Here is a 109,407-nt window from a genome sequence, read left to right on the forward strand (position 1 = left end):
GCAGTGAAACGATGCATCGCCGATGGTAGTGTGGGGTTTCCCCATGTGAGAGTAGGTCATCGTCAAGATTAAATTCCGAAACCCCATTTGCGAAAGCAGATGGGGTTTTGTTTTGGGCGATCGAAAAACACAAAGGCGGCCATTTCGACGACCTTCAGTGCTAAGGTCCTGCGTTTCTATGCAATGACTCTGCGCATGGCTATTATGCGTGCCTCATTGTGAGGCGATATTTGCATGCTGACGCTGTTAAAACTTCTGAAAGATGGTCGATTCCACTCGGGTGAAGCGCTTGGTGCCGCCCTGGGAGTCAGCCGCAGCGCTGTCTGGAAGCAACTCCAGCATCTGGAAGCAGAGCTCAATCTGCCCCTCCATAAGGTGCGAGGTAAGGGGTATCAGTTGGCGTCACCGTTGGTGTTCTTGACTGCTGAAGATATTGCGTTGAATGCGCCCTCCCTGGCGTGGCCCATTCATATCTCTGACTCCGTTGACTCCACTAATGCCGAAGCCTTGCGCCTTGTTGATGCCGGTTGCGCGGCGCCGCTCCTGGTGCTTGCGGAGCAGCAAACGGCCGGCCGGGGTAGGAGAGGGCGGAAGTGGGTTAGTCCATTCGCACAAAATGTGTATTACAGCCTCGTATTGCGCATCGACTCGGGCCTTCGGCAGTTGGAGGGGCTGAGCTTGGTTGTGGGCTTGGCGGTCATGCAGACCTTGCGCGAGTCGGGTGTGCAGGACGTTAGTCTGAAGTGGCCAAACGACGTTCTGGTAGGGCAGAAGAAAATTGCCGGGATTTTGCTGGAGTTGGTAGGAGACCCTGCGGATATCTGTCACGTTGTCCTTGGAATAGGCATCAACGTGAATATGCAAAGGGCTGACGAGGTGGACCAGCAATGGACTTCGGTACAGCTGCAGACGGGTTCTCCGGTGGATCGTAATACGATGGTGGCGCAGTTGGGGTTCCAGCTGCAACGCTACCTTGAACGGCACCGGGAGGGTGGTTTTGTCGCACTCAAAGATGAGTGGGAGCAGAATCACGCCTGGCAAGGGCGGCCGGTGTCGCTTATCGCGGGTATCAGCCAAGTCGATGGCGTTGTACTGGGTGTAGACCACCAGGGGGCGCTGCGCTTGAGCGTCGATGGTGTTGAGAAAATATACAGTGGCGGTGAGTTAAGCCTGAGGTTGCGTGATGATTCTTGAGCTCGACTGTGGGAATAGCTTTATCAAATGGCGTGTACTGGATGCCGACAGTGCTCACGCCTCTTCGGAAGGGATTGTTGGTTCGGATCTGGCTTTGATTGAAAGCCTCATGGCGCTTCCCGGTTTGTTGCTGACGCGTTGCCGGCTGGTGAGCGTTCGTGCCCTGGAAGAAACAAGCAAGCTGGTTGCGGCCCTGCATGAGGCTTTCGGAGTTGCTGTCTCCTGTGCGGCTCCCGCGCGCGCGATGGCTGGAGTGCGTAACGGCTACGAAGATTTTGAGCGTTTGGGCCTTGATCGTTGGCTGGCAATGCTGGGTGGGTTCAAGTTGGCGCGCGGTGCTTGCCTGGTGCTCGATTTCGGCACGGCAGCCACGGCGGATTTCATCGCAGCGGATGGTGAACACATCGGTGGTTTCATCTGTCCAGGTATGCCACTCATGCGCAATCAGCTGCGAACTCATACACGTAAGATACGGTACGACGATGCCGCCGCTGAAAGGGCGCTGGAGCGTCTCTCTCCAGGTCGTACGACCGTAGAGGCGGTGGAACGAGGTTGTACGCTTATGCTCCGAGGGTTTGTACTCACTCAGTTAGAGCTGGCGCGAAGCTACTGGGGTGATGACTTCACTGTATTCCTTACGGGAGGGGACGCCGATTTGGTGGCAGATGCGGTGCCGCAGGCCCGACTCGTTCCAGATTTGGTTTTTGTCGGTTTGGCGATGGCTTGTCCTTTGTCCTGAGGTGATTATGCGTTGGTTGTTTTTGCTTTTACTTGTTCTCAACGCCTTCTACTACATCTGGCATCAGCAAGAAGCACCGTTGCGCGCCAAAGATGTCACGCCTCTGAGTCTTTACAAGGGGTCGCAACAGGACATTCGCTTGCTCAGTGAGTCGTCTGATGCGGTGACGCGCAGAGATCGTGCAAAAGCATCTGAGGCGCAGAATATGTGTTTGTACATCGGTGGTTTTGCGGACCAGCGGCAGGCGCAGTCAGTTGAGCAGCGCCTCACAAGCCTGGATATAAGGGTCAAGGTCCAATTGCTCAATAGTGCTGAAGCCTCTGGCTATTGGCTGCGCGTAGCCCCTGAAAGCCGACGCCTGGCTGAGGATCTGCCATTTGAAAACCTTGCTAAGGAATTCAATGAGTTAAAACATAAAATAATGTTGTGCGAAGGCGTTGCATCTCTCGAATAGTTTGCATAGAATGGCGCCCGCTTCGCAGTGAAGACCTTTAAGGCCTACAGTGTGAAGCGAAGGTCAACGCAGCTAACCTCATATTTTTAAATGAGAAAATGCTTGACAGAAGGTCGGCGTAATGTAAAATGCCGGCTCGCTTAGGAGGGGTTCCCGAGCGGCCAAAGGGATCAGACTGTAAATCTGACGTCTACGACTTCGAAGGTTCGAATCCTTCCCCCTCCACCATTTTTAGCGTGAGCTGCAAGCTCCGCGGGTATAGTTTAGTGGTAGAACCTCAGCCTTCCAAGCTGATGATGCGGGTTCGATTCCCGCTACCCGCTCCAAGTTTGCAGGTTGTGCAAGGTGTTTTGCTCTTGTAGCTCAGTTGGTAGAGCACACCCTTGGTAAGGGTGAGGTCAGCGGTTCAAATCCGCTCAAGAGCTCCATATAACAAGGCAGATATGAAAATATCTGCCTTTGTTTTAACAGCTGCCTCGGCTTGTTGGTGTTGCGTCTGGCTTTATCGTCGGGTGATTTCAAGTCTAGTGGGGTTGGTTGTTGTAAAGTCTTTTTCAGGCCTGCATAATGGTCGGCCTGATTTTGTTTTAGGTCAGTAGCTCAATTGGCAGAGCGACGGTCTCCAAAACCGTAGGTTGGGGGTTCGATTCCCTCCTGACCTGCCAGATTCACGTGGTGTATCTGGCTTTCTTTTCACAGGATCTTCATAGATGACTCCTAAGGCTGAAGCTCAAAGCTCTCGTTTCGATCTGGTCAAGTGGCTCGCTGTAGTTGCCTTGGTGGTCGTAGGCGTTGTTGGCAATCAGTACTATTCTGCTTCGCCGATCCTGTACCGCGTCCTCGCTTTGCTTGCCCTTGCTGCTGTAGCTGCCTTTGTAGGCCTGCAGACTGCTAAAGGCAAGTCTTTCGCGGTCCTGGTAAAGGAAGCTCGCACCGAAATCCGTAAAGTCGTTTGGCCGACTCGCCAAGAAACCACGCAGACCACGTTGATCGTTGTGGCTGTTGTTCTGGTTATGGCGTTGCTGTTGTGGGGGCTTGATTCCCTGCTCGGCTGGCTTGTTTCCTTGATTGTTGGCTAAGGGTGTCCCGTGGCTAAGCGTTGGTACGTTGTGCATGCTTACTCGGGTTACGAGAAGCATGTTATGCGCTCTTTGCTAGAGCGCGTAAAGCTGGCAGGCATGGAAGATGGCTTCGGCGAAATTCTGGTTCCCACTGAAGAAGTGGTTGAAATGCGGAATGGCCAGAAGCGCAAAAGCGAACGCAAGTTCTTCCCTGGTTATGTGCTGGTTCAGATGGACATGAATGAAGGTACTTGGCACTTGGTCAAGGATACCCCTCGTGTCATGGGTTTCATCGGCGGTACCGCTGATAAGCCTGCTCCTATCACTGACAAAGAAGCAGAAGCGATTCTGCGCCGCGTTGCTGATGGTAGCGACAAGCCTAAGCCGAAGACGTTGTTCGAGCCGGGTGAGGTTGTTCGTGTCACAGATGGTCCGTTTGCTGATTTCAACGGAACTGTCGAAGAAGTTAACTACGAAAAGAGCCGGATCCAAGTGGCAGTGCTCATTTTCGGTCGCTCTACTCCGGTAGAGTTGGAGTTCAGCCAGGTCGAGAAGGTCTAGCTGAGCAAGCATCCCAACCCCGCAGCCTTAGGCTGTGGGGTTTTGTCGTCACTGGGATAAACGCGCAAGTAACCGGGGAGCCTTTCGAGGCGTTTGAACCCGTAATTGGAGTGCCTCATGGCCAAGAAGATTACCGCTTACATCAAGCTGCAAGTGAAGGCCGCTCAGGCCAACCCTAGCCCACCCGTCGGTCCAGCTCTGGGTCAGCACGGCGTGAACATCATGGAATTCTGCAAGGCCTTCAACGCCCGTACTCAGGGTCTTGAGCCAGGTCTGCCGACTCCAGTGATCATCACTGTATACAGCGACCGTAGCTTCACCTTCGAAACCAAGTCGACCCCGGCTTCGGTTCTGTTGAAGAAAGCTGCTGGTCTGACTAGCGGTTCCGCTCGTCCGAACACCGTTAAGGTTGGCACCGTAACTCGTGCTCAGCTGGAAGAAATCGCGAAAACCAAAAACGCGGATCTGACTGCAGCTGATATGGATGCAGCCGTGCGTACCATCGCCGGTTCTGCTCGTAGCATGGGCCTTAACGTGGAGGGTGTGTAATGGCTAAGCTGACCAAGCGTCAAAAGGCTATCGCCGGCAAAATCGAAGCAGGCAAGGCCTACAACTTTGTAGACGCCGCTGCCCTGCTGGCTGAGCTGTCGACTGTCAAGTTCAGCGAGTCCGTAGACGTTGCTGTAAACCTGGGTGTTGACCCACGTAAATCCGACCAGGTCGTTCGTAGCGCAACTGTGCTGCCACACGGTACTGGCAAGACTGTACGTGTAGCTGTCTTCACCCAAGGCCCGGCAGCTGAAGCTGCTCTGGCCGCTGGCGCTGATCGCGTTGGCATGGACGACCTGGCTGCCGAAATGAAAGGCGGCGACCTGAACTATGACGTCGTTATTGCTTCTCCGGATGCAATGCGCGTTGTAGGTCAGTTGGGTCAGATCCTCGGTCCACGTGGTCTGATGCCTAACCCTAAAGTCGGCACCGTAACCCCAGACGTAGCCACCGCGGTTAAAAACGCCAAGGCGGGTCAGGTTCGTTATCGCACCGACAAAAACGGCATCATTCACACTTCCGTTGGCAAAGTCGGCTTCGATGCCGTCAAGCTGAAGGAAAACGTTGAAGCCCTGATCGCTGATCTAAAGCGTATCAAGCCAGCTTCCTCGAAAGGTATCTACGTCAAGCGCGTTACCCTGAGCACCACTATGGGCCCAGGTCTGGTCATCGACCAAGGCTCGCTGGACGTATAAGACACAAGTTGACGCGAGAGATCGCGTCAATTGAAAAAATTGGGGTCCCTGCCTGGCGGGGGCTATCCAAGACCGTAGGCGACGCAAGTCTTAAACCACAAGCCTACGCAGATGGTGCTCCCGGTTCCTTACCGAATCAGACACCAAAACGACATCCGGCTCCGGCCAGATGAAACGGTAACAAGCAGGAGTTAAACCCGTGGCAATTAATCTCGAAGACAAGAAGGCCATCGTCGCTGAAGTCAACGAGGCTGCCAAAGCTGCTCTGTCCGCTGTCGTGGCTGATGCCCGTGGTGTGACAGTAGGCGCTATGACCGGACTCCGTAAAGAGGCTCGTGAAGCTGGCGTGTACGTACGTGTTGTACGTAACACCCTGCTCAAGCGCGCTGTTGCTGACACTGAATACAGTGTCCTCAACGACGTGTTCACCGGCCCGACTCTGATCGCGTTCTCCAAAGAACATCCAGGCGCTGCTGCCCGTTTGTTCAAAGAATTCGCCAAGAGTCAGGATAAGTTCGAGATCAAGGCAGCTGCGTTCGAGGGCAAGTTCCTCGCAGCTAACCAAATCGACGTACTGGCAACACTGCCGACCCGCGACGAAGCCATTTCGCAGCTGATGAGCGTGATTCAAGGCGCTACCAGCAAGCTGGCTCGTACTCTGGCTGCAGTTCGCGAGCAAAAAGAAGCTGCCGCAGCCTAAGGCTGAGCAACTTCTCTCGCGTATTTTTGTTTATTTCGATGGCCGCGTAGGCCGTCCCCCAATTCAGGAAATACAGCAATGTCTATCTCCCAAGACGATATCCTCAACGCCGTAGCTGAAATGTCGGTTCTGCAGGTTGTTGAGCTGATCAAAGCTTTCGAAGAAAAATTCGGCGTTTCCGCTGCCGCTGCTTCCGCTGGCCCAGCTGTTGCTGCTGTTGCTGCTGAAGAGCAAACCGAATTCAACGTCATGCTGCTGGAAGCTGGCGAGAAGAAAGTAAACGTGATCAAGGCAGTACGTGAACTGACCGGTCTGGGCCTGAAAGAAGCCAAGGCTGTAGTTGACGGCGCTCCTGCCCAGGTTCTGGAAGCAGTGTCGAAAGACGCAGCTGACAAAGCCAAAGCAGTACTGGAAGAAGCAGGCGCTAAAGTCGAGCTGAAGTAAGCATCGACCTTGCGTCTCCAGCCCAAGCGTTAAGCTGAAGGCTGATGGCTGGTGGCTCTTGCCACCGGCCTTTTTCCGTTCTTGGCTGTCGACTCGGTCGCCGCCATTAACGCGCTGTAGCCACCCGATGCGGTGGTGCAAACCATGGGGTTTGCAAGATTTTCTGGCTGCTCCCGTCGGGAGGGCCAAACAAGCAGGTGACCAAGCTGGGGAACGCTGATGGCTTACTCATATACTGAGAAAAAACGTATCCGCAAGGACTTTAGCAAGTTGCCGGACGTCATGGATGTCCCGTACCTTCTGGCTATCCAGCTGGATTCGTATCGTGAATTCTTGCAGGCGGGAGCGACCAAAGATCAGTTCCGCGACGTGGGCCTGCATGCGGCCTTCAAATCCGTTTTCCCGATCATCAGCTACTCCGGCAATGCTGCGCTGGAGTACGTCGGTTATCGCCTGGGCGAACCGGCATTTGATGTCAAAGAATGCGTGTTGCGCGGTGTTACTTACGCCGTACCTTTGCGGGTAAAAGTGCGCCTGATCATTTTCGACAAAGAATCGTCGAACAAAGCGATCAAGGACATCAAAGAGCAAGAAGTCTACATGGGCGAAATCCCATTGATGACCGAGAACGGTACCTTCGTTATCAACGGTACCGAGCGTGTGATCGTTTCCCAGCTGCACCGTTCCCCGGGCGTGTTCTTCGACCACGACCGCGGCAAGACGCACAGCTCCGGCAAACTCCTGTACTCCGCGCGGATCATTCCGTACCGCGGTTCGTGGTTGGACTTCGAGTTCGATCCGAAAGACTGCGTGTTCGTGCGTATCGACCGTCGTCGTAAGCTGCCGGCCTCGGTACTGCTGCGCGCGCTCGGTTACACCACTGAGCAAGTGCTGGATGCCTTCTACACCACCAACGTATTCAGCCTGAAGGATGAAACCCTCAAGCTGGAGCTGATCGCTTCGCGTCTGCGTGGTGAAATTGCCGTCCTGGACATCCAGGATGAAAAAGGCAAGGTCATTGTTGAAGCTGGCCGTCGTATCACTGCGCGCCACATCAACCAGATCGAAAAAGCCGGTATCAAAGAGCTGGAAGTGCCTCTGGACTACGTCCTGGGCCGCACGACCGCCAAGGTCATCGTTCACCCGGCTACAGGCGAAATCCTGGCTGAGTGCAACACCGAGCTGAACACCGAGATCCTGGCCAAGATCGCCAAGGCTCAGGTCGTTCGCATCGAGACCCTGTACACCAACGACATCGACTGCGGTCCGTTCATCTCCGACACGCTGAAGATCGACTCCACCAGCAACCAATTGGAAGCGCTGGTCGAGATCTATCGCATGATGCGTCCTGGTGAGCCACCTACCAAAGACGCTGCCGAGACCCTGTTCAACAACCTGTTCTTCAGCCCTGAGCGCTATGACCTGTCTGCGGTCGGCCGGATGAAGTTCAACCGTCGTATCGGTCGTACCGAGATCGAAGGTTCGGGCGTGCTGTGCAAGGAAGACATCGTCGCGGTATTGAAGACCCTGGTCGACATCCGTAACGGCAAAGGCATCGTCGATGACATCGACCACCTGGGTAACCGTCGTGTTCGCTGCGTAGGCGAAATGGCCGAGAACCAGTTCCGCGTTGGCCTGGTACGTGTTGAGCGTGCGGTCAAAGAGCGTCTGTCGATGGCAGAAAGCGAAGGCCTGATGCCGCAAGACCTGATCAACGCCAAGCCAGTGGCTGCGGCGGTGAAAGAGTTCTTCGGTTCCAGCCAGCTTTCCCAGTTCATGGACCAGAACAACCCGCTCTCCGAGATCACCCACAAGCGCCGTGTTTCTGCACTGGGCCCGGGCGGTCTGACCCGTGAGCGTGCTGGCTTTGAGGTTCGTGACGTACACCCGACGCACTACGGTCGTGTTTGCCCGATCGAAACGCCGGAAGGTCCGAACATCGGTCTGATCAACTCCCTGGCCGCTTATGCGCGCACCAACCAGTACGGCTTCCTCGAGAGCCCGTACCGTGTGGTGAAAGACGCTCTGGTCACCGACGAGATCGTGTTCCTGTCCGCCATCGAAGAAGCTGATCACGTGATCGCTCAGGCTTCGGCCACGATGAACGACAAGAAAGTCCTGATCGACGAGCTGGTAGCTGTTCGTCACTTGAACGAGTTCACCGTCAAGGCGCCGGAAGACGTCACCTTGATGGACGTATCGCCGAAGCAGGTAGTTTCGGTTGCTGCGTCGCTGATCCCGTTCCTGGAGCACGATGACGCCAACCGTGCGTTGATGGGTTCCAACATGCAGCGTCAAGCTGTACCGACCCTGCGCGCTGACAAGCCGCTGGTAGGTACCGGCATGGAGCGTAACGTAGCCCGTGACTCCGGCGTTTGCGTCGTGGCTCGTCGTGGTGGCGTGATCGACTCTGTTGACGCCAGCCGTATCGTGGTTCGTGTTGCCGATGACGAAGTAGAAACTGGCGAAGCCGGTGTCGACATCTACAACCTGACCAAATACACCCGCTCGAACCAGAACACCTGCATCAACCAGCGTCCGCTGGTGAGCAAGGGTGATCGCGTTCAGCGCAGCGACATCATGGCCGACGGCCCGTCCACCGACATGGGTGAACTGGCACTGGGTCAGAACATGCGCATCGCGTTCATGGCATGGAACGGCTTCAACTTCGAAGACTCCATCTGCCTGTCCGAGCGTGTTGTTCAAGAAGACCGTTTCACCACGATCCACATTCAGGAACTGACCTGTGTGGCACGTGACACCAAGCTTGGGCCAGAGGAAATCACTGCAGACATCCCGAACGTGGGTGAAGCTGCACTGAACAAACTGGACGAAGCCGGTATCGTTTACGTAGGTGCTGAAGTCGGCGCAGGCGACATTCTGGTCGGTAAGGTCACTCCGAAAGGCGAGACCCAACTGACTCCGGAAGAAAAACTGCTGCGTGCCATCTTCGGCGAAAAAGCCAGCGACGTTAAAGACACTTCCCTGCGCGTGCCGACTGGCACCAAAGGTACTGTCATCGACGTACAGGTCTTCACCCGTGACGGCGTTGAGCGTGATGCTCGTGCACTGTCCATCGAGAAGACCCAGCTCGACGAGATCCGCAAGGACCTGAACGAAGAGTTCCGTATCGTTGAAGGCGCGACCTTCGAACGTCTGCGTTCCGCTCTGGTAGGCCACAAGGCTGAAGGCGGCGCAGGTCTGAAGAAAGGTCAGGACATCACCGACGAAATTCTCGACGGTCTTGAGCACGGTCAGTGGTTCAAACTGCGTATGGCTGAAGATGCTCTGAACGAGCAGCTCGAGAAGGCCCAGGCCTACATCGTTGATCGTCGCCGTCTGCTGGACGACAAGTTTGAAGACAAGAAGCGCAAACTGCAGCAGGGCGATGACCTGGCTCCAGGCGTGCTGAAAATCGTCAAGGTTTACCTGGCAATCCGTCGTCGCATCCAGCCGGGCGACAAGATGGCCGGTCGTCACGGTAACAAAGGTGTGGTCTCCGTGATCATGCCGGTTGAAGACATGCCGCACGATGCCAATGGCACCCCGGTCGACGTCGTCCTCAACCCGTTGGGCGTACCTTCGCGTATGAACGTTGGTCAGATCCTTGAAACCCACTTGGGCCTCGCGGCCAAAGGTCTGGGCGAGAAGATCAACCGTATGATCGAAGAGCAGCGCAAGGTCGCAGACCTGCGTAAGTTCCTGCACGAGATCTACAACGAGATCGGCGGTCGCAACGAAGAGCTGGACACCTTCTCCGACCAGGAAATCCTGGATCTGGCGAAGAACCTGCGCGGCGGCGTTCCAATGGCTACCCCGGTGTTCGACGGTGCCAAGGAAAGCGAAATCAAGGCCATGCTGAAACTGGCAGACCTGCCAGAAAGCGGCCAGATGCAGCTGTTCGACGGTCGTACCGGCAACAAGTTCGAGCGCCCGGTTACTGTTGGCTACATGTACATGCTGAAGCTGAACCACTTGGTAGACGACAAGATGCACGCTCGTTCTACCGGTTCGTACAGCCTCGTTACCCAGCAGCCGCTGGGTGGTAAGGCTCAGTTCGGTGGTCAGCGTTTCGGGGAGATGGAGGTCTGGGCACTGGAAGCATACGGTGCTGCTTACACTCTGCAAGAAATGCTCACAGTGAAGTCGGACGATGTGAACGGTCGGACCAAGATGTACAAAAACATCGTGGACGGCGATCACCGTATGGAGCCGGGCATGCCCGAGTCCTTCAACGTGTTGATCAAAGAAATTCGTTCCCTCGGCATCGATATCGATCTGGAAACCGAATAACACGTGACGCGAATCGAGAGCGGGGCTGTTTAGCCCGCTCTCTGCTCCGCCAGGAGGAAAGGCCTTGAAAGACCTACTGAATTTGCTGAAAAACCAGGGTCAAGTCGAAGAGTTCGACGCCATCCGTATTGGGTTGGCATCGCCTGAGATGATCCGTTCGTGGTCGTTCGGTGAAGTTAAAAAGCCGGAAACCATCAACTACCGTACGTTCAAACCTGAGCGCGACGGCCTGTTCTGCGCCAAGATCTTTGGCCCGGTAAAGGATTACGAGTGCCTGTGCGGTAAGTACAAGCGCTTGAAGCACCGTGGTGTGATCTGCGAGAAGTGCGGCGTTGAAGTTGCACTGGCCAAGGTTCGTCGTGAGCGCATGGCGCACATCGAACTGGCTTCGCCGGTTGCCCACATCTGGTTCCTGAAATCGCTGCCGTCCCGTATCGGCTTGCTGATGGACATGACCCTGCGTGATATCGAACGTGTTCTCTACTTCGAGAGCTATGTCGTTATCGATCCAGGCATGACTACCCTTGAAAAAGGTCAGCTGCTGAACGACGAGCAGTACTTCGAAGCGCTGGAAGAGTTCGGTGACGATTTCGATGCCCGCATGGGTGCCGAAGCTGTCCGCGAACTGCTGCACGCTATCGACCTGGAACACGAGATTGGCCGTCTGCGTGAAGAGATTCCGCAAACCAACTCCGAAACCAAGATCAAGAAGCTGTCCAAGCGTCTGAAGTTGATGGAAGCCTTCCAGGGTTCCGGCAACCTGCCAGAGTGGATGGTGCTGACCGTTCTGCCGGTTCTGCCGCCAGACCTGCGTCCGCTGGTACCGTTGGACGGTGGTCGCTTCGCGACGTCCGACCTCAACGACCTGTACCGTCGCGTGATCAACCGTAACAACCGCTTGAAGCGCCTGCTTGATCTGTCCGCTCCGGACATCATCGTGCGCAACGAAAAGCGTATGTTGCAAGAAGCTGTCGATGCCCTGCTCGACAACGGTCGTCGTGGCCGCGCTATCACCGGTTCGAACAAGCGCCCTCTGAAATCCCTGGCTGACATGATCAAGGGTAAGCAAGGTCGTTTCCGTCAGAACTTGCTCGGTAAGCGTGTTGACTACTCCGGTCGTTCGGTAATTACCGTAGGCCCGACCCTGCGGTTGCACCAGTGCGGTCTGCCTAAGAAGATGGCACTTGAGCTGTTCAAGCCATTCATCTTCGGCAAGCTGGAAATGCGCGGTCTCGCGACCACCATCAAAGCGGCCAAGAAAATGGTCGAGCGCGAACTGCCAGAGGTTTGGGACGTTCTCGCTGAAGTGATCCGCGAACACCCGGTTCTCCTCAACCGTGCACCGACCCTTCACCGTCTGGGTATCCAGGCGTTTGAACCGGTACTGATCGAAGGTAAGGCTATCCAGCTGCACCCTCTGGTCTGTGCTGCGTACAACGCCGACTTCGACGGCGACCAAATGGCCGTGCACGTACCGCTGACACTGGAAGCCCAGTTGGAAGCGCGCGCGTTGATGATGTCGACCAACAACATTCTGTCGCCAGCCAACGGTGAGCCAATCATCGTTCCGTCGCAGGACGTTGTATTGGGTCTGTACTACATGACCCGTGAAGCGATCAACGCCAAGGGCGAAGGTCGTGTGTTCGCTGACCTGCAAGAAGTTGACCGTGTGTTCCGTGCCGGCGAAGCCGCACTGCACGCCAAGGTCAAGGTGCGGATCAACGAAACCGTCAACGACCGTGATGGCGGCAGCGTGAGCGGCACCCGTATTGTCGACACTACTGTCGGCCGTGCGCTGCTGTATCAAGTTGTGCCAAAAGGTCTGTCGTACGACGTCGTCAACCTGCCGATGAAGAAAAAGGCGATCTCCAAGCTGATCAACCAGTGCTACCGCGTGGTTGGTTTGAAAGAGACCGTGATCTTCGCTGACCAGTTGATGTACACCGGCTTTGCTTATTCGACCATCTCCGGCGTTTCCATCGGTGTTAACGACTTCGTTATCCCTGATGAAAAAGCCCGCATCATCAATGCTGCTACTGATGAAGTGAAAGAGATCGAAAGCCAGTACGCCTCCGGCCTGGTAACCCAGGGCGAGAAGTACAACAAAGTGATCGACCTTTGGTCGAAGGCGAACGACGAAGTTTCCAAGGCGATGATGGCCAACCTCTCGAAAGAGAAGGTTATCGACCGTCACGGCGTGGAAGTCGATCAAGAGTCCTTCAACTCGATGTACATGATGGCCGACTCGGGCGCACGGGGTTCTGCTGCGCAGATCCGTCAGCTCGCCGGTATGCGTGGCCTGATGGCCAAGCCGGACGGCTCCATCATCGAAACGCCGATTACTGCGAACTTCCGTGAAGGTTTGAGCGTACTTCAGTACTTCATCTCGACTCACGGTGCTCGTAAAGGTCTTGCGGATACCGCGTTGAAAACCGCTAACTCCGGTTACCTGACGCGTCGTCTGGTAGACGTTGCACAAGATCTGGTTGTAACCGAGATCGATTGCGGTACCGAGCACGGCCTGCTGATGACGCCGCACATTGAAGGCGGTGACGTTGTAGAGCCACTGGGTGAGCGCGTATTGGGTCGTGTTATTGCCCGTGACGTATTCAAGCCAGGCACCGAGGAAGTTATTGTTCCTGCTGGTACGCTGGTAGATGAGAAGTGGGTCGAGTTCATCGAACTCAACAGCATCGACGAAGTGATCGTTCGCTCGCCGATCAGCTGCGAAACCCGCTACGGCATTTGCGCCAAGTGCTACGGCCGTGACTTGGCTCGTGGTCACCAGGTGAACATCGGTGAAGCGGTCGGCGTTATCGCTGCCCAGTCCATCGGTGAGCCGGGTACCCAGCTGACCATGCGTACGTTCCACATCGGTGGTGCGGCAAGCCGGACCTCCGCAGCTGACAGCGTTCAGGTGAAGAATGGCGGTACTGTCCGTCTGCACAACCTGAAACACGTTGAGCGAGTGGATGGCCACCTGGTTGCTGTGTCCCGTTCCGGTGAGCTGGCAATCGCTGATGACTACGGTCGTGAGCGCGAGCGTTACAAGCTGCCGTACGGTGCTGTGATTTCGGTTAAAGAAGGTGACAAGGTCGACGCTGGCGCAATCGTGGCCAAGTGGGATCCGCACACTCACCCAATCGTTACCGAAATGAAAGGTACCGTGACCTACGTGGGCATGGAAGAAGGCATCACGATCAAGCGTCAGACTGACGAATTGACCGGTATGACCAACATTGAAGTACTCGACGCGAAAGATCGTCCAGCTGCCGGTAAAGACATCCGTCCTGCCGTGAAGATGGTCGATGACAACGGCAAGGACTTGTTGCTGCCAGGCACTGACGTAATCGCTCAGTACTTCCTGCCAGCCAACGCCCTGGTCGGTGTAGCGGATGGTGCGAAGATCGCGATCGGTGATGTTATCGCGCGTATCCCGCAAGAAACTTCGAAGACCCGTGACATCACCGGTGGTCTGCCGCGTGTTGCCGACTTGTTCGAAGCTCGTCGTCCGAAAGAAGCGTCGATTCTGGCTGAAGTCAGCGGCACCATCGCGTTCGGTAAAGAGACCAAGGGCAAGCGCCGTCTGGTCATTACCCCGAACGACGGTACCGATCCGTACGAAGAGCTGATTCCGAAGTGGCGTCACCTGAACGTCTTCGAAGGCGAACAGGTAAACCGCGGCGAAGTTATCTCCGACGGCCCGAGCGATCCACACGACATCCTGCGTCTGCTGGGTGTGAGTGCGCTGGCCAAGTACATCGTTAACGAGATCCAGGACGTTTACCGCCTGCAAGGCGTGAAGATCAACGATAAGCACATCGAGACCATCCTGCGTCAGATGCTGCGTAAAGTTGAAATCGCTGAATCCGGCGATTCCAGTTTCATCAAGGGCGACCAGATGGAACTGACTCACGTACTGGTAGAGAACGAGCGTCTGGGCGCGGAAGACAAGTTTGTCTCCAAGTTCACCCGCGTGCTGCTGGGTATCACCAAGGCGTCGTTGTCCACTGAGTCGTTCATCTCGGCGGCCTCCTTCCAGGAGACCACTCGCGTACTGACCGAAGCAGCGGTAACCGGCAAGCGCGATTACCTGCGCGGCCTGAAAGAAAACGTGGTTGTGGGTCGTCTGATCCCAGCCGGTACCGGTTTGGCTTACCACAGCGAGCGTAAGCGTCGCCGTGATGCTGACAAGCCGCTGCGCGTAAGCGCCAGTGAAGTGGAAGCTGCACTGACCGAAGCGCTGAACTCTAGCGGTAACTGAGTTCTGCACTAGATAAGTCTGGGCCCCGGCAGCCCCATTCGTCGGATCGAGGCTTTTTTGCCCCGGTTCGGTGAGTGGGGATGTCGGGGCCTTGCCTTGACTGGGGGCAAGATCCTCTTTAGACTCTTGTACCCCTAAATTTGGCGGGAATTCGTTCCTGCCATTTTGCTTTTCTTGCAAGACAATAGCGTCGCAAGACAACAGTGGAGCTAGTAGATGGCAACTATCAACCAGCTGGTACGTCAGCCGCGTAAGCGTATCGTCGAGAAATCCGACGTACCTGCGCTGCAGAACTGCCCGCAACGTCGTGGCGTATGCACCCGTGTGTATACCACCACGCCGAAAAAACCTAACTCGGCACTGCGTAAAGTATGCCGTGTGCGCCTGACCAACGGTTTCGAGGTTTCCTCGTACATCGGTGGTGAAGGTCACAACCTGCAAGAGCACAGCGTGGTACTGATCCGCGGCGGTCGTGTAAAAGACTTGCCAGGTGTTCGTTACCACACCGTACGCGGCTCCTTGGATACTTCCGGCGTTAAAGGTCGTAACCAGGGTCGTTCGAAGTACGGTACCAAGAAGCCTAAGTAGTAGCGGCTTTTTGTAAAACTGAATCATCTTATTTTCTGAGTCGATAAGAGTAAGGTCGGAGGCGTCCCGTAAGGGCACCGATTCCGAACGAACCTGAAGACCGTTTGAGGGCTTATCCATGCCAAGAAGACGCGTAGCAGCCAAGCGCGAAGTGCTTGACGATCCAAAATACGGAAGCCAAATCCTGGCCAAGTTCATGAACCACGTGATGGAAAGCGGCAAGAAAGCCGTTGCCGAGCGTATCGTTTATGGCGCGCTGGAAAAGGTTAAAGAACGCAAGAACAGCGACCCCCTGGAAATCTTCGAGAAAGCTCTCGACGCCATCGCTCCGCTGGTCGAAGTGAAGTCGCGCCGTGTAGGCGGTGCTACTTACCAGGTTCCGGTCGAAGTTCGTCCGTCCCGTCGTAACGCTCTGGCAATGCGCTGGTTGGTAGACTTCGCCCGTAAGCGCGGCGAGAAGTCTATGGCTCTGCGTTTGGCCGGCGAGTTGTTGGACGCTGCTGAAGGTAAAGGTGCTGCTGTTAAGAAGCGTGAAGACGTGCACCGTATGGCTGAAGCTAACAAAGCTTTCTCGCACTACCGCTTCTAATCTTAGCTTCACTAATTTTGCGAGGGCTTTATGGCTCGTACTACTCCGATTAGCCGCTACCGTAACATCGGTATCGTTGCTCACGTGGATGCTGGTAAAACCACCACCACCGAGCGCGTGCTGTTTTACACCGGCAAAAGTCACAAAATGGGCGAGGTGCATGACGGCGCCGCGACCACAGACTGGATGGTTCAGGAGCAGGAGCGTGGTATTACCATTACTTCTGCTGCTATTACCGCCTTCTGGAAAGGTTCCGAGAAGCAGTACAAAGACGAGCATCGCTTCAACGTAATCGATACCCCGGGCCACGTAGACTTCACCATCGAAGTTGAACGTTCCCTGCGCGTACTCGACGGCGCCGTCGTTGTGTTCTGCGGTACCTCGGGTGTTGAGCCTCAGTCGGAAACCGTATGGCGTCAAGCCAACAAGTACGGCGTTCCACGTCTTGTTTACGTAAACAAGATGGACCGTGCTGGTGCCAACTTCCTGCGCGTGATCGGTCAGATCAAGCAGCGTCTGGGTCACACTCCGGTGCCAATCCAATTGGCTATCGGTTCCGAAGACAACTTCCAGGGTCAGATCGATCTGATCAACATGGAAGCTGTTTACTGGAATGATTCCGACAAAGGTATGGTTCCTGTTCGTAAGCCAATCCCTGCAGAACTGCAGGAGCTGGCTGACGAGTGGCGCAACAACATGGTTGAGGCTGCTGCCGAAGCCAACGAAGAGCTGATGAACAAGTACCTCGAAGGTGAAGAACTCACCAACGTGGAAATCAAGGCTGCTCTGCGTCAGCGTACTATCGCTGGCGAGATCGTCTTGGCTGTTTGCGGTTCGTCCTTCAAGAACAAGGGTGTTCCCCTGGTTCTCGACGCCGTTATCGACTACCTGCCGGCTCCAACCGACATTCCTGCTATCAAGGGTACCAACCCTGATAACGAGGAAGAAGAAATGGAGCGTCACGCCGATGACAGCGAGCCGTTCTCGGCTCTGGCGTTCAAGATCGCAACCGACCCATTCGTGGGTACTTTGACCTTCGTCCGCGTTTACTCGGGCGTGTTGGCCTCCGGCGACGGCGTGATCAACTCGGTTAAAGGCAAGAAAGAGCGCGTGGGTCGTATGGTGCAAATGCACGCAAACGCCCGTGAAGAGATCAAGGAAGTGCGCGCTGGTGACATCGCGGCCCTGATCGGCATGAAGGACGTCACCACGGGTGAGACTTTGTGCGACGCTGCCAAGCCAATCATCCTGGTTCGCATGGACTTCCCGGAGCCGGTTATTTCGGTTGCCGTAGAGCCTAAGACCAAGGATGACCAGGAAAAAATGGGTATCGCTCTGGGCAAGCTTGCTCAGGAAGATCCATCTTTCCGCGTCAAGACTGATGAAGAGACTGGTCAAACGATCATCTCCGGCATGGGCGAGCTGCACCTGGACATCCTGGTTGACCGGATGCGCCGTGAGTTCAACGTCGAAGCCAACATCGGTAAGCCTCAGGTTTCCTATCGTGAGCGCATCACGAAGAATTGCGAAATCGAAGGCAAGTTCGTTCGTCAGTCCGGCGGTCGTGGTCAGTTCGGTCACTGCTGGATCCGTTTTGCTCCTGCTGACGAAGGTCAGGAAGGTCTGCAATTCGTGAACGAAGTAGTTGGTGGTGTTGTTCCTAAGGAATACATCCCGGCTATCCAGAAGGGCATCGAAGAGCAGATGAAGAACGGTGTTGTTGCCGGCTATCCGCTGATCGGCCTGAAAGCAACCGTTTTTGACGGTTCTTACCACGACGTCGACTCCAACGAGATGGCGTTCAAGGTGGCTGCCTCCATGGCAACCAAGCAACTGGCCCAGAAGGGCGGTGGTGAGTTGCTTGAGCCGATCATGGCGGTAGAAGTTGTTACACCTGAAGACTATATGGGTGATGTCATGGGCGACCTTAACCGTCGTCGCGGCATGATCTTGGGTATGGAAGACACGGTTTCCGGCAAAGTGATTCGCGCCGAGGTTCCGTTGGGTGAGATGTTCGGTTATGCGACCGACGTTCGCTCCATGTCCCAGGGTCGCGCAAGCTACTCTATGGAATTCAAAAAATACAACACAGCTCCGGCGCACATCGCTGAAACTGTATCCAAAAAACAAGGCTGATTCAGTCCTTTAGGCAAGGAGTTAATTGTCGTGGCTAAAGAAAAATTTGATCGTTCCCTACCGCACGTCAACGTTGGCACCATCGGTCACGTTGACCACGGTAAAACCACTCTGACTGCTGCTCTGACTCGCGTTTGCTCCGAAGTTTTCGGTTCTGCAATCGTTGATTTCGATAAAATCGACAGCGCACCAGAAGAAAAAGCTCGTGGTATCACCATCAACACCGCGCACGTTGAATACAACTCGCTGATCCGTCACTACGCTCACGTTGACTGCCCAGGTCACGCTGACTATGTGAAGAACATGATCACCGGTGCTGCCCAGATGGACGGCGCAATCCTGGTTTGCTCGGCCGCTGATGGTCCGATGCCACAAACCCGTGAGCACATCCTGCTGTCCCGTCAGGTAGGCGTTCCGTACATCGTGGTTTACCTGAACAAGGCTGACCTGGTAGACGACGCTGAGCTGCTGGAACTGGTTGAGATGGAAGTGCGCGATCTGCTGAGCACTTACGACTTCCCAGGCGACGACACTCCGATCATCATCGGTTCTGCTCGTATGGCTCTGGAAGGCAAAGACGACAACGAAATGGGCACCACGTCCGTTCGTAAACTGGTTGAGACTCTGGACAGCTACATCCCAGATCCAGTCCGTGTTATCGACAAGCCGTTCCTGATGCCAATCGAAGACGTATTCTCGATCTCCGGTCGCGGTACTGTTGTAACCGGTCGTATCGAGCGCGGTATCGTTAAGGTTCAAGATCCACTGGAAATCGTTGGTCTGCGTGACACTACCGTCACCACCTGCACCGGTGTTGAAATGTTCCGTAAACTGCTCGACGAAGGTCGTGCTGGCGAGAACTGCGGCGTTCTGCTGCGTGGTACCAAGCGTGACGACGTTGAGCGTGGCCAGGTTCTGGTCAAGCCAGGTTCGGTTAAGCCGCACACCAAGTTCGAAGCTGAAGTGTACGTGCTGAGCAAAGAAGAAGGCGGTCGTCACACTCCGTTCTTCAAAGGCTACCGTCCACAGTTCTACTTCCGTACTACCGACGTAACTGGTAACTGCGAACTGCCGGAAGGCGTAGAAATGGTAATGCCAGGCGACAACATCAAAATGGTTGTCACCCTGATCAAAACCATCGCTATGGAAGACGGTCTGCGTTTCGCAATCCGTGAAGGCGGCCGTACCGTTGGTGCTGGCGTTGTAGCTAAAATCATCGAGTAATTATCTCTTCTGAGATAGCTCTGATGTTTTGAAAGGCCCCCGCTCAGCGGGGGCCTTTTTATTGGGTTGACACCTATCAGGGCCGTCTATAGAATTGCGCCTCCTTTTAACGGGCGTATTGCGCTCGCTGGGAATAGCAGCCGGAGTCTGAAATCCAATGCAAAATCAGCAAATCCGTATCAGGTTGAAGGCTTTTGACCATCGCCTGATCGACCAATCCACCCAGGAAATCGTGGAAACCGCGAAACGTACTGGTGCTCAAGTGCGTGGTCCAATTCCACTGCCTACCCGTAAAGAGCGGTTCACCGTTCTGGTCTCCCCGCACGTCAACAAAGACGCGCGTGACCAGTACGAGATCCGTACTCATAAGCGCGTACTGGACATCGTCCAGCCAACGGATAAAACCGTTGATGCACTTATGAAGCTTGATCTGGCGGCCGGTGTGGAAGTACAGATCAGCCTCGGCTAAGACTTGGGTCTTAGTCGTGTAACGCTCTGAAATGGGCGGCCATAGCGGGTGAAAGCCCCGTACACTCATGAGGTTTACAACATGACTATTGGTGTAGTCGGTCGTAAATGCGGTATGACCCGTATTTTCACCGAAGAAGGTGTCTCCATTCCGGTCACGGTCATTGAGATCGAACCGAATCGCGTCACCCAGTTCAAAACTGAAGAGACCGATGGCTATCGTGCAGTGCAAGTCACTGTCGGCGAGCGTCGTGCTTCGCGCGTGACTGCTGCTCAAGCAGGTCACTTCGCTAAAGCAAACGTTGCAGCTGGTCGCACTGTTATGGAGTTCCGTCTCGAAGACGGCGACTACCAGGCTGGCGATCTGATCAACGCTGAAATCTTCGCTGCTGGTCAACTGGTTGATGTAACCGGTCAGTCCAAAGGTAAAGGCTTCCAGGGTACGATCAAGCGTTGGAATTTCCGTGGCCAAGACAACACTCACGGTAACTCCGTTTCCCACCGCGTCCCGGGCTCTATTGGCCAGTGCCAGACTCCTGGTCGTGTATTCAAGGGCAAAAAAATGTCCGGTCATATGGGCGCTGAGCGCGTGACCGTGCAGTCCCTCGAAGTAGTGCGCGTCGACGCTGAACGCAATCTGTTGTTGGTCAAGGGTGCTGTTCCTGGCGCTACTGGCGGCAACCTGGTTGTACGTCCGGCGGCCAAGGCTCGCGGTTAAGGGGAAGCTGACATGCAATTAAATGTAAATGACGCTCAAGCGATCGAAGTTTCCGAACTGACGTTTGGCGGCGAGTTCAACGAGACGCTGGTTCACCAAGCAGTCGTGGCCTACATGGCTGGCGGCCGTCAAGGTAGCAAGCAGCAAAAGACCCGTTCCGACGTTCGTGGTGGCGGTAAGCGCCCTTGGCGTCAGAAAGGTACTGGCCGTGCTCGTGCCGGTACTATCCGTAGCCCAATCTGGCGTGGCGGTGGTACCACTTTCGCAGCTCGTCCACAGGATCACTCGCAGAAGCTCAACAAGAAGATGTACCGCGCAGCTCTGCGCTCCATCCTTGCTGAACTCGTGCGTACTGACCGTCTGGTCGTGGTTCAGGACTTCGCTGTTGAAAGCCCGAAAACCAAAGATCTGCTGGGCAAACTGAACAACATGAGCCTGACCGATGTTTTGATCGTGTCTGAAGCTGTTGATCAGAACCTGTACCTGGCTGCTCGCAACCTGCCACACGTTGATGTACGTGACGTGCAAGGTTCCGATCCAGTTAGTCTGATCGCATACGACAAGGTGTTGATCACCGTGTCGGCCGTGAAGAAATTCGAGGAGCTGCTGGGATGAACCAGGAACGCGTATTTAAAGTTCTGCTTGGCCCGCACGTTTCCGAAAAGGCTACGGTTCTGGCTGACAAGAAAGGCCAGTTCGTTTTCAAGGTTGCAACTGACGCAACCAAGCTGGAAATCAAGAAGGCCGTCGAAAGCCTGTTCAGCGTGAAAGTAGAGCGTGTTACTACCCTGAATGTTCTGGGTAAGAGCAAGCGCACTGCTCGCGGTCTGGGCAAGCGTAATGACTGGAAGAAGGCAGTTATCTCCCTTCAGCCAGGCCAAGATCTCGATTTCAGCAGCAGTGCTGAGTAAGGAAGGGGTGCATCATGGCAATCGTTAAATGCAAACCGACTTCCCCTGGCCGCCGTTTTGTGGTCAAGGTGGTCAACCAGGAGCTGCATAAAGGCGCTCCTCACGCACCGCTGCTCGAGAAAAAATCGAAGTCTGGTGGTCGTAACAACAATGGTCGTATTACCACTCGTCACATCGGTGGTGGCCATAAGCAGCATTATCGTCTGGTCGATTTCCGTCGCAACGACAAAGATGGCATCGCTGCCACTGTCGAGCGTATCGAATACGATCCAAACCGTACTGCTCACATCGCTCTGCTGCTGTACGCAGATGGCGAGCGTCGCTACATCATCGCCCCTAAAGGCGTGAGCGCTGGCGACCAGCTGATCGCAGGTGCTCTGGCACCGATCAAGCCGGGCAACGCTCTGCAACTGCGCAACATTCCAGTTGGTAGCACCGTACACGGCATCGAATTGAAGCCAGGTAAAGGCGCGCAAATCGCTCGTTCCGCTGGTGCTTCGGCTCAGCTGATCGCTCGTGAAGGTGTCTACGTGACTCTGCGTCTGCGTTCTGGTGAGATGCGTAAAGTGCTGGCTGAATGCCGCGCGACCCTGGGCGAAGTCTCGAACTCCGAGCACAGCCTGCGTTCGCTGGGTAAAGCTGGTGCCAAACGCTGGCGTGGCGTTCGCCCAACCGTTCGTGGTGTTGCCATGAACCCGGTTGACCACCCACACGGTGGTGGTGAAGGTCGTACCTCTGGTGGTCGTCATCCGGTATCGCCATGGGGCTTCCCGACTAAGGGCGCGAAGACTCGTGGTAATAAGCGTACCGACAAAATGATCGTCCGTCGTCGCAAGTAAATAGAGGGATACGACAGTGCCACGTTCTCTGAAAAAAGGTCCTTTTATTGATCTTCACCTACTGAAGAAGATCGAAGTGGCGGCGGAAAAGAACGATCGCAAACCAGTTAAGACCTGGTCGCGTCGTTCGATGATCCTGCCACAAATGGTCGGTCTGACCATCGCTGTACACAACGGTCGCTTGCACGTCCCAGTTCTCGTGAACGAAGACATGGTCGGCCACAAACTAGGCGAGTTTGCCGGTACCCGCACTTATCGTGGGCACGTGGCAGACAAGAAAGCCAAGCGTTAAGGGGTTAGGAAATGGAAGTAGCCGCTAAGTTGTCGGGCGCTCGAATCTCCGCCCAGAAAGCCCGCTTGGTCGCCGACCAGATCCGCGGGAAGAAGGTGGGCGAAGCGCTCAACCTGTTGGCTTTCAGCAGTAAGAAAGCCGCCGAGATCATGAAGAAAGTGCTGGAGTCGGCCGTAGCCAACGCCGAGCATAACGAAGGCGCAGACGTTGATGACCTGAAGGTCAGCACCGTTTTCGTCAACGAAGGGCGTTCGCTGAAGCGCATCATGCCACGTGCCAAAGGCCGTGCTGATCGCATCGTCAAGCGGTCTTGCCATATCACTGTCAAGGTTGCTGACAAGTAACGGAGTCGAAGAGATGGGTCAGAAAGTACATCCCATTGGCATTCGCCTGGGAATCGTCAAGGAGCACACCTCCGTCTGGTACGCAGACGGTCGGACTTATGCGGACTATTTGTTCGCTGATCTGAAGGTGCGTGAGTATCTCCAAGACAAACTAAAAAGCGCGTCCGTAAGCCGTATCGATATCCATCGTCCGGCCCAAACTGCACGTATCACCATCCACACCGCTCGTCCAGGTATCGTTATCGGGAAGAAAGGTGAAGATGTTGAGAAACTGCGTCAGGACCTGACCAAGCAAATGGGTGTGCCTGTGCACATCAATATCGAAGAGATCCGCAAGCCGGAGCTCGACGGTATGCTGGTTGCGCAGAGCGTAGCTCAGCAGCTGGAGCGTCGCGTAATGTTCCGTCGCGCTATGAAGCGCGCTGTACAGAACGCCATGCGCATTGGTGCCAAAGGCATCAAAATCCAAGTGAGCGGTCGTCTCGGCGGTGCTGAAATCGCACGTACTGAATGGTATCGCGAAGGTCGTGTGCCACTGCACACCCTGCGTGCCGACATCGACTATGCCAACTACGAAGCTCACACCACTTACGGTGTGATCGGTGTAAAGGTTTGGATCTTCAAAGGCGAAGTAATTGGTGGTCGCCAAGAAGAACTGAAACCACAAGCACCAGCGCCTCGTAAAAAAGCTGCTAAGTAAGGGGTACGCCAAATGTTGCAACCTAAGCGTACGAAGTTCCGCAAGCAGATGACAGGCCACAACCGTGGTCTGGCTCAGCGCGGTAGCAAAGTCAGCTTCGGCGAGTTCGCGCTGAAGTCTGTAGCTCGTGGTCGTCTCACCGCTCGTCAGATCGAGTCAGCGCGTCGTGCTCTGACCCGTCACGTTAAACGTGGCGGCAAGATCTGGATCCGTGTATTCCCGGACAAGCCGATCTCCAAAAAACCTCTCGAGGTTCGGATGGGTAAAGGTAAGGGTAACGTGGAATACTGGGTAGCCCAGATTCAGCCAGGCAAAGTCCTGTATGAAATCGAGGGTGTTTCTGAAGAGCTGGCGCGTGAGGCTTTCGCCCTGGCTGCTGCAAAGCTGCCGCTCGCCACCTCCTTTGTTAAACGGACGGTGATGTGATGAAAGCGAATGAACTTCGTGAAAAATCCGCACAGCAGCTGAACGAGCAACTGCTCGGCCTGCTGCGCGACCAGTTCAATCTGCGTATGCAGAAAGCAACTGGCCAGTTGGGGCAGTCTCATCTGCTCTCGCAAGTTAAGCGTGACATCGCTCGCGTGAAGACTGTGCTCAACCAGCAGGCAGGTAAGTGATCATGGCTGAAGCCGAAAAGACTGTCCGTACGCTGACTGGCCGTGTTGTCAGCGACAAGATGGACAAAACCATCACCGTTCTGATCGAGCGTCGCGTTAAGCACCCGATCTACGGTAAATATGTTAAGCGTTCGACTAAGCTGCACGCGCACGACGAAACCAATCAGTGCCACATCGGCGACAAAGTCACTATTCGTGAAACTCGTCCGCTGGCCAAGACCAAGTCTTGGGCACTGGTTGATGTTCTCGAACGCGCTGTGGAAGTCTAAGGACTAGGGGTCGGAGAAATTATATGATTCAGACTCAATCCATGCTCGATGTGGCCGATAACAGCGGCGCTCGCCGTGTTATGTGCATCAAGGTGCTGGGTGGCTCCCATCGTCGTTACGCTGGTATCGGTGACATCATCAAAGTTACCGTCAAGGAAGCAATTCCTCGCGGTAAAGTGAAAAAAGGCCAAGTGATGACTGCTGTTGTAGTCCGCACTCGTCACGGCGTACGCCGTGCTGATGGCTCCATTATCCGCTTTGATGGCAACGCTGCTGTTCTTCTGAACAACAAGCAAGAGCCGATCGGCACCCGTATCTTTGGGCCAGTGACCCGTGAACTTCGTACTGAGAAGTTCATGAAGATCGTCTCGCTCGCCCCAGAAGTGCTGTAAGGAGATCCGACATGCAAAAGATTCGTCGTGACGACGAGATCATCGTGATCGCCGGCAAAGACAAAGGTAAGCGCGGTAAGGTGCTTAAGGTTCTCGCTAATAACCGTCTGGTTATCGGTGGTCTGAACCTGGTCAAGCGTCATACCAAGCCTAACCCGATGTCGGGCGTGCAGGGCGGTATCGTCGAGAAAGAAGCTCCGCTGGACGCTTCTAACGTCGCCATCTTCAACGGCGAAACCAACAAGGCTGACCGCGTTGGTTTCAAAGTAGAAGACGGTAAGAAAATTCGTGTCTTCAAGTCGACCCAAAAAGCGGTTGATGCTTGAACACTGCTAGGTAGATTAGACCATGGCACGACTACAAGAGATTTACCGGAAGGAAATCGCCCCTAAGCTTAAGGAAGAACTTAAGCTTGGGAACGTGATGGAAGTTCCGCGCGTTACCAAAATCACCCTGAACATGGGTCTGGGCGAAGCGATCGGCGACAAAAAAGTCATCGAGCACGCTGTTGCTGACCTGGAAAAGATCACCGGCCAGAAAGTCGTTGTGACCTACGCTCGGAAATCCATCGCTGGCTTTAAAGTCCGTGAAGGTTGGCCGATCGGCGTCAAAGTGACCCTGCGCCGTGAGCGTATGTATGAATTCCTGGATCGTCTGCTGTCGATCTCCCTGCCTCGGGTTCGCGACTTCCGCGGCCTGAATGCCAAGTCCTTCGATGGTCGTGGTAACTACAGCATGGGCGTGAAAGAGCAGATCATCTTCCCGGAAATCGACTACGACAAGATCGATGCTCTCCGCGGTCTGGACATCACCCTGACCACCACTGCCAAGAACGATGATGAAGGTCGCGCCCTGTTGCGTGCTTTCAAATTCCCGTTCCGCAACTGATTGGAGTAGGACCATGGCCAAGATGAGCATGAAAAACCGCGAGCTGAAGCGTCAGCTCACGGTTGCCAAGTACGCCAAGAAGCGTGCAGCACTGAAAGCAATCATCGTTGATCTGAACGCAAGTCCAGAAGCACGTTGGGAAGCTACAGTAGCTCTGCAGAAGCAGCCACGTGATGCAAGCGCTTCGCGCATGCGTAACCGCTGCCGCCTGACCGGTCGTCCACACGGCGTTTACCGCAAGTTCGGCCTCGGCCGTAACAAACTGCGTGAAGCGGCAATGCGTGGTGACGTACCAGGTCTGGTTAAAGCCAGCTGGTAAGTACTTTCAACGTCCTGGCGGCCTGAATCGCAAGATACTGACCGCCGGTGACCTTGAATCTGGAACAAGCCCCTTTTGGGGCTTGTTTCATTTCCGGAGTGTGTCTAAAATACGCGGCTCGCCTGAGCCCGTGTTTTTACCCGGAGATTCTCGGCGACATATGTAGCCGCAAGGCTAATTTTTTTGTATTAGGAGCGTCTAGCCCATGAGTATGCAGGACCCGTTAGCGGACATGCTAACTCGTATCCGTAATGCCCAGATGGCTGAAAAGTCCGTCGTAAGCATGCCATCTTCCAAGTTGAAGGTAGCTGTTGCCAAAGTCCTGAAAGACGAAGGCTACATTGCGGGTTATCAGATCAGCAGCGATGTAAAAGCACTGCTGTCCATCGAGCTGAAGTACTTCGAAGGCCGTTCGGTCATCGAGGAAGTGAAGCGCGTTAGCCGTCCAGGCCTGCGTCAGTACAAGTCCGCTGAAGATCTGCCGAAAGTTCGTGGCGGTCTGGGCGTGTCTATCGTCTCCACCAACAAAGGTGTGATGACGGATCGTGCTGCGCGCGCTGCCGGTGTCGGCGGCGAAGTTCTTTGCACTGTGTTCTAAGGGGGGATAAGCATGTCTCGCGTCGCTAAGAACCCCGTTAAGCTGCCAGCCGGTGTCGAAGTCAAATTCGCAGGCCAACAGCTTTCGGTGAAGGGTGCCAAGGGCACTCTTGAACTGAACATCCATTCGTCCGTTGAGATCGTTGAAGAAGCTGGTGAGCTGCGTTTCGCTGCTCGCAATGGCGATCAACAAACTCGCGCAATGGCCGGTACCACGCGTGCGTTGGTAAACAACATGGTCCAAGGCGTAAGCCAAGGCTTCGAGCGTAAGCTCCAGCTGGTCGGTGTTGGTTACAAAGCGCAAGCAAAAGGCACGGTTTTGAACCTGGCCCTTGGCTTCTCGCACCCTGTGGATTACGAACTGCCAGCGGGCATCACTGCTGAGACCCCTAGCCAGACCGATATCCTGATCAAGGGCATCGATAAGCAGCTGGTAGGTCAAGTGGCCGCTGAGATCCGCGACTTCCGTCCACCAGAGCCGTACAAAGGCAAAGGTGTGCGCTACGCGGACGAAGTCGTCCGTCGTAAAGAAGCCAAGAAGAAGTAGGGCATAGCAAATGACCGACAAAAAAGTTACTCGACTGCGTCGCGCTCGCAAAGCACGCCTGAAAATGCACGAACTCGAAGTCGTGCGTCTCTGCGTGTTCCGCTCGTCGCAGCACATCTACGCCCAGGTCATCTCGGCCGACGGCAACAAAGTCCTGGCAAGCGCCTCGACTTTGGATAAAGAACTGCGTGATGGTGCCACTGGCAACATCGACGCGGCCACAAAGGTTGGCCAGCTGGTCGCTACGCGTGCTAAGGCCGCTGGCGTCTCGCAAGTGGCTTTCGACCGCTCTGGCTTCAAGTACCACGGTCGCGTGAAAGCGCTGGCTGATGCTGCTCGTGAAGCTGGGCTGGAGTTCTAAGTTATGTCAAATAACGACCAAAAGCGCGACGAAGGCTACATTGAGAAGCTGGTTCAAGTTAACCGCGTAGCCAAAACCGTTAAAGGCGGCCGTATCTTCACCTTCACCGCGTTGACCGTGGTAGGTGATGGTAAAGGCCGTGTTGGCTTCGGCCGTGGCAAGTCACGTGAAGTGCCTGCTGCGATCCAGAAGGCAATGGAAGCTGCTCGTCGCAACATGATCCAAGTTGATCTGAACGGCACCACCCTGCAGTACGCGATGAAGTCCGCCCATGGCGCTTCGAAGGTGTACATGCAGCCTGCTTCTGAAGGTACCGGTATCATCGCTGGCGGCGCTATGCGTGCTGTCCTCGAAGTTGCTGGCGTTCAGAACGTTCTGGCCAAGTGCTACGGCTCGACTAACCCGGTAAACGTGGTTCACGCCACTTTCAAAGGTTTGAAAGCTATGCAATCTCCTGAGTCCATCGCTGCCAAGCGTGGTCTGACTGTCAAGGAGATCTTCTGATCATGGCTACCGTTAAAGTAACGCTGATCAAAAGCATGACCGGCCGCATCCCTAACCACAAACTGTGTGTTAAAGGTCTGGGTCTGCGTCGCATCGGTCACACTGTAGAAGTCCTGGATACTCCCGAGAATCGCGGGATGATCAACAAGGCTTACTACATGCTGCGTGTAGAGGGTTAATCGATGAAACTCAATGATCTGAGTCCAGCGCCGGGTTCCCGTCGCGAAAAGCATCGTCCGGGCCGTGGTATAGGTAGCGGTTTGGGTAAGACTGGTGGCCGTGGCCACAAAGGTCAAACCTCCCGCTCCGGTGGCACCATTGCTCCAGGCTTTGAAGGCGGTCAACAGCCGCTGCATCGTCGCCTGCCTAAGTTCGGTTTCGTATCCCTGAAAGCCATGGACCGCGCAGAAGTGCGTCTGTCCGAGCTGGCTAAAGTGGAAGGCGACATCGTTACTGTGCAGACCCTGAAAGATGCCAACGTGATCAACGTCAACGTACAGCGTGTGAAAATCATGCTGTCCGGTGAAGTGACTCGCGCTGTCACTATCGGCAAGGGAATCGGCGCCACCAAAGGTGCGCGTTCGGCTATCGAAGCAGCTGGCGGCAAGTTCGAGGAATAAATGGCTAAGCAAGGTGCTCTCTCAGCGCTCGGCAAAGGCGGTATGTCTGAACTTTGGGCTCGTCTGCGTTTTCTGTTCCTGGCGATTATCGTCTACCGAATAGGCGCACACATCCCGGTTCCAGGTATCAACCCGGACCGACTCGCAGACCTGTTTCGACAGAATGAGGGGACCATTCTTAGCTTGTTCAACATGTTTTCCGGCGGCGCGCTGGAGCGGATGAGCATCTTTGCACTGGGGATCATGCCGTACATTTCGGCATCGATCATCATGCAACTGATGACCGCCGTCAGCCCGCAGCTGGAGCAGTTGAAGAAGGAAGGTGAAGCTGGCCGTCGCAAGATTAGCCAGTACACCCGCTACGGCACTGTCGTTCTCGCCCTCGTCCAAGCTATCGGCATGTCCGTTGGCCTGGCTGGGCAGGGCGTTGCGTTCACTGGTGACTTTGGCTTCCATTTCGTCGCGGTATCCACATTTGTGGCTGGTGCGATGTTCATGATGTGGCTGGGTGAGCAGATTACTGAACGTGGTGTTGGTAACGGTATCTCGATGTTGATTTTCGCAGGTATCGTCGCCGGTCTTCCGAGAGCGATTGGGCAGTCTTTCGAGTCTGCACGTCAGGGTGATATCAATATTTTCGCCCTGGTTGCCATCGGTTTGCTGGCAGTAGCGATTATCGGTTTTGTGGTGTTCATTGAGCGTGGTCAGCGTCGTATTGCTGTTCACTACGCCAAGCGTCAGCAGGGCCGTAAGGTCTTTGCTGCGCAGACCAGCCACTTGCCGCTGAAAGTGAATATGGCCGGTGTTATTCCGGCAATTTTCGCGAGCAGCATTTTGCTGTTTCCGGCTTCGTTGGGTACCTGGTTTGGTCAGTCCGAAAATATGGGCTGGCTGCAGGACCTCTCTCAGTCGATCGCTCCTGGTCAGCCGTTGAATATTCTGCTGTTTAGTGCAGGGATTATTTTCTTCTGCTTCTTCTATACGGCGTTGATGTTCAATCCGAAAGACGTAGCGGAAAACCTGAAGAAGTCCGGTGCCTTTATTCCGGGCATCCGTCCAGGTGAGCAGTCTGCACGCTACATTGATGGCGTTCTGACTCGTTTGACCCTGTTCGGTGCTCTATATATGACGGCCGTGTGCTTGTTGCCCCAGTTCCTGGTGGTTGCAGCAAACGTTCCGTTCTACCTTGGCGGGACCTCGTTGCTGATCGTGGTCGTGGTTGTGATGGACTTCATGTCCCAAGTACAATCGCACCTCGTTTCGCACCAGTACGAATCCCTGATGAAGAAAGCCAACCTGAAGGGCTACGGCAGCGGCATGTTGCGCTGAGTACCCCATAAGGTTCGAGGAGTTGGTGATGAAAGTTCGTGCATCGGTGAAAAAGCTGTGCCGTAACTGCAAGATTATTCGCCGCGAAGGTGTTGTTCGAGTAATTTGCAGCGCGGAACCGCGTCACAAACAGCGCCAAGGCTGAGTGTGATCCGCTTGAAGCCCGGCAGCTAGTGCGCTGCCGGGTTGATTATTTGTTATTACAGCGATATTATCTCGCGCCCTATTTCTTGGCTTCCGGGGCGTAGGTAGCTGTCAATTGGAGTCCCACTGAATGGCCCGTATTGCAGGCGTTAACATTCCAGATAACAAGCACACTGTTATCTCGCTGACCTACATCTATGGTGTTGGTCGCACTACTGCGCAGAAAATTTGCGCAGTTGCTGGGGTAAACCCAGCCGCAAAGATCAAGGATCTGAGCGACGAGCAGATTGAACAGCTGCGTGGCGAAGTGGCGAAGTTCACCACTGAAGGTGACCTGCGTCGCGAAATCAACATGAAAATCAAGCGTTTGATGGACCTCGGTTGCTATCGCGGTCTGCGTCATCGTCGTGGTCTTCCAGTACGCGGTCAGCGTACCAAGACTAACGCGCGTACCCGTAAAGGTCCGCGTAAGCCGATCCGCAAGTAATCGCCCCAGCGAATCGACAGGAAAATTATCATGGCAAAACCTGCTGCTCGTCCTCGTAAAAAAGTTAAAAAGACAGTGGTTGATGGCATCGCCCACATCCATGCTTCTTTTAACAACACAATCGTGACCATCACCGACCGTCAAGGTAACGCGCTTTCTTGGGCTACCTCCGGTGGTTCGGGTTTCCGCGGTTCCCGCAAGTCCACCCCGTTTGCTGCTCAAGTAGCTGCTGAACGTGCTGGTCAAGCTGCGCTGGAATACGGCCTGAAAAACCTCGACGTTAACGTCAAGGGTCCAGGTCCAGGTCGTGAGTCTGCTGTCCGTGCTTTGAACGGCTGTGGCTATAAGATCGCCAGCATCACCGACGTGACGCCAATCCCGCACAACGGGTGCCGTCCGCCGAAGAAGCGCCGCGTGTAATCCAGGAGATTGTAAAGAATGGCTCGTTACATTGGTCCAAAATGCAAACTCGCTCGTCGCGAAGGCACCGATCTCTTCCTGAAGAGCGGCGTGCGCGCGATCGAATCGAAGTGCAACATTGAAGCAGCACCTGGTATCCACGGCCAACGCCGCGGTCGCCAGTCCGATTACGGCACCCAACTGCGTGAAAAGCAGAAGGTCCGTCGTATCTACGGCGTTCTCGAGCGTCAGTTCAGCGGCTACTACAAAGAAGCTGCTGGCAAGAAAGGTGCAACCGGTGAAAACCTGCTGCAACTGCTCGAATGCCGTCTGGACAACGTTGTATACCGTATGGGCTTTGGTTCGACTCGCGCCGAATCCCGTCAGCTGGTATCGCACAAGTCGATCAGCGTTAACGGTCAGACCGTAAACGTTCCGTCCTACCAGGTTCGTGCTGGTGACGTGGTCGCAGTTCGCGAGAAAGCAAAAAACCAACTTCGCATTGTCCAAGCTCTCGATCTGTGTGCCCAACGTGGCCGCGTAGAATGGGTAGAAGTAGACACTGAGAAGAAGTCGGGCGTTTTCAAGAACGTTCCTGCTCGCAGTGATCTGTCCGCCGACATCAACGAAAGCCTGATTGTCGAGCTCTACTCCAAGTAAGGGCTAGAAAATAGGTGCATCCATGCAGATTTCGGTAAATGAGTTCCTGACACCCCGCCACATTGATGTGCAGGTTGTCAGTCCAACCCGCGCCAAAATTACTCTCGAGCCTCTCGAGCGTGGTTTTGGCCACACCCTGGGCAACGCGCTGCGCCGCATCCTGTTGTCCTCAATGCCCGGCTGTGCAGTAGTCGAGGCCGAGATTGACGGTGTGCTCCACGAGTACAGCGCCATCGAAGGTGTACAGGAAGACGTAATTGAAATCCTGTTGAACCTTAAAGGTCTGGCTATCAAGCTGCACGGCCGTGACGAAGTTACGCTGACCTTGTCGAAGAAGGGTTCGGGGGTGGTTACCGCTGCCGATATTCAGCTGGATCATGATGTCGAGATCGTTAACCCCGATCACGTAATCGCTAACCTGGCGTCTAACGGCGCCCTGAACATGAAGCTCACTGTAGCTCGTGGTCGTGGTTATGAACCGGCCGACTCGCGTCAGAGCGATGAAGACGAAAGCCGCAGCATTGGTCGCTTGCAGCTTGACTCTTCGTTCAGCCCGGTTCGCCGTATCGCATACGTGGTGGAAAACGCCCGTGTCGAACAGCGTACTAACCTGGACAAGCTGGTTATTGATCTGGAAACCAACGGTACTCTGGATCCTGAAGAGGCTATCCGCCGCGCTGCAACCATTCTGCAACAGCAGTTGGCTGCGTTCGTCGACCTCAAAGGTGACAGCGAACCAGTGGTAATCGAGCAGGAAGACGAGATCGATCCGATCCTGCTTCGCCCGGTTGACGATCTGGAACTGACTGTACGTTCGGCTAACTGCCTTAAGGCGGAAAACATTTACTACATCGGCGACCTGATTCAGCGTACTGAAGTAGAACTGTTGAAGACTCCGAACCTGGGCAAGAAATCCTTGACTGAAATCAAGGACGTTCTGGCCTCCCGCGGTCTGTCCCTCGGCATGCGCCTCGACAACTGGCCGCCTGCAAGTCTTAAGAAGGACGACAAGGCGACTGCCTGATCGTCGTAATCACCGAACGTGAGTTTGGTAAGGAATGAACCATGCGTCATCGTAAAAGTGGTCGTCACCTGAGCCGTACCAGCTCGCACCGCAAGGCCATGTTTCAAAACATGGCGGTGTCGCTGTTCGAGCACGAGCTGATCAAAACTACACTGCCGAAAGCTAAAGAACTGCGTCGCGTTGCTGAGCCGCTGATCACTTTGGCCAAGACAGACAGCCTGGCTAACCGCCGTCTGGCTTTCGACCGTACTCGTTCGAAAGCTATCGTTGGTAAGCTCTTCAACGACCTGGGCAAGCGTTACGCTACCCGTGAGGGTGGCTACCTGCGCATCCTCAAGTGCGGTTTCCGCGCTGGCGACAACGCGCCTATGGCGTACGTCGAGTTGGTTGATCGTGCTACTGCCGGCGAAGCTGTAAGCGCCGAGTAAGACGACAAGCTGTAACGAAGAACCGGGCCTAGTGCCCGGTTTTTTGTGCCCGTGACAAAAGCGTGTTCGATACAAGCTTCCAGAGATTGTGCTTGGCACTATGGGGGCTGGAGTGTTCGGTAGAAAATATCTATTGATACCTACAATTTAATGAATTTGTAGACGTCATATTGATGATTAATACTCCTCCCAAGCCGATTAGCCGGCAGTTCCAAGTCCGACCTGAGGGAAATTGAGCATGAGCCAGAATAAAATCCTTACCACCGCCAGCGGCGCCCCCGTTGCGGACAACCAGAATTCACGTTCCGCAGGCCCACGCGGCCCGTTGCTGCTCGACGATTTTCATCTGATCGAGAAGCTCGCTCACTTCAACCGTGAAAATATCCCTGAGCGCCGTGTGCACGCCAAGGGTTCGGGTGCCTACGGCACTTTCACGGTCACCCAAGACATTACGCAGTACACCAGCGCCAAGCTGTTCGAGTCGGTGGGCAAGCAAACCCCTACCTTCCTGCGGTTTTCCACCGTAGGCGGCGAGCGTGGTTCGGCGGATACCGAGCGCGACCCACGCGGTTTCGCGTTGAAGTTCTATACCGAAGAAGGCAACTGGGACATCGTGGGTAACAACACCCCGGTGTTCTTCATTCGCGATCCTTTGAAGTTCCCAGACTTCATCCACACTCAGAAGCGTTTGCCGCAAAGCAACCTGAAAAGTGCGCAAATGATGTGGGATTTCTGGTCGCACTCTCCAGAGGCATTGCACCAGGTCACCATCCTGTTCTCGGACCGTGGCATCCCTGATGGCTACCGTCACATGCACGGCTTCGGCAGTCACACCTACAGCCTGATTAACGCCAAGGGCGAGCGTCACTGGGTCAAGTGGCATTACAAGACCAAGCAGGGCATCAAGAACCTGGCGCCGGCTGAAGCTGCTCGCCTGGCCGGTACTGACCCTGATTACGCCCAGCGCGATCTGTTTGGCGCGATCGAGCGCGGTGATTTCCCAAAATGGCGCGTCTGCATCCAGATCATGACCGAGGCCCAGGCCAACGCTCATTACGAGAACCCTTTCGATGTGACCAAAACCTGGTCGCAGAAGGAGTTCCCGCTGATCGAAGTCGGTGAGCTGGAACTGAACCGTAACCCGCAGAACTACTTTGCTGAAGTTGAGCAATCCGCCTTCGGCCCAAGCAACATGGTTCCAGGCGTCGGCCTGTCGCCAGACCGCATGTTGCAAGGTCGTGTTTTCGCGTACGCCGATGCCCACCGCTATCGTGTTGGCACCAATCACCAGCAACTGCCGGTGAATGCCCCGCGTAACCAGGTGAATAGCTACCAGCGTGATGGTTCGATGGCCTTTGGCAGCAACGGTGGCGCGGCGCCTAACTACGAGCCAAACAGCTACGCCGATTCGCCGAAGCAAGCACCTCAGTATGCGGAGCCTGCATTGGCCCTGAGTGGCGCGGCTGACCGTTACGATCACCGTGAAGACACCGATTACTACAGCCACGCCGGTGCGCTGTTCCGCCTGATGAACGATGAGCAGAAAGCTTTGCTCACCAACAACATCGCCGGCGCGATGGGTGGCGTTTCCAGTGATGTGGTTCAACGTCAACTGCAGCACTTCTACAAGGCCGATCCGGCTTATGGAGAAGCAATCGCAAAGGCGCTGGGTGTATCGCTTAACTGACTCTAAACGATAAGCAGAACCGCCCTCATTTGGGCGGTTTTTGCGTTATTTCAGCTACTTTTCTCCGAAAAACATCACTTTTCTGCCGTTGATCCCGTGACCTTCAAGTCATCATGGTTCAAACTACAGACTTTCAAGCAGGGAGATGTAGGGCGATGCAAGGTCACCCCGACGTAATCGATTACCTCAACACGTTGCTGACGGGCGAACTGGCTGCTCGTGACCAATATTTCATCCATTCGCGCATGTACGAAGACTGGGGCTTTACCGAGCTCTACGAACGTATCAACCACGAGATGGAAGAAGAGGCACAGCACGCCGACGCACTGATGCGCCGTATCCTCATGCTCGAAGGCACGCCGCGTATGCGTCCGGATGACCTGGATGTGGGCACCACAGTCCCTGACATGCTCGCTGCCGACCTGCGCCTCGAGTACAAGGTCCGTGCCGCGCTCTGCAAGGGCATCGAGCTCTGTGAGCAGCACAACGACTATGTCACCCGGGAAATCCTGCGGGTGCAGTTGAACGACACCGAAGAAGATCATACCTATTGGCTGGAAAAGCAGTTGGGCCTGATCAAGCTGATTGGTCTGGAAAACTACCTGCAATCGCAGTTCTGATTCCCGGCTACAAAAAAGCCCCTGTCACCGTAAAGTGACAGGGGCTTTTCATTGGGCCCGAAAAGGTCAGGCCCGGTCGCGTTCCAGCAATGGTTTCAAGTAGTAACCGGTGTGCGACTGCGGCATTTCGGAGACCTGCTCCGGCGTGCCCACGGCAATGATCTGGCCACCTTTGGAGCCGCCTTCCGGCCCAAGGTCCACCAGCCAATCGGCCGTCTTGATCACATCAAGGTTGTGCTCGATCACCACCACGGTGTTGCCGTGGTCGCGCAGGCGGTGCAGCACGTCCAATAGCTGCTGAATATCCGCGAAGTGCAGGCCGGTGGTCGGCTCATCGAGGATATACAGGGTCTTGCCCGTATCGCGCTTGGACAGCTCGCGAGACAACTTCACCCGCTGCGCCTCACCCCCCGACAGCGTAGTCGCTGACTGGCCCAGTTTGATGTAGGACAAGCCCACGTCCATCAGTGTTTGCAGCTTGCGCGCCAACGCCGGGACCGCGTCGAAGAACACCCGTGCTTCCTCGATGGTCATCTCCAGGGTTTCGTGGATGCTCTTGCCCTTGTATTTGATCTCCAGGGTTTCGCGGTTGTAGCGCTTGCTCTTGCACACATCGCACGGCACGTAGATGTCCGGGAGAAAGTGCATTTCAACCTTGATCAAGCCATCGCCCTGGCACGCTTCACAGCGACCTCCCTTGACGTTGAACGAGAACCGGCCTGGCCCGTAACCACGTGAGCGGGATTCCGGAACGCCGGCAAACAACTCACGAATAGGCGTAAACAAACCGGTATAGGTCGCCGGGTTGGAACGTGGCGTCCGGCCAATCGGGCTCTGGTCGATATCGACCACCTTATCCAGATGTTCCAGGCCCTTGATGCTGTCGTGCGCCGCTGCTTCCAAGGTGGTCGCGCCGTTCAGGGCGGTGGCACTCAAGGGGAACAGCGTGTTGTTGATCAGCGTCGATTTCCCCGAGCCGGAAACACCCGTCACACAGGTCAGCAAGCCCAGTGGGATTTCCAGGTCGACATTGCGCAAGTTGTTACCGCGTGCGCCCTTGAGGTGCAGCGCCAGCTTCTTGTTACGCGGTGTGCGTTTGGCCGGCACCTCGATCTTCACCCGCCCGGACAGGTACTTGCCGGTCAGCGAATCCGGGTGCGCCATGACTTCAGCCGGCGTGCCTTCAGCAACAATATGCCCGCCATGCACGCCCGCGCCCGGGCCGATGTCGACTACATAATCCGCCAGGCGAATCGCATCTTCATCGTGCTCGACCACAATCACCGTGTTGCCGATATCCCGCAGGTGTTTCAACGTGCCCAGCAGGCGATCGTTGTCGCGCTGGTGCAAGCCAATCGAAGGCTCATCGAGGATGTACAACACACCCACAAGACCCGCACCAATCTGGCTGGCCAGGCGAATCCGCTGGGCTTCACCGCCGGACAAAGTATCGGCACTGCGATCCAACGACAGATAGTCCAGGCCCACGTTGACCAGGAACTGCAATCGCTCGCGAATTTCCTTGAGGATCTTGTCGGCGATCTCCCCACGGCGCCCGGTCAGCTTGAGCACACCAAAGTACTCGCAGGCATCCCCGATCGGCAGGTTGGTCACCGCCGGCAAGGTCTTCTCGCCCACCCACACATGCCGCGCCTCACGACGCAGGCGAGTGCCGCGGCAATCCGGGCAAGGCTGGGTGCTGAGGAATTTCGCCAGCTCTTCACGCACGCTGGCCGATTCGGTCTCGCGGTAGCGGCGCTCCAGGTTCGGCACAATGCCTTCGAACGGGTGGGAGCGCTTGACGATATCGCCACGGTCGTTCAGGTATTTGAAATCGACGTTCTGCGAACCGCTGCCGTGCAGGATGACCTTCTGCTGATCCGCCGGCAGTTGGTTGAACGGCACTTCCAGGCTGAACTTGTAGTGCGACGCCAACGACCCGAGCATCTGGAAGTAGTAGACGTTGCGCCGGTCCCAGCCGCGTATCGCCCCCTCCGCCAGCGTCAGGTCACCGTTGACCAGGCGCTTGATGTCGAAGAACTGCTTCACGCCCAGGCCATCGCAAGTCGGGCAGGCGCCGGCCGGGTTGTTGAAGGAAAACAGCTTGGGTTCCAGTTCGCTGATGGCATGGCCGCAGATCGGGCAGGCAAAGCGCGCGGAGAAGATGATCTCTTCGCCCGGCTCGTCGTCCATCGGTGCAACCAAGGCGATGCCGTCGGCCAGCTTCAGGGCAGTTTCAAAGGATTCCGCCAGGCGTTGTTGCAGGTCGGCGCGCACCTTGAAGCGGTCGACGACCACATCAATCGAGTGCTTCTTCTGTTTGTCGAGCTTCGGCGCTTCGTCCAGCTCATAGAGCTTGCCGTTGATGCGTGCGCGTACAAAACCCTGGGCCCGCAGCTCTTCGAAGACGGAAAGGTGTTCACCCTTGCGCTCGCGGATCACCGGCGCCAGCAGCATCAGCTTGGCGCCTTCGGGCTGGGCCAGCACCAGGTCGACCATCTGGCTGACGGTCTGGGCTTCCAGTGGAATGTCGTGGTCCGGGCAACGCGGAATACCCACGCGTGCATACAGCAGGCGCAGGTAGTCGTAGATTTCAGTGATGGTGCCCACGGTGGAACGCGGGTTATGGGAGGTCGACTTCTGCTCGATGGAGATCGCCGGCGACAGGCCTTCAATGGTGTCGACGTCGGGTTTTTCCATCATCGACAGGAACTGGCGGGCATAGGCCGACAGCGATTCCACATAGCGACGCTGGCCTTCGGCATACAGCGTGTCGAACGCCAGGGACGATTTGCCGGACCCGGACAAGCCGGTGATGACGATCAGTTTGTCCCGGGGCAGGGTCAGGTCGATGTTCTTCAGGTTGTGGGTTCTAGCCCCACGAATCAGGATCTTGTCCAAGATGGCCTCGCACGGCGGGCGTAAATAATGCCGGAGTATACGGCTAAAGACTGGATGAATATACACTGTCAAAAGGCCGCTTGCAGCCTTAGATGAAAGCTGCGCGGCAAACCGCCGCATATACCCTCTCAATCGATGGGACTGGTAGAATCGCCGCCGGTTCACACGAGGTTTTTCCATGCACGATCCCCACAGCGAACGCATGAGTAGCGGCGAGACCCGAGCGGCAAGCGGTCTGGCCCTGGTGTTCGCCTTCCGTATGCTGGGCATGTTTATGGTGTTGCCGGTGTTGGCGACCTATGGAATGGATCTCGCAGGCGCGACCCCCGCATTGATTGGCCTGGCTATTGGTGCCTACGGCCTGACCCAGGCGATTTTCCAGATTCCCTTCGGGATCATTTCCGACCGTATTGGCCGCCGCCCGGTCATCTACCTTGGGCTGATCGTGTTCGCCCTCGGCAGTGTGCTCGCGGCTCAGTCCGATTCCATCTGGGGCGTGATTGCCGGACGTATCCTACAAGGCGCCGGAGCGATTTCCGCGGCGGTAATGGCCTTGCTGTCGGACCTGACCCGCGAACAACACCGCACCAAGGCCATGGCCATGATCGGCATGACTATCGGCCTGTCGTTTGCCGTGGCCATGGTGGTCGGCCCCTTGCTGACCCGTGCCTTTGGCTTGCACGGGCTGTTCCTCGCTACCGGCGGTATGGCGCTGTTTGGCATCGTGATCGTTGCCTTTATGGTGCCGCGCTCCACCGGCACGCTGCAGCATCGCGAGTCGGGCGTCGCACGCAAGGCGCTTTTGCCGACGCTCAAGCACCCGGACCTGCTGCGCCTGGATTTAGGTATCTTCGTATTACACGCGATGCTGATGTGCAGCTTCGTCGCCTTGCCCCTGGCCTTGGTGGAAAAAGCCGGCCTGCCCAAGGAACAGCACTGGTGGGTCTACCTCACTGCGCTGTTGATTTCGTTCTTCGCCATGATCCCGTTCATCATCTATGGCGAGAAAAAACGCAAAATGAAACGAATCCTGCTCGGCGCCGTCACGACGCTGATGCTCACTGAGCTATTCTTCTGGCAGTTCGGCGACAGCCTGCGGGCGCTGGTAATCGGCACGGTGGTATTTTTCACCGCGTTCAACCTGCTGGAGGCTTCATTGCCTTCGCTGATCAGTAAAGTTTCACCGGCCGGCGGCAAGGGCACGGCGATGGGGGTGTATTCCACCAGCCAGTTCCTCGGTTCTGCACTGGGCGGCATCATGGGGGGCTGGATGTTCCAGCATGGCGGTTTGTCGGTTGTCTTCCTCGGATGCGCCGGGCTGGCTGCACTTTGGCTGGCCTTTGCTGTTACCATGCGCGAACCTCCCTACGTCACAAGTCTGCGTTTGCCGCTATCGCCTGAGGCGATCCGCGAAAGCGGTCTGGTAGAGCGCCTCAAGGCAGTCGTAGGGGTAACAGATGCAGTCGTGGTCGCGGAAGAGGCGGCCATTTACATCAAATTGGACACCGAATTATTGGATCGCGCGACGCTCGAGCAACTGGTCAACCCAGTGCCGACAGCGCGCCCAGCCTAGGAGAACGTTATGGCCCGTGGGGTTAACAAAGTCATATTGGTCGGTACGTGCGGCCAGGATCCCGAAGTTCGCTACTTGCCTAACGGTAACGCCGTGACCAACCTGAGTCTGGCGACCAGCGAACAGTGGACCGACAAGCAGACTGGCCAGAAGGTCGAGAAAACCGAATGGCACCGTGTGTCGATGTTCGGCAAGGTAGCCGAGATCGCCGGTGAGTACCTGCGCAAAGGTTCGCAGGTCTACATCGAAGGCAAGCTGCAGACCCGCGAGTGGGAAAAAGACGGCATCAAGCGTTACACCACCGAAATCGTGGTCGACATGCAAGGCACCATGCAACTGCTGGGCGGCCGTCCACAGGGCGACCAACAGGGCCAGGGCGGCATGTCCAACTCGGCACCGCGTCCACAGCAGTCCCGTCCACAGCCAAGCCAGCAGCCACAGCGTGAGTCGCGTCCAGCGCCACAACAGGCTGCTCCGCAACCGGCTGCGGATTTCGACAGCTTCGATGACGATATCCCGTTCTAGGATTCTAAAATCCGGAACACGCAAACCCCCGTTTGACTCAGGTCTCGGGGGTTTTTTATTGGCCGTGATCAGCTTCAGTCGACGCGGCGATGACAACCATGTCCTTGAACCGGCGTAACACCGTCGAACCGTCATCGATTCGCGTCGCCAAATGCAGCGGTGCCACCAGGCTGCTGCACTCCGTCAATTCCCGATACACGATGCCGTCCCCGCGCAACCGCTGCATCGACGCCGGCACGATGGACACGCCAAGTCCCGCCGCCACCAGGCTCAATGTCGCGGTCATGCGTGGGGCTTCCTGCACCACTTGCGGGCTGAACCCAGCTTCACGGCACGCCACCAGGATCGCGTCATACAACCCCAGCCCCACGCGCCGGCGATAAAGCACGAAAGATTCGGTCGCCAGTGCCTTCAAGGGCAGGGGAGAGCCTGCATCAAGCGCCAGCGGGTGATCGGTGGGCAGCGCCAGCAGCATCGGTTCCACCAGGATGGGTTCGTCCTGCAGCGACTGTGTCCCGCTGAGAGGCGAGCGGATAAACGCCGCGTCGAGTTTTTCGTGTACCAATGCGTCCAGCAGCTCTCCGGTGCCGGCTTCCTCTAGCACGACGGTTACGCCGACAAAGGTTTCGCGAAACAGCCGCAGCACACTCGGTACAAAAGGATGCAAGGCAGCCGAACTCGTGAAGCCGATGGCCAGCCGGCCACGTTCACCGCGTGCGGCACGGCGGACTACATCCGCGACGCCTTCAGCCTGTGCGAGGATTTCCCGCGCCTCATCCAGCAACGCGAGCCCGGCGGTGGTGGGGCGAACGCCACGGGGCAGGCGCTCCATCAACATCACGCCCAATTCGGCTTCAAGGCTTTGCAACATCCGCGTCAACGGTGGCTGCTGCATGCCCAGGCGTTCGGCTGCGCGGGTGATATAGCCTTCTTCTGCGATGGCAACGAAGGCCTTGAGTTGGCGAAGCTCCAGCATAGGAATACTTTTGAGGTATGGGAGGGCTTCAATCCTGGCATTTGTTCTCATGGCTCACAAGATTTAGGCTGTGGCCAACCTCAAAAAGAAGGAAAGCCGTGATGACCTGGTCAGCCAAGCAATACACGATGTTCGAACAGCAGCGCACCCGTCCCGTCCGTGACCTGGTCGCGGCCATTGCGAATATCGAGGTGCGCAACGCCGTCGACCTGGGCTGCGGCCCCGGCAACTCCACTGAAGTGCTGGCCGAGCGCTTCCCGCAGGCACACGTCACCGGCATGGACAGCTCCGATGACATGCTGGTGGACGCCCGCAAACGGCTGCCGGCGTTGAACTTTGAACTGGCGGATATCGGTGACTGGAAACCTGCGCAAACCTTCGATGTGATCCTGGCCAATGCATCCCTGCAATGGTTGCCCGACCACGCCAGGCTATATCCGCACTTGGTCCAACAACTGACGCCCGGTGGCACGCTGGCGGTGCAAACCCCGGACAATCTCGATGAGCCCGCCCACCGGCTTGCCCGCGAAGTCGCGGCAGAGGGGCCGTGGTCGGGCAAGATCGCTGCGGTCAAACATAATGAGCGCCACACCGCGAGCTACTACTACGAACTGCTGAGCAAACACTGCAGCACCGTCGATGTGTGGCGCACCACCTATCAGCACCCGCTGGCGGATCACGCGGCGGTGGTGGAGTGGTTCAAGGCGTCGGCGCTGAGGCCGTTCCTCGCGCCTTTGACCGACAGCGAAAAAGCCGCTTTCCTACAGGAATACCAGGCGCGAATTATTAAGGCCTATCCCGCCTTGGCTGATGGCACGGTGTTGCTGCCCTTTCCGCGCCTGTTCATCATCGCGACTCGCTAACGCTAAAGAACCAAGTGGCGGTCAAACCGCCGCTTGTGCCTTCAAGTACTCATCCGCCGACACCACACCCGCATACCCAAACGCCAGCGAGGCCATGTACGCCCCATGCACCTGCGCCGCTGGAATCACCTGCCCATTGAATTCCAGGTCCCGCGTGGCACACGCGTCATGAATCACCGTGACCTTGTAGCCCAGGTCCGCCGCCGCCCGCACCACAGCGTCGATACACATATGGCTCATGCTGCCGACTACCACCAGGTCGGTAATGCTGCGTTGCTCCAGCAGTTCGCGCAGCCGGGTTTCGCGAAACGCATTCACAAAGTGTTTAAGCACCACCGGCTCATTGCCTTCGTTCAGCACTTTACTGTGCAGATGCGCACCCTCGGAGCCCGGTGTGAAGAACGGCGCGTCCTCGGAGGTGAACTCATGGCGCACATGAATCACCGCATCACCCGCCTGGCGAAACGCCTGCAGTACTTGCGCGGCCTTGTCTGCCGCGGCGTCCACGCCGTCGAGTGGCCACTTGCCCTGAGGGAAGTAGTCGTTCTGGATATCGATTAGGATGAGCGCTTGCTTGGCCATGTGTGTTGCCTCGTGATGGGTTGATGGGTCCAGTATCTTAGCTGGCGCCTTCACCGGGGATTGGCTGCACCGACAATAACAGGGGGAAAACTGACAATGGTGGTCGTCGAGCTGGGCGTGTTGATCTACCAAGGTGCGCAGTTGGCGGCCGTGCATGGCTTGACCGACCTGTTCGGCGTGGCCAACCGCATCGCCGCCGAGCATCAGTCCGTGCAATTGCCGTTGCTGCGGGTCAGCCATTGGCAGGTGGGTGTTACCGGCAAACCGGCGCGTATATTCAGCAGCCATCCTGGCTCCGAGCAACCGATGATGGCTGTGCTGGTGCCACCGTCGATTGGTGAGTTTACCGAGGAGCAGGCGCCCCCCGCGCTATTGGAGTGGATTCGCCAGCAACACGCGGCAGGTACTGTGCTGGGCGGTGTATGCATTGGCTCTATCATGCTGGCGCGCAGCGGGTTGCTCGACGGACGCAGTGCCACCACCCATTGGTCTTCCGCCAAATCCTTCGCCGCCCGTTACCCGGCGGTGCGCCTGGAGGCGGATAAACCCATTGTTGATGATGGCGACTTGATCACCACCGCCGGCTTGATGGCCTGGTCCGAACTCGGCCTGCGCCTGGTCGACCGCCTGATGGGCCCGAGCATCGCGGCCGATACCGCGCGTTTCCTGGTGATCGAGCACAGTGACAGCGCCAGCCAATGCGGCAGTAACTTCGCGCCGATTCTCGGCCACGGCGACACGGCCATCCTCAAGGTTCAGCACGGGTTGCAGGCCAGCGGCGCGGTGGATGTGTCCTTGGCGGCGATGGCTCGGGAAGCGGGCTTGGAGGAGCGTACCTTCCTACGGCGCTTTCGCACCGCCACCGGCTTGAAACCCACCGAATACTGCCAGCATTTGCGTGTGGGCAAGGCACGGCAGATGCTCGAATTCACCAACGGCACCATCGACCATATCGCCTGGACCGTCGGCTACCAGGACCCGAGTGCCTTTCGCGCCCTCTTCAAGAAGATCACAGGACTGACGCCCAGCGATTATCGCAGCCGTTTCGGCGTGTGAATCGTGCAGAACGCCGCCGCGTTATCGGGTCGTCGTGCAGAATAAAACAGGCCATCTGCCATCGGTTTTCCGGCAACCGATTGATTTGAATGCAATCCCGCTCGAATGCGCCTTGGCCTGATCTCTGCAACGTTCCGTCTACACACATGGCGGGATGGCCAAGGGGGACGCATGACCCCGACTCAACGCAAGAAGCTGGTGGTTGCTCACTCCACACGTGAGGGTGCGCCGCTGCATGAGGTCGAAACCAACCGCGCTCTGGCGCGCTGGCTGGCGCAGATCCTCGGGCTCAAGTTCGGCGGCAGCTACGACACGGATCTGCACGCGGGGCGGGCGTTGTACCTGCTGCCCACACAGACCCTGGTCGGCCCGGCCCAGGCCCGAGCGCTGAATATCAATGGGCCAGAGGATTTGTGGGGCGGTTATGTCGACCACGACTTCATCTGCACCAAAGCCATCAGTCATGGCTTGCTCGGCCCTGAAGCCAAAGCGCCGCAAGGTTGGTCGGCGTTGTTTTGCGAGCGTGTACGAAAAGTCGTGCTGGACGGTCTGAGCGTCTTTGCACTGGAAGACGCGCGGCCCGCCGCCACACGCTTGCTCTACAGCGGCCCCATCCGCTTGAAACCCGTGCACGCCTGCGCGGGCCGAGGCCAGGAAGTTATCCACAGCCTGGACGAATTCGAAGCGGTGCTGGCGCGACCGGATGCCGCGAAACTCTTCAACGAAGGCGTGGTGCTGGAGCAGGACCTGCACGATGTGGTCACCCACAGCGTTGGCCAAAGCTTTATCGGCGATCACGTGTTCAGCTACTGCGGCGAGCAATACCTGACGAAGGACGGGCAGGGCGAAGAGGTCTACGGCGGCTCCAACTTGTTGGTAGTGCCCGGTGACTACGATGACCTGTTGCAACTCGAACTGCCCGACGACGTACGCGAAGCCATCGAACAGGCCCAGGTCTTCGATGCGGCCGCCGATAAGGCCTACCCCGGTTTCTACGCATCACGGCGCAATTACGACATCGCTCAGGGCTTGGACAGCAACGGCCAACGCCGCAGCGGTGTACTCGAACAATCCTGGCGCATGGGCGGGGCGAGCAGCGCGGAAGTCGCGGCGCTGCAAAGTTTTATCAACAACCCTGGCCTGCGTGCGATCTATGTGTCCTCGGTGGAAACCTACGTGGAGCAACCGCTGCCGGCCAATGCCATCGAGGTGTATCGCGGTCCGGCGGAAAACAGCGAGTTTCTTCTTAAGTACGTGACGGTTAAGGCTTATGACGGCTAAAAGCGAAAGCATTGCGATCGATATCGACGACGAACAGATGAGCGGCACCTTCCTCAGCCCTAAATCCAAAGTCCCCGGCGTGTTGTTTGTGCACGGTTGGGGCGGCAGCCAGGAGCGCGACCTGGAACGCGCCAAAGGCATCGCCGGCTTGGGTTGCGTGTGCCTGACCTTCGACCTGCGCGGGCACGCCGGCACGGGCATTCCATTGTCCCGCGTCACCCGCGAAGACAACCTGCGCGACCTGCTGGCGGCCTATGACCGTCTGCTGTCGCACCCGGCCATCGACACCTCGGCGGTGGCGGTGGTGGGCACCAGTTACGGCGGCTACCTTGCGGCGATTCTCACCTCATTGCGCCCGGTGCGCTGGCTGGCGCTGCGCGTACCGGCGTTGTACCGCGATCAGGAATGGCTCAAACCCAAGCGTGATCTGGATAAGGCCGACCTGATGGATTACCGCAGCACCTTGGTCCACGCCGAAACCAATCGCGCCTTGCACGCGTGTTCGGCCTTTACCGGTGATGTGTTGATCGTCGAATCGGAAACCGATGACCACGTGCCCCACGCCACCATCATGAGCTACCGTGCGGCGTGCCAGCAGACCCACTCACTGACCCATCGCATCATCGACGGTGCCGACCATTCTCTCAGCGATCCGGTGTCCCAACAGGCCTACACCTCAATCCTGGTGGACTGGATCACCGAGATGGTGGTGGGCGAACGGTTGAGCATCATTCAGTCCCAGTAAAGCGTTCAAGCGGGTGTTTTCTTCACCCGCAACGCCTTCGCCTTGGCCTCCACACCGAGGTACATCACCAGCGCGATCAGCAGCGGCAAGATGAAGTAAATCGCCCGATACGCGATCAACCCGGCAAGCAAGCTGCCCCGCGACGCCTCATGCTGCAACAGCGCTATAAACACCGCCTCCAGCACGCCCAGCCCAGCCGGAATATGGGTGAGCACTCCGGCAATCGCGCTTATCAGCAACACACCCAGCACCAGCGGATAATCCAGCTTGGCCGGCAATAAGGTGAAGATCACCGCCGCCATCAGCGACCAATTCAATGCGCCGAGCAGCAATTGCAAGCACGCCATGCGCACGGACGGCAGGTTGATTTCCATGCCGCGAATCGTCCACGCACGCTTTTTCGAAAACTGGCAGGCCACCAGATAGCCGAGGCTGGCCAGTACCAACAACGCACCAATGCCTTGCAAGGCTGTGGTGCTGACCTTCCACCCCGGCGGCATGGTCACCAGACCGCTGCTGAACACCACCCCGGCGATCGCCATGTAGCCAAACCAATTGGTGGCCAGGCTCAGGCCGAGGATCTTGGCGATATTGCCGGTGCTCACGCCCAAGCGCGAATACAGGCGATAACGCATGGCGATGCCGCCGACCCACGCGCTCAGGTTGAGGTTGAACGCGTAGCTGATGATGCCCACCGGCAGGATTTGCTTCCACACCAGGTTCTGGCGGATGTAGGTGCGGCCGATCAAGTCGAAGCTGGCGTACACCAAAAAGCTGCACAGCGTCAGCGCTCCGGCGATCACCAGTGTGCGCACCTTGAAGTCGCCCAGGGTCTGCACCACTTCGCTCCAATCGATGCGCCGCGCGAGCAGGGTGAACAGCACGATCAGCGCCAGGAAAAAAGCGATGGTCAGCGGTTTCTTCCAGCGGGTGAACCGGGATTCAGCGGTCATTGGTCTGGCTCTCGATGGGTTTCAAGCGTGGCTTGTGCGCCGGTAACCAACCGGTCAAGGCCGGGAAGTGGCGCATCACATGAAACACCAGGAAGCCCACGGTCAATCGCCACAGCCACAGGCGCGGCTTGCGGTTTTCCGGCATGGTCTGGCAGTGGTCGCGGGCGAGTATTTCCAGGCGTTCATACAGCTGTTGATTGAACGCGCGGTCACGAATCAACACGTTGGCTTCCAGGTTCAGCGACAGGCTCAACGGGTCCAGGTTGCTCGACCCCACGGTGCTCCATTCGTCATCCACCAACGCCACCTTGCCGTGCAGCGGGCGCTGGCAGTATTCGTGGATGACCACGCCGTCCTTGAGCAAATAGTCGTAGAGCATGCGCGCCGCGAGCTTGGCCAGCAGCACGTCGGGCTGGCCCTGCATGATCAGTTGCACCTGCACGCCACGCCGCGCGGCATTGCGGATTTCCCGCAGCAGGCGGTAGCCGGGGAAGAAGTAGGCGTTGGCGATCACCACGCGCTGTTGCGCCTTGCTCAGCGCGTGGATGTACGCCTCTTCGATGTCATCGCGATGCTGCACGTTGTCGCGGTAAATCAGGCGCACCAGGCCATCGCCCTGGTCGGTGGACCACAACGAAGGCCGTTGCTGGCGCCGCCGCCAGCCACGTCGCGTGCGCACCTGGCGACCACTTTGCGCCAGGGCGAAATGATGCAGGTCCGCCACCGCCGGGCCCACCACCTGCACCGCGTAATCCTGTTTGGCTTCGGGGCCGAAATCGCCCAAGTGGTCGGCAGAAAAGTTGATCCCACCGATAAACGCCACTTCTGCATCCACCACCACAATCTTGCGGTGCAGGCGACGAAACCAGTTGGTGCGAAAACCCAGGGTCTTGGACGCCGGGTCAAACATCTGCACCGTCACTCCGGCGTCCGCCAGTTCGCCCAGAAACGACGGGCTCAGTTCGCCACAACCAAAACCGTCCAGGCTTGCCACCACCTTCACTCCACGCTGCGCGGCCTCGATCAGGATGCCGTGCAGTTCATGGCCTACCTTGTCTTCGAAAAGAATGAAGGTCTCCAGCAGAATCTCCCGTCGGGCCGCGCGCAGGGCTTCGAACACCTTGGGAAAATATGCCTCGCCGTTTTCCAGCAACTCGACTTGGTTGCCACTCTGCCAGCCGTAATCCAGGTCGCGGGCCTTGGCTTCGTCCGGCGGCTGGTCGGTGGAGATATGCTCCACGGCCACGTTCATAGCTCGACCTCCACCGACAGCGGCACATGGTCGGACAGGTGCGACCATGGCCGCGTGGTCAGCACCCGAGGGTTATGCACTTTCAGATTGCGCACATAAATCCGGTCCAGCGGCAGCAAGGGCAAACGCGCCGGAAAGGTACGCGCGGGTTTGCCCATGGATTCAATAAACACTTCCTTCAAGCCCGCCTTGCTCAGGTCGGCCTTTTGGCGCCAATCGTTAAAATCACCAGCCACGATCAGCGGGGCGTCGGCCGGAATCTCGCTGATGCGCTGTTCGATCAGGCGCAATTGCTGCTGACGGTGCACTTCGCGCAAGCCCAGGTGGATGCAGATCGCATGGATCTCCTGGCCGGTGCCTGGCAGGCGCAGCACGCAATGCAGTAAGCCACGGTTTTCATGGCCGCTTTGGGAAATATCGAGATTGTCGTAGCGCACGATCTGGAATTTCGACAGCAGCGCGTTGCCATGGTCGCCATGGGGGTAGACCGCGTTGCGGCCATAGGCGAACTGCGGCCAGATGCTGTCGGCAAGGAACTCGTATTGCGGCATGTTCGGCCAGTCGCTGAAGCGCTGTGGATGGCGCTCGTGGGTGCCATGGATTTCCTGCAGGAACACCATGTCGGCGCCCACACTGCGCACCGCTTCACGCAGTTCGGGCAGGATGAAACGTCGATTCAGGGCGGTAAAGCCCTTGTGGATATTGACCGTCAGCACCGTGAAGCGAGTGATGGCGACGCTGGGGGTGATGGGCACCCAGTCGGGGATCGCAGCCATGATTGCTCCTGTGAAAGAAGTGGGGGCCTGGCCCCCGTTTATGGCTGACTGTGATTTTTGACGGAAAGTTTCCAGCGTCCTACAGACGGCATAAAGATGCCGCTGAAGGGGAACGATCAAAGCGCAAACCCGTCAGTTCCTTACAGACCCTTCTGAAGGAGCTCGGTGTTTTGCTGAATCTCAAGACTGCATTACTGCTCGGCGCGCTGCTGTTTTGCGGCAGTGGCGCGCTGCAAGCGGCGGCCACCGCGCCGGAACCTGAAGCGCCGGCCAAGCCGGAACTGCTGGTGGAGGGCGGGTTGCTTGGGGCGATCAGTTCCAGCATCGACGACGTACAGCAAAAGCTCGACCTCAATCAGAACCTGATCGATGAGTGGCGCCTGCGCGCGGACCGAGCGGCCGACGAGGTTGGGCGGCTGGTCAACCAGACCGCTGCGCGCTCACCCTGGAGCGTGGCGGGGGATTTCCTGCTGTTGTCCGGCGTGTGGGTCGGCGCGTTTGTGGCGCTAACGCTGTTGGGTCGATTTATCGTGCAGCGCCTGGGCCGCCGCTCCTTTTTCGAACGTCGCGAACGCCTGCTGGCGGTGCTCGGGTATGTGATTCCCTACACGATTCCCGCGCTTTTCTGTCTGCCGCTGACGCTTTACGTCAGTCACTTTCTGCCCACCTCCGTAGGCCGCGCGCTGGCGCTGTGTTTTGCCTACGCCACCAGCAGCGGTATCTTTTCCACCTCGATGCTGCTGTGCGTGATTGTGATGTTCAATGTCGGACACAAGCGCCCGGCGGTTCGGATCATTCGCAGCTACTGCCCCAAGCCGTTGTTCCTGATCGGCTTCCTCGCCGCCCTCAGCGACGCGCTGACCAGCCCACAGATCGCCCGCCAGCTCGGTGGCAATATCACCAGCAGCATCGCGGTGTTTACCGGGCTGTTTGCGGCGGTAATTTTCGGCATGCTGGTGGTCCGCCTGCGCCGCCCGGTGGCCCACCTGATTCGCAACCGGCCATTGGCTCAACGCCTTAAACATCCGGCGCTGCAACAATCGCTGCGGATATTTTCCGGCCTGTGGTATTGGCCCATCCTGTTGATGGTGCTGGTGTCGGCAATCAACCTGATCGGCGCTGGTGACGATAACCAGAAAGTCCTGCGTTGCGCGCTGTTCACCACGATCCTGCTGATCGGCACGGTGTTCCTCAGCACGGTGCTGCAACATCTGTTCAAGTCCCGCAGCCAAGTCGCGATCCAGCGCAGCAGCGCGTACAAGGAACGCTTCCTCAGCCTGTTGCACGCGATCTTGCGCATTGCCATGGCCATTGCGTTTATCGAAATTCTTGGGCGGATCTGGGGCGTATCGCTGTTCGAATTCGCCCAGCGCAACTCGGTGGGCCGGGCAATCAGCGATTCTCTCAGCAGCATCGGCCTGATCCTGCTGATGACCTGGCTGTTCTGGGTGGTGCTCGACACGGCGATCCAGGAAGCGCTGAAGCCGCCGGTCAACAAGCGCTCCAGTCGCCAACCGAGCACGCGGGTGAAAACCATCCTGCCGCTACTGCGCAATGCGGTGAAGATCATCCTGGTGGTGATCTGCGCGATCACCACCATGGCCAACCTCGGGATCAACGTCGCGCCGCTGCTGGCCGGTGCCGGGGTGGTCGGCCTGGCCATTGGTTTTGGCTCGCAGCAGTTGGTGCAAGATGTGATCACCGGGCTGTTCATCATCATCGAAGACACGCTGTCCATCGGCGACTGGGTGGTACTCGACTCCGGCCACGCCGGCACCGTCGAAGGCCTGACCATCCGCACCCTGCGCCTGCGCGATGGCAAGGGGTTCGTGCACTCGGTGCCGTTCGGGCAGATCAAGGCGGTCACCAACCAATCGCGGCAATTTGCCTATGCGTTCTTCTCGGTGCAGTTCACCTACGACACGGACGTGGACAAGGCGGTGGAGTTGATCCGCGAGGCGGGGCAGTCGATTCGGGATGACGTGTTCCTCAAATACAACCTGCAAGGCCCGCTGGAAGTCTTCGGCGTCGACAAGATGGACCTCAACGGCGTGGTGCTCACGGCGCAGTTCCGCACGGTGTCGGGCGGGCAATATGCGGTGAGCCGTGCGTTCAACCAGCGCCTGAAAAAGCTTGTGGATAACTGTGACGAGGTGCATTTCGCGCAGACTTATCCACAGCAGGTCATGGTGCCTACGCGGGCGGCCCTTGAGCATGAACCGACGGAGGCGGGCGCGAAGATAGTTAATCCGTGACGGTTGCGCTACAAACCCGCAAAATGCAACGATTCTGGCCAAGACCAGAAAACCTTCGTTCCAAACAGACCGGGCCTGCTCAATCTATGCGAATGCGCCTTATGTTACTGGGCGGCGGGAATGCCCTCGGGCAGGCGCTGATTCGCCTCGGTGCAGAGGAAGACATCGGTTTCCTCGCACCCAAACCGCCCCAAGACGGCTGGGATGCCGCGAGCCTCACCCAATTGCTCGACGACACTCGTCCCGATGCGTTGATCAACCTCGCCTACTATTTCGACTGGTTCCAGGCCGAAGCGGTCAGCGAAACCCGTCTGGCTGCGCAGGAGTTCGCCATCGAACGCTTGGCCGAGCTGTGCCAGCACCACAACATCACTTTGCTGCAACCGTCCAGCTACCGCGTGTTCGATGGCTCCCGCGCCACCGCCTACAGCGAAAAGGACGAGCCGGTGCCCCTGGGCCTGCGCGGCCAGGCGTTGTGGCGCATCGAGCAGAGTGTGCGCGCCACTTGCCCGCAACATGTGTTGCTGCGGTTTGGCTGGCTGCTGGATGACAGTGTCGACGGCACCCTCGGGCGCTTTTTGGCTCGGGCCGAGAAACCGGATGAATTGCTGATGGCGGACGACCGTCGCGGCAACCCGACGCCGGTGGATGATGCGGCGCGGGTGATCATCTCGGTGCTCAAGCAACTCGATTGTGCGGCGCCGCTGTGGGGCACTTATCACTACGCCGGCCAGGAAGCAACCACACCGTTGGCACTGGGCCAGGCGATCCTCACCGAAGCGCGCAACTTTCACCCGCTGGCGATCGAATCGCCCACCGCCCAGGCCCACGCGGCCCGGCCGGATGCGAGCGAAGAACCGCAACACGCGGTGCTCGCCTGCAAGAAAATCCTCCACACCTTCGGCATCAAGCCACGGGCATGGCGGGCGGGGTTGCCGGCGTTGCTGGATCGGTTTTACCGCCACGGCCAATAAAAAAAGGCGCCTGAAACAGGCGCCTTTTTTTGTGCGGCGGATTTAGAACTTGTAGCCAATACCCACCATGTAAACCATCGGGTCCACATCAACGTTCACCTTGGCGCGAGTGCCTGGTGCCACGCCGTTGTTTTCCACGGTGGCCTTGGTGCTGATGTCGATGTAGCGCGCCTGGGCGTTGATCATCCACTTGTCGTTGATCATGTAGTCCGCGCCGATCTGTGCGGCCCAGCCCCAGGAGTTTTCAGCCTTGAAGTTGCTGAAGCCTGCGCCCTGGGCACGGCTGCCGACGTGTTCGTCGTAGATCCAGGTGTAGTTGATACCGGCGCCCACATACGGCTGGAAGGCGGACTTGTTGTCGAGTGGGTAGTACACGACGCTCAGGGTCGGCGGCAGGTGTTTCAGGGTGCCGAGCTTGCCGTTGGCCGGGCTCAGGGCGGTGCCCTTGATCTTCACATCATGCTCGAACGGCGTGGCGGCCAGCAGTTCGATACCGACGTGGTTGGTCAGCATGTAGGCGAAGTTCAGGCCCAGTTGGGTATCACTGCTCATGGTCGCCTTGCCGCCCAGATTGGTGCCCGCCAACGGACCCTGGTCAACCTTGACGTGGCCGCTGTCCGCCTTCGGGTTCACGGTGATTGCACCGGCGCGCACCAGAATGTCACCCGCTTCGTGAGCGTGTGCAACGGGGGCGACGAGGGCAAGCGCGAAGAGGGACGCGCCGAGCAGAGACTTGTTCATGGGAGCTCCAAAGGACGTTTAAAAGTTGTACGTCCAATGGTAAAGATCGTTCCGTCCGGTCTTTTGACTCAGCTCAATGAAAGGGCGATCAGCCTTATTCAGGCAGTTCGTACATGTAAATTTTCTCGGCATCCATCTGGTAACCGGCATCGGCCAGCTCGCTGGTGGACGGTTTGACCTGCATCGCACCTTCGATCCAATACGGCTGGTACAGCTCATCGAGCTTCACGCCGATTTCGCTTTTGACATGCACGATCTGGTTCGAAGGCGGTGGCGGTACATGGATGCACGCGCCGAAATACGGCACCAGCAAGAACTCCGTCGTGCGGCCTTCCTCACTGACTTCCAGCGGCACGATGTAGCCCGGCAGTCGGATGTGCTGGCCGTCGAGGCTTTGCACCACCGGGGCGTTGGGCAAGTCCTGCTTGGCCGCTGGCGCTGCCTCGACCGACAAGGCATCGGCCATGTTCGACAAGTCGTGCAGCGGTTTCATATTGGGGATTTCCGGCGGCGCATCCGGCGGAATCATCTCCTGCCACGACAAATCCTTGGGCTGCTCATCGGCCCATACGGGCACGGCCACCAGCAGCAACAACGCAAACAGCGCACGACGCATCGAAGCCTTCCTCATAAACGTATGGACAGGCCATCGGCCAGGGATTGCCGATAGGCGCGCCACGCGGGCACGCTGCCCATCAACAGCGCAGCGCCCAGGATACCGGCGAGCAGCGTCCATTCATATTCGCTCGGCCACGACATCGGCAGGTCCAGGCCGTAGTTTGCCTGCAGATATCCGCGCGAGGCGGCGATGCACACATAGAGCAAGCCAACGCCGGCAACGACGCCAGACAACGCCAGGGCGAAGGCTTCGAAGATCAGCAGTGTCGCGATATGCCAAGGGCGCGCGCCCACCGAACGCAAAATCGCCATTTCGCGGCGCCGTTCGTTGAGGCTGGTGAGGATCGCCGTGAGCATGCCGATCAAGCCGGTGAGCACTACGAACAGCGAGATCACGAACAGCGCTTTTTCGGCGGTGCCCATCATGCTCCACAGCTCTTGCAGCGCCACGCCGGGCAGGATCGCCAGCATCGGCTCGCCGCGGAATTCGTTGATCTCACGTTGCAGGGCGAAGGTGGAAATCTTGTTATTCAGGCCGAGCATGAACGCGGTGATGGCCTGCGGCGTGAGGTCCATGTTGCGCGCCTGGTCGGCACTAATGCGGCCTTTGCCCTGGGCCGGCACGCCGTTGTGCCAGTCGATATGGATCGCTTCCATGCCGCCGAGGCTGATGTGCAATGTGCGGTCCACTGGCGTGCCGGTGCGCTTGAGAATGCCGACCACGGTGAAGGGTTTGTCATCGTGTTTCACCAGGCTGACCACCGCCACGCCATGGGCCAGCACCAGTTTGTCGCCGAGCTTGTAGTGCAGGGCGTCAGCGACTTCGGCGCCGAGCACCACTTCAAACGGGTCGGTGGCGAAGGCGCGGCCGCTGGCCAGTTCGAGGTTTTGCTTGCGGCCGTATTGGTAGTGCTCGAAGTAGGATTCGTTGGTGCCCATCACGCGGTAGCCGCGATGGGAGTCACCCAGGGAAATCGGGATCGCCCACTTCACCTGGGGGCTGGCGGCGAAATGCTCGAAGCTGTCCCAACGGATGTTGTTGGTGGCGTTGCCGATGCGGAATACCGAGTACAGCAGCAGGTTTACGGAGCCGGAGCGCGCGCCGACAATCAGGTCGGTGCCGCTGATGGTGCTGGCGAAACTGTTGCGCGCCTCGACGCGCACCCGCTCTACCGCGAGCAGCAAGCAGACCGAAAGCGCAATGGCGAACGCGGTGAGGATCGCGGTAAAGCGGCGGTTAGCCAGGCTGGCCATGGCTAGACGGAACAGATACATCTCAAACCTCTGCGGGCGTGGCGGCGCGATTGAGTTCGGCCAGCGACAGGTTGCGGTCGAACAGCGAAGCCAGGCTCTGGTCATGACTGACAAACAACAGGCTGGCGCCGGCTTCACGGCATTCGGCAAACAACAGCTGTAGGAAGGCTTCGCGGGCGTCGTAGTCCAGGGCCGAAGTGGGCTCGTCGGCGATCACCAGCTCCGGTTGGCCGATCAATGCACGGGCGGCGGCCACCCGTTGTTGCTGGCCGATGGACAGCGAGTCGGCGCGGCGCTCCAGCAGGGCTTTGTCTTTCAACCCAAGGTGTGCGAGCAAAGCGGCGGCGGCCTGGTCGACACTGCCGTGGCGCTGTTTCGCCCGTTGCGCACGCAACTTGGAAAAGTGGCAGGGCAACTCGACGTTCTCGCGCACCGACAGGAACGGCAGCAGGTTGAACTGCTGGAATATGTAGCCGGTGTGGTCGACGCGGAAGCGGTCGCGGGCGCCGGCCGAAAGCTCGGTCAGCTCCTGGCCGAGCAGGCGGATGCTGCCCTGGTTGGGTGTCTGCACGCCGCCAAGCAGTCCCAGCAGCGTGGTTTTGCCACTGCCGCTCGGGCCCTTGAGAAACAGGGTTTCCCCCGCGTCCAGGCGGAACGCGGGGATGTCCAGCAACTGCGGGTGACCGGGCCAGTTGAAGCCCAGGTCAGACAGTTCGATCAATGCGTGGGTCATGTGAACTCAGAACTTCAGGGTGGCTGCTGTGGCCGTCGCTTCAACGCCTTGCTGGCCACTCGGGCCGATCAGTTGTACCTGAATTTTCTGGGTGGCGGGGAAGGTCTTGAATACCTGGGTCAGATCGAGGTTGCTCAAGGCCGTCGGCGTGGCACAGGTGAACTGGTAATGGGCGTGAATTTCGCTGTGGTCGTGATGGTGCTCGTGGGCGCCGTCTTTGGCGTCGTGATCGTGATCATCATCGTCGTCGTGGTCCGCTTCAGGCTTGTCGCCAAACAGCGGGCTATTGAGTTCCTGGCTGCTGACTACGCAACCGGCGCCCTTAGGCAGGTTGAACAGGGCGGCTGGGTTTTCCAGCTGTTTGCGCACGGCGGCGACCTTGGCTTTGTCCGACGGGGTGGTGGCCAAGTGTTCGAAACCCACCAGGTTCATCGCCGGGCTGTCCAGCTCCAGCTCCAGCGCCTGGCCGTCGAGCACTGCGTTGAGGCGACCGACGCCATGTTCATGGGCGCCAAGGCTGCCGTGTTCATGGTCGTGATCATCATGAGCGTGGGCAACCGCCAATGGCAGCAGGGCAAACGGCATAGCAAGCAACAGACGGCGCATGAGAAGGCTCCAGAAGATGAAAGTTTTGTTATGTGATCTTATAACAATTGCCGCAGAGTTTGACCGCCCGCTTGGCGTTGCGCAAGCCACATGGGAGCATGCCCGTCAGAAAAACTGCAGGAGGAAGGACGATGTTGCGAATTCGTGGAACCGTCGGCGACTTGCCGGTGGACTTGACCCTGGAACTGGACGACGGCGATTGGGCACGGCTGGGCGCACAGTTGCAGGCGACGCCTGTACCCGCCGCAGCGACAGCGACACCGGTGAAGCAGAATGACGACCTGTGGCAGAACGCCCAGGACCTGTTGCGCAAGGCCGGGCAGCTCAGCGGCCTGGAGTTGCTCGATCAGTTGGAAGGTTTGGCCGGTGATGCGGCGTCAGGCAAGCGCCTGCTGGTGCGCCTGCGCCACAGCTCGAAAGTAAAAGTGGCCAGCGGCGCCGATACGCCGCTGTACAGCTGGGTCGGCGATTAGTACAGCGCGGCAAACAACTTGCGGCGGTACACGGTCACCAGCGGGTGATCATTGCCCAGCAGTTCGAACACCTGCAGCAAGGTCTTGTGCGGCAGGCCTTCGCTGTAGCTGCGGTTGCGGATGAACAGCTTGAGCAGACCTTCCAGCGCCGCGTCGTACTGCTGGCGCGCCAGTTGCTGGATCGCCAACTGGTAGGCCGCTTCGTCGTCCTGCGGGTTTTGCGCCAGGCGGCTTTTCAGGTCGGCAGCGTCTGGCAGATCGGCAGCCTGGCGCAGGAAGGTGATTTGCGCCTTGGCGCCAGCGAGGGCGGCTTTGTGGTCGTCGCTTTTCACCGCGTCCAGCACGGTCTGGGCTTCGCCCAACCCACCACGCTCAGCCAGGCAGCGCGCGTACAGGATTAACGCCGCAGCGTTGGTGTTGTCCTCGCCCAGCAATACCACCAGCACGGCTTCGGCATCGCTGATACGACCTTCGGCAAACAACGCCTGGGCCTGCTCCAGTGGATCCGCCGCCGCCGGTGGTGGCATCTGTACATGCGGCTCCAGCATCGCGCGCACCGCCGACTCCGGCTGCGCCCCGGCAAACCCGTCCACCGGCTGGCCGTTCTTGAACAGCACCACCGTCGGCAGGCTTTGAATGCCAAAGCGCGCAACAATATCCTGCTCGGCCTCGCAATCGACCTTGGCCAGCAGCAACTCACCCTGATAACTCTCGGCAACTTTCGCGAGCATTGGCATCAATGCCTTGCACGGCGCGCACCACTCGGCCCAGAAATCCACCAGTACGGGTTTTTCGAAGGAGTTCTGGATCACTGCCTGGTCAAAATTGGCGGTGGTGACATCGAAGATGTACGGCGTGGGCTCACTCATGGGACGTCTCGAATAAAGCGGGAATGGCGCAACTATAAGGGCTGGCGTCGCGAATGGTACAGACTCACCTTGCGAAACTCCCAAGGCTCCGCCAGATCCGGCAATGTCAGTGCATCAAGAATCTCCAGTCGCCGATAATCCGGGTGCTGAAAATCCCGTACGCGTGAATCCGCCACCAACGCTTCGCGGCCTCGCGTGAGGAACTGATCCAGCAACGGCAGGTTCGCCCGGTCGTAGAGCACATCCGCCACCAGGATCAGATCGAAGCGGTCGGCCTCGGCGAAGAAGTCTTGCGAATAACCCAGCTCTACGCCGTTGAGTTCGGCATTCGCCCGGCAGGATGCCAGCGCCAGCGGGTCCAGGTCACAAGCCACCACTTCCAGCGCCCCAGCTTTGACGGCAGCAATCCCAGCCACGCCGGAGCCCGCGCCAAAATCCAGCACGCGCTTGCCCGCGACCCACTGCGGGTTCGCCGCCAGGTACCGCGCCAGCGCCAGGCCACTGGCCCAGCAAAAGCTCCAGTAGGGCGGTTCATGCAGGATGCGCCGAGTTTCTTCGGGGCTGAAGGCGCGGTCCATGTTGTCTGCATCCAGCAGCCACAACGACAACGCGGTGCCCGGCAGCGGGCAGGGCACCAGGTGCGCGTCGCCGATCAAGTCGCTCAGCGCGGCTTGCAGGTCCAGCGGTGGCGTCATGGTGCCTTGACGAGTTGCAGGGGGCCGGTGGTCTGGGTGATCGCCTGGGTGATGCGCACGGCGGGCAGGTGCAGGATCAGTTGGCCGGACTGGCTGGCGCGGCCACGCAGTTCAACCCGCGCACCGGCAGGGAACGCCTCGGGGTTGAAGCGCAGGCGGAAGGCCAGGGGCTTGCCGTTGCCGCTCAACACGCTGCTGGCGAGCAGTTGTTGCGGGCGTGAACGGTCATCGATCACCAGCAACGCCATCTCGACTTCGGCGCCCGCCGGAATGTTGGTCAGGCTGCCGCTGATTTCCCGCTGGTAGGCGGGCAGGGGGCCCATGTCTTCAAGGCCGGGGACTTTTTTCTCTTGGGCCGGTGTGGGCTGAGGTGCGGCCGGCTTGGGGGCTTCGCTGCTGCAGGCGACCAGGAAACTGAACAGGGTGAGCAAAACAAGTGGTCGTAACTGCATGTACGGCTCCAGAAAGGACAAAATCCGTGGCTTGAAAAATATGAAACATAATAGTCAGCCTATATACCGTAAAGGCTATGGCTTGTCTTGCCACGGGGATGCGCTACCATGGCCCTCCCTTTATTTGTTGCCTGCCTACCATGCACTGTCCCTTCTGCGGTGCCAACGACACCAAGGTCATTGACTCGCGTCTGGTCGCCGAGGGCGATCAAGTACGTCGCCGGCGCGAATGCCTGGCCTGCGGTGAACGTTTCACCACCTTCGAAACCGCCGAACTGGTATTGCCGCGTCTGATCAAATCCGACGGCAGCCGCCAGCCTTTCGACGAAGAAAAACTGCGCGCCGGTATGCAGCGCGCCTTGGAAAAACGCCCGGTGAGTGTCGAGCGGCTGGAGGCGGCGCTGGTGCACATCAAGCACAAGCTGCGTGCGACCGGCGAGCGCGAGGTCAAGAGCCTGGTGGTGGGAGAACTGGTGATGGGCGAGCTGCAAAAGCTCGACGAAGTTGCCTACATCCGTTTCGCCTCGGTGTATCGACGCTTCCAGGACCTCAATGAGTTCCGCGAAGAGATCGACCGCCTGGCCCGTGAGCCTGCCAAAGAATGAACCCACCGTCTGCCGAACAAGCTGTGCTCGATGCTCATTACATGGCCCGTGCCCTGGAACTGGCGCGCAAGGGCCTGTACACCACCCATCCCAACCCGCGCGTGGGTTGCGTGATTGTGCGTGACGGGCAGATTGTCGGCGAAGGCTGGCATGAGCGTACCGGCGAACCCCACGCCGAACCCAACGCCCTGCGCGCCGCCGGAGCCAAAGCCCGTGGCGCCACGGTGTATGTGACCCTCGAACCGTGCAGTCACCATGGGCGTACGCCGCCTTGCGCGGATGCGTTGGTCACGGCGGGCGTGGCCCGTGTCGTCGCCGGCATGCAGGACCCGAACCCGGAAGTGGCGGGGCGCGGCATGCAGCGCCTGGCTCAAGCCGGTATCGAGGTGCGCAGCGGCGTGCTGGAAGCGCAAGCGCGCGCGTTGAATCCGGGGTTCCTCAAACGCATGGAGCACGGCCTGCCGTTCGTGCGGGTCAAGCTGGCGATGAGCCTGGACGGCCGCACCGCGATGGCCAGTGGCGAAAGCCAATGGATCACCGGCCCCGCCGCCCGTGCCGCCGTGCAACGCCTGCGCGCCGAAGCCAGCGTGGTGCTGACCGGCGCCGACACGGTGCTGGCCGACGGCGCACGCCTGACCGTTCGCGCCGCCGAACTCGGCCTGGATGAAGCCACTACCGCCCTGGCCATGTCGCGCCCGCCGTTGCGTGTGCTGATCGACGGCCGCCTGCGCGTGCCGCTCAATGCGCCATTCTTCAAGGCCGGCCCGGCGTTGGTCATCACCTGCGTGACCCCGGAAAACCAGTTCCCCCGTGGCCCCGAGTGCCTGGTGGTGCCGGGCGTCGACGGCCAGGTTGACCTGCGCTCGGCGCTGGTTGCGCTGGCGGCTCGTGGCGTCAACGAAGTGCTGGTGGAAGCCGGCCCAAGCCTGGCCGGTGCATTTGCCCAGCAAGGCCTGGTGGATGAATACGTGATTTTCATCGCCGGCAAATTCCTCGGCTCCGCCGCCCGGCCTTTGTTGGACTGGCCGCTTGAGAAACTGGCCGACGCCCCCCAACTCAAGATCACTGAAATGCGCGCTGTAGGCGACGACTGGCGAGTCACTGCCATCCCTGTGCCAGCAGCGAGCGTATAATTCTGACCGGACGCTCAAGTGTCCCGTACCGTTTTCCAGGAGAAGGCCATGTTCACCGGCATCATCGAATCCATCGGCAGCATTCGTGCAATGACCCCAAAAGGCGGCGATGTTCGCTTGTCGGTTGAAACCGGCAAGCTCGACCTGGGCGACGTCAAGTTGGGCGACAGCATTGCCATCAATGGTGTGTGCCTCACCGTCATCGAGTTGCCAGGCAACGGTTTTGCCGCCGATGTCAGCCGGGAAACCCTGGACTGCACCGCGATGAACGACCTCAAGGCCGGCAGCCCGGTCAACCTGGAAAAAGCCCTGACCCCGACCACCCGCCTGGGCGGCCACTTGGTCAGCGGCCATGTCGACGGCGTCGGTGAAGTGGTCGCGCGTAGCGAGAACGCGCGTGCAGTCGAATTCCGCATCCGTGCGCCGAAGGAACTGGCTAAGTACATCGCCCACAAAGGCTCGATCACCGTCGACGGCACCAGCCTGACCGTGAACGCCGTGAACGGCGCCGAATTTGAACTGACCATCATTCCCCACACCCTCAGCGAAACCATCATGGCGTCTTACCAGCCAGGTCGCCGGGTGAACCTGGAAGTGGACTTGCTTGCCCGTTACCTGGAGCGCCTGTTGTTGGGCGATAAGGCCGCAGAGCCTGCATCCGGGAACATCACTGAAAGTTTTCTGGCCGCTAACGGCTACCTGAAATCCTGACCAAGGGGGTGCCGCGTGGCGCTCAATAGCATCGAAGAACTGGTTGAAGACATCCGCCAAGGCAAGATGGTCATCCTGATGGATGACGAAGACCGCGAAAACGAAGGCGACATCATCATGGCCGCCGAGGCCTGCCTGCCTGAGCACATCAACTTCATGGCCAAGCACGCCCGCGGGCTGATCTGCATGCCCATGAGCCGTGAGCGCTGCGAGTTGCTCAAGCTGCCGTTGATGGCGCCGCGCAATGGTTCGGGTTTTGGCACCAAGTTCACCGTCTCGATTGAAGCCACCACCGGCGTCACCACCGGCATCTCCGCCGCCGACCGCGCACGCACCGTGCAGGCCGCCGCCGCCAAAGACGCCAAGGCCGAAGACATCGTCAGCCCCGGTCACATCTTCCCGTTGATGGCCCAACCGGGCGGCACCCTGGCCCGCGCCGGCCACACCGAAGCCGCCTGCGACCTGGCGCGCATGGCCGGTTTCGAGCCGAGCGGGGTGATCTGCGAAGTGATGAACGACGACGGCACCATGGCCCGTCGCACCGAACTCGAAGCCTTTGCCGCCGAACACAACCTCAAGATCGGCACCATTGCCGACCTGATTCACTACCGCATGATCCACGAACGTACCGTTCAGCGGATTGCCGAGCAGCCGCTGGACAGCGAACTGGGCCAATTCAATTTGGTGACCTACCGTGATTCAGTGGAAGGCGACGTGCACATGGCCCTGACCCTGGGCACCATTTGCGCCGAAGAACCCACCCTGGTGCGTGTGCACAACATGGACCCGCTGCGTGACCTGCTGATGGTCAAGCAGCCGGGCCGCTGGAGCCTGCGCGCCGCCATGGCTGCGGTTTCCGAGGCTGGCAGTGGTGTGGTGCTGTTGCTCGGTCACCCGCTGGATGGCGATGTGTTGCTGGCGCATATCCGCGAAACAGCTGACCACGCGCCGGTGAAAAAACCGACCACTTACAGCATCGTCGGTGCCGGTTCGCAGATCCTGCGTGACCTGGGCGTGCGTAAAATGCGCTTGATGAGTGCGCCAATGAAATTTAATGCGATATCCGGTTTCGACCTGGAAGTAGTAGAATACGTGCCCTCCGAATAAAGGCCGGCGATTTTCGCCCCTTGTTCGCGGTTCAAATATCACTAAGGGGCGCGTCATACACGCGTCCCGGCTCTTTAAGAGATTTGTCGAATGACCCTGAAGACCATCGAAGGTACCTTCATCGCCCCCAAAGGCCGCTATGCCCTGGTGGTTGGCCGCTTCAACAGCTTCGTGGTTGAAAGCCTGGTAAGCGGTGCCGTTGACGCCCTGGTTCGCCACGGTGTGAGCGAGAGCGACATCACGATCATCCGCGCGCCTGGCGCCTTCGAAATTCCACTGGTTGCGCAAAAAGTTGCTCAACAGGGTGAATACGCGGCGATCATCGCCCTGGGTGCGGTCATTCGTGGCGGTACTCCGCACTTCGAATACGTGGCCGGCGAATGCACCAAGGGCCTGGCCCAGGTGTCCATGGAGTTCGGCGTGCCAGTCGCTTTCGGCGTGCTGACCGTTGACTCCATCGAGCAAGCCATCGAGCGTTCCGGCACCAAGGCCGGTAACAAAGGCGCTGAAGCTGCCCTGTCCGCCCTGGAAATGGTCAGCCTGCTGTCGCAGTTGGAGGCCAAGTGATTTCCGACGAGAGCGACAACTTCAACCCGCGCGAGCCACGTCCAGCCGATGCTGGCAAGCCGTCCAAGAACGAGAAGCGTCGCGCTGCTCGTCAGTTGGCGACCCAGGCGCTGTACCAGCGTCACCTGGCGGGCGCGTCGTTGAACGAGATCGAAGCACAGTTTCGCGTCGACAACGATTTCACCTTTGCCGACCTGCCGTACTTTCACGACATCCTGCACGGTGTGCATGCGCACCTGACCGAGATCGACACGGCCCTGGCACCTTGCCTGGACCTGACCATCGAAGAGTTGGACCCGGTTGAGCTGTGCGTGATGCGCCTGTCTGCCTGGGAACTGCTGTATCGCGTCGACGTGCCGTACCGCGTGGTCATCAACGAAGGTATCGAACTGGCGAAAGTCTACGGTTCGACCGACGGCCACAAGTTCGTCAACGGCGTGCTCGACAAGCTGGCGCCGCGCCTGCGTGAAGCCGAAGTGAAGGCGAACAAGCGCTAATTGGCGCTTGAGTCCTGAATGGGCGAGTTTGAGCTGATCCGCAATTACTTCGCCGCCGCGCCCTGTGCGCAAGGCGGCGAAGGCATTGCACTTGGGATCGGCGACGACTGCGCCTTGCTGGCGCTTCCTGCCGGGGAGCAGCTGGCGATCTCCACCGATACGCTGGTGGCCGGGGTGCATTTTGCCGACCCCTGCGACCCGTTCCTGCTGGGTCAGCGCTCGCTGGCCGTGGCAGTGAGCGACCTGGCCGCCATGGGCGCCAACCCCCTCGCCTTTACCCTTGCCCTCACCACACCGACGATCGACGCCGATTGGTTGCAACGCTATGCCCAGGGTTTGAACCTGATGGCGCAGAGCTGTGGCGTGGGCCTGGTGGGCGGCGATACCACCCGTGGGCCGTTAAGCCTGACCCTCACCGTATTTGGTCGCGTACCTGCAGGGCAAGCCTTGACCCGCAGCGGGGCGCAGCCGGGTGACTTGCTGTGTGTCGGTGGCGAACTGGGCAATGCGGCCGGCGCGCTGCCGTTGGTATTGGGTCAGCGCAGTGCCGACGCAGCCATCGCTGATCCGCTATTAGCCCATTACTGGTCGCCGCAACCGCAGTTGGCGCTGGGGCTGGCGCTGCGCGGCAAGGCCACGTCTGCCATGGATATTTCCGACGGCCTTCTGGCCGATTGCGGGCATATCGCCACGGCTTCGGCTGTCAGCCTGTTGATCGAGCGTCAGCGGTTGCCTCTGTCTCAGGCACTGTTGGCGTTTGTCGGCGATGACGCCGCGCGCGTGGCGGCCCTGAGCGGGGGCGACGATTATGTGCTGGCGTTCACCCTGCCACCCGCCGAGCTGGCACCATTGCTGGCCGACGGCTGGCCGGTCCATGTGATCGGCCGGGTTGAGGCGGGGCAGGGCGTGACGCTGCTCGACGCCAACGGGCAGGACATCACGCCGGCCATTCGTGGCTATCAACATTTTCGCGGGGCGCCCTGAATCGGCGAGCTGCGCTACCCTCTATAGCGTAATCACGGATGCAAGTCCCTGTAGGAGGTCGCCACCATGGATGTGCGCCGCTGGCTGCTGATAGTGCTGTGTGCCTTTACGTCGTTAGTCCAGGCGCAGGACGTGCCCGGCAAGGTCATGCTGGCCAGTGAAGAGTGGAACGACTACACCAACAAAGACGGCAGCGGCCTGGCCTGGGACGTGCTGCGTCAGGTGTTCCAACCCGCCGGAATCACGCTGCAGACCCGCTCCGTACCCTACACCCGATCGGTCGGCCTGGCTCAGCGCGGTGAGGTGGATGGCTGGGTCGGTTCCTATCGCGATGAAGCCACGGGTGTGTTGTACCCCCACTGGAACTTCGATTCCGATCATATCTACGCCCTCGGCCTGGCCAGCACGCCGGCGCCGACAGTGGCCACGCTGGGCAATTACCGCCTGGCCTGGGTGCGCGGCTACAAGTACGAGGAGTACTTGCCCAATGTGCACCGCTTCAACCAGATCGAGCGCCGCGACGGTATTTTGCCGATGCTGCAACACGCGCGGGCCGACTTCTACATCGATGCGCTGACCGAGGCCAAGTACGTGCTGAATCAGGCGGATGACCCGTCCAAGTTCACACTGACCCACATCGCCGAACTGCCGCTCTATATCGGGTTTGCCGATAACGAACGAGGTCGCGCCTTGATGGTCGTGTTCGACCAGCGCATGGCGGCGCTGGTGAAAAGCGGCGAGTTAAAGGCGATTTTCGAGCACTGGAAACAGCCGTATCCGTTCTGACCTGCATAGAACCAAGGCGAAGGCCAATCGAACCTATTGATCTTTATCAGCGATAATTCAGCTTAAGCGTCTGTAGGAACCTGCTGTTACAATGGCCGCCATCGTAAAAACTGAAATCAGGAGCACACGGTGCCCGTCGTTTTCGTCGCCGCTTCCAAGCTGCCTACCCCTTTTGCCACGTTCACCATGAACGGCTTCCTCGAAGAAGCCACCGGGCGCGAGCACGTTGTGCTGAGCCTGGGCGATATCGCGGATGGCGCGCCAGTGCTGGGTCGTGTGCATTCCGAATGCCTGACCGGCGATGCGCTGTTCAGTCAGCGTTGCGATTGCGGTTCGCAACTGGAAGCTGCCATGCGGGCCATCGCCCGTGAAGGCCGTGGCGTGTTGCTGTACCTGCGTCAGGAAGGCCGTGGCATTGGCCTGATGAACAAGATCCGCGCCTACGAGCTGCAAGACGGCGGCGCCGATACCGTCGAGGCCAACGAGCGCCTGGGTTTCGCCGCCGACCAGCGTGACTACGCGATCTGCCTGCCGATGCTGGAGCACTTGGGCGTCAAATCCCTGCGCTTGATGACCAACAACCCACGCAAGGTCAAAGCCTTGACCGAGATGGGCATCACCGTGGCTGAGCGCGTGCCGCTGCACACCGGGCACAACCCGCACAACAAACTCTACCTGGCCACCAAGGCCAGCAAGCTCGACCACATGATGGGCAACGAGCACCAAGGCGAGGTCGACCGCGCGTGACCCGTGGCCAGGTGAAACGGCGACTGTCCTTCAACTGGTGGCAGTACCTGGCCCTGGCGCTGCTGCCCCTGTTTGTGATCAACCTGGTGTTCGGCCAAGCCGAATCCTTGCTGCCAGTGCTGGCCATGCCGTTCTTCATTGCCGGCGTGGCCTCGATGTTTCTCAGCCTGCGTTACTTCAACGGCTATAAACACGCGTTGATCGCTACCTCCAAAGCCCTCGATACCCCCGAAGAACCGGCTGCCTGGATCACCCTGGCGGCCCGTCGGCGTACGGCGTTGCTGGTGGCGGCGGTTCCGGCCTGGATCGGCGCGCTGGCGGTGTTCGTCGGCCTGGAGGCGGTGCCGCTGTTCCTGCTGGCACTGTCGACGCTGGTGCTGTTCTACCTCTACCGCATCCCCCGTCAACTGGGATGAAGCGTGCTTGGCTGGCGGTCCTGCTGCTGGCGTTGAGTGCCCAGGCATTGGCGGCCGAGCGGGTGGTCAGCCTGGCGCCGTCCCTGTCTGAAATCGTTGCTGAACTGGGCGCCGCCGACGTGCTGGTGGGTGTGCTCGACGGCGGCGAGCGCCCGGCTGCCCTGGCGCACGTGGCGTCCGTGGGGCATTACGGCCAATTGGACATGGAACGCCTGCTCAGCCTCAAGCCCGACTTGATCCTGCTGTGGCCCGGCAGTGTCGGCCCAGCCCAGCGTGAGCAGTTGCAGCGCCTGAACATCCCGGTCTACGTCGCTGAACCCCATAGCCTTGAACAACTCACTACCCAGGTCCAGGCCATTGCCGAGCAATTGGGCCGTGCTGAAGCCGGCCGGCAACTGGCCGCGCAGCTACGCCAACGCCTGGCGGAGCTGCGTCAGCGCTATCAGCGTGCCGAGCCATTGCGCGTGTTTTACCAAGTGTGGAACCAGCCGCTGTATACCGTGGGCGGCGGGCAGATCATCAGCGATGCGTTGAGTGTGTGCGGCGCGCGTAATGTGTTCGATGACCTCAAGTTGCCCGCGCCGCAGGTGAGCATTGAATCGGTGTTGCAGCGTGATCCCGAATTGATTCTGGTCGGGGATCAAGCGCAGAAGGAGGCCTGGAAGGTCTGGCCGGCGATGGCGGAACGGGTGCGCGTGGTGCCGGATAAAGGCCTGGAGCGTCCGAGCGGGCAGATGTTGGAGGCGGTGGCGCGGTTGTGTGAGGTGATCGCGCCTCGCTAGAGGTCCGGCGTCCAGGTCACGCCGACCATCAGCGCACGGCCCTCTTCCCGGTAGCCATATTGCTGGCCTTGATACTGATACAGCGCGCGGCTGTAGGCTTTGTCCAGGAGGTTATCGACCTTCATGTTCAGCACGATTTCACGGTTCACCGCCCAACTGGCGCGCAACCCGAGCAACCCATAGCCTCCCAACGGCTGCTGGTTCTTCGGGTCGTCGTAGCTGCTGCTGACCGCCTGCCAGCTGGCGCCGACGCCGAATTGGTCGAACTGGCGATCCAGGTCCAGGCTCACCGTGCGCCTGGCGCGACGTGCCAACGTACGCCCGGAATCGCGGTCTCGTGGATCAATCATCGCCAGTCCCAGGCTGCTTTCCCAGCCGAACAGCTCCTGCTTGAGTGCTGCCTCGAAACCGTTGATGCGCGCCGAACTGACGTTTTGCGGGCCGTCGCTGCCGAACACGATTGCATCCTGGATATCGGTGCGATACAGCGAAGCTTCCAGGCGGCTGGTGTTGCTGAGTTGGCTGCGCCATTGCATCTCGTAGCTTTTCGAGGTTTCGGGCTTCAGGTCCGGGTTGCTGTTCTTGAAGCCGTATTCGTCCGGGTAATACAGGTCATTGAAGGTCGGGGCGCGGAAGCCCTCGCTGTAGCTGAGCAGCAGTTCATTGTCCGGGTTGACGGGCAAGGTCAGGGTGCCGCTCCAGCTGTTCTGCCCGCCGAACTGTTGGTTCTGGTCACGCCGCAGGCCCAGCTCGGTGGAGAACCCTTCGCCGTGGAAGCGATGCTGCACAAAGGCGGCGCGGTTCCAGCGACTGTTCTCGGTAAAGGTGGTAGAGCCATGGAGGCGGTCTTCATACCAGTCGCCGCCGAGTATCAGGCTGTTCTGGTCATTGAGTGTCAGATCGTTCTGCCAGTTGACCGAGTCGCGGTAGGTGTTGAACACGCTGAAATCGTCACTGAGGGTGTCGCGCTTGGTATCGCGGTTCTCGCTGTGGCCCAGTTCCAGGCGCGAATGCCAGCGCTCGTTGAGCTTGGCATCCAGGTAACCGCTGGCGCTGCTCAGGGTGTAGTCGGTGTAGGGCTTTTGCCCACCGGTTTGCCCGGTGGCGACGTCGTAGCGGCCGAAGCTGTTGTCGTACTCCGACTTGCCACGGTTATCCAACAGATTGAAACCGGCTTCCAACTCATCGCTGAAGGCGTGGCTGAGGTTCAGGCTGAGGGACTGGTTGCGGTAGGCGTCATGGTCGCCATCGCTGGGGAACGAAGTGTGTGTCGAGTTGATGCCGGCGGTCTCATCCAGGCTCGCGCCGAGGTTGAAACGTGTGCGTTCATCGGCACCGGACAGGCCGACGCTGCGCTCCCACGTTTGGTGGCTGCCAAAGCCCACTTTCAGGCGCGGCTGTAGGCCCTGCTCGGCATTACGCCGGGTAAATACCTGGATCACCCCGCCAATCGCATCGCTGCCATAGATCACCGAGCGGGAGCCGCGCAGCACTTCCACCCGTTCAATCTGGTCGACGTTCAGGTACTGCAGGCCGCTGTCGCCGGAGGTGGTATTGGCGATGCGCTGGCCGTCCACCAACACCAGGCTTTGTGCGGACTTGGTGCCACGGATATAAATCCCCGGCAGGCTGCCACGGCCGCCGGTCGGCGCGACCTGCACACCCGGGACGCGGCTGAGCAGGTCCGTCACGCTGGTAGGTTGCAGGCGGTCGATGTCGTCGCGGGTGAAGATGGTGTTGGCGGCGCTGCTATCGTTGCGGGCCTGGACCTGGCGGTTGGCGCTGATGACTACGTTGGGGAGTTTCAGAGCGTCGTCGCGCTCAAACGTCTCGGCGAGCAAATCAGTGGCGGGCAAAAGCAGCAGGGGCAGGGCGAAGCGCAGGCTTTTCATGGCTATCCATAGCAAAGGTGGGAGCAGGCTCCCACCTTTCGTGGGTTACAGGCCGAGCAACGCCATGCGCTCGCGAACCGATGCCTCGATACCGGCTTCATCCAGCCCGCATTCGGCCAGCATCTGCGCCGGCTTGGCGTGTTCGACGTACACATCAGGCAGGCCCAGGTGCAGCACCGACTTGAGGATGTTCTCCCGCGCCAGGAACTCGCTGACGGCCGCGCCGGCACCGCCCATGATGGCGTTTTCTTCGACGGTCACCAGCAGCTCATGGCTGCCGGCAATCTCACGCACCAACGCTTCATCCAGGGGTTTGACGAAGCGCATGTCGACCACGGTGGCGTCGATCTTCTCGGCCACCTTCAGCGCTTCGGCCAGCTGCACGCCGAACACCAGGAACGCAGTCTTGCTGCCTTGACGACGCACGATGCCCTTGCCGATCTCGATAGGCTCAAGGTCTTTCTCGATCACGGCATTCGGGCCATTACCGCGCGGATAGCGCACGGCGGCCGGGCCGTTGTACAGGTGGCCGGTGCTGAGCATCTTGCGCAGTTCGTTCTCGTCGCTCGGCGTCATCACCAGCATGCCGGGGATGCAGCGCAGGTAGGACAAGTCGAAGCTGCCAGCGTGAGTCGGGCCGTCTTCGCCCACCAAGCCAGCGCGGTCGATGGCGAACAGCACGTCGAGGTTCTGTACCGCGACGTCATGCACCAATTGGTCATACCCGCGTTGCAGGAACGTGGAGTAGATCGCCACCACCGGCTTGGCGCCTTCACAGGCCATGCCGGCGGCGAAGGTCACCGCGTGCTGTTCGGCAATCGCCACATCGAAGTAGCGCAGCGGGAAACGCTCGCTGAACGCGACCAGGTCGGAGCCTTCCTTCATCGCCGGGGTAATGCCCACCAGGCGTGGGTCGGCGGCGGCCATGTCACACAGCCACTCGCCGAACACACCGGAATACTTTGGCCCGCTTGCCTTTTTCGGCGCGGCGGCAGGCGCGTCCAGCGGTTCCAGCTTGGTGATGGCGTGGTAGCCGATCGGGTCGACTTCCGCCGGGGCGAAGCCTTTGCCTTTCTTGGTGACGATATGCAGGAACTGCGGGCCCTTGAGGTCACGCATGTTGCGCAGCGTGGCGATCAGGGTGGGCAGGTCGTGGCCGTCGATCGGGCCGATGTAGTTCCAGCCCAGCTCTTCGAACAGGGTGCCGGGTACCAGCATGCCCTTGGCATATTCTTCGGTACGGCGGGCAATTTCCCACGCGCCAGGCAGACGCGAGAGCACCTTCTTGCTGCCTTCGCGCATGCTGGCGTAGGTGCGGCTGGAGAGGATTTTTGCCAGGTAATTGGACAGGCCACCGACATTGCGCGAGATCGACATGTCGTTGTCGTTGAGGATCACCAACATGTTGGCGTCCACTTCCGGCGCATGGTTGAGCGCTTCGAAAGCCATGCCGGCGGTCAACGCGCCATCACCAATCACCGCAATCGCCTTGCGATCGCTGCCTTGCAGGCGGGCGGCAATCGCCATGCCCAGCGCGGCGCTGATGGAGGTGCTGGAGTGGCCGACGCCAAAGGTGTCGTACTCGCTCTCGGCGCGGCGCGGGAAGGCGGCAATGCCGTCCTTCTGGCGCAGGGTGCCCATCTGCTCGCGGCGACCGGTGAGGATCTTGTGCGGATACGCCTGATGGCCCACGTCCCACACCAGCCGGTCATCCGGGGTATCGAACACGTAATGCAGGGCGATGGTCAGCTCGATGACGCCCAGGCCGGCACCAAAATGCCCACCGGTCTGGCCGACCGTGTAGAGCAATTCCAGGCGCAACTCATCGGCCAGGGTTTCCAGCTCGGCTTCACCCAGTCGACGCAGGCCGGCCGGCGTGACAGCACGGTCAAGCAGGGGCGTGGACGGGCGCTTGCGGGGAATCTCTTGAAACGTCGTGGGCATCAGGCGAATCGTTATAGGTATAGAAGAGGCGGCAGTTTACCTCAAGCATCGCGAACTGCCCACGCAGAGCGCTGAACTTGGCCGATATGCGGCCGCAATGGCCGCCGTTATCAGTGCCGGCGTTCGACGATATACCGCGCCAAGTCACGCAGTGGCTCGGCTGCCGCGTCGAAAGGTCGCAGGGCGTCCAGGGCCTGGTCACGCAGTTCCAGGGCGTAGGCCTTGGCCGCTTCCAGCCCGAGCAACGCAGGGTACGTCGGTTTATCCCGTGCAATATCGGCGCCTTGGCGTTTGCCCAGGGTGGCCGTGTCACTTTCTACGTCGAGAATGTCGTCCTGCACCTGGAACGCCAAGCCGATGGCCAGCGCGTAGGTCTTCAACGCCGCCAGTTGAGCGGCTTCGGCACGCCCACTGGCCAGCGCGCCCAAGTGCACGGCGGCTTCAATCAAGGCGCCGGTCTTGTGGCGGTGCATATATTCCAATGCTTGTTGATCGAGCTTCTGGCCGACCGAACCCAAGTCGATGGCCTGGCCGCCGACCATACCGGCCGGGCCTGCCGCCACGGCCAGCGCCGTGACCATGCGCAAGCGGATCTCGGCATTCACGCTGCTCAGCGTCGGGTCCAGCAGTGCGCTGAACGCCAGGCTTTGCAGGCCGTCACCGGCGAGGATCGCGCAGGCTTCATCAAAGGCTTTGTGGGTGGTCGGCTGGCCGCGACGCAGATCGTCGTCGTCCATCGCCGGCAAGTCGTCATGCACCAGGGAATAGGCGTGGATCAACTCCACCGCACAGGCCGCGCCATTCGCCTGTTCGGCGGTTGCGCCCAAGGCTTCACACGCTGCATACGCCAGCAACGGGCGCACACGCTTGCCGCCATTCATCACGCTATAGCGCATGGCTTCGTAAAGACGCTTGAGTTCGGGGCTTGGCGCAACAAACAAGGGTTCCAAGGCCGCGTTGACCCGGGCTTGGCTACTGGCCTGATACGCGTCGATCATTCCGGCTGTTCCGCATCGAAAGGTTCTTCGGCCAACTCCCCGTCGCGTTCCAGCAGCACTTGTACCTTCTGCTCTGCCTGCGCGAGCGCGCTCTGGCAGTCGCGGGTCAGGCCGATACCTTGCTCAAACGCTGTCAACGAGTCTTCCAGCGACAACTCGCCGTTCTCCAGACGCTCAACCAGGGTTTGCAGGTCGGCGAGGGATTGTTCGAAATCGAGTGCAACTTTTTTGCGGGCCATGGCGGCTATTCCGGTAGACGGTAAACCGGCGCGACACTAGCAGACATGGGGATTCTGGGCAAATGAGTGGGGGATGGTGTTCAGGCTGTGAGCCGAATAAACGCCCTATTCGGCTCATCAAATGAGCCGAATAGCTATTTTATTCGGCTCACCGCCGGTCAGGATCTTTGCGCCATTAACGAGCATTGTTCTTGTGATGTTTTCAACTGTGTTTCAAATGTCTGCAATCCCACGTGCATTTCCTGTAGCGCGGCAATTTTCAGGGCCAGTTCCTGCTTCTTGTCTGCGATTGCCTGATCCGCCCGCTCCCAAGGCAATGCATCGCCTACGTGGCCGGAAAGAATTTCCTGCAACTCCTTGAGCTTGAACCCCAATTGCTGCGCGCACTTGATAAACATCAGCAGCTCAACGCTCTGCGCCGAATAGACCCGGTACTGGCCCTGACGCTGTGGCGCAGGCAGCAGCCCGATTGCCTCATAGTGACGAATCGCCTTGATGGTCGTGCCCGACAACTGCGCGGCTTTGCCGATGTACATGAAAACTCCTTTTCTCCGTTAAAGCGCCGGCCTGTTTCAGCCATGTATCCCGCTGCGCCGCCGTGGAGCCCAGCACCGGCCCGAACAGCAGCGTCTTTGCAGTCTTGACACCACAAAGCCCCAGCGTGGTCTTGCGCATCTGGTGAATGCCCGGCATGCGATAGAACCAGCGGTAATACCATGGCGGCGTGTCCAGGGTCACCAGTAAATGTGCCGTTCGGCCGTGAAGCAGTTTGTCAGGGAATGCCTTGCCCGCGCGGTATTTGAAGGCAAAACCGGGTAGGAAGATTCGGTCGATAAAGCCCTTCATTAACGCCGGGATGCCACCCCACCAGATCGGGAAAACAAAGGTCAGGTGAGTAGCCCAGAGAATGTCGGATTGCGCGCTGAGCAGGTCGGGTTCCAGCGGCTGAATCTGGGTGTAACCATGATGAAGCACGGGGTCGAATGCCAAGTCGCCCAAGCGTAGGACACGTACTTCATGGCCGGCGGTTTTTGCGGCCTGGATGTAGGTTTCGGCAAGGGCTGAACAAAAGCTGGAACGGGAGGGGTGGCCTAGGATCACCAGGGTACGCGGGGTCATGGGGGAGGTCCTGAACAGGGCGTTTCAGGTTAAAGGCTGCTGTATAGGGGAGAGTCAAGTCAGTAGTCCGCAATGGCCAGCACGACGTTTCTGTAGTGATTGAAAGGTCCTTCCTGGAACGCGCTTCGCCCCTTGTGACAGTCAATGCGCCTGACTAGCCTGCCTCAAAACTCCAGAGTGAAATGGCATGAGCGAACCCTGTATCGGCTTGACCACACCACCGGCGGGCTACAGTGACTGGCTGACCGACCTGAAAGGCCGTATTCATGCGGCGCAGCAGCGCGCAACACTGGCAGTGAATCGGGAATTGGTGTTGCTCTACTGGCAGATTGGCCACGACATTTTGACCCGCCAGGCGGAGCAGGGCTGGGGCAGCAAAGTCATAGATCGACTTGCCCAGGATTTGCGTGCGGCCTTTCCACGAATGAAGGGTTTTTCGCCACGTAATCTCAAGTACATGCGGGCTTTTGCCGAGGCGTGGCCAGATGCTGAATTTGTGCAAGAGGTGCTTGCACAATTGCCTTGGTACCACCATCTGGCATTACTGGACAAACTTCCCGGCCCCGAAACCCGCCGCTGGTACATCACCCAGGCAATTGAAAACAACTGGTCGCGTAACTCGCTGGTGATACAAATCGAAAACCGCCTGCTGGAACGCAGTGGCAAGGCCGTCAGCAACTTCGAGACCCACCTGCCCAAACCGCAATCCGACCTGACGCGTGAGTCGCTGAAAGACCCTTACCGTTTTGACTTTCTCAGCCTGGCGCTGGACGCGCAGGAGCGCGACATAGAAAACGCCTTGATCAAGCACGTCACCGACTTTTTGTTGGAGCTGGGCGCCGGTTTCGCCTTTGTCGGCCAGCAAGTACTGCTGGATGTCGGAGGCGATGAGTTCTTTGTCGATCTGCTGTTCTATCACGTGAAGCTACGCTGCTACGTGGTCATCGAACTGAAAGCCGGCAAGTTCAAACCCGAGCATCTGGGGAAGCTGAGCTTTTATCTGGCTGCCGTCGATGCCCAGCTTAAACATCCACAAGATGGGCCCACCATCGGCCTGCTGTTGTGCAAGAGCAAGAACGAAGTCGTCGCCGAATATGCGTTGCGCGATAACAACCGACCGATTGGCGTGGCGGAATATCAACTGGTTGAGTCGTTGCCCGCAGAACTGCGAACCAGCTTGCCAAGCATCGAGCAGATCGAGCGGGAGCTGGCGGGTTAAAACCGACTGACAGCCTCAAAACCCCGGCGGAATATACCCAGGCACAAATGGCACATTCAGGCACTTGCCATGCAGGATCCGGCCATCCTCAATCCTGAACAGCACGATTTTCTTCGTCTTATCCACCGTGGCTTCCAGCTTGCAATCCGAACTGTGCCCGACCTGCTGGTAATACTCGGTGTACACCATCCCGTTTCCGGTGTGATTCATTGAAGTCCCGGCGGCTTCAGTGGTCGTCCATGAAGAGGACTTGTGCCAAGTCATCACCACCTGCGTGTCGCCATTGGGCGCATTTTGCTTCTTCATCGAGTCGGGTTTGCCGAACAAATCCAGCGCCTCTTGCACGTCACGGCCTTCCCATCGCGATTGTGCAATCAGGTGGCACCCATTGATAAGCAGCACCGCAGGCAACAAGAGCCCAGCCAGTAACCGCCTTGTCCATGTAGGCATGGTGAATCCTTCTTGTCGGTGAGTGTGGCTCAGCGTTTGTTGCCCAGCATGTCGTCGAGGTCATCGATCATCTGGCTCTTCTCCTGAGTCGGCCCCAATTGCTGGAACATCGCTTTGGTGGTCTGGATCATCTGCAGGTGGGTCATCTTGCCCATGGCGATGGTGTCCTTGCTCTTGCCCGGTTCGCAGACATACGCGAGCGTGCGGTCGAGCCAGAACTCCTTCGGCGTCTGCCACGTATTGGAGACCTTCAAGTGCGTGAGGGTGTAGGAAAATGGCGCGACCGACTGCCCATTGAGCAAGCGCACCTTGCGCGTGGAGCACTGCACTTCAATGTTGTACACATCGATCATCGGCTTGCCCGGTTCTTCATACACCACCGTGACGGCCACCAGCTTCGCGCCCTTGTTGTGGTTCGAGGGCACCACGGAGGTACGGTCGGCCACATACATCACGTTTTTATGGGCGCGGCCGCTGCCGTAGATGATCGACCAGTCGCCGATCGGTGTTTCTTCATCGGCCAATACCGACGTTGTGCTGATCAGCAAGACGGGCAGCAGTGCCAGGCAGCGCCCGACTTTGGTTAAGGTATTCAATAGCGTCCTTCCTTGAGGCTCGAAATAAGCGAAGGACTTTAGTGGCGAGGCGGTGCCGTCACAATTAGGGCGAGTGTGCTAATGGCGCATTGCTAGTTAACCAAAAAAGCCTGCGTTTTAAGGCAGGCTTAGTGTGTGCAGCAGTTGAGTTAGTCCTTACGCGCCGTCAACGCCGAGTAACCATTCATCAAGTTGCGATAGTTGGGAATGCGCTGGGACAACAGGTTCCCCAGGCCTTCGATATCGTTGCGCCAGTCGCGGTGCAACTCACACGCCACCGAGAACCAGTTCATCAACTGAGCACCCGCTTGCGTCATCCGGCTCCACGCCGCCTGCTGCACCGTGGTATTGAACGTGCCCGATGCATCGGTCACCACAAACACCTCAAACCCTTCCGCCAGCGCCGACAGGGTCGGGAACGCTACGCACACATCCGTGACCACACCGGCAATGATGATCTGCTTACGGCCGGTCGCCTTGATTGCCTTGACGAAGTCTTCGTTGTCCCATGCATTGATCTGACCTGGGCGGGCGATATACGGCGCGTCCGGGAACATCTCTTTCAACTCTGGCACCAGCGGGCCATTCGGGCCTTGCTCGAAGCTGGTGGTGAGGATGGTCGGTAGGTTGAAGAACTTGGCCAGGTCGGCCAGGGCCAGCACGTTGTTCTTGAACTCGTTGGGCGAGAAGTCCTGCACCAGGGAAATCAGGCCGGTCTGGTGGTCGACCAGCAGAACAATGGCGTCGTCTTTGTTGAGGCGGTTGTAGGTTGCAGTGCTCATGGTTGAATCCTTTTTTGTTTAGGTTGGTTGGGCGTTGCGTTCAACATGGGCACAGATTAATGGGTGGAGCCTGGGGGATAAATCGGGTGAAACCGGTAATACCGTCAACTCAGGGGTGACAATGGTTTGAGGGCCAGCAGTATCAGTCTCTTTCATTTGAAGGACGTTTCCGAGAGAATCCCAAGCGCATTGCGCCAGCGGGAGTGCGTGTCTAGGCTGCGGGTCGTCACTGGATTATTCAGTGATCGGGTTTAGTCGCCCGGACCTCGCTAGGCGCACGCGCCATCCCAAAGACAGGTGTCTTCTCACCTGCACTTTATGGTGGCTGTGCGCAGGGCACCTCCGGGTGCGCCGGTGCCTAGCGGCCGGTCGACTAACCTGCGTACAGCCGCCACCTCTGCTCGTTTAGTCGCGAAAGGACGGTGGTATTCACTTACCGCTAGAGGTTTTGCTATGGATAACGTTTATTCGGATTCACGTTCATCGCGTGCAACCAACCCTTTTGTTGTTAATGAAGAACTGAGCTTTGAGGATGCCTGGGTGCGTGTGGCGGAGTTGCTGCAGTGTGCGGTGGCTACGTCGCAGGTACTTGGGGAACCGCTGGGTGCGTCACAGAGAGCGGTGATGCATTTAGTGGAGATGGCGAAGATGGTGGCGGATCGGGCGGTGGAGTGTATGCAGTCTAGCTAAGCCGCCCGCTTTGGGTCATTCAATTGTCCAACAGCCTGTTGGGCAATTGACTTGGGTTTCTTACAGGCATTAAAAAGCCGGCTTGTGGCCGGCTTCTCGGGGACTGCTTCAGCTTGTTTTTGACAAACCTCACCAGCCTTCAAATCGCTCAGCCCACATTGCGTCGGGCTGAATAGTAGGGGCATCAGCGGGAACTCCTCCGCATCGCCGAGCAGGGTGGATAGCCTTCGCCACCCCCTGCCAAATGTGCGGCGCATGATACCCACATTCACCTCAGTTGCCCACCTCTGGATCCGATTTAGAGCCTTCCCAACCCAACAAATGCTCATCCAGCGGTACGGGCGGGCGGCGGTTATTCAGGGTGGACCACCAGAACACCCAACCCACAATTTGGAAGTTCTGCTCGAACCGTTGCTCGTACGTAAGGTACTCGTCCGGATGCTCGTTGGCATTGTGGCTACGCATGCGCAATCCGCCGCCGGGTCGGTTGTAGAGGTATTTGATGCGCAGCATGCCGTCGTGTTCGACGGCATAGATCTCGCCGTCGATGATTTGCGTGCGGCCTCGGTCGATGGCGAGGGTGGCGCCTTGTTGGATGATGTCGATCATGCTGTTGTCGACCATGTAGGCGCCCAGGGCGCGCTCGGGGTTGACGTTGAGGGCTTGGAGGGTGTGCAGGGTGACGCGGATGCGTTCGGTGGAGGTGAATGAGGGGTGGAGGTCGATCTCCACGTCGATTTTTTCTGGGAGACAGGCGGGGCCTGTGAGGTATTTGCCGCTTCCTTCGCGGATGGTGGGCAGTCCTTTACGGGTGGTCGGGCCTTCCAGCAGGAAGTTGGCCGGTGGGTGTTTGGGGCCTTCGCCGGTGCGCAGCCAACGGCTGGAGATGCACAGCAGTTCTGCGATCTCGTTGAGTCGGCCCATGGGTACACCGCGCTTGAACCAGTTGTTCACGTGTTGAGGCGTGACGCCGCGGTTCTTGGCGAAGTCGGAGGCGGAAAGATGGACTTCCCGCAGTAGCGCTTTTAAACGATCACCTGATGTATTCATAAACACAAAGCTTACTGACCGGGAAAACAGATCAAATAAACCATGCGTTGAGTTGCTCATGTAGGTCTTTGCTTAGTTGTAGCCTGATACTTCGGATTAATGCCGAAATTAAACATTTGCTATAAAAAATTGAACTTGTCGTTTAATTTTCCCCACAAAAAAAGCCCCGAATGATCGGGGCTTTTTCAATTGCCGAGGCAATGAGGAGCGGGTATCAGCCTTTGTAGGCAGCGACCGACTTCAGGATCTCGGCACGGGCGGCGTCTGCGTTGCCCCAACCGTCGATCTTCACCCATTTGCCTTTTTCGAGGTCTTTGTAGTTCTCGAAGAAGTGTTTGATCTGCTCCAGCAACAGCGGCGGCAGGTCGGTGTATTCCTTCACGTCCACGTACAGCTGGGACAGCTTGTCGTGTGGCACTGCGATGACTTTGGCATCGCCGCCGCCGTCGTCGGTCATGTTCAGGATGCCGACTGGACGCGCGCGGATCACCGAGCCAGGGGTAACCGGGTAAGGGGTTACGACCAGCACGTCGAGGGGGTCACCGTCGTCGGCCAGGGTGTTAGGGATGAAACCGTAGTTGGCCGGGTAGAACATCGGGGTGGCCATGAAACGGTCAACGAACAGGCAGTCGCTGTCTTTGTCGATTTCGTATTTGATCGGCGCGTGGTTGGCCGGAATCTCGATGGCGACGTAGATGTCGTTCGGCAGGTCTTTGCCAGCCGGAATCTTGCTGTAGCTCATTGGGCGTTGCCCCCGTTAATTGGCCATGAAACATGGCCGGATTGGCCTAAAAGTGGCGGCGATTATAGGCACATTCTGACGCCGATGCCATGCGCCAGACGTCGTACGGTCATTCGCCTTGTCGCTGATAACGCGGGTCGCTGGCTTGCAGTTGGGTGAGGCGGGCCAAGGGATCCTGGCGATAAAAGCGGCTGAGTTGGGCGTACACCTGCGGATAATGGCTGACCAGTAAATCCGGGGCGCTGAAAAAATATTCGCTGGTGACGGCAAAGAATTCAGCCGGGTTTTCGGCGGCGTAGGGGTCGATCTCGGTCTCGGCGTCCGGGTTGGCGTCGAGTTGGCGATTGAGGTCGTCGTAGGCGGTCTGCATCACGCTGGCCCATTCCTGCACGCGCATGTCGTTGTGCAGCGGCGGCAGGCCGTTGGCGTCGCCATTGAGCATGTCGAGCTTGTGCGCCAGTTCGTGGATGACCAGGTTGTAGCCTTCCCAGTTGCCACTGGCCAGCACGCCGGGCCAGGCGAGGATCACCGGGCCCTGTTGCCAGGCTTCGCCGCTGTGTTCGCCGTCCCATTCGTGCTCGATGCCGCTGCTGTCGCGATGGCGCTGCGGGCTGACGAAGTCGTCGGGGTACAGCACGATTTCATGGAAGCCCTGATACCAGTCGAGGTCGTCCAGGTTCATCAGCGGCAATTGCGCCTGGGCGGCGAGCAGCAGGCGTTGTTCCTGGTGCAGCTCGACGCCGGGCAGGGCGGTCAGGTGTTTTTCGGCGAGGAACACCACGCAGGCTTCGCGCAACCACTGGTCCTGCTCGGCGCTGATGCCGTCGAGGAAGGTCAGGTGATGGCGCACCCGCTGCCAGGTGTCATCGGCAATCGGGTGCTTGGCCAGCAAGCGCCGGCGACGCCAGGCGCTGAGGGACCACATATGCGGTTACTGCGGCTTGGCTTCGGAGGATGCGCGGCCAAAACGGCTGCGGAACACACCAATGATCATCGGCACCAGGGACAGCAGGATGATGAACACCACCAGCAGCGACAGGTTTTTCTTGATAAAGGGCACGTTGCCGAAGAAGTAACCCAGGGTCACCAGGCCGCCGACCCAGAGGATGGTGCCGAATACGCTGAAGCCGAAGAAGCGTGGGTAAGGCATCTTGGCGATACCGGCCACGAATGGTGCGAAGGTGCGCAGGATGGGCAGGAAACGCGCCAGGGTCACGGTTTTGCCACCGTGCTTGTCGTAGAAATCGTGGGTTTTTTGCAGGTAGTCGCGACGGAAGATTTTCGAGTTCGGGTTGTTGAACAAGCGTTCGCCGACCGTTCGCCCGATGACGTAGTTGGTGCTGTCGCCCAGGATCGCCGCCAGCATCAACAGGCCGCCGAGCAGCACCGGGTCCATGCCACCGCCTGCGGCCACGGCGCCGGCAATGAACAGCAACGAGTCACCCGGCAGGAACGGCATGACCACCAGGCCGGTTTCGCAAAAGATGACCAGAAACAGAATGGCGTAGATCCACGGACCGTAATTGGTTACCAGCAGGTCGAGGTAGACGTCGAGATGCAGGATAAGGTCAAGCGGGTTGAAATCCATGGATGGCACCTGTGTGAATGGCCCGGCTCAGCAGGCCTGTGCGGAAGCTCGGGTAATAAGGCTACAAGTGTATGCCGCAATTCTTACAACCCTGAAAGGTCCGCATTATACGGATTGAGAGGTGAAAAGCGTGTTGGTTTTGTAGCGGGGGATGTCGTGGTTTCTCTGGCGTACACGATCTAAATGTGGGAGCGGGCTTGCTCGCGAAGGCGGTGGGTCAGTCAGACTATTTATAACTGACCCACCGCCTTCGCGAGCAAGCCCGCTCCCACAAGGGATTTTTGGTGTTGTCGGGGCTCAGTCTTCGCTGATGGGCAGTGTGTAGTTCTTGAACTCCGTGTCTTCGCGAAACCCAATCGACTCGTAGGTCTTCTGTGCCACTTCATTGTCGCTGCTGGTCGACACCCGCAGCCGCACCGCATGGGTCTCCTTGGCCATCTTTTTCGCCGTGCGCATCAGGTTGTCCGCCACCAGTTGCCGGCGTGCGTCTTCAGCCACGTAGATGTCATTGAGGATCCACACCCGCTTGAGCGACAACGACGAAAAGCTCGGGTACAGCTGGCAAAAGCCCAATAGTTTTTTGTCGTCATCATCTGCCAGGGCCAGGTAAATCACCGATTCCTTGCGGCGCAGGCGCTTTTCCAGGAAGTCCCGCGATGAATCCGGGAAGGGCAAGGCCCCGTAGAACTCGCGGTATTTGACGAACAACGGGGTCAACAGGTCCAGGTGTTCCAGGGTCGCTTGAGTAATCCGCATGCCAGGCCTCAACTTCCAAATGGGGGATGACCACACAAGCGGCCGTGACTCGATGCTGCCTAATGGCGCGAAAAAGCGCAATCGTGCAGCGATCAGTCATCCGGTGAACTGAGCAGGAAATTGCCTTTCATCAGGTCCGGATCATCCGATTCAATGGTCTGGACCTGCGCCTCGTCCTTGAGATTGACCCCCGACAGCTGCCGACGACACGCCTCTCGCATCAAGTACAGCAAACGATGGGCCGCCATGCCATAGCTCAGGCCTTCCAGGCGCACATTGGAGATGCAATTGCGATAGGCGTCGGTGAGGCCGACCTTGGGGTTGTAGGTGAAATACAGCCCCAGGCTGTCCGGTGAACTGAGCCCCGGTCGTTCGCCGATCAGGATCACCACCATCTTGGCGCCGAGCAATTGCCCGATTTCATCCGCCACCGCGACGCGGCCTTGTTCCACCAGAATGACCGGCGACAACGACCAGCCTTCAGCGTGGGTCTGTTCCTCCATGCGCGTCAGAAACGGCAAGGTGTGTTTATGCACGGCCAGCGCGGATAAGCCATCGGCCACCACCACGGCCAAGTCGACGCCGCCGGGATTGGCCGATGCGTGATCGCGCAGCGCTTGGGCGGAATCATCGCTCAAGCGCCGCCCCAAATCCGGGCGTTGCAGGTAGCTGTGGCGGTCGGCAGCCGCGCTGTGCAGCAGCAGCGTGTCACGCCCGCGCTCCGCCAACTGGCTGCTGAGGCCCGCATGGTCGAAGGGCAGATGCACCGCGTCGCGCGCCTGGGCATGGGCAAATTGAAAGTCCAACTGCGCGTTGGTCGGAATGCTGGTGCCGGTTCGGCCCAGGGCAATGCGCGCCGGGGTCAGGCGACGCAGTTCCAGCCAGGGGTTGTCAGGCAGGTCGAGTTGCACAGGCGGCTCCTTCATCCCAGTTGCGCCAAGGCTTGGCGAAAGGCCGGTGGCAGGCTGTTGCCGAAGTGCACCTTGCCGTCGGCTTGCGTGAAGATGCCCATTTTTGCCAGCCACTGTTCAAACTCCGGCGCCGGTTTTAAACCCAATGTTTGCCGGGCGTATAGCGCGTCGTGGAACGAGGTGGTCTGGTAATTGAGCATGATGTCGTCGGAACCGGGGATGCCCATGATGAAGTTGATCCCGGCCACGCCGAGCAGGGTCAGCAGGGTGTCCATGTCGTCCTGGTCGGCTTCGGCGTGGTTGGTGTAGCAGATGTCGCAACCCATCGGCACGCCGAGCAGCTTGCCGCAGAAGTGGTCTTCGAGGCCGGCACGGATGATCTGCTTGCCGTTGTACAGGTACTCCGGGCCGATAAATCCTACGACGGTATTCACCAGAAACGGCTTGAAATGTCGGGCTACCGCGTAGGCGCGGGTCTCGCAGGTTTGCTGGTCGACGCCAAAGTGCGCGTTGGCCGACAAGGCGCTGCCTTGGCCTGTCTCGAAATACATCAAATTCTGGCCCAACGTGCCGCGATTGAGGCTCAACCCTGCTTCATAACCTTCCTGCAGCACGCTCAGGCTGATGCCGAAACTGGCGTTGGCCGCCTCGGTGCCGGCGATCGACTGGAACACCAGGTCCAGTGGCACGCCACGGTTGATCGCCTCGATGGAGGTGGTGACGTGGGTCAGCACGCAGGCCTGGGTCGGAATCTCGTAGCGCTGGATGATCGCGTCGAGCATCTCCAGCATGGCGCAGATTGAGGCGATGCTGTCGGTGGCCGGGTTGATGCCGATCATGGCGTCGCCATTGCCGTACAACAGGCCATCCAGAATGCTCGCGGCAATGCCCGCCGGTTCGTCTGTCGGATGGTTGGGTTGCAGGCGTGTGGATAAACGGCCGCGTAGGCCCAGGGTGCCACGAAATTGCGTGACCACGCGGATCTTCTGCGCCACCAGTACCAGGTCCTGCACGCGCATGATCTTTGACACGGCGGCGGCCATCTCTGGCGTCAGCCCTGGCGCCAAGGCGCGTAGGGAATGTTCGTCGGCCGCATCGCTGAGCAGCCAGTCGCGCAGGCCGCCGACGGTCAGGTGGCTGACGGCGGCAAACGCCTGTTTATCGTGGGTGTCGATGATCAGGCGGGTGACTTCGTCGCTTTCGTAGGGGATCAGCACTTCTTGCAGGAAATGCTTCAACGGGATATTTGCCAACGCCATCTGCGCCGCCACGCGCTCACCGTCGTTCTGTGCGGCGACGCCGGCGAGGAAGTCCCCGGAGCGTGCGGGGCTGGCCTTGGCCATCACGTCCTTGAGGCTGTCGAAGCGGTAGGTTTGTACACCCACCGCGTGGGAAAAGCTTGCCATACAGTGTCTCCTTGGCGACGCGAGCAACTGCCCGCGTCGAGGTTTACGGCAGTTAGTGCAGGGCGGCCTCTGCGGCCTGGATCGCCGCGAATTCCTCTTCGGGCGTGCCTGCTACCAAGTGATGCCGGCTGTAGAAAGCAAAGTAAGCAATTAATACTCCATAGATGATCGCGGCGCCAATCACCACCCGCGGATCCACCAGAAAGCCCGCCACCACGGCCACACAGGCCAGCACCAGCGCAACGCCGGAGGTGAAAATGCCGCCAGGTGTGCGGTATGGACGGTCCATTTTGGGGCGACGGATGCGCAGGGTGATATGCGCGGCCATCATCAGCACGTAGGAAATGGTTGCGCCAAACACCGCCACCAGAATCAGCAGGTCACCCTGGCCGGTCAGCGACAAGCCAAAGCCGATGATGCCGGGGATCACCAAGGCCAACACTGGCGCCTTGCTTTTGTTGGTCTGGGACAGTTTGCGCGGCAGGTAGCCGGCGCGGGACAGCGCAAAAATCTGCCGCGAATAGGCGTAGATGATCGAGAAAAAGCTCGCGATCAGGCCAGCAAGGCCGACGAGGTTGACGAAGCTGCCCATCCAGGTGGAACCGCCGTAGGACAGCGCCAATGCTTCAACCAGCGGGTTGCCGGATTTGATCAGCGCGTAAGTGCCGGCGCCGCCCGGTGCGATCACCAGGATCAACAGGGCAAAACTGGTCAGCACCACAATGGCGCCGATCAGGCCACGCGGCAGGTCGCGTTTCGGGTTCTTGGTTTCTTCGGCGGCCAGGGGCACACCCTCTACGGCCAGGAAGAACCAGATGGCATAAGGAATTGCGGCCCACACACCGACATAGCCAAACGGCAGGAAGGTGCTGGCGCCCTTGGCTTCAGTCACCGGAATATCCAGCAGGTTGGCGACATTGAAGTGCGGCACCATCGCCACCAGGAATACGCCCAAGGCAATTGCAGCCACGGCGGTAATCACGAACATCAACTTCAGGGCTTCACCCACGCCAAAGATGTGGATGCCGATAAAGATGATGTAGAACGCCAGGTAAATCATCCAGCCGCCAATGCCAAACAGCGACTCGCAATACGCGCCGATAAACACTGCAATGGCGGCAGGGGCGATGGCGTATTCGATCAGGATCGCGGTGCCCGTGAGGAACCCGCCCCAAGGGCCAAAGGCGCTGCGCGCAAAACCGTAGCCGCCGCCAGCGGTGGGAATCATGGAAGACAGTTCGGCCAGGGAAAAACACATGCACAGGTACATGGTGGCCATCAACAAGGTGGCAAGGAACATCCCGCCCCAGCCACCTTGGGCCAGGCCGAAGTTCCAGCCGGCGTAGTCGCCGGAGATCACATAGGCAACGCCAAGGCCGACCAGCAGTACCCAGCCGGCGGCACCTTTTTTCAATTCGCGTTGTTGGAAGTATTGGGAGTCGACTTTTTCGAAGTCGACAGATGAACTTGTAGGTTCGCTAGACATGGAAAAGTACCTTCCGTTGTTATTGTTTTTAACTCGGCCTCTTTGTGCCGAATGCACTTCGCAAGTACTTATGAAAATCTAAATGTGGGAGCGGGCTTGCTCGCGAAAGCGGTGGGTCAGTTAATAAATCAGTGACTGTTACACCGCTTTCGCGAGCAAGCCCGCTCCCACATTTTTAATTGCATTTCAAATGTGAGAGCGGGATGTCAGTTAGAAGAAGCCCAGCGGATTAATGTCGTAACTCACCAGCAAGTTCTTGGTCTGCTGGTAGTGGTCCAACATCATCTTGTGCGTTTCACGCCCCACGCCGGACTTTTTGTAACCGCCAAACGCGGCATGCGCCGGGTACAGGTGGTAGCAGTTGGTCCACACGCGGCCCGCCTTGATCGCGCGGCCCATGCGGTAGGCGCGGTTGATGTCGCGAGTCCACACGCCGGCACCCAGGCCGAACTCAGTGTCGTTGGCGATCGCCAGTGCTTCAGCTTCGTCCTTGAAGGTGGTGATGCTCACCACCGGGCCGAAGATTTCTTCCTGGAACACACGCATTTCGTTGGTGCCCTTGAGCAGGGTCGGCTGGATGTAATAGCCGCCGGCCATGTCGCCGGTGAGCTTCTCGACCTTGCCGCCGGTCAGCAGTTGCGCGCCTTCGCCTTTGGCGATTTCCAGGTAGGACAGGATCTTGTCGAACTGCTGCTCGGACGCCTGGGCGCCGACCATGGTGTCGGTGTCCAGCGGGTCGCCGCGTTTGATCGACTCGATTTTCTTCATCACGACTTTCATGAAGTCGTCGTAGATCGACTCTTCCACCAGCGCACGGGAAGGGCAGGTGCACACTTCGCCTTGGTTGAAGAACGCCAGCACCAACCCTTCGGCGGCTTTCTCAATAAAGGACGGCTCGGCTTTCATGATGTCGGCGAAGAAGATGTTCGGCGACTTGCCGCCCAATTCCACGGTCGACGGAATGATGTTCTCGGCCGCCGCATGCATGATGTGCGAGCCCACGGGCGTCGAGCCAGTGAAGGCGATCTTGGCGATGCGCTTGCTGGTGGCCAGGGCTTCGCCGGCTTCTTTGCCGAACCCTTGAACCACGTTCAACACGCCAGGTGGCAACAGGTCACCGATCACCTCCAGCAACACGGTGATGCCCAGCGGGGTTTGCTCGGCGGGCTTGAGCACCACGCAGTTACCGGCGGCCAGGGCCGGGGCGAGTTTCCACGCGGCCATCAGGATCGGGAAGTTCCACGGGATGATCTGGCCGACCACGCCCAGTGGTTCATGGAAGTGGTATGACGCCGTGTGTTCGTTGATTTCGGCGCTGGTGCCTTCCTGGGCGCGGATGCAGCCAGCGAAGTAGCGGAAGTGGTCGGCGGCCAGTGGGATGTCGGCGTTGAGGGTTTCACGCACGGCCTTGCCGTTGTCCCAGGTTTCGGTGATGGCCAGCAGTTCGAGGTTCTGTTCGATGCGGTCGGCGATTTTCAGCAGGACCAGCGAACGGTCCTGGGCCGAGGTCTTGCCCCAGGCGTCGGCGGCGGCATGGGCGGCGTCCAGGGCCTTGTCGATGTCTTTGGCGGTGGAGCGCGGGAATTCGGCGATTGCCTTGCCATTCACCGGCGAGGTGTTGGTGAAATAGTTGCCATCGACCGGCGCAACGAACTCGCCACCGATGTAGTTGCCGTACTTGGCCTTGAACGAAACGATGGCGCCTTCAGTACCGGGGTGTGCGTAACGCATGGTGGGTATCTCCTGGCTTTTATGTTTATTGGGAGCGCAGCGCAGCAAGCGCTTGATAAAGCGTAGAGCAAAGGTTGGGCCACCGCCTTGCTGGCCAGGCAAATCAAGGGGTTAGGCTTTGTAGCAAGGCGTTGCTGTGGCAGGCTCGATACACCCGGTGTGACAGTTTGTGCCACAAACGGTACAGCCTGTGACCGGTGAGTCGCTCCGGGATTGCATTGCCTGGAGGGCTGGGGGATGCTGGTGGTTCTCACGCAGGGAGAATAATAAGAAATGCACAACGATCATTTCAGCCGCCATGCCCAGCAAGTCCTCACCGTGGCGCATGGCCGTGACCCGTCCAGCGATCCGTCCATCGCCCGCTCCTGGCTGCGTTGTCTGGAGGACTACCACCTCGACCCTGCGCAAACCATTGCACCGACTGTGCTTGAACATGGTCGCTTGCTGGAAAGCCGCGAGCGCCTGCAACAAGTGCTGCACATCGCCGGCAACGAGATGAACAGCCTGCATCAGCAGCTCTCGGGCGCCGGCCATGCGGTGTTGCTCACGGATGCACGCGGCGTGATCCTCAACTGTGTCACCGCGCCGTCCGAGCGCAAGATCTTCGAGCGCGCCGGGTTGTGGCTGGGCGCGGATTGGAGTGAGGCCTGCGAGGGCACCAACGGCATCGGTACCTGCCTGGTGGAACGCCAATCCCTGACCATTCATCGTGATGAACACTTTCGTGGCCGGCATACCGGGCTGACCTGCTCGGCGAGCCCGGTGTTCGATCCCCATGGGGATCTGCTGGCGGTGCTGGATGTGTCCTCCGCGCGGGAAGCGGTGTCGCGCCAGAGCCAGTTCCACACGATGGCGCTGGTGAACCTGTCGGCGAAGATGATCGAGAGTTGCTACTTCCTGCGTCATTTCGAGAACCACTGGCTGCTGCGTTTTCACTTGCAAGCCGAGTCGGTGGGGCTGTTCAGCGAAGGGTTGTTGGCCTTTGACGGAGAAGGGCGCATCTGTGCGGTCAATCAGAGCGCGTTGAACCTGTTGGGCCAGATGCGCGGCGGCTTGTTGGGGCAGCCGGTGGAAGCGTTTTTCGACTGTTCCCAGGATCAATTACTCGGCCGCGCCAGCGCCAATGCCACGGCCAGTTGGCCGCTGCGCACCCGTGATGGTCGACAACTGTTTGCCGCATTACGTGGGCAAGTACGCAGCGCACCGACGCCGTTCATCAAGCCCGAGCCTGCTCCGTTGCCCGGCATCTGCCTGGTCGATCCGGCGTTGCAACAGGACTTTCGCAAGGCGCTGCGGGTATTTGAGCGTGATGTGCCACTGTTGATCAATGGCGAAACCGGTTCCGGCAAAGAGGCCTTCGCCAAGGCGGTGCACCTGGCCAGCCAGCGTGCCGACAAGGCGTTCGTCGCGCTCAACTGCGCGGCCATCCCGGAAAGCCTGATCGAGAGCGAGCTGTTCGGCTATCGCGGCGGCAGCTTTACCGGTGCGCGCAAAGAAGGCATGCAAGGCAAATTGCAGCAAGCCGACGGCGGCACCTTGTTCCTCGATGAAATCGGCGACATGCCCCTGGCGCTGCAAACCCGGCTATTACGGGTGTTGGAGGATCGGCTGGTGGTGCCGCTCGGCGGCGAGCCCCAGGCGGTGAATGTGCGAATTATCAGCGCAACCCACCGCAATCTACTGGAGCGCGTGCAGGACGGCAGCTTCCGCGAAGATTTGTATTACCGCCTCAATGGCCTGGAAGTCGGCTTGCCGCCGTTGCGCGAGCGTAGCGATAAGTCCCAGTTATTGGATTTCCTGCTGGCCCAGGAGGCCAATGGCGAGTCGGTGGCTCTCGACCCGTCGGCGCAGGGGGCGTTGTTGGCGTTTGCCTGGCCGGGTAACGTCCGCCAGTTGCGCACGGTACTGCGCACCCTGGTGGCGCTGTGTGATGGAGGGCGTGTCGGCCTGGAGGATTTGCCCGCGCAGATTCGTCAGGCCCGACCCGTGCCGGTCGCGCAGGCCAAGACGCAGGAGTCACCGCTGGAAGACGCCGAGCGCCTGGCGTTGCTCACTGCTTTGCAGCAACAACGTTGGCACATGACACACACGGCGGAGCAACTGGGCGTCAGCCGCAACACGCTGTATAGAAAGCTGCGCAGGCACGGCATCGCACGTCACGCCCTCAGCTAAAGGGTGCGATTTTCGCCCCCCTGCGCTAACCTGCCTCGATGTTTTACGAGGTCGACTATGCACATTCATATTCTCGGTATTTGCGGCACGTTCATGGGCTCGATGGCGGTTCTGGCCAAAGAGCTGGGCCATCACGTGACAGGCTCCGACGCCAACGTCTATCCGCCCATGAGCACGCAACTCGAGGCCCAGGGCATCGAGCTGACCCAAGGCTACGACCCGTCGCAATTCGACCCGGTCCCGGACCTGGTGGTGATCGGCAATGCCATGTCCCGTGGCAACCCGGCGGTCGAATACGTACTCAATAAAGGTTTGCCTTATGTGTCCGGCCCGCAATGGCTGGCGGATCATGTGCTGCAAGGCCGTTGGGTGCTCGCGGTGGCCGGCACTCACGGCAAGACCACCACCAGCAGCATGCTCGCCTGGGTGTTGGAACACGCAGGCATGAGCCCAGGCTTCCTGATCGGCGGCGTGCCGCAGAACTTCTCGGTGTCGGCGCGTCTGGGTGACACACCTTTCTTTGTGATCGAGGCGGATGAATACGACAGCGCCTTCTTCGACAAACGCTCCAAGTTCGTTCACTACCGCCCGCGCACAGCGATCCTGAACAACCTGGAATTCGATCACGCCGACATCTTCCCTGATCTGCCGGCTATCGAGCGTCAGTTCCACCACTTGGTGCGCACCATTCCGAGCGAAGGCCTGGTGATCCACCCGACCACCGAACCCGCCTTGCAACGTGTGATCGAGATGGGCTGCTGGACCCCGGTGCAAACCACCGGCGCGGGCGGGCAGTGGCAGGTCAAGCTGCTCAGCGAAGACGGTTCCAGATTTGAAGTGCTGTTCGAAGGCGAGGCCCAAGGCGTCGTCGAGTGGGACATGACCGGCCAGCACAACGTCGCCAACGCCTTGGTCACCCTGGCGGCTGCGCGGCATGTGGGCGTGGTGCCGTCCGTGGGCATTGCCGCGTTGAGCGCTTTCAAAAGCGTGAAGCGCCGCATGGAAAAAGTTGCCGACGTGAATGGGATTACCATCTACGACGACTTTGCCCACCACCCGACGGCCATTGCGACTACGTTGGACGGCCTGCGCAAGCGTGTCGGCGATGCGCCGATCATTGCGATTGTCGAGCCGCGCTCCAACTCCATGAAGCTAGGTGCCCACCGCGATGGTCTGCCGGAAAGCGTCAACGATGCCGACCAGGTGGTCTGGTACGCACCGGCCAACCTCGGCTGGGACCTGCCGGGAATCGCAGCGCTGTGCACCGTGCCATCAACCGTGTGCGACTCCATTGACGGCATCATCGATCACGTCAAGCAACAGGCCGAACCCGGTACTCACGTGGTGGTCATGAGCAACGGCGGCTTTGGTGGCCTGCACGGCAAACTGGCCGAGGCGCTGAAATGAGTGGCCCGGAACGCGTCACGCTGGCGATGACCGGCGCCTCCGGTGCGCCTTATGGTTTGCGCCTGCTCGATTGCCTGGTGCGCGAAGACCGTGAGGTGCACTTCCTGATCTCCAAGGCGGCGCAACTGGTGATGGCCACCGAGACCGACGTGGCGCTGCCGCCCAAGGTGCAGATGATGCAAGCCTTCCTCACCGAATACACCGGTGCGGCGGCGGGGCAGATCAAGGTCTATGGCAAAGAGGACTGGATGTCACCCGTGGCGTCTGGCTCCGGTGCGCCGGCCGCGATGGTGGTGGTGCCGTGTTCCACCGGCACCCTGTCGGCCATTGCCACGGGAGCCTGCAACAACCTGATCGAGCGCGCAGCGGACGTGACCTTGAAGGAGCGCCGCCAGTTGATCCTGGTGCCCCGTGAAGCGCCGTATTCGAGCATTCACCTGGAACACATGCTCAAACTGTCGAACATGGGTGTGACGATTCTGCCGGCCTCGCCGGGTTTCTATCACCAGCCGCAGACCATCGATGACCTGGTGGATTTTGTGGTGGCGCGCATTCTCAACCTGCTGAACATTCCCCAGGACATGCTGCCGCGTTGGGGCGAGCACCATTTGAGCAGCGATGAATAAGGCGCTGCTGATCGTACTGGCGCTGCAACTGACGGGCTGCGCCACGGCGCGCACGTTGGACGCGGCGCAACCTGGCGCGCCGGTGGTGTATGCCGGTACGCGGTTGGATTTATATGCAATGAATGGCGGTTGCTGCGCCAAGGACAGGTTTGGTGCAGAGGCGCCGGCTTATCCCGGTGTGGATCTGCCGGCGAGTGCGTTGCTTGATACCTTGCTGTTGCCGCTGTCGGTGTTGACGGTGTTGGGCGTAGGATTCAACGCCACAGGCGGTCTTTAACCGCAACACAAAACCGATGTGGGAGCGGGCTTGCTCGCGAAGGCGTTATTTCAATCGATGCATAGGTTGACTGATCCACCGCTTTCGCGAGCAAGCCCGCTCCCACATTTGGATCTCTGTCAGGCCGCTAAATTGGGTTATTTACCGAGTTTGCGCAACTCATCCGACTCCACCACCCGCACCCCGTCCTGCTCTTCCAGCGCCAGTCGCCACATGGCCCTGGCCAGTTCGCACACTTCAATGCCGTGGTATTTGCCCGGAATCAGTCGCGACAACGGCCCGGCCAGTTGCTCCGCCAAACGCGGTTCCAACCGTTCCCCCAATAGCAACGACGGCCGCACGATGGTCAGTTGTGGCCAGCCTTGGGCTTTGAGTGCTTCTTCCATTTCCCCTTTGACGCGGTTGTAGAAGATCGAGGATTTCGGGTCGGCGCCAATTGCGCTGATCACGATCAGGTGGCGTGCGCCCATTTCCCGCGCGCGTTTGGCGAAGGCCACGACCATGTCCAGATCGACGGCGCGAAACGCCGCTTCGGAGCCCGCCTGTTTGATGGTGGTGCCCAGGCAGCAGAAGGCCAGGTCCACCTGGCCACTCAGTTGCGGCAGGAACACCGCCGGGTCGCCCACCGGGTTTTCCAGGTGCGGGTGTTCGGCCAGTGGCTTGCGGCTGGGCGCGAGCACGCGGGTCACGGTGGGTTCGTTGAGCAGGCGATCGAGCAGGTGTTCGCCGGTAAGGCCGGTGGCTCCGGCGAGCAAGATATGCTGAGGCGTCAGGTACATGGTGTCTCCCCCTTGTTACACAGTTCAGCTTAGTTGCCTTTGGCTTCCTTGCTATTCATTGAGACGCTTTCGAGCGCCTTTCGTGCCTGCTGTTTGCGTAATAATTGCCAATGGGCGATCACACCCTTGGGGGCCCAGATCTGCGGTTCGGAGGCTTCGAAGTTGTCCGCCTGCTCGCGTTCGGCCACATGCAGTTGTGCCAGCTTGAAGGCTTGCTGCAAGTCGTCGGTCTGGTTGAAGGCTTGGGCGAAGAGGGCGTCGCCAAAGTAGGTGAAGTCGGCTTCTTCGGAGCAACCGAAGGACACGCGATCGGCGCGGGAGGCGGTCATGATCAGGGTGCGCTCGTCCTTCAAAGCCGGGATGAAACCACCGGAGTAGCAGGCCGAGATCACCACGATCTTGTCGCGGTTCTTCAGCGGTGCCAGCACGGCGGCGAGTTCATCGGCGGGCAGGTCGGCCAGCTCCATGCGCGGTTGGTCGAGCACCAGTTCGTGTTCGTGGGTGCCGTGGCTGGTCATGTAGATAAACACCAGGTCTTCCGGGCCGGTGCGGTCGGCCAGGGTCTGCACGGCGCGGCGCAGGCTTTCGCGCGTGGCCAGCGGGCGGTCGGCAATGTGGTCGCGGTGGTTGACCAGGCGAATCTGCCCGCGTGCACCGAAACGGGTGGCGAGCATGTTGCTGACGTAATCGGCTTCGCGCAGGAACACGCTCTGCTTGCCATCGCCGGCCACGGCCAGGGTGTACAGCTCCACGGCAGGGGTGGAGGCGGGCACGGCGGCGAGGGCGGCGTCGAGCAGGCGACCCTGGGCCAACACGCCGATTTCCAACGGGTCGGGCAGCAGTTTGCCGTCGGCGTCACGCACGCGCATGCCGTTGACCCAAGTGCCGGCCTGCACGGTGCCGTCGGTGAGCACCAGGGTGCCTTTGCCTTGATAGCTGTCGCTGTCGAAACCGCCGATATAGAAACTGCCGTCGGTGAGGTTCAGGCGACCTTCGCCGGTGAAACGCCAATCGCTGAACTGGCCGACATAGTGGCTGCCATCCACGCCGATCAATTCGCCCTTGCCACTGAGCGCGCCTTCCTTGAACTGGCCGATCCACACGTCGCCGTCGGCGTTCTCGTAGCGGCCCTTGCCGTTCAGTTGGTTTTGTTTGAACTGGCCGACATAGATGTCGCCATCGGCGCTGTTGAACGTGCCATTGCCTTCCAGCTGGCCATCGACGAAATGGCCGCTGAACTGGTTGCCGCTGTCGTCGTTGCGCTGGCCTTCGCCGTTCGGCTTGCCGTGGGCGAACTGGCCCTGGTATTGGCTGCCGTCGGCCAGCTCCAGACGGCCGAGGCCGGAATACTGGTCGTCCTTGAACTCGCCGCGATAGGTCATCTGCCCCTCTTTGAGGGTGCCTTCGCCATTGCGTCGACCATTTTTGAAGCCGCCGACATAGTGGCTGCCCGCCGTGGTCAAGCTGCCTTGGCCGTCGAACAGGCCTTGTTGGAACTGGCCTTTATAGACTTCGCCATTGCTGCCATGCCATTCGCCCTGGCCGTGCCACTGGCCTTTATCGAACTGGCCGGCGTACCAGCTGCCGTTGGGGTAGTCCACGCGGCCCTGGCCTTGCAGCAAACCATCGACCACATCGCCCCGGTAACGGCCGCCGTCGGGCAGGCGCGCATCGGGCGGCAACAGCGATTCGCCGTCTCCGCAAGCGGTGAGCAACAGGGCAAGGGCGAGGGGAGCAAGTGGGCGCATAGCGGGATCCGGATAATTGAGCGCCGAGTATGCCGCAGCTGCGAGTTTCATACATAAATTTACATACACTGTGGTGAGGTTTATATCCCCACCACAGGCACGGGCTTACACGAAGTAGAGCGACAACGACTCGGCAATGTAAGCCGGTTTTTCCTGGCCTTCGATCTCCAGGGTGGCGGTGGCCTTGAGCAGCCATTGGCCGGGTTTTTTCTCGGTGACGTCATTGAGTGTCACGTTCAGGCGCACCTTGGAATTGACCTTGACCGGCTGGATGAAACGCACGCTGTCCAGGCCATAGTTGACCGCCATCTTCAGGCCTTCGGGCACGATCAGCAGGTCTTCCATCAGCTTGGGCATCAGCGACAGCGACAGGAAACCGTGGGCGATAGTGCTGCCGAACGGGGTTTGCGCGGCTTTGACCGGGTCGACGTGGATGAACTGATGATCGCCCGTGGCCTCGGCGAACAGGTTGATACGCGCCTGGTCGATGGTGAGCCATTCGGAACGTCCCAGTTCCTTGCCGACATAATCTTTGAGCTGCGCTACGGGTACATAGGGCATTGCGTCTCTCCTTGGTTCATCACGCTGTGTACAACGTCTGGTTTTTTTATGGGTTACAGAGAACCAATGTAGATCATCATGGCCAATCGGCTCGGTCAACCCACCATGCTTTTGGCGAATGCCGGTGCATAGGGCGGGCGTGCTTATAATGCGGGCGAGTCTTGAGGGGGAAGAACGGATGCTGTTACGTGGCCTGACCTGGCTGGTGCTGTTTCAACTGATCGGCACGGCGATCAATCATTTGCTGTTGCCGGTGCTGCCGGGGCCGATCATCGGCCTGCTGCTGATGCTGGGGTTCCTGATCTGGAAGGGCGAGGTCGGCGAGCCCTTGAGCCTGGCGGCCAGCAGCCTATTGCGGTACTTGCCGTTGCTGCTGGTGCCGCCGGCGGTAGGGGTGATGGTGTATGCCAAGGACATTGCCGCGGATTTCTGGGCCATTGTCGGCGCGCTGGTGCTGTCGCTGGTGATTGCCATGGGCTTCGTGGGCGTGTTGATGCAGCAGATGGTCAAGCGCAAGGAGAAGGATCAATGATCATCGACTGGCAGGGCGCGTGGACGGCGGTGATTCATCACCCGTTGTTCGGCATCGGCATCACCCTTGGCGCTTATCAACTGGTACTGGCAGGGTTCGAGAAAACCCGCTGGATCTTCCTGCAGCCGGTGCTGGTGTCCATGCTGCTGGTGATCGGCGTGCTGATCAGTTGTGGCCTGAGCTACGCCGAGTACCGCAAGAGCACCGAGATCATGGGCATCCTGCTCGGCCCGGCGACGGTGGCCCTGGCCGTGCCGCTCTACCTGAACCTGCGGCGCATTCGCCAATTGTTCTGGCCGATTTTTACTACGCTGGTGATAGGTGGGGTGCTCGCCACCGGCCTGTGTGTGCTGCTGGGTTGGTGGTTCGGTGCCGAACACATGATGTTGATGACCATGGCGCCCAAGTCGGTGACCTCGCCGATCGCCATGCTGGTGGCCGAGCAGATCGGTGGCGTGGCGGCGTTGGCGGCGGTGTTTGTGCTGATCACCGGGGTGGTCGGCGCGATGATCGGCCCGGCGTATTTGTCGCGCCTGGGGGTGCACAGCCCCGAGGCGCGCGGCATGGCGCTGGGCATGACGGCCCACGCCGTCGGCACGTCGGTGGCCCTGCAGGAAAGCGAAGAATGCGGCGCCTTTGCAGCGCTGGCGATGAGTCTGATGGGCGTGGCCACGGCAGTGTTCCTGCCGCTGGCCGTGTCGGTGATCGTTTAAACCAGGTTTAAGGAAACCTTTATGAGTCTGGCGCTGTTCCCGCTCAATACCGTGCTGTTCCCTGGCTGCACCCTCGACCTGCAACTGTTCGAGGCGCGCTACCTGGACATGGTCGCCCGTTGCATGAAAAAGGGCGAAAGCTTCGGCGTGGTGTGCATTCTTGACGGCCAGGAGGTGGGCACGGCGCCGGATGGCTACGCATTGATCGGCTGTGAAGCGCTGATCCGCGACTTCAAGCAACAGGACAATGGCCTGCTGGGGATTCGCGTCGAAGGCGGGCGCCGGTTCCGTGTACGCGATGCCGGTGTTCAGAAAGATCAGTTGCTGGTGGCCGAGGTGCAATGGCTCGAAGAACTGCCGGATCAACCCTTGGAAGAGGAAGACGCCGACTTGCTGGCGCTGCTCCAGGCGCTGGCCGAGCACCCGATGGTGGCCTCGCTGGACATGGACGCCCACGCCGACGGCCAGCAAGCCTTGGGCAATCAGTTGGCGTATCTGCTGCCCTTTACCGAGGCCGATAAGATCGACCTGCTGCAACTCGACGACCCGCAACAGCGCCTGGATGCGATCCAGATGCTGCTCGACGAGTTGCAGGGTGAACTGTTCACTTAATAGGCATAGCGCAGCAGGGCGTGGGGCGTGCCGGTAAGCGCGATGAAGCTCAACACCGCGACCAGCGCCGGCAGCAACAGCCACCAGGTTTTTTGCGACATGGCCGGTAGCGGGCTGCGGTACTGGGTGATGCCCAGGCTGAACGCGCACACTGTCATTGCCAGCAGCGTGCCGGCCAGGATGTCCGTGGGCCAATGGGCGCCGAGGTAGACGCGCGATAGCGCAATGAACGCGGCAGGAATACAGCCCAGCAGCATCCAGGTCAGGCGCAACCGCACGGGTTGCCCGCGACCGGCCAGGATCGCCAGCGCCAGGAAAAACGCGAACGCGCCGGATGCATGGCCGCTGGGCATGCTGAAACTGGTCAATGGGTCTGTCAGGATTTCCGGGCGGCCGCGTGCGAAAAACAACTTAGTCCCGGTGTTGATCACCGCAGCCCCGGCCAGCGTCGCGCCGACAAACACGGCATGGCGCCATTGTCGCGCCAGTAGCAACAGGCCAGTGAACACGGCGCTGGCGAAGAACATCTTCTTGAATTCGCCCAGTTGGGTGATGCGTACCATCACCTCGTCCAGCCAGGGGCTGCGGTGTTCCTGCACCAGGGCGCTCAGGCCTTTGTCGAAGTTGTCCAGCGAGTGATAGCCAATAAACAGCGCGATCAACAGCACCAGGCTGGCACAACCAATCCACAAGGTGGCGCGACGATGGCCGCGCAGGCTGCTGTTCAAGCTCAGCCCGATCACTACCGCGAGGCATCCCGCAACCACTGCCGCTTCGGGCCAGAACCCTTCGGGCAATGGCAGGCGGAAAGCCGCGCCGGTCGCCCAGCCTGGCAGTAGATACGCCACCGACCAACCCGCCGCCGCCACGACGCTGACAATCGCAAAGCGCGGGAAGGGCATATCGCACATCCCGGCTACCATCGGCAGCATGGGGCGCAGCGGGCCGATGAAACGGCCTACCAGCAGGCTGGCGATGCCGTACTTGTGGAAGTAGGTTTCGGCGCTGTTCATCCATTCTGGGTGGTGGCGCAAGCCGGGTAAACGCCGGATGTTCTGATGGAAATGTCGGCCCAGGAAGTAGGAAACCGCATCACCCAGCAAGCCGCCGAGGAAGCCCAGCAACAACGTTTCGCTGAGTGACAGCGCGCCGCTGCCGGCGAGGGCGGCAATGGCAAACAACAACACCGTGCCCGGCACGATCAACCCGGCGATGGCCAGGCACTCCACGCAGGCGACAATAAACACCGCGACCGCCAGCCATTCGGGGTTCAGCGTCAACCAGCCGGTAATGCTATCGAGCCATTGGCCCATACAATCCACTCCCTGCTCAAATCAAAAAATAATCTCGGCCTTCGACCTGGCCGCGGCGCAGCGGGTTCCGCGTGCAATAAGGCGCATAGCCAGCATCGACGAAGCGGTACATCAGGTGTTCATCACGGCCGCTGGGAATGCCCAGGCGGGTGGTCTGGATGATCTGGGTCGGGGTTTGGCCCACGTCTTCAACGTAGAGCCGTTCCTGATCGAAACGCTTGGCGTCCCACATCGGCACCTTCAACCCCAGGGCTTTGCACAGCAAAGTCTGGCCAGCGCACAGCTTTTGTGAAGGGCGTGGGCTGCCGTCGGCATTCGGGTTGTTCAACAGCATTTGCGCCAGGCTCGCCGGGCCGGATAATTCATCGACCCACGGATAGGCCGATTTGATCAACACGGCATTGCCCGGCCCATGGGCGCTGAAGTTCAGCGAGTCGCCGCCACGGGCGTAATACATGTAGATATGGCCACCATCCAGAAACAAAGCCTTACGCTTTTCTGTGTAGCCCAACGACGCGTGACTGCCTTTTTCGGCCACGTAATAGGCTTCGGTTTCAATAATTCGCGCTGAAAGCCAGATTTTTCCCACGCGATGACGGATGATTTTTCCGAGCAATGCCTGCGCAAGAATTTGCGCATCACGGTCGAAGAAGCTGTCGGGCAGGGCGCTGGCGGGGAGTTGGGGCGATGGGCTGGGCATGGCGGTCAGGGGTAAATACGGCTAAATGTGACGGAATCATAACAACTCCCACCTTAATTACCGCTGAACCCCAGGTTTTTACAGTTCATTTCGACCATCCGCCCCTCACCGCTGTCAGTCGGGCGGCGTCACAGCTATAATCTGCCGCTTTCCTCCCTGCCAAGACTCCCTGACCATGACTGAGTCCGTTCTTGACTACATGACCCGCCTGGGTCGCGCTGCCCGTCAGGCCTCGCGGTTGATCGCCCGTGCGAGCACCGCGCAGAAGAACCGCGCCCTGCTGGCCGCCGCCGACGCTCTGGATGCTTCGCGCTCCGAGCTCACTGCCGCCAACGAGCAAGACCTGGCCAACGGCCGCGCCAATGGCCTGGAACCGGCCCTGCTGGACCGCCTGGCGCTGACCCCGGCACGTATCGACGACATGATCGAAGGCCTGCGTCAGGTAGCCAAGCTGCCTGACCCCATCGGTGAAATCCGCGATATGCGTTATCTGCCGTCCGGCATCCAGGTCGGCAAGATGCGCGTGCCCCTGGGCGTGATCGGTATCATTTATGAGTCGCGCCCGAACGTGACCATCGACGCCGCGAGCCTGTGCCTCAAGTCCGGCAATGCCACCATCCTGCGTGGCGGTTCCGAGGCGATCAATTCCAACCGTGCCATCGCCGCGTGCATCCAGCAGGGTCTGGCCGTGGCCGAGTTGCCCGCCGAAGTGGTGCAAGTGGTGGAAACTACCGACCGCGCCGCTGTTGGCGCGTTGATCACCATGCCGGAATTCGTCGACGTGATCGTGCCGCGCGGTGGCAAGAGCCTGATCGAGCGCGTCAGCCGTGATGCCAAGGTGCCGGTGATCAAGCACCTGGACGGCGTGTGCCATGTCTATATCGACATCGCCGCCGACATCGACAAGGCGATCCGCATCGCCGACAACGCCAAGACCCACCGTTACGCCCCGTGCAACACCATGGAAACCCTGCTGGTGCACGCAGGCATTGCCGAGCGCGTGCTGCCGCCGCTGGCTGCCATCTACCGGGACAAAGGTGTGGAATTGCGCGGTTGTGAGCGTACCCGTGCGCTATTGGGCGCGGACGTGATCGAGGCGACCGAGCTGGATTGGTACACCGAATACACGGCGCCGATCCTGTCGATCAAGCTGGTCGACGACCTGGACGAAGCCATCGAACACATCAACACCTACGGCTCCAAGCACACCGACGCCATTGTCTCTGAGCATTTCAGCGATGCCCGGCGTTTCCTCAACGAAGTGGATTCCGCTTCGGTGATGATCAACGCCTCGACGCGGTTTGCCGACGGCTTCGAGTATGGCCTGGGGGCGGAGATCGGTATTTCCACCGACAAGCTCCACGCCCGTGGCCCGGTTGGCCTGGAAGGCCTGACCAGCGAGAAGTACGTGGTGTTCGGCGATGGTCATGTGCGCACTTGATGGGTAAACGCATCGGGTTGCTCGGCGGTACTTTCGACCCCGTGCACATCGGCCATTTGCGCAGCGCCCTGGAAGTCGCGGATGCCCTCGCGCTGGACGAGTTGCGCGTGATGCCCAACGCTCGGCCGCCCCATCGCGATACGCCGCAAGTGTCGCCGCAGCAGCGCCTGGAAATGGTGCGCCTGGCGGTGGAGGGCATAACGCCGCTGGTGGTGGACGACCACGAGCTCAAGCGCGATAAACCGTCCTACACTGTTGACACCCTGGAACTGATACGCGCCGAGTTGGCCGTGGATGACCAGTTGTTTCTGCTTTTGGGCTGGGACGCATTTTGCGGCCTGCCCTCTTGGCATCGCTGGGAGGAACTCCTCCAGCATTGCCACATCCTGGTTTTGCAACGCCCGGATGCCGACAGCGAACCGCCGGATGCCTTGCGCAACCTGCTGGCCGCGCGGTCGGTAAGTGACCCCTTGGCCCTGACCGGGCCGAACGGGAATATTGCATTCGTCTGGCAGACCCCGCTTGCGGTGTCCGCCACCCAGATCCGTCAACTGCTGGCCAGCGGTAAGTCGGTACGTTTCCTGGTGCCTGACGCGGTCCTGGCCTACATCGATGCGCACGGGCTTTACCGTGCGTCGAACTGAAAAGGCGCGCTTGAACGCACGAATCAATGTGCAGCGAGCGCCCGAACATACGAGCAAAACGAGTTTTATATGACGAACAAAGACGTAAGCAAAGTTAAGCGCAAAGGCACCTTCAAAAGCGCCCCGCTGCCGGTAGAAGCCCACGTTGGCCCAGAACTGGCTGGCGAAGAGCTGGTAAAAGTCGCCGTGGCTGCCCTGGAAGACGTTAAAGCCCAGGACATCCAGGTGCTGGACGTGCGCGACAAGCAGAGCATCACCGACTACATGATCATCGCCACCGGTACTTCGAACCGCCAGATCGGCGCGATGCTGGACAAGGTCCGCGAAGCTGTCAAAGCCCAAGGCGTCAAGCCACTGGGTGAAGAAGGCAAGGGCGACAGCGACTGGGTGCTGCTGGACATGGACGACGTGATCGTTCACATGATGACCTCCAACGCCCGTCAGTTCTACGACCTGGAGCGTCTGTGGAAAGGCGCCGAGCAGAGCCGTGCCGCCGATGGCAAGCACCACAGCCCGGAAGTGGGCCACGCGCACTTCGACAAGCTGAACAAAGACCAGGAATAAGGAACGGCTGTGCGCCTGCGTCTGATCGCTGTCGGTTCACGCATGCCCAAGTGGGTGGAAGAAGGCTGGCACGAGTATGCCAAGCGTCTGCCCGCTGAGCTGTCGCTTGAGCTGGTGGAAATACCGCTTAACACCCGGGGCAAGAATGCCGATGTGGCGCGCTTTATCCGTCAGGAAGGCGAAGCCATGTTGGCCAAGGTCGGCCCCAACGAGCGCATTGTCACCCTTGAAGTGCACGGCAAACCCTGGAGCACCGAGCAGTTGGCGGTGGAACTGGATCGCTGGCGCCTGGATTCGCGCACGGTCAACTTCATGGTCGGTGGCCCCGAAGGGCTGGCGCCGGAAGTCTGTGCGCGGGCTGATCAGCGTTGGTCGCTGTCGGCGTTGACGTTGCCGCACCCGTTGGTACGGATTCTGATCGGTGAACAGCTGTATCGCGCCTGGACAGTTCTGTCCGGGCACCCTTACCACAAATAATCTGCGCCCCTCCCGATGACCCAGCCGATCCGCATCAAGGACCACGAGAAAGACGCACGTCTTGTACGCGCTCGCGTGGTGTTTGGCGCAATCATGGTGGTGGCGTTGTTGGGTGTGCTGATTGCGCGCCTGTATTTCCTGCAGGTGATCCAGTACGACTATCACTCCACCTTGTCGGAAAACAACCGGGTGCATGTGCAGCCGATTCCGCCAACCCGAGGGCTGATTTTCGACCGCAATGGCGTGGTGGTGGCGGATAACCGGCCCAGTTTCAGCCTGAGCATGACCCGCGAGCGCTCCGGCGACTGGCAGCAGATCCTCGATGTGATCGTCGAGGTGCTGCAACTGACGCCGGAAGACCGGGTGATCTTCGAAAAGCGCATGAAACAGGGGCGCCGACCATTCGAGCCAGTGCCGATCCTGTTTGAGCTGACCGAAGAGCAGATCGCACGGATCGCGGTGAACCAGTTCCGTTTGCCGGGTGTGGAAGTGGTGGCGCAGTTGGTGCGCCATTACCCGCAAGGGCCGCACTTTGCCCACTCTGTCGGCTACATGGGGCGGATCAACGAGAAAGAGCTGAAAACCCTCGATCCGGTCAATTACAGCGGTACCCACCATATCGGCAAGACCGGCATCGAGCGTTTCTACGAGCCGGAGTTGCACGGCCAGGTGGGTTACGAAGAAGTCGAGACCAACGCCCGTGGCCGAGTGCTGCGGGTGCTCAAGCGTACCGACCCGGTGCCGGGCAAGGACATCGTCCTGAGCCTGGACATCAAGTTGCAGGAAGCCGCCGAGATGGCCCTGGGCGGTCGCCGTGGCGCGGTGGTGGCGCTGGACCCGAAGACCGGCGAAGTGCTGGCGATGGTCAGCCAGCCAAGCTTTGACCCCAACCTGTTTGTGACCGGCATCAGCTTCAAGGCCTACGCCGAGTTGCGCGATTCCATCGACCGCCCGCTGTTCAACCGCGTACTGCGCGGCCTGTATCCGCCGGGGTCGACGATCAAACCGGCGGTGGCGATTGCGGGGTTGGACGCGGGTGTGGTCACAGCCTCCAGCCGGGTGTTCGATCCAGGCTATTACATGCTGCCCAACTACGATCACAAATACCGTAACTGGAACCGCACCGGTGACGGCTATGTCGACCTGGACACCGCGATCATGCGCTCCAACGACACCTATTTTTATGACCTGGCGCACAAGCTGGGGATCGACCGCTTGTCCACCTACATGGGCAAGTTCGGCCTCGGCCAGAAAGTCTCCCTGGACATGTTCGAGGAATCCCCCGGCCTGATGCCGTCGCGGGAATGGAAGCGCGCGACCCGTCGCCAGGCGTGGTTCCCGGGTGAAACCCTGATTCTCGGCATCGGCCAAGGCTATATGCAGGCCACGCCGCTGCAACTGGCCCAGGCCACGGCGCTGGTGGCCAACAAAGGCATCTGGAACCGTCCGCACCTGGCCAAGACCATCGAAGGTGAAAAACCGGTGGACGACAACCCGATCCCCGACATTGTGCTGCGCGACGCGTCGGACTGGACCAAGGTCAACCACGGCATGCAGCAAGTGATGCACGGTGCCCGTGGTACCGCGCGCAAGGCAGCCGTTGGCGCGCAATACCGCATTGCCGGCAAGAGCGGTACCGCCCAGGTCGTGGCGATCAAGCAGGGCGAGAAATACGATCGCACCAAGGTCCAGGAACGCCACCGAGACCACGCCTTGTTTGTCGGCTTTGCGCCGGCGGATGACCCGAAAATCGTGGTCGCGGTGATGGTCGAGAACGGCGAGTCCGGCTCCGGCGTCGCGGCGCCGGTGGTGCGCCAAGTGATGGACGCCTGGCTGTTGGCCGACGACGGCAGGCTCAAGCCCGAATATGGCGGCCCCCCTTCAAGCACTGAGGTTACGGCCCGTGAAGAGTAATTTTGACCGCATCCTCTCCAGCGAAGATGTGATGCGTCGCCGTGCGACGTTGCTGCAACGCATGCACATTGATGGCCCGTTGCTGATCCTGCTGCTGACCCTGGCGGCCGGCAGCCTGTTCGTCCTGTATTCCGCCAGCGGCAAGAACTGGGACCTGCTGATCAAGCAGGCCTCGTCGTTCGGCCTGGGCTTGCTGTCGATGGTGGTGATCGCTCAGCTTGAGCCACGCTTCATGGCACGCTGGGTGCCCTTGGGCTATGTGGCAGGCGTATTGCTGCTGGTGGTGGTGGACGTGATGGGCCACAACGCGATGGGCGCGACCCGCTGGATCAACATTCCGGGGGTGATCCGCTTCCAGCCGTCGGAATTCATGAAGATCCTGATGCCGGCGACCATCGCCTGGTATTTGTCCAAGCGCACTTTGCCGCCGCAACTCAAACACGTGGGCGTCAGCCTGATCCTGATCGGCATACCCTTCATCCTGATCGTGCGCCAGCCGGACCTCGGCACCTCGCTGCTGATCCTGGCGGGCGGTGCGTTCGTACTGTTCATGGGCGGTCTGCGCTGGCGCTGGATCCTCAGCGTACTGGCCGCCGCCGTGCCCGTGGCGGTCGCCATGTGGTTCTTCTTTATGCACGACTACCAGAAGCAGCGGATCCTCACCTTCCTTGACCCGGAAAGCGATCCGTTGGGGACCGGCTGGAACATCATCCAGTCCAAGGCGGCCATCGGTTCTGGTGGAGTATTTGGTAAGGGTTGGTTACTGGGCACCCAGTCGCATCTGGATTTTTTGCCTGAGAGCCACACCGACTTCATCATTGCGGTGATGGGCGAAGAGTTCGGCCTGGTGGGCATTTGCGCGCTGTTGCTGATCTATTTGCTGTTGATTGGTCGCGGCCTGGTGATCACTGCGCAAGCGCAGACACTGTTCGGCAAATTGCTGGCCGGTGCCTTGACCATGACTTTTTTTGTTTACGTTTTCGTCAACATCGGTATGGTCAGTGGCCTGTTGCCGGTGGTGGGGGTGCCGTTGCCGTTCATTAGCTACGGCGGAACTTCGCTGGTGACATTGCTGTCAGCGTTTGGGGTTTTGATGTCGATCCATACGCATCGCAAATGGATCGCGCAGGTTTGAATAAGGTGAAGATGTCAATGCAAGTAATGCGCGGCTGGGCGACTCGGCACGCGTCCTGGATGGGCCTGATTGGCCTGCTGGGCGCAACGCAAGAGGCGCAGGCCGGTGACTACGATGGTTCACCCCAGGTCGCCGAGTTTGTCGGTGAAATGACCCGCGACTATGGTTTCGCCGGTGAGCAACTGATGGGTGTGTTCCGCGAGGCACAGAAAAAGCAGGCGATCCTTGACGCCATCTCTCGCCCCGCCGAACGGGTGAAACAGTGGAAGGAATACCGCCCGATGTTCCTCACCGACGCGCGCGTGGCGCGAGGTGTGGACTTCTGGCGCCAGCACGAAGCGGTGCTGGCTCGCGCCGAGCAGGAATACGGCGTACCGGCCCAGGTGATCGTCTCGATCATTGGCATCGAAACTTTTTACGGGCGCAATACCGGCAGTTACCGGGTGATCGACGCGTTGTCGACCCTGGGCTTCGATTACCCGCCACGTGCTGACTTCTTCCGCAAGGAGCTGCGCGAATTCCTGCTGCTGGCCCGCGAAGAACAGGTCGACCCGCTGACCCTAAAAGGCTCCTACGCCGGAGCGATGGGCTTGCCGCAGTTCATGCCGAGCAGCTTCCGCGCTTATGCAGTGGATTTTGACGGCGACGGGCATATCAATATCTGGAGCAACCCAGACGATGCTATTGGCAGCGTGGCCAGCTACTTCAAGCGCCACGGCTGGGTAGCCGGCGAACCGGTGGTAATCCGCGCCGATGTCACTGGTGACCGCGCCGATGAAGGCCTGACCCAGGGCATTGAGCCGGCCAAGACGGTCGGGGAGTTGCGGGCGCTGGGCTGGTCGAGTCAGAATGCGCTGCCGGATGATATGCCGGTCACGGCGTTCCGCCTTGAAGGCGAAAACGGCCCGGAATACTGGATGGGCCTGAAGAATTTCTACGCAATCACGCGTTATAACCGCAGTGTGATGTACGCCATGGCCGTGCATCAGCTGTCAGACATGCTGGTCCAAGCACGGGGCAACAAGTAATGCGGGCATCGCCGTTCAATCAACCGCTCAAGCTGGTGGCGTTCGCCGCGTTGTCCCTGCTGGTCGTCAGTTGCTCCACCAGCCGTGGCCCGGCGCAGAAGTCCGGGGGCGCGGTCGTCCGTTCCCAGCCGGGCCTGGACATCAACCGCGCACACAAAGACGGCGCGCCGTGGTGGGACGTCGACGTGTCGAAGATCCCGGATGCCACGCCGACCCTGCACACCGGTCCGTACAAGGCCAACCCCTATACCGTGCTGGGCAAGAGCTACTTCCCGCTGCAGGAATCCAAGACCTACGTGCAGTCGGGCACGGCGTCCTGGTATGGCACCAAATTCCACGGCCAGAACACCGCCAACGGCGAAGTGTATGACCTGTACGGCATGAGCGCCGCGCACAAGACCTTGCCGCTGCCCAGCTATGTCCGTGTGACCAACCTGGACAACAACCGCACAGTGATCCTGCGTGTGAACGACCGTGGCCCGTTCTACTCGGACCGCATCATCGACTTGTCCTACGCTGCCGCGAAGAAACTCGGTTACGCCGAAACCGGCACCGCACGCGTGAAAGTCGAAGGTATCGACCCGGCGCAGTACTGGGCCCAGCGTGGCAAACCCGCGCCGTTGATGCTCAACGAGCCGCAAACCCAACAGCCGCAAGTGACCGCCTCTACCGGCAAGATCGAGCAGTGGACGCCGCCACCGGCACAGCACGCGCCTGACACGGTGGTCGTGCCCCATGCCGCGCCTGGCGCTTCGATGGCCGGCGGGCAATACCTGCAGGTCGGCGCTTTCGCCAACCCGGATGCGGCAGAACTGTTAAGGTCCAAGCTCAGTGGCATGGTCAACGCGCCAGTGTTCATCAGCTCCATCGTGCGTAACCAGCAGACATTGCACCGTGTGCGCATGGGCCCGATCGGCTCGCCGAGCGAAGTGGCACAAGTACAGAACAGCGTACGCATGGCCAACCTGGGGCAACCCAGCGTGGTCACTGCCGAATAATAGAGAATTGATGGTTCAGGCTCGTGCGCGGGCTCGAACCCTGGTTGTTGGCTCGTTGAACAATAAAAACCCAGGGGCAAGGGGTGAGCGGGCAACCGAACACGCGACAGTCTGGCAACGGGCTGTCTGAATAAGTTTTGCCCGCGAGGGCAAGTTTCCATAAGCAATTTCGAGAGACGGATGAACATCACCACCTTAGCCAAACGCACGTGCCTGCTTCTTTCGCTGATCATCACCCCGGCCGCCTGGGCCGTTGAAATGGTGCCGGCTTCCCCGCAACTGGCCGCCAAGTCCTGGGTCCTCATGGATGCCGCCAGTGGCAACGTGCTGGTCGAGAGCAACGGTGACCAGCGCCTGCCGCCGGCCAGCCTGACCAAACTGATGACCGCCTACATCGCGACCCTGGAAATCCGTCGCGGCCAGATCGGCGAAAACGACCCGGTCACCGTCAGCGAAAACGCCTGGCGTACCGGCGGTTCGCGGATGTTCATCAAGGTCGGCTCGCAAGTCACTGTGAGCGACCTTCTGCACGGCATCATCATCCAGTCGGGTAACGACGCCAGTGTCGCCCTGGCCGAGCACATCGCCGGCAGCGAAGACGCGTTCGCCGACATGATGAACAAAACCGTGGCCGACCTGGGCATGACCAACAGCCACTTCATGAACCCGACCGGTCTGCCGAACCCAGAGCACTACTCGTCGGCTCACGACATGGCGATCCTGGCACGCGCGATCATCCGCGTTGACCCGGTGCACTACGCGATCTACTCCCAGAAGGAATTCTTCTGGAACAACATCAAGCAGCCTAACCGCAACCTGCTGCTGTGGCGCGACAAGACCGTTGACGGTCTGAAAACCGGCCACACCGACGAAGCCGGCTACTGCATGGTGTCGTCTGCTGTGCGTGACGGCCAACGCCTGATCGCCGTGGTCTTCGGCACCAACAGTGAGCAGGCCCGTGCGGCCGAGACGCAAAAACTGCTGACCTACGGTTTCCGTTTCTTCGAAACCCAGACCTTCTACCAGAAGGGTGCTGAACTGGCGACCGCGCCGGTGTGGAAAGGCGCGACCTCCCAGGTCAAAGCCGGCCTGGCCGAAGACCTGACCCTGACCATGCCTAAAGGCCAGCTGAAAAAGCTCGCGGCCAGCATGACCATGAACCCGCAATTGGTTGCTCCAATCGCCAAGGGTGACGTGATCGGCAAGGTCGAAGTGAAGCTGGACGACAAGGTGGTACACAGTGCCGACCTGATCGCGCTGGACGCCGTTGACGAAGGTGGTATCTTCCGCCGCGTCTGGGATAGCATCCGTCTATTCTTCTACAGCTTGTTCAACTGATAGTGTGCACCTGCAAAGCCCCGTGTTGATCCGACGCGGGGCTTTGCCCGTCGCCACGGCTTACGCTTACGAGGCCGTTACGCCATGACCGATAAAGAAGTAAAGGCGCCAAAGATCGAATTCCCGGTGGTGGACTATCCCATCAAGGTGATCAGCGATACCGGTGTCGGCCGTAAAGACCTGATCCTCGAGATCGTGCGCAAGCACGCAACGATCAACGATCAGCGCGTGGACGAGCGGTCCAGCTCAACCGGCAAATACACCACGATCCAGTTGCACATCGTTGCGATTGATCAAGACCAGCTCTACAACATCAACAGCGAACTGCGGGCCACCGGCTTCGTGCATATGGTGTTGTGATGTCTCAAATCCTGGGCTTTCGCGAGCTCGGCCGGATGGACTATGAGCCCGTCTGGCACGCCATGCAGCGGTTCACCAATGAACGCGGCACGTCGGCCCCCGATGAAATCTGGTTGGTGGAACACCCGCCGGTCTTCACCCAGGGCCAGGCCGGCAAGGCTGAGCATCTGCTGCTGCCGGGGGATATTCCGGTGGTGCAGGTCGACCGAGGTGGCCAAGTGACTTACCATGGCCCTGGACAACTTGTCGCATACCTCTTGCTGGACGTGCGCAAGCTGGGGTTTGGCGTGCGTGACCTCGTCAGTCGCATGGAGACTTGCCTGATCGAGCTGTTGGCCAGTTACGGCGTGACCGCCGCGGCCAAGCCCGATGCACCGGGTGTGTACGTCGACGGCGCGAAAATCGCTTCCCTGGGGCTGCGGATTCGCCATGGTTGTTCCTTTCATGGGCTGGCCCTGAACGTGGACATGGACCTGGCCCCGTTCCGGCGGATCAACCCGTGTGGCTATGCCGGGTTGGCGATGACGCAACTGAGTGACCATGCTTCACCGATTAAATTTGCCGAGGTGAGTGCCCGGCTGCGTGCGCAGCTCGTCAAACACCTCGACTATGCTGAGCAGACGACCCTTACGGGCGGAATCGACTGATTATGACTACTGATGCAGTGCAAACCATGATCCCGACGGTGGACGTTACCGACCGTCCGGCCCCGGCCCCGCGTGCCAAGGTGGAAGCCGGCGTCAAGCTGCGCGGCGCCGAGAAGGTTGCACGCATCCCGGTGAAGATCATTCCGACCACCGAACTGCCGAAGAAACCCGACTGGATCCGCGTGCGCATCCCGGTTTCGCCGGAAGTCGACCGTATCAAGGCGCTGCTGCGCAAACACAAGCTGCACAGCGTGTGCGAAGAAGCGTCCTGCCCGAACCTGGGTGAGTGCTTCTCCGGCGGCACTGCGACCTTCATGATCATGGGTGACATTTGCACCCGTCGTTGCCCGTTCTGCGACGTCGGCCACGGCCGTCCGAAGCCACTGGACGTCAACGAACCGGAAAGCCTGGCCATTGCCATCGCCGACCTGCGCCTCAAGTACGTGGTGATCACCTCGGTCGACCGCGACGACTTGCGTGACGGCGGCGCCCAGCACTTTGCCGACTGCATCCGCGAGATCCGCAAGCTGTCGCCGAACGTGATGCTCGAAACCCTGGTGCCGGACTACCGTGGCCGCATGGACGTGGCGCTGGAAATCACCGCCGCCGAGCCGCCGGATGTGTTCAACCACAACCTGGAAACCGTGCCGCGCCTGTACAAGGCTGCGCGTCCAGGTTC

Annotated in this window: 123 protein-coding genes and 4 tRNA genes (1 of these 127 only partly in view); 90 read left to right on the forward strand and 37 right to left on the reverse strand. The window is 59.2% G+C overall.

Annotation, left to right across the window (positions count from 1 at the left end):
- Positions 1-234 precede the first annotated feature (234 nt).
- The 49 genes from birA (at position 235) to bfr (ending at position 35,655) form a co-directional block, all read left to right on the forward strand.
- Positions 235-1,194, forward strand: coding sequence for a bifunctional biotin--[acetyl-CoA-carboxylase] ligase/biotin operon repressor BirA (gene birA / locus ACP7EW_RS25980; RefSeq protein ID WP_426220919.1), 960 nt, complete (start codon positions 235-237; stop codon positions 1,192-1,194).
- Positions 1,184-1,933, forward strand: a complete 750-nt coding sequence (locus tag ACP7EW_RS25985) for a pantothenate kinase (protein WP_426220921.1) — start codon at positions 1,184-1,186, stop codon at positions 1,931-1,933. Before birA ends, ACP7EW_RS25985 begins: the two co-directional genes overlap by 11 nt.
- Before the next feature lie 7 nt (positions 1,934-1,940).
- Positions 1,941-2,387 carry a hypothetical protein gene (locus ACP7EW_RS25990; RefSeq protein ID WP_426220923.1) on the forward strand — a complete coding sequence of 149 codons (447 nt, stop codon included), beginning with the start codon at positions 1,941-1,943 and terminating at the stop codon, positions 2,385-2,387.
- A gap of 143 nt (positions 2,388-2,530) precedes the next feature.
- A tRNA-Tyr gene (locus tag ACP7EW_RS25995) sits at positions 2,531-2,615 on the forward strand.
- 24 nt (positions 2,616-2,639) lie between these two features.
- Positions 2,640-2,713 (forward strand) — tRNA-Gly (locus ACP7EW_RS26000).
- 26 nt (positions 2,714-2,739) lie between these two features.
- Positions 2,740-2,815: transfer RNA gene (locus ACP7EW_RS26005), tRNA-Thr, on the forward strand.
- A gap of 161 nt (positions 2,816-2,976) precedes the next feature.
- Positions 2,977-3,052 (forward strand) — tRNA-Trp (locus ACP7EW_RS26010).
- A gap of 45 nt (positions 3,053-3,097) precedes the next feature.
- Entirely contained in the window at positions 3,098-3,466 is a 369-nt protein-coding gene (gene secE, locus ACP7EW_RS26015) for a preprotein translocase subunit SecE (RefSeq protein WP_003194658.1), read from the forward strand.
- Positions 3,467-3,475: 9 nt separating this feature from the next.
- Positions 3,476-4,009 carry a transcription termination/antitermination protein NusG gene (nusG, locus tag ACP7EW_RS26020; RefSeq protein WP_003176436.1) on the forward strand — a complete coding sequence of 178 codons (534 nt, stop codon included), beginning with the start codon at positions 3,476-3,478 and terminating at the stop codon, positions 4,007-4,009.
- Between the two features lie 117 nt (positions 4,010-4,126).
- Positions 4,127-4,558 carry a 50S ribosomal protein L11 gene (gene rplK, locus ACP7EW_RS26025; protein WP_003176435.1) on the forward strand — a complete coding sequence of 144 codons (432 nt, stop codon included), beginning with the start codon at positions 4,127-4,129 and terminating at the stop codon, positions 4,556-4,558.
- Positions 4,558-5,253, forward strand: a complete 696-nt coding sequence (gene rplA / locus ACP7EW_RS26030) for a 50S ribosomal protein L1 (protein ID WP_033900028.1) — start codon at positions 4,558-4,560, stop codon at positions 5,251-5,253. The genes rplK and rplA overlap by 1 nt, the downstream gene beginning before the upstream one ends.
- Before the next feature lie 199 nt (positions 5,254-5,452).
- Positions 5,453-5,953 (forward strand): 50S ribosomal protein L10, encoded by a 501-nt coding sequence (rplJ, locus tag ACP7EW_RS26035; protein WP_016969477.1) that lies wholly within the window; start codon positions 5,453-5,455, stop codon positions 5,951-5,953.
- Positions 5,954-6,031: 78 nt separating this feature from the next.
- A complete protein-coding gene (rplL, locus tag ACP7EW_RS26040) occupies positions 6,032-6,397 on the forward strand; it encodes a 50S ribosomal protein L7/L12 (protein ID WP_003210093.1) in 366 nt (121 codons plus the stop codon).
- 219 nt (positions 6,398-6,616) lie between these two features.
- Positions 6,617-10,690, forward strand: coding sequence for a DNA-directed RNA polymerase subunit beta (gene rpoB / locus ACP7EW_RS26045; protein WP_019819139.1), 4,074 nt, complete (start codon positions 6,617-6,619; stop codon positions 10,688-10,690).
- Between the two features lie 64 nt (positions 10,691-10,754).
- A complete protein-coding gene (rpoC, locus tag ACP7EW_RS26050) occupies positions 10,755-14,954 on the forward strand; it encodes a DNA-directed RNA polymerase subunit beta' (RefSeq protein ID WP_016977596.1) in 4,200 nt (1,399 codons plus the stop codon).
- Between the two features lie 216 nt (positions 14,955-15,170).
- Positions 15,171-15,542, forward strand: coding sequence for a 30S ribosomal protein S12 (gene rpsL, locus ACP7EW_RS26055; RefSeq protein ID WP_002555494.1), 372 nt, complete (start codon positions 15,171-15,173; stop codon positions 15,540-15,542).
- 118 nt (positions 15,543-15,660) lie between these two features.
- On the forward strand, positions 15,661-16,131 hold the full coding sequence (gene rpsG / locus ACP7EW_RS26060; protein ID WP_002555493.1) for a 30S ribosomal protein S7: 471 nt from the start codon (positions 15,661-15,663) through the stop codon (positions 16,129-16,131).
- Between the two features lie 30 nt (positions 16,132-16,161).
- Positions 16,162-18,267 carry an elongation factor G gene (gene fusA / locus ACP7EW_RS26065; RefSeq protein WP_033900034.1) on the forward strand — a complete coding sequence of 702 codons (2,106 nt, stop codon included), beginning with the start codon at positions 16,162-16,164 and terminating at the stop codon, positions 18,265-18,267.
- Between the two features lie 30 nt (positions 18,268-18,297).
- Entirely contained in the window at positions 18,298-19,491 is a 1,194-nt protein-coding gene (tuf, locus tag ACP7EW_RS26070) for an elongation factor Tu (RefSeq protein WP_003176426.1), read from the forward strand.
- Between the two features lie 157 nt (positions 19,492-19,648).
- The gene (rpsJ, locus tag ACP7EW_RS26075; protein WP_003186070.1) at positions 19,649-19,960 is read left to right on the forward strand and encodes a 30S ribosomal protein S10; all 312 of its coding nucleotides are present in this window, start codon (positions 19,649-19,651) and stop codon (positions 19,958-19,960) included.
- An 81-nt stretch (positions 19,961-20,041) separates the two neighbouring features.
- The gene (gene rplC, locus ACP7EW_RS26080) at positions 20,042-20,677 is read left to right on the forward strand and encodes a 50S ribosomal protein L3 (protein WP_003194649.1); all 636 of its coding nucleotides are present in this window, start codon (positions 20,042-20,044) and stop codon (positions 20,675-20,677) included.
- Positions 20,678-20,689: 12 nt separating this feature from the next.
- On the forward strand, positions 20,690-21,292 hold the full coding sequence (rplD, locus tag ACP7EW_RS26085) for a 50S ribosomal protein L4 (protein WP_003176424.1): 603 nt from the start codon (positions 20,690-20,692) through the stop codon (positions 21,290-21,292).
- Entirely contained in the window at positions 21,289-21,588 is a 300-nt protein-coding gene (rplW, locus tag ACP7EW_RS26090) for a 50S ribosomal protein L23 (protein ID WP_002555488.1), read from the forward strand. Before rplD ends, rplW begins: the two co-directional genes overlap by 4 nt.
- 14 nt (positions 21,589-21,602) lie before the next feature.
- A complete protein-coding gene (gene rplB, locus ACP7EW_RS26095; protein WP_003186055.1) occupies positions 21,603-22,427 on the forward strand; it encodes a 50S ribosomal protein L2 in 825 nt (274 codons plus the stop codon).
- A 16-nt stretch (positions 22,428-22,443) separates the two neighbouring features.
- Positions 22,444-22,719, forward strand: a complete 276-nt coding sequence (gene rpsS / locus ACP7EW_RS26100) for a 30S ribosomal protein S19 (RefSeq protein WP_003232420.1) — start codon at positions 22,444-22,446, stop codon at positions 22,717-22,719.
- Positions 22,720-22,730: 11 nt separating this feature from the next.
- On the forward strand, positions 22,731-23,063 hold the full coding sequence (gene rplV, locus ACP7EW_RS26105; protein WP_003103908.1) for a 50S ribosomal protein L22: 333 nt from the start codon (positions 22,731-22,733) through the stop codon (positions 23,061-23,063).
- A 13-nt stretch (positions 23,064-23,076) separates the two neighbouring features.
- Entirely contained in the window at positions 23,077-23,763 is a 687-nt protein-coding gene (gene rpsC / locus ACP7EW_RS26110) for a 30S ribosomal protein S3 (protein WP_003176422.1), read from the forward strand.
- Positions 23,764-23,775: 12 nt separating this feature from the next.
- Positions 23,776-24,189, forward strand: coding sequence for a 50S ribosomal protein L16 (rplP, locus tag ACP7EW_RS26115; RefSeq protein WP_003176421.1), 414 nt, complete (start codon positions 23,776-23,778; stop codon positions 24,187-24,189).
- Positions 24,189-24,380: a 50S ribosomal protein L29 gene (gene rpmC, locus ACP7EW_RS26120; protein WP_002555481.1), complete on the forward strand. Its 192-nt coding sequence runs from the start codon at positions 24,189-24,191 to the stop codon at positions 24,378-24,380. The genes rplP and rpmC overlap by 1 nt, the downstream gene beginning before the upstream one ends.
- A 2-nt stretch (positions 24,381-24,382) precedes the next feature.
- Positions 24,383-24,649, forward strand: coding sequence for a 30S ribosomal protein S17 (gene rpsQ / locus ACP7EW_RS26125; RefSeq protein WP_003176419.1), 267 nt, complete (start codon positions 24,383-24,385; stop codon positions 24,647-24,649).
- Between the two features lie 23 nt (positions 24,650-24,672).
- Entirely contained in the window at positions 24,673-25,041 is a 369-nt protein-coding gene (gene rplN, locus ACP7EW_RS26130) for a 50S ribosomal protein L14 (protein WP_002555479.1), read from the forward strand.
- 11 nt (positions 25,042-25,052) lie between these two features.
- Positions 25,053-25,367 (forward strand): 50S ribosomal protein L24, encoded by a 315-nt coding sequence (gene rplX, locus ACP7EW_RS26135; RefSeq protein WP_003176416.1) that lies wholly within the window; start codon positions 25,053-25,055, stop codon positions 25,365-25,367.
- Between the two features lie 22 nt (positions 25,368-25,389).
- Positions 25,390-25,929 carry a 50S ribosomal protein L5 gene (rplE, locus tag ACP7EW_RS26140; RefSeq protein WP_003194642.1) on the forward strand — a complete coding sequence of 180 codons (540 nt, stop codon included), beginning with the start codon at positions 25,390-25,392 and terminating at the stop codon, positions 25,927-25,929.
- A 13-nt stretch (positions 25,930-25,942) separates the two neighbouring features.
- The gene (rpsN, locus tag ACP7EW_RS26145) at positions 25,943-26,248 is read left to right on the forward strand and encodes a 30S ribosomal protein S14 (protein ID WP_003176414.1); all 306 of its coding nucleotides are present in this window, start codon (positions 25,943-25,945) and stop codon (positions 26,246-26,248) included.
- A gap of 205 nt (positions 26,249-26,453) precedes the next feature.
- Positions 26,454-26,846, forward strand: a complete 393-nt coding sequence (gene rpsH, locus ACP7EW_RS26150) for a 30S ribosomal protein S8 (RefSeq protein WP_010206883.1) — start codon at positions 26,454-26,456, stop codon at positions 26,844-26,846.
- A 12-nt stretch (positions 26,847-26,858) separates the two neighbouring features.
- Positions 26,859-27,392, forward strand: a complete 534-nt coding sequence (gene rplF, locus ACP7EW_RS26155) for a 50S ribosomal protein L6 (RefSeq protein WP_003194640.1) — start codon at positions 26,859-26,861, stop codon at positions 27,390-27,392.
- Positions 27,393-27,402: 10 nt separating this feature from the next.
- Positions 27,403-27,753, forward strand: a complete 351-nt coding sequence (gene rplR / locus ACP7EW_RS26160) for a 50S ribosomal protein L18 (RefSeq protein ID WP_003186037.1) — start codon at positions 27,403-27,405, stop codon at positions 27,751-27,753.
- Positions 27,754-27,756: 3 nt separating this feature from the next.
- Positions 27,757-28,257, forward strand: a complete 501-nt coding sequence (gene rpsE / locus ACP7EW_RS26165) for a 30S ribosomal protein S5 (protein WP_003176409.1) — start codon at positions 27,757-27,759, stop codon at positions 28,255-28,257.
- 2 nt (positions 28,258-28,259) lie between these two features.
- Positions 28,260-28,436 (forward strand): 50S ribosomal protein L30, encoded by a 177-nt coding sequence (gene rpmD, locus ACP7EW_RS26170; protein WP_003186033.1) that lies wholly within the window; start codon positions 28,260-28,262, stop codon positions 28,434-28,436.
- A gap of 3 nt (positions 28,437-28,439) precedes the next feature.
- Positions 28,440-28,877: a 50S ribosomal protein L15 gene (gene rplO, locus ACP7EW_RS26175; RefSeq protein ID WP_003176407.1), complete on the forward strand. Its 438-nt coding sequence runs from the start codon at positions 28,440-28,442 to the stop codon at positions 28,875-28,877.
- Positions 28,878-30,206 carry a preprotein translocase subunit SecY gene (gene secY, locus ACP7EW_RS26180; RefSeq protein ID WP_003194637.1) on the forward strand — a complete coding sequence of 443 codons (1,329 nt, stop codon included), beginning with the start codon at positions 28,878-28,880 and terminating at the stop codon, positions 30,204-30,206.
- Positions 30,207-30,234: 28 nt separating this feature from the next.
- A complete protein-coding gene (rpmJ, locus tag ACP7EW_RS26185; RefSeq protein ID WP_002555468.1) occupies positions 30,235-30,351 on the forward strand; it encodes a 50S ribosomal protein L36 in 117 nt (38 codons plus the stop codon).
- Positions 30,352-30,480: 129 nt separating this feature from the next.
- Positions 30,481-30,837, forward strand: a complete 357-nt coding sequence (gene rpsM, locus ACP7EW_RS26190; protein ID WP_003194635.1) for a 30S ribosomal protein S13 — start codon at positions 30,481-30,483, stop codon at positions 30,835-30,837.
- A gap of 30 nt (positions 30,838-30,867) precedes the next feature.
- Positions 30,868-31,257 (forward strand): 30S ribosomal protein S11, encoded by a 390-nt coding sequence (gene rpsK, locus ACP7EW_RS26195; protein ID WP_002555466.1) that lies wholly within the window; start codon positions 30,868-30,870, stop codon positions 31,255-31,257.
- 18 nt (positions 31,258-31,275) lie between these two features.
- On the forward strand, positions 31,276-31,896 hold the full coding sequence (rpsD, locus tag ACP7EW_RS26200; RefSeq protein ID WP_003176404.1) for a 30S ribosomal protein S4: 621 nt from the start codon (positions 31,276-31,278) through the stop codon (positions 31,894-31,896).
- A gap of 22 nt (positions 31,897-31,918) precedes the next feature.
- Entirely contained in the window at positions 31,919-32,920 is a 1,002-nt protein-coding gene (locus ACP7EW_RS26205; RefSeq protein WP_003176403.1) for a DNA-directed RNA polymerase subunit alpha, read from the forward strand.
- Positions 32,921-32,961: 41 nt separating this feature from the next.
- The gene (rplQ, locus tag ACP7EW_RS26210; protein ID WP_003176402.1) at positions 32,962-33,348 is read left to right on the forward strand and encodes a 50S ribosomal protein L17; all 387 of its coding nucleotides are present in this window, start codon (positions 32,962-32,964) and stop codon (positions 33,346-33,348) included.
- A 238-nt stretch (positions 33,349-33,586) separates the two neighbouring features.
- Complete coding sequence (locus ACP7EW_RS26215) at positions 33,587-35,035, forward strand: catalase (RefSeq protein WP_426220927.1); 1,449 nt, start codon at positions 33,587-33,589, stop codon at positions 35,033-35,035.
- 155 nt (positions 35,036-35,190) lie between these two features.
- Positions 35,191-35,655: a bacterioferritin gene (gene bfr / locus ACP7EW_RS26220; RefSeq protein WP_003176400.1), complete on the forward strand. Its 465-nt coding sequence runs from the start codon at positions 35,191-35,193 to the stop codon at positions 35,653-35,655.
- Positions 35,656-35,721: 66 nt separating this feature from the next.
- On the opposite strand, the gene uvrA is transcribed toward bfr, so the two are convergent.
- A complete protein-coding gene (uvrA, locus tag ACP7EW_RS26225) occupies positions 35,722-38,556 on the reverse strand; it encodes an excinuclease ABC subunit UvrA (RefSeq protein WP_033900046.1) in 2,835 nt (944 codons plus the stop codon).
- A 178-nt stretch (positions 38,557-38,734) separates the two neighbouring features.
- Here uvrA and ACP7EW_RS26230 point away from each other — a divergent pair, with 178 nt between their 5' ends.
- Together ACP7EW_RS26230 and ACP7EW_RS26235 are read left to right on the forward strand one after the other, a co-directional pair.
- On the forward strand, positions 38,735-40,129 hold the full coding sequence (locus ACP7EW_RS26230) for an MFS transporter (protein ID WP_010206876.1): 1,395 nt from the start codon (positions 38,735-38,737) through the stop codon (positions 40,127-40,129).
- A gap of 9 nt (positions 40,130-40,138) precedes the next feature.
- Positions 40,139-40,654 carry a single-stranded DNA-binding protein gene (locus ACP7EW_RS26235; protein WP_017849542.1) on the forward strand — a complete coding sequence of 172 codons (516 nt, stop codon included), beginning with the start codon at positions 40,139-40,141 and terminating at the stop codon, positions 40,652-40,654.
- A gap of 55 nt (positions 40,655-40,709) precedes the next feature.
- On the opposite strand, the gene ACP7EW_RS26240 is transcribed toward ACP7EW_RS26235, so the two are convergent.
- Positions 40,710-41,630 (reverse strand): LysR family transcriptional regulator, encoded by a 921-nt coding sequence (locus ACP7EW_RS26240; RefSeq protein WP_426220929.1) that lies wholly within the window; start codon positions 41,628-41,630, stop codon positions 40,710-40,712.
- Between the two features lie 101 nt (positions 41,631-41,731).
- On the opposite strand from ACP7EW_RS26240, the gene tam reads away from it, so the two are divergent.
- The gene (tam, locus tag ACP7EW_RS26245) at positions 41,732-42,493 is read left to right on the forward strand and encodes a trans-aconitate 2-methyltransferase (protein ID WP_426220931.1); all 762 of its coding nucleotides are present in this window, start codon (positions 41,732-41,734) and stop codon (positions 42,491-42,493) included.
- 21 nt (positions 42,494-42,514) lie between these two features.
- Here tam and ACP7EW_RS26250 read toward each other — a convergent pair whose 3' ends face one another.
- The gene (locus tag ACP7EW_RS26250; protein WP_426220933.1) at positions 42,515-43,075 is read right to left on the reverse strand and encodes a cysteine hydrolase family protein; all 561 of its coding nucleotides are present in this window, start codon (positions 43,073-43,075) and stop codon (positions 42,515-42,517) included.
- A 96-nt stretch (positions 43,076-43,171) separates the two neighbouring features.
- Here ACP7EW_RS26250 and ACP7EW_RS26255 point away from each other — a divergent pair, with 96 nt between their 5' ends.
- From ACP7EW_RS26255 to ACP7EW_RS26265, 3 genes are all read left to right on the forward strand, one after another.
- Positions 43,172-44,131, forward strand: a complete 960-nt coding sequence (locus tag ACP7EW_RS26255; RefSeq protein ID WP_426220935.1) for a GlxA family transcriptional regulator — start codon at positions 43,172-43,174, stop codon at positions 44,129-44,131.
- A 171-nt stretch (positions 44,132-44,302) separates the two neighbouring features.
- Positions 44,303-45,412 (forward strand): DUF3182 family protein, encoded by a 1,110-nt coding sequence (locus ACP7EW_RS26260; protein ID WP_426220937.1) that lies wholly within the window; start codon positions 44,303-44,305, stop codon positions 45,410-45,412.
- A complete protein-coding gene (locus tag ACP7EW_RS26265; protein ID WP_033897979.1) occupies positions 45,402-46,157 on the forward strand; it encodes an alpha/beta hydrolase family protein in 756 nt (251 codons plus the stop codon). Before ACP7EW_RS26260 ends, ACP7EW_RS26265 begins: the two co-directional genes overlap by 11 nt.
- A 5-nt stretch (positions 46,158-46,162) precedes the next feature.
- On the opposite strand, the gene ACP7EW_RS26270 is transcribed toward ACP7EW_RS26265, so the two are convergent.
- From ACP7EW_RS26270 to ACP7EW_RS26280, 3 genes are read right to left on the reverse strand one after another with little or no spacing between them, the layout of a single operon-like run.
- Positions 46,163-47,110: a lysylphosphatidylglycerol synthase domain-containing protein gene (locus ACP7EW_RS26270; protein ID WP_177077067.1), complete on the reverse strand. Its 948-nt coding sequence runs from the start codon at positions 47,108-47,110 to the stop codon at positions 46,163-46,165.
- On the reverse strand, positions 47,100-48,362 hold the full coding sequence (clsB, locus tag ACP7EW_RS26275) for a cardiolipin synthase ClsB (RefSeq protein ID WP_426220940.1): 1,263 nt from the start codon (positions 48,360-48,362) through the stop codon (positions 47,100-47,102). The genes ACP7EW_RS26270 and clsB overlap by 11 nt, the downstream gene beginning before the upstream one ends.
- Positions 48,359-49,138, reverse strand: a complete 780-nt coding sequence (locus tag ACP7EW_RS26280) for an endonuclease/exonuclease/phosphatase family protein (protein ID WP_038850123.1) — start codon at positions 49,136-49,138, stop codon at positions 48,359-48,361. Before ACP7EW_RS26280 ends, clsB begins: the two co-directional genes overlap by 4 nt.
- A 170-nt stretch (positions 49,139-49,308) precedes the next feature.
- Between ACP7EW_RS26280 and ACP7EW_RS26285 the strand changes: the two genes are divergently transcribed.
- Positions 49,309-51,393 carry a mechanosensitive ion channel family protein gene (locus ACP7EW_RS26285; RefSeq protein ID WP_426220942.1) on the forward strand — a complete coding sequence of 695 codons (2,085 nt, stop codon included), beginning with the start codon at positions 49,309-49,311 and terminating at the stop codon, positions 51,391-51,393.
- Positions 51,394-51,479: 86 nt separating this feature from the next.
- Positions 51,480-52,367: a sugar nucleotide-binding protein gene (locus ACP7EW_RS26290; protein ID WP_080642437.1), complete on the forward strand. Its 888-nt coding sequence runs from the start codon at positions 51,480-51,482 to the stop codon at positions 52,365-52,367.
- A 42-nt stretch (positions 52,368-52,409) separates the two neighbouring features.
- Here ACP7EW_RS26290 and ACP7EW_RS26295 read toward each other — a convergent pair whose 3' ends face one another.
- The 5 genes from ACP7EW_RS26295 to ACP7EW_RS26315 form a co-directional block, all read right to left on the reverse strand.
- Positions 52,410-53,108: an OmpW/AlkL family protein gene (locus ACP7EW_RS26295; RefSeq protein ID WP_016978527.1), complete on the reverse strand. Its 699-nt coding sequence runs from the start codon at positions 53,106-53,108 to the stop codon at positions 52,410-52,412.
- Positions 53,109-53,202: 94 nt separating this feature from the next.
- Positions 53,203-53,724, reverse strand: a complete 522-nt coding sequence (locus ACP7EW_RS26300; RefSeq protein WP_061434336.1) for a DUF3299 domain-containing protein — start codon at positions 53,722-53,724, stop codon at positions 53,203-53,205.
- 11 nt (positions 53,725-53,735) lie between these two features.
- Positions 53,736-55,001, reverse strand: coding sequence for an ABC transporter permease (locus tag ACP7EW_RS26305; RefSeq protein ID WP_016978529.1), 1,266 nt, complete (start codon positions 54,999-55,001; stop codon positions 53,736-53,738).
- 1 nt (position 55,002) lies between these two features.
- Entirely contained in the window at positions 55,003-55,713 is a 711-nt protein-coding gene (locus tag ACP7EW_RS26310) for an ABC transporter ATP-binding protein (protein WP_033897969.1), read from the reverse strand.
- 6 nt (positions 55,714-55,719) lie between these two features.
- The gene (locus ACP7EW_RS26315) at positions 55,720-56,319 is read right to left on the reverse strand and encodes a DUF2796 domain-containing protein (RefSeq protein ID WP_426220945.1); all 600 of its coding nucleotides are present in this window, start codon (positions 56,317-56,319) and stop codon (positions 55,720-55,722) included.
- 131 nt (positions 56,320-56,450) lie between these two features.
- Here ACP7EW_RS26315 and ACP7EW_RS26320 point away from each other — a divergent pair, with 131 nt between their 5' ends.
- A complete protein-coding gene (locus ACP7EW_RS26320; RefSeq protein WP_033897967.1) occupies positions 56,451-56,792 on the forward strand; it encodes a hypothetical protein in 342 nt (113 codons plus the stop codon).
- On the opposite strand, the gene trxA is transcribed toward ACP7EW_RS26320, so the two are convergent.
- Genes trxA through ACP7EW_RS26335 form a run of 3 tightly spaced genes read right to left on the reverse strand, consistent with a single transcriptional unit; the run spans position 56,789 to position 58,808 of the window.
- Positions 56,789-57,661 (reverse strand): thioredoxin, encoded by an 873-nt coding sequence (gene trxA, locus ACP7EW_RS26325; protein ID WP_426220947.1) that lies wholly within the window; start codon positions 57,659-57,661, stop codon positions 56,789-56,791. The genes ACP7EW_RS26320 and trxA overlap by 4 nt on opposite strands.
- A gap of 32 nt (positions 57,662-57,693) precedes the next feature.
- Complete coding sequence (locus ACP7EW_RS26330) at positions 57,694-58,356, reverse strand: class I SAM-dependent methyltransferase (RefSeq protein ID WP_426220949.1); 663 nt, start codon at positions 58,354-58,356, stop codon at positions 57,694-57,696.
- Entirely contained in the window at positions 58,353-58,808 is a 456-nt protein-coding gene (locus ACP7EW_RS26335) for a YbaY family lipoprotein (RefSeq protein ID WP_033897963.1), read from the reverse strand. The genes ACP7EW_RS26330 and ACP7EW_RS26335 overlap by 4 nt, the downstream gene beginning before the upstream one ends.
- A 140-nt stretch (positions 58,809-58,948) precedes the next feature.
- Between ACP7EW_RS26335 and nrdR the strand changes: the two genes are divergently transcribed.
- The 11 genes from nrdR (at position 58,949) to ACP7EW_RS26390 (ending at position 67,143) form a co-directional block, all read left to right on the forward strand.
- Positions 58,949-59,413, forward strand: a complete 465-nt coding sequence (gene nrdR, locus ACP7EW_RS26340; protein WP_010206843.1) for a transcriptional regulator NrdR — start codon at positions 58,949-58,951, stop codon at positions 59,411-59,413.
- A complete protein-coding gene (ribD, locus tag ACP7EW_RS26345; protein ID WP_426220952.1) occupies positions 59,410-60,546 on the forward strand; it encodes a bifunctional diaminohydroxyphosphoribosylaminopyrimidine deaminase/5-amino-6-(5-phosphoribosylamino)uracil reductase RibD in 1,137 nt (378 codons plus the stop codon). The genes nrdR and ribD overlap by 4 nt, the downstream gene beginning before the upstream one ends.
- Before the next feature lie 48 nt (positions 60,547-60,594).
- The gene (locus ACP7EW_RS26350) at positions 60,595-61,257 is read left to right on the forward strand and encodes a riboflavin synthase (RefSeq protein ID WP_061434327.1); all 663 of its coding nucleotides are present in this window, start codon (positions 60,595-60,597) and stop codon (positions 61,255-61,257) included.
- A gap of 15 nt (positions 61,258-61,272) precedes the next feature.
- On the forward strand, positions 61,273-62,364 hold the full coding sequence (gene ribBA / locus ACP7EW_RS26355; protein WP_033897960.1) for a bifunctional 3,4-dihydroxy-2-butanone-4-phosphate synthase/GTP cyclohydrolase II: 1,092 nt from the start codon (positions 61,273-61,275) through the stop codon (positions 62,362-62,364).
- A gap of 90 nt (positions 62,365-62,454) precedes the next feature.
- Positions 62,455-62,931, forward strand: coding sequence for a 6,7-dimethyl-8-ribityllumazine synthase (ribH, locus tag ACP7EW_RS26360; protein WP_003176356.1), 477 nt, complete (start codon positions 62,455-62,457; stop codon positions 62,929-62,931).
- Positions 62,928-63,428 (forward strand): transcription antitermination factor NusB, encoded by a 501-nt coding sequence (nusB, locus tag ACP7EW_RS26365; protein ID WP_426220954.1) that lies wholly within the window; start codon positions 62,928-62,930, stop codon positions 63,426-63,428. Before ribH ends, nusB begins: the two co-directional genes overlap by 4 nt.
- Before the next feature lie 18 nt (positions 63,429-63,446).
- Positions 63,447-64,412, forward strand: coding sequence for a thiamine-phosphate kinase (thiL, locus tag ACP7EW_RS26370; RefSeq protein WP_426220956.1), 966 nt, complete (start codon positions 63,447-63,449; stop codon positions 64,410-64,412).
- A gap of 66 nt (positions 64,413-64,478) precedes the next feature.
- Positions 64,479-65,198: a substrate-binding periplasmic protein gene (locus ACP7EW_RS26375; RefSeq protein ID WP_269132128.1), complete on the forward strand. Its 720-nt coding sequence runs from the start codon at positions 64,479-64,481 to the stop codon at positions 65,196-65,198.
- Positions 65,199-65,327: 129 nt separating this feature from the next.
- The gene (gene ribA, locus ACP7EW_RS26380) at positions 65,328-65,945 is read left to right on the forward strand and encodes a GTP cyclohydrolase II (RefSeq protein ID WP_016978544.1); all 618 of its coding nucleotides are present in this window, start codon (positions 65,328-65,330) and stop codon (positions 65,943-65,945) included.
- Complete coding sequence (locus ACP7EW_RS26385) at positions 65,942-66,361, forward strand: nuclear FMR1 interacting 1 family protein (protein WP_033897956.1); 420 nt, start codon at positions 65,942-65,944, stop codon at positions 66,359-66,361. The genes ribA and ACP7EW_RS26385 overlap by 4 nt, the downstream gene beginning before the upstream one ends.
- On the forward strand, positions 66,358-67,143 hold the full coding sequence (locus tag ACP7EW_RS26390; RefSeq protein WP_426220958.1) for a cobalamin-binding protein: 786 nt from the start codon (positions 66,358-66,360) through the stop codon (positions 67,141-67,143). Before ACP7EW_RS26385 ends, ACP7EW_RS26390 begins: the two co-directional genes overlap by 4 nt.
- On the opposite strand, the gene ACP7EW_RS26395 is transcribed toward ACP7EW_RS26390, so the two are convergent.
- The 6 genes from ACP7EW_RS26395 to ACP7EW_RS26420 all read right to left on the reverse strand — a co-directional run bounded on the left by ACP7EW_RS26395 (position 67,140) and on the right by ACP7EW_RS26420 (position 73,335).
- A complete protein-coding gene (locus ACP7EW_RS26395) occupies positions 67,140-69,035 on the reverse strand; it encodes a TonB-dependent receptor domain-containing protein (RefSeq protein ID WP_426220960.1) in 1,896 nt (631 codons plus the stop codon). The two genes, ACP7EW_RS26390 and ACP7EW_RS26395, sit on opposite strands and share 4 nt — an antisense overlap.
- A gap of 45 nt (positions 69,036-69,080) precedes the next feature.
- Positions 69,081-70,979, reverse strand: a complete 1,899-nt coding sequence (gene dxs / locus ACP7EW_RS26400) for a 1-deoxy-D-xylulose-5-phosphate synthase (protein ID WP_038850094.1) — start codon at positions 70,977-70,979, stop codon at positions 69,081-69,083.
- Positions 70,980-71,089: 110 nt separating this feature from the next.
- Positions 71,090-71,977, reverse strand: coding sequence for a (2E,6E)-farnesyl diphosphate synthase (gene ispA, locus ACP7EW_RS26405; protein WP_325440094.1), 888 nt, complete (start codon positions 71,975-71,977; stop codon positions 71,090-71,092).
- Positions 71,974-72,216: an exodeoxyribonuclease VII small subunit gene (locus ACP7EW_RS26410; protein ID WP_003176346.1), complete on the reverse strand. Its 243-nt coding sequence runs from the start codon at positions 72,214-72,216 to the stop codon at positions 71,974-71,976. Before ACP7EW_RS26410 ends, ispA begins: the two co-directional genes overlap by 4 nt.
- Positions 72,217-72,374: 158 nt before the next feature.
- On the reverse strand, positions 72,375-72,752 hold the full coding sequence (locus tag ACP7EW_RS26415) for a MerR family transcriptional regulator (protein WP_426220963.1): 378 nt from the start codon (positions 72,750-72,752) through the stop codon (positions 72,375-72,377).
- Complete coding sequence (locus ACP7EW_RS26420; RefSeq protein ID WP_426220965.1) at positions 72,691-73,335, reverse strand: NAD(P)H-dependent oxidoreductase; 645 nt, start codon at positions 73,333-73,335, stop codon at positions 72,691-72,693. Before ACP7EW_RS26420 ends, ACP7EW_RS26415 begins: the two co-directional genes overlap by 62 nt.
- Before the next feature lie 187 nt (positions 73,336-73,522).
- On the opposite strand from ACP7EW_RS26420, the gene ACP7EW_RS26425 reads away from it, so the two are divergent.
- Positions 73,523-74,554 carry a PDDEXK nuclease domain-containing protein gene (locus ACP7EW_RS26425; RefSeq protein WP_426220967.1) on the forward strand — a complete coding sequence of 344 codons (1,032 nt, stop codon included), beginning with the start codon at positions 73,523-73,525 and terminating at the stop codon, positions 74,552-74,554.
- A gap of 15 nt (positions 74,555-74,569) precedes the next feature.
- Here the strand turns inward: ACP7EW_RS26425 and ACP7EW_RS26430 are convergent, their stop codons facing one another.
- From ACP7EW_RS26430 to ycaC, 3 genes are all read right to left on the reverse strand, one after another.
- Positions 74,570-75,004: a hypothetical protein gene (locus ACP7EW_RS26430; RefSeq protein WP_314533545.1), complete on the reverse strand. Its 435-nt coding sequence runs from the start codon at positions 75,002-75,004 to the stop codon at positions 74,570-74,572.
- Between the two features lie 29 nt (positions 75,005-75,033).
- Positions 75,034-75,600 (reverse strand): hypothetical protein, encoded by a 567-nt coding sequence (locus ACP7EW_RS26435; RefSeq protein WP_426220968.1) that lies wholly within the window; start codon positions 75,598-75,600, stop codon positions 75,034-75,036.
- Between the two features lie 149 nt (positions 75,601-75,749).
- Complete coding sequence (ycaC, locus tag ACP7EW_RS26440) at positions 75,750-76,382, reverse strand: isochorismate family cysteine hydrolase YcaC (protein WP_016978556.1); 633 nt, start codon at positions 76,380-76,382, stop codon at positions 75,750-75,752.
- Between the two features lie 453 nt (positions 76,383-76,835).
- Here ycaC and ACP7EW_RS26445 point away from each other — a divergent pair, with 453 nt between their 5' ends.
- Positions 76,836-77,072, forward strand: coding sequence for a hypothetical protein (locus tag ACP7EW_RS26445; protein ID WP_426220969.1), 237 nt, complete (start codon positions 76,836-76,838; stop codon positions 77,070-77,072).
- 273 nt (positions 77,073-77,345) lie between these two features.
- Here the strand turns inward: ACP7EW_RS26445 and ACP7EW_RS26450 are convergent, their stop codons facing one another.
- The 9 genes from ACP7EW_RS26450 to exaC form a co-directional block, all read right to left on the reverse strand.
- Entirely contained in the window at positions 77,346-78,122 is a 777-nt protein-coding gene (locus ACP7EW_RS26450) for a LexA family transcriptional regulator (protein WP_038850071.1), read from the reverse strand.
- A gap of 214 nt (positions 78,123-78,336) precedes the next feature.
- Positions 78,337-78,864 carry an inorganic diphosphatase gene (ppa, locus tag ACP7EW_RS26455; RefSeq protein ID WP_003219382.1) on the reverse strand — a complete coding sequence of 176 codons (528 nt, stop codon included), beginning with the start codon at positions 78,862-78,864 and terminating at the stop codon, positions 78,337-78,339.
- 109 nt (positions 78,865-78,973) lie between these two features.
- On the reverse strand, positions 78,974-79,789 hold the full coding sequence (locus tag ACP7EW_RS26460) for a zinc-dependent peptidase (protein ID WP_426220972.1): 816 nt from the start codon (positions 79,787-79,789) through the stop codon (positions 78,974-78,976).
- 6 nt (positions 79,790-79,795) lie between these two features.
- Complete coding sequence (locus ACP7EW_RS26465) at positions 79,796-80,452, reverse strand: DedA family protein (protein ID WP_033898377.1); 657 nt, start codon at positions 80,450-80,452, stop codon at positions 79,796-79,798.
- A 297-nt stretch (positions 80,453-80,749) separates the two neighbouring features.
- A complete protein-coding gene (locus ACP7EW_RS26470) occupies positions 80,750-81,208 on the reverse strand; it encodes a GNAT family N-acetyltransferase (protein ID WP_038846327.1) in 459 nt (152 codons plus the stop codon).
- A 92-nt stretch (positions 81,209-81,300) separates the two neighbouring features.
- The gene (gene eutC / locus ACP7EW_RS26475; RefSeq protein ID WP_033896422.1) at positions 81,301-82,134 is read right to left on the reverse strand and encodes an ethanolamine ammonia-lyase subunit EutC; all 834 of its coding nucleotides are present in this window, start codon (positions 82,132-82,134) and stop codon (positions 81,301-81,303) included.
- On the reverse strand, positions 82,131-83,525 hold the full coding sequence (locus ACP7EW_RS26480; RefSeq protein WP_426220975.1) for an ethanolamine ammonia-lyase subunit EutB: 1,395 nt from the start codon (positions 83,523-83,525) through the stop codon (positions 82,131-82,133). Before ACP7EW_RS26480 ends, eutC begins: the two co-directional genes overlap by 4 nt.
- 52 nt (positions 83,526-83,577) lie before the next feature.
- Positions 83,578-85,011, reverse strand: a complete 1,434-nt coding sequence (gene eat, locus ACP7EW_RS26485; protein ID WP_016978565.1) for an ethanolamine permease — start codon at positions 85,009-85,011, stop codon at positions 83,578-83,580.
- A 210-nt stretch (positions 85,012-85,221) separates the two neighbouring features.
- Complete coding sequence (gene exaC / locus ACP7EW_RS26490) at positions 85,222-86,742, reverse strand: acetaldehyde dehydrogenase ExaC (protein ID WP_016978566.1); 1,521 nt, start codon at positions 86,740-86,742, stop codon at positions 85,222-85,224.
- A 273-nt stretch (positions 86,743-87,015) separates the two neighbouring features.
- Between exaC and ACP7EW_RS26495 the strand changes: the two genes are divergently transcribed.
- The 4 genes from ACP7EW_RS26495 to ACP7EW_RS26510 are packed head-to-tail and all read left to right on the forward strand — an operon-like array spanning position 87,016 to position 91,224.
- Positions 87,016-88,914 carry a sigma-54-dependent Fis family transcriptional regulator gene (locus ACP7EW_RS26495; RefSeq protein WP_426220977.1) on the forward strand — a complete coding sequence of 633 codons (1,899 nt, stop codon included), beginning with the start codon at positions 87,016-87,018 and terminating at the stop codon, positions 88,912-88,914.
- A 57-nt stretch (positions 88,915-88,971) separates the two neighbouring features.
- Positions 88,972-90,321 carry a UDP-N-acetylmuramate:L-alanyl-gamma-D-glutamyl-meso-diaminopimelate ligase gene (mpl, locus tag ACP7EW_RS26500; RefSeq protein WP_426220979.1) on the forward strand — a complete coding sequence of 450 codons (1,350 nt, stop codon included), beginning with the start codon at positions 88,972-88,974 and terminating at the stop codon, positions 90,319-90,321.
- Entirely contained in the window at positions 90,318-90,947 is a 630-nt protein-coding gene (ubiX, locus tag ACP7EW_RS26505) for a flavin prenyltransferase UbiX (protein ID WP_017735613.1), read from the forward strand. The genes mpl and ubiX overlap by 4 nt, the downstream gene beginning before the upstream one ends.
- Positions 90,940-91,224, forward strand: coding sequence for a YceK/YidQ family lipoprotein (locus tag ACP7EW_RS26510; RefSeq protein WP_028618085.1), 285 nt, complete (start codon positions 90,940-90,942; stop codon positions 91,222-91,224). The genes ubiX and ACP7EW_RS26510 overlap by 8 nt, the downstream gene beginning before the upstream one ends.
- A 137-nt stretch (positions 91,225-91,361) precedes the next feature.
- Here ACP7EW_RS26510 and ACP7EW_RS26515 read toward each other — a convergent pair whose 3' ends face one another.
- The 3 genes from ACP7EW_RS26515 to ACP7EW_RS26525 all read right to left on the reverse strand — a co-directional run bounded on the left by ACP7EW_RS26515 (position 91,362) and on the right by ACP7EW_RS26525 (position 94,312).
- A complete protein-coding gene (locus ACP7EW_RS26515) occupies positions 91,362-92,003 on the reverse strand; it encodes an oxidoreductase (RefSeq protein WP_033896428.1) in 642 nt (213 codons plus the stop codon).
- Positions 92,004-92,032: 29 nt separating this feature from the next.
- A complete protein-coding gene (locus tag ACP7EW_RS26520; RefSeq protein ID WP_177004231.1) occupies positions 92,033-93,751 on the reverse strand; it encodes a C13 family peptidase in 1,719 nt (572 codons plus the stop codon).
- Positions 93,752-93,856: 105 nt separating this feature from the next.
- Complete coding sequence (locus tag ACP7EW_RS26525) at positions 93,857-94,312, reverse strand: MaoC family dehydratase (protein WP_010206803.1); 456 nt, start codon at positions 94,310-94,312, stop codon at positions 93,857-93,859.
- A 178-nt stretch (positions 94,313-94,490) separates the two neighbouring features.
- Here ACP7EW_RS26525 and ACP7EW_RS26530 point away from each other — a divergent pair, with 178 nt between their 5' ends.
- Genes ACP7EW_RS26530 through ACP7EW_RS26540 form a run of 3 tightly spaced genes read left to right on the forward strand, consistent with a single transcriptional unit; the run spans position 94,491 to position 96,169 of the window.
- Entirely contained in the window at positions 94,491-94,844 is a 354-nt protein-coding gene (locus ACP7EW_RS26530) for a CidA/LrgA family protein (protein ID WP_016978575.1), read from the forward strand.
- Entirely contained in the window at positions 94,841-95,557 is a 717-nt protein-coding gene (locus tag ACP7EW_RS26535; protein ID WP_426220982.1) for an LrgB family protein, read from the forward strand. The genes ACP7EW_RS26530 and ACP7EW_RS26535 overlap by 4 nt, the downstream gene beginning before the upstream one ends.
- A 21-nt stretch (positions 95,558-95,578) precedes the next feature.
- Positions 95,579-96,169, forward strand: a complete 591-nt coding sequence (locus ACP7EW_RS26540) for an LON peptidase substrate-binding domain-containing protein (protein WP_016978577.1) — start codon at positions 95,579-95,581, stop codon at positions 96,167-96,169.
- Here ACP7EW_RS26540 and ACP7EW_RS26545 read toward each other — a convergent pair.
- Positions 96,166-97,482 (reverse strand): bifunctional DedA family/phosphatase PAP2 family protein, encoded by a 1,317-nt coding sequence (locus ACP7EW_RS26545; protein WP_426220985.1) that lies wholly within the window; start codon positions 97,480-97,482, stop codon positions 96,166-96,168. The genes ACP7EW_RS26540 and ACP7EW_RS26545 overlap by 4 nt on opposite strands.
- Before the next feature lie 16 nt (positions 97,483-97,498).
- Positions 97,499-98,182 (reverse strand): DNA-3-methyladenine glycosylase, encoded by a 684-nt coding sequence (locus ACP7EW_RS26550; protein ID WP_426220987.1) that lies wholly within the window; start codon positions 98,180-98,182, stop codon positions 97,499-97,501.
- A 175-nt stretch (positions 98,183-98,357) separates the two neighbouring features.
- Here ACP7EW_RS26550 and ACP7EW_RS26555 point away from each other — a divergent pair, with 175 nt between their 5' ends.
- From ACP7EW_RS26555 to lipA, 12 genes are all read left to right on the forward strand, one after another.
- The gene (locus ACP7EW_RS26555; RefSeq protein ID WP_038847496.1) at positions 98,358-99,623 is read left to right on the forward strand and encodes a glutamate-5-semialdehyde dehydrogenase; all 1,266 of its coding nucleotides are present in this window, start codon (positions 98,358-98,360) and stop codon (positions 99,621-99,623) included.
- Positions 99,623-100,267 carry a nicotinate-nucleotide adenylyltransferase gene (nadD, locus tag ACP7EW_RS26560; RefSeq protein WP_426220989.1) on the forward strand — a complete coding sequence of 215 codons (645 nt, stop codon included), beginning with the start codon at positions 99,623-99,625 and terminating at the stop codon, positions 100,265-100,267. Before ACP7EW_RS26555 ends, nadD begins: the two co-directional genes overlap by 1 nt.
- 69 nt (positions 100,268-100,336) lie before the next feature.
- Positions 100,337-100,831: a ribosome silencing factor gene (rsfS, locus tag ACP7EW_RS26565; protein ID WP_003237041.1), complete on the forward strand. Its 495-nt coding sequence runs from the start codon at positions 100,337-100,339 to the stop codon at positions 100,829-100,831.
- A 9-nt stretch (positions 100,832-100,840) separates the two neighbouring features.
- Positions 100,841-101,308, forward strand: coding sequence for a 23S rRNA (pseudouridine(1915)-N(3))-methyltransferase RlmH (rlmH, locus tag ACP7EW_RS26570; RefSeq protein WP_003176297.1), 468 nt, complete (start codon positions 100,841-100,843; stop codon positions 101,306-101,308).
- Between the two features lie 15 nt (positions 101,309-101,323).
- Complete coding sequence (gene mrdA, locus ACP7EW_RS26575) at positions 101,324-103,222, forward strand: penicillin-binding protein 2 (RefSeq protein WP_033896437.1); 1,899 nt, start codon at positions 101,324-101,326, stop codon at positions 103,220-103,222.
- Between the two features lie 31 nt (positions 103,223-103,253).
- Positions 103,254-104,357 carry a rod shape-determining protein RodA gene (rodA, locus tag ACP7EW_RS26580; protein WP_017735626.1) on the forward strand — a complete coding sequence of 368 codons (1,104 nt, stop codon included), beginning with the start codon at positions 103,254-103,256 and terminating at the stop codon, positions 104,355-104,357.
- Positions 104,358-104,374: 17 nt separating this feature from the next.
- Complete coding sequence (mltB, locus tag ACP7EW_RS26585) at positions 104,375-105,385, forward strand: lytic murein transglycosylase B (protein WP_010206788.1); 1,011 nt, start codon at positions 104,375-104,377, stop codon at positions 105,383-105,385.
- Entirely contained in the window at positions 105,385-106,383 is a 999-nt protein-coding gene (locus ACP7EW_RS26590; protein ID WP_033896438.1) for a septal ring lytic transglycosylase RlpA family protein, read from the forward strand. The genes mltB and ACP7EW_RS26590 overlap by 1 nt, the downstream gene beginning before the upstream one ends.
- Before the next feature lie 180 nt (positions 106,384-106,563).
- The gene (locus ACP7EW_RS26595) at positions 106,564-107,721 is read left to right on the forward strand and encodes a D-alanyl-D-alanine carboxypeptidase family protein (protein WP_426220991.1); all 1,158 of its coding nucleotides are present in this window, start codon (positions 106,564-106,566) and stop codon (positions 107,719-107,721) included.
- Positions 107,722-107,805: 84 nt separating this feature from the next.
- Complete coding sequence (locus tag ACP7EW_RS26600; RefSeq protein WP_010206784.1) at positions 107,806-108,081, forward strand: DUF493 domain-containing protein; 276 nt, start codon at positions 107,806-107,808, stop codon at positions 108,079-108,081.
- Positions 108,081-108,728, forward strand: a complete 648-nt coding sequence (gene lipB / locus ACP7EW_RS26605; protein ID WP_177112015.1) for a lipoyl(octanoyl) transferase LipB — start codon at positions 108,081-108,083, stop codon at positions 108,726-108,728. The genes ACP7EW_RS26600 and lipB overlap by 1 nt, the downstream gene beginning before the upstream one ends.
- A gap of 26 nt (positions 108,729-108,754) precedes the next feature.
- Positions 108,755-109,407 carry the 5' portion of a lipoyl synthase gene (gene lipA / locus ACP7EW_RS26610; protein ID WP_017735632.1) on the forward strand. It continues 349 nt past the right edge of the window, so only the first 653 of its 1,002 coding nucleotides appear in the window; the start codon lies at positions 108,755-108,757; its stop codon lies off the right edge, out of view.

Origin of the sequence: Pseudomonas sp. DWRC2-2 (genome assembly GCF_049897885.1) — a bacterium.
Classification (GTDB): domain Bacteria; phylum Pseudomonadota; class Gammaproteobacteria; order Pseudomonadales; family Pseudomonadaceae; genus Aquipseudomonas; species Aquipseudomonas azotoformans_A.

Bases quoted from the DNA above. Each gene is read 5' to 3' on its own strand.
- rpsD (WP_003176404.1), top strand. From the start codon at position 31,276: ATGGCTCGTTACATTGGTCCAAAATGCAAACTCGCTCGTCGCGAAGGC.
- ACP7EW_RS26335 (WP_033897963.1), bottom strand. From the start codon at position 58,808: ATGCAGTTACGACCACTTGTTTTGCTCACCCTGTTCAGTTTCCTGGTC.
- rplX (WP_003176416.1), top strand. From the start codon at position 25,053: ATGCAAAAGATTCGTCGTGACGACGAGATCATCGTGATCGCCGGCAAA.
- ACP7EW_RS26430 (WP_314533545.1), bottom strand. From the start codon at position 75,004: ATGCCTACATGGACAAGGCGGTTACTGGCTGGGCTCTTGTTGCCTGCG.
- ACP7EW_RS26315 (WP_426220945.1), bottom strand. From the start codon at position 56,319: ATGCGCCGTCTGTTGCTTGCTATGCCGTTTGCCCTGCTGCCATTGGCG.
- ACP7EW_RS26250 (WP_426220933.1), bottom strand. From the start codon at position 43,075: ATGGCCAAGCAAGCGCTCATCCTAATCGATATCCAGAACGACTACTTC.
- rplW (WP_002555488.1), top strand. From the start codon at position 21,289: ATGAACCAGGAACGCGTATTTAAAGTTCTGCTTGGCCCGCACGTTTCC.
- ACP7EW_RS26495 (WP_426220977.1), top strand. From the start codon at position 87,016: ATGCACAACGATCATTTCAGCCGCCATGCCCAGCAAGTCCTCACCGTG.
- trxA (WP_426220947.1), bottom strand. From the start codon at position 57,661: ATGAGTGAGCCCACGCCGTACATCTTCGATGTCACCACCGCCAATTTT.
- rplE (WP_003194642.1), top strand. From the start codon at position 25,390: ATGGCACGACTACAAGAGATTTACCGGAAGGAAATCGCCCCTAAGCTT.
- ACP7EW_RS26540 (WP_016978577.1), top strand. From the start codon at position 95,579: ATGAGTCTGGCGCTGTTCCCGCTCAATACCGTGCTGTTCCCTGGCTGC.
- rpsM (WP_003194635.1), top strand. From the start codon at position 30,481: ATGGCCCGTATTGCAGGCGTTAACATTCCAGATAACAAGCACACTGTT.
- fusA (WP_033900034.1), top strand. From the start codon at position 16,162: ATGGCTCGTACTACTCCGATTAGCCGCTACCGTAACATCGGTATCGTT.
- rplK (WP_003176435.1), top strand. From the start codon at position 4,127: ATGGCCAAGAAGATTACCGCTTACATCAAGCTGCAAGTGAAGGCCGCT.
- ACP7EW_RS26265 (WP_033897979.1), top strand. From the start codon at position 45,402: ATGACGGCTAAAAGCGAAAGCATTGCGATCGATATCGACGACGAACAG.
- tam (WP_426220931.1), top strand. From the start codon at position 41,732: ATGACCTGGTCAGCCAAGCAATACACGATGTTCGAACAGCAGCGCACC.
- rpsK (WP_002555466.1), top strand. From the start codon at position 30,868: ATGGCAAAACCTGCTGCTCGTCCTCGTAAAAAAGTTAAAAAGACAGTG.
- rplF (WP_003194640.1), top strand. From the start codon at position 26,859: ATGTCTCGCGTCGCTAAGAACCCCGTTAAGCTGCCAGCCGGTGTCGAA.
- ACP7EW_RS26280 (WP_038850123.1), bottom strand. From the start codon at position 49,138: ATGGCTGCGATCCCCGACTGGGTGCCCATCACCCCCAGCGTCGCCATC.
- dxs (WP_038850094.1), bottom strand. From the start codon at position 70,979: ATGCCCACGACGTTTCAAGAGATTCCCCGCAAGCGCCCGTCCACGCCC.
- nrdR (WP_010206843.1), top strand. From the start codon at position 58,949: ATGCACTGTCCCTTCTGCGGTGCCAACGACACCAAGGTCATTGACTCG.
- ACP7EW_RS26290 (WP_080642437.1), top strand. From the start codon at position 51,480: ATGCGAATGCGCCTTATGTTACTGGGCGGCGGGAATGCCCTCGGGCAG.
- clsB (WP_426220940.1), bottom strand. From the start codon at position 48,362: ATGAACGTGGCCGTGGAGCATATCTCCACCGACCAGCCGCCGGACGAA.
- lipB (WP_177112015.1), top strand. From the start codon at position 108,081: ATGTCTCAAATCCTGGGCTTTCGCGAGCTCGGCCGGATGGACTATGAG.
- rplC (WP_003194649.1), top strand. From the start codon at position 20,042: ATGACTATTGGTGTAGTCGGTCGTAAATGCGGTATGACCCGTATTTTC.
- ispA (WP_325440094.1), bottom strand. From the start codon at position 71,977: ATGATCGACGCGTATCAGGCCAGTAGCCAAGCCCGGGTCAACGCGGCC.
- ACP7EW_RS26395 (WP_426220960.1), bottom strand. From the start codon at position 69,035: ATGAAAAGCCTGCGCTTCGCCCTGCCCCTGCTGCTTTTGCCCGCCACT.
- ACP7EW_RS26550 (WP_426220987.1), bottom strand. From the start codon at position 98,182: ATGCCCAGCCCATCGCCCCAACTCCCCGCCAGCGCCCTGCCCGACAGC.
- ACP7EW_RS26240 (WP_426220929.1), bottom strand. From the start codon at position 41,630: ATGCTGGAGCTTCGCCAACTCAAGGCCTTCGTTGCCATCGCAGAAGAA.
- ACP7EW_RS26410 (WP_003176346.1), bottom strand. From the start codon at position 72,216: ATGGCCCGCAAAAAAGTTGCACTCGATTTCGAACAATCCCTCGCCGAC.
- eutC (WP_033896422.1), bottom strand. From the start codon at position 82,134: ATGAAGGAGCCGCCTGTGCAACTCGACCTGCCTGACAACCCCTGGCTG.
- rpsC (WP_003176422.1), top strand. From the start codon at position 23,077: ATGGGTCAGAAAGTACATCCCATTGGCATTCGCCTGGGAATCGTCAAG.
- ACP7EW_RS26390 (WP_426220958.1), top strand. From the start codon at position 66,358: ATGAAGCGTGCTTGGCTGGCGGTCCTGCTGCTGGCGTTGAGTGCCCAG.
- thiL (WP_426220956.1), top strand. From the start codon at position 63,447: ATGGGCGAGTTTGAGCTGATCCGCAATTACTTCGCCGCCGCGCCCTGT.
- ppa (WP_003219382.1), bottom strand. From the start codon at position 78,864: ATGAGCTACAGCAAGATTCCGGCTGGCAAAGACCTGCCGAACGACATC.
- ribD (WP_426220952.1), top strand. From the start codon at position 59,410: ATGAACCCACCGTCTGCCGAACAAGCTGTGCTCGATGCTCATTACATG.
- ACP7EW_RS26465 (WP_033898377.1), bottom strand. From the start codon at position 80,452: ATGGATTTCAACCCGCTTGACCTTATCCTGCATCTCGACGTCTACCTC.
- birA (WP_426220919.1), top strand. From the start codon at position 235: ATGCTGACGCTGTTAAAACTTCTGAAAGATGGTCGATTCCACTCGGGT.
- ACP7EW_RS26310 (WP_033897969.1), bottom strand. From the start codon at position 55,713: ATGACCCACGCATTGATCGAACTGTCTGACCTGGGCTTCAACTGGCCC.
- ACP7EW_RS26300 (WP_061434336.1), bottom strand. From the start codon at position 53,724: ATGCGTCGTGCGCTGTTTGCGTTGTTGCTGCTGGTGGCCGTGCCCGTA.
- ACP7EW_RS26530 (WP_016978575.1), top strand. From the start codon at position 94,491: ATGCTGTTACGTGGCCTGACCTGGCTGGTGCTGTTTCAACTGATCGGC.
- rodA (WP_017735626.1), top strand. From the start codon at position 103,254: ATGCGTCGCCGTGCGACGTTGCTGCAACGCATGCACATTGATGGCCCG.
- rpsG (WP_002555493.1), top strand. From the start codon at position 15,661: ATGCCAAGAAGACGCGTAGCAGCCAAGCGCGAAGTGCTTGACGATCCA.
- ycaC (WP_016978556.1), bottom strand. From the start codon at position 76,382: ATGAGCACTGCAACCTACAACCGCCTCAACAAAGACGACGCCATTGTT.
- rpsL (WP_002555494.1), top strand. From the start codon at position 15,171: ATGGCAACTATCAACCAGCTGGTACGTCAGCCGCGTAAGCGTATCGTC.
- ACP7EW_RS26525 (WP_010206803.1), bottom strand. From the start codon at position 94,312: ATGCCCTATGTACCCGTAGCGCAGCTCAAAGATTATGTCGGCAAGGAA.
- ACP7EW_RS26205 (WP_003176403.1), top strand. From the start codon at position 31,919: ATGCAGATTTCGGTAAATGAGTTCCTGACACCCCGCCACATTGATGTG.
- bfr (WP_003176400.1), top strand. From the start codon at position 35,191: ATGCAAGGTCACCCCGACGTAATCGATTACCTCAACACGTTGCTGACG.
- exaC (WP_016978566.1), bottom strand. From the start codon at position 86,742: ATGCGTTACGCACACCCCGGTACTGAAGGCGCCATCGTTTCGTTCAAG.
- ACP7EW_RS26520 (WP_177004231.1), bottom strand. From the start codon at position 93,751: ATGCGCCCACTTGCTCCCCTCGCCCTTGCCCTGTTGCTCACCGCTTGC.
- ACP7EW_RS26510 (WP_028618085.1), top strand. From the start codon at position 90,940: ATGAATAAGGCGCTGCTGATCGTACTGGCGCTGCAACTGACGGGCTGC.
- ACP7EW_RS25990 (WP_426220923.1), top strand. From the start codon at position 1,941: ATGCGTTGGTTGTTTTTGCTTTTACTTGTTCTCAACGCCTTCTACTAC.
- rpmC (WP_002555481.1), top strand. From the start codon at position 24,189: ATGAAAGCGAATGAACTTCGTGAAAAATCCGCACAGCAGCTGAACGAG.
- ACP7EW_RS26375 (WP_269132128.1), top strand. From the start codon at position 64,479: ATGGATGTGCGCCGCTGGCTGCTGATAGTGCTGTGTGCCTTTACGTCG.
- ACP7EW_RS26480 (WP_426220975.1), bottom strand. From the start codon at position 83,525: ATGGCAAGCTTTTCCCACGCGGTGGGTGTACAAACCTACCGCTTCGAC.
- rplP (WP_003176421.1), top strand. From the start codon at position 23,776: ATGTTGCAACCTAAGCGTACGAAGTTCCGCAAGCAGATGACAGGCCAC.
- ACP7EW_RS26215 (WP_426220927.1), top strand. From the start codon at position 33,587: ATGAGCCAGAATAAAATCCTTACCACCGCCAGCGGCGCCCCCGTTGCG.
- rpmD (WP_003186033.1), top strand. From the start codon at position 28,260: ATGGCTACCGTTAAAGTAACGCTGATCAAAAGCATGACCGGCCGCATC.
- rplQ (WP_003176402.1), top strand. From the start codon at position 32,962: ATGCGTCATCGTAAAAGTGGTCGTCACCTGAGCCGTACCAGCTCGCAC.
- secY (WP_003194637.1), top strand. From the start codon at position 28,878: ATGGCTAAGCAAGGTGCTCTCTCAGCGCTCGGCAAAGGCGGTATGTCT.
- rplB (WP_003186055.1), top strand. From the start codon at position 21,603: ATGGCAATCGTTAAATGCAAACCGACTTCCCCTGGCCGCCGTTTTGTG.
- rpsJ (WP_003186070.1), top strand. From the start codon at position 19,649: ATGCAAAATCAGCAAATCCGTATCAGGTTGAAGGCTTTTGACCATCGC.
- rsfS (WP_003237041.1), top strand. From the start codon at position 100,337: ATGACGAACAAAGACGTAAGCAAAGTTAAGCGCAAAGGCACCTTCAAA.
- ACP7EW_RS26330 (WP_426220949.1), bottom strand. From the start codon at position 58,356: ATGACGCCACCGCTGGACCTGCAAGCCGCGCTGAGCGACTTGATCGGC.
- rplO (WP_003176407.1), top strand. From the start codon at position 28,440: ATGAAACTCAATGATCTGAGTCCAGCGCCGGGTTCCCGTCGCGAAAAG.
- ubiX (WP_017735613.1), top strand. From the start codon at position 90,318: ATGAGTGGCCCGGAACGCGTCACGCTGGCGATGACCGGCGCCTCCGGT.
- ACP7EW_RS26255 (WP_426220935.1), top strand. From the start codon at position 43,172: ATGGTGGTCGTCGAGCTGGGCGTGTTGATCTACCAAGGTGCGCAGTTG.
- rplA (WP_033900028.1), top strand. From the start codon at position 4,558: ATGGCTAAGCTGACCAAGCGTCAAAAGGCTATCGCCGGCAAAATCGAA.
- ACP7EW_RS26555 (WP_038847496.1), top strand. From the start codon at position 98,358: ATGACTGAGTCCGTTCTTGACTACATGACCCGCCTGGGTCGCGCTGCC.
- rpsN (WP_003176414.1), top strand. From the start codon at position 25,943: ATGGCCAAGATGAGCATGAAAAACCGCGAGCTGAAGCGTCAGCTCACG.
- ACP7EW_RS26470 (WP_038846327.1), bottom strand. From the start codon at position 81,208: ATGCGGATTACTCAAGCGACCCTGGAACACCTGGACCTGTTGACCCCG.
- ACP7EW_RS26515 (WP_033896428.1), bottom strand. From the start codon at position 92,003: ATGTACCTGACGCCTCAGCATATCTTGCTCGCCGGAGCCACCGGCCTT.
- ACP7EW_RS26295 (WP_016978527.1), bottom strand. From the start codon at position 53,108: ATGAACAAGTCTCTGCTCGGCGCGTCCCTCTTCGCGCTTGCCCTCGTC.
- mltB (WP_010206788.1), top strand. From the start codon at position 104,375: ATGCAAGTAATGCGCGGCTGGGCGACTCGGCACGCGTCCTGGATGGGC.
- ACP7EW_RS26590 (WP_033896438.1), top strand. From the start codon at position 105,385: ATGCGGGCATCGCCGTTCAATCAACCGCTCAAGCTGGTGGCGTTCGCC.
- eat (WP_016978565.1), bottom strand. From the start codon at position 85,011: ATGTCTAGCGAACCTACAAGTTCATCTGTCGACTTCGAAAAAGTCGAC.
- rplL (WP_003210093.1), top strand. From the start codon at position 6,032: ATGTCTATCTCCCAAGACGATATCCTCAACGCCGTAGCTGAAATGTCG.
- rplV (WP_003103908.1), top strand. From the start codon at position 22,731: ATGGAAGTAGCCGCTAAGTTGTCGGGCGCTCGAATCTCCGCCCAGAAA.
- ACP7EW_RS26545 (WP_426220985.1), bottom strand. From the start codon at position 97,482: ATGGGCCAATGGCTCGATAGCATTACCGGCTGGTTGACGCTGAACCCC.
- rplR (WP_003186037.1), top strand. From the start codon at position 27,403: ATGACCGACAAAAAAGTTACTCGACTGCGTCGCGCTCGCAAAGCACGC.
- nadD (WP_426220989.1), top strand. From the start codon at position 99,623: ATGGGTAAACGCATCGGGTTGCTCGGCGGTACTTTCGACCCCGTGCAC.
- ACP7EW_RS26535 (WP_426220982.1), top strand. From the start codon at position 94,841: ATGATCATCGACTGGCAGGGCGCGTGGACGGCGGTGATTCATCACCCG.
- ACP7EW_RS25985 (WP_426220921.1), top strand. From the start codon at position 1,184: ATGATTCTTGAGCTCGACTGTGGGAATAGCTTTATCAAATGGCGTGTA.
- rpsH (WP_010206883.1), top strand. From the start codon at position 26,454: ATGAGTATGCAGGACCCGTTAGCGGACATGCTAACTCGTATCCGTAAT.
- mpl (WP_426220979.1), top strand. From the start codon at position 88,972: ATGCACATTCATATTCTCGGTATTTGCGGCACGTTCATGGGCTCGATG.
- ACP7EW_RS26270 (WP_177077067.1), bottom strand. From the start codon at position 47,110: ATGACCGCTGAATCCCGGTTCACCCGCTGGAAGAAACCGCTGACCATC.
- rpmJ (WP_002555468.1), top strand. From the start codon at position 30,235: ATGAAAGTTCGTGCATCGGTGAAAAAGCTGTGCCGTAACTGCAAGATT.
- ACP7EW_RS26230 (WP_010206876.1), top strand. From the start codon at position 38,735: ATGCACGATCCCCACAGCGAACGCATGAGTAGCGGCGAGACCCGAGCG.
- ACP7EW_RS26425 (WP_426220967.1), top strand. From the start codon at position 73,523: ATGAGCGAACCCTGTATCGGCTTGACCACACCACCGGCGGGCTACAGT.
- ACP7EW_RS26445 (WP_426220969.1), top strand. From the start codon at position 76,836: ATGGATAACGTTTATTCGGATTCACGTTCATCGCGTGCAACCAACCCT.
- rpsQ (WP_003176419.1), top strand. From the start codon at position 24,383: ATGGCTGAAGCCGAAAAGACTGTCCGTACGCTGACTGGCCGTGTTGTC.
- ACP7EW_RS26350 (WP_061434327.1), top strand. From the start codon at position 60,595: ATGTTCACCGGCATCATCGAATCCATCGGCAGCATTCGTGCAATGACC.
- ACP7EW_RS26595 (WP_426220991.1), top strand. From the start codon at position 106,564: ATGAACATCACCACCTTAGCCAAACGCACGTGCCTGCTTCTTTCGCTG.
- ACP7EW_RS26260 (WP_426220937.1), top strand. From the start codon at position 44,303: ATGACCCCGACTCAACGCAAGAAGCTGGTGGTTGCTCACTCCACACGT.
- ribH (WP_003176356.1), top strand. From the start codon at position 62,455: ATGACCCTGAAGACCATCGAAGGTACCTTCATCGCCCCCAAAGGCCGC.
- ACP7EW_RS26420 (WP_426220965.1), bottom strand. From the start codon at position 73,335: ATGACCCCGCGTACCCTGGTGATCCTAGGCCACCCCTCCCGTTCCAGC.
- ACP7EW_RS26600 (WP_010206784.1), top strand. From the start codon at position 107,806: ATGACCGATAAAGAAGTAAAGGCGCCAAAGATCGAATTCCCGGTGGTG.
- rplN (WP_002555479.1), top strand. From the start codon at position 24,673: ATGATTCAGACTCAATCCATGCTCGATGTGGCCGATAACAGCGGCGCT.
- ACP7EW_RS26235 (WP_017849542.1), top strand. From the start codon at position 40,139: ATGGCCCGTGGGGTTAACAAAGTCATATTGGTCGGTACGTGCGGCCAG.
- ACP7EW_RS26415 (WP_426220963.1), bottom strand. From the start codon at position 72,752: ATGTACATCGGCAAAGCCGCGCAGTTGTCGGGCACGACCATCAAGGCG.
- ACP7EW_RS26450 (WP_038850071.1), bottom strand. From the start codon at position 78,122: ATGAATACATCAGGTGATCGTTTAAAAGCGCTACTGCGGGAAGTCCAT.
- rpsE (WP_003176409.1), top strand. From the start codon at position 27,757: ATGTCAAATAACGACCAAAAGCGCGACGAAGGCTACATTGAGAAGCTG.
- ACP7EW_RS26460 (WP_426220972.1), bottom strand. From the start codon at position 79,789: ATGTGGTCCCTCAGCGCCTGGCGTCGCCGGCGCTTGCTGGCCAAGCAC.
- secE (WP_003194658.1), top strand. From the start codon at position 3,098: ATGACTCCTAAGGCTGAAGCTCAAAGCTCTCGTTTCGATCTGGTCAAG.
- rplD (WP_003176424.1), top strand. From the start codon at position 20,690: ATGCAATTAAATGTAAATGACGCTCAAGCGATCGAAGTTTCCGAACTG.
- rpoB (WP_019819139.1), top strand. From the start codon at position 6,617: ATGGCTTACTCATATACTGAGAAAAAACGTATCCGCAAGGACTTTAGC.
- ACP7EW_RS26320 (WP_033897967.1), top strand. From the start codon at position 56,451: ATGTTGCGAATTCGTGGAACCGTCGGCGACTTGCCGGTGGACTTGACC.
- ACP7EW_RS26305 (WP_016978529.1), bottom strand. From the start codon at position 55,001: ATGTATCTGTTCCGTCTAGCCATGGCCAGCCTGGCTAACCGCCGCTTT.
- mrdA (WP_033896437.1), top strand. From the start codon at position 101,324: ATGACCCAGCCGATCCGCATCAAGGACCACGAGAAAGACGCACGTCTT.